Below are 91,868 nucleotides of genomic sequence, written 5' to 3' on the forward strand. Positions count from 1 at the left end.
TTACATAATCACCCAGATTGACCATCTTTTCGGTGACATATCCGGAGACATTGGCCAGAACAGGAAGCTGTTCAGTCACCTTGCCGGTTGCCAGAATCTGTTCAATCTGTACCTCTGTGAGTTTCCAGTTTTTGAGTTTTTCTTTAGCTGCATTGAAAAGCGCCGGCTGGCTGTCCTTGATTTTTTCTGCCTGGAAAAGTTCCTCTTGGGCAGTTGCCAGTTCCGGTGAATAAATCTGTCCCAGCACTTGACCTTTTTTGACGTATTCCCCTGTAAAGTTGATCTGCAGCTCTTCGATTCTTCCGGGAATGTGCGCCGACTGGGTATAATTCTGCCGTTCATCTGCCTGGATTTTACCATTTAGCCTGATGGATTTGCTGGCGTTGGCATTTCCGACTATCAGGGATTGGACTCCTGCCAACTGCATAGCGGTAGCAGACATGCTCACGGACATAGGATCAGCTTCGGTGTTATCGTTTTCCAGTGGAATAAGATCCATCCCGCAGATAGGGCAGTCACCGGGCCCATCCTGTCGGATCTGAGGGTGCATGGAGCAGGTGTAAGTCATAGGGATTCCCGCAATAGACTCGATATGATCATGTTTATCGACTTCCATTTTTGGCTCCGAAGCAGGCTTGATCAGCCAACCGATGGCCAGTCCTGCCACCAATGTTAGGACTACCAGGACAATTTTATTGTTGAATATATTTTTCATGTGTTTATAATTTGTCTTTTAAAGGCCAAATGGAATCTCGCATGCCTTATAATCATCCCAGTGTGTGATGTTTTCGTCATGCTCGTTTTCAGTTAGGGTTTAATTTGTCTTTTTAACAATTGGGCGTTTAATGCAACTATCACAGTACTCAGGCTCATCAGAGCAGCACCAATAGCAGGGCTAAGAATTATTCCTGCCCCTGCCAAAACACCGGCAGCCAGTGGGACGGCAACTATATTATAGCCTGCCGCCCACCAGATGTTCTGCATCATTTTTTTGTAGGTCGCGCCCCCAAAAAGGATTAAATTGGCAATGTCCTTTGGATTGCTGTTCACCAGAATAATATCTGCTGTTTCGGCTGCTACGTCAGTGCCTGATCCAACGGCGATGCCTACATTGGCCTGTGCCAGAGCAGGGGCATCATTGACGCCGTCCCCGGTCATTGCTACAAATTCACCTTTTGACTGCAGGTCTTTGATAATCTGCTGCTTGTCTTCCGGCATTACTTCTGCATAATAGCCGTCCAGCCCCAGCGTATTACTTACTGCTTTAGCCACTGATTCATTGTCGCCTGTAGCCATAAGTATTTTTATTCCCTGTTTTTTGAGTGTGTCTATGGCTTCCTGGGATTCTTCCCTGATTTCATCGGCCAAAGCGATAAAACCGATTAGTTTCCCGTTCGAAAGGACAAAAACCACGGTTTCATCTTCTGATTTAAATGCTCCTTCCGGTTGTGCTATGCCTTTTTGTTTCAATCCTCCCGGACTCAAAATGCTGATTTCCTTCCCGTTGAGTTTAGCTTGTATACCCATTCCCGTGATGTTCTGGAAATTTTCCGGCTTGCCGGGTTTAAGTGCTAACTCTTTGGATTTTCTTACTATTCCGGCCGCTATGGGGTGCTCGGAACTATTTTCGACGGCGGCTGCTATTGAAAGTAATTCTTGATCATCCATCCCGGCCCCTATACTTTTGAACCGGGTTACCCCGAATTCCCCTTTGGTCAGGGTTCCGGTTTTATCAAAAATGACAACGGTCAGTTTTCTGGAGTTTTCAAAAGCAGTTCTGTTGCGTATCAATAAGCCATGCCTGGCAGAGACGGAAGTAGAAATTGCAACTACCAGGGGAACGGCCAATCCCAGCGCATGGGGGCAGGATATGATCATGACGGTAACCATCCGCTCCAAGGCATAGTTGAAGTCTTCTCCTAAACTTAACCAGACTACCAAGGTGATGATCCCTGCTGCCAAAGCAATGTAAAACAACCAACCCGCGGCTTTATTGGCCAGGTTCTGGGTTTTGGACTTGGTTTTCTGCGCTTCTGTAACCAAGCCGATTACTTTGGATAAATAGGAATCTTCCCCGGTGTGCCTGACTTTAATCTTCAAGGCGCCGCTCCCGTTAACCGAACCGCCAATTACCTCATTGTCTTTTTGTTTGGCTACCGGCTTGGATTCACCCGTAAGCATGGATTCATTTACATGACTACTCCCTTCCAGGATCTGTCCATCTGCGGGGATTTTCTCACCGGGTCTCACCAGGATTACATCCCCTGACTTTAACTCTGCAATAGGAACATCTTCAGCATCTCCATTTTCCTTGATTCTCCTAGCCTCTGAGGGCATCATCTTAGCCAGTTCCTGTAAGGCATTCGAGGCACCCATTACAGATTTCATTTCTATCCAATGGCCCAAGAGCATGATGTCAATTAAACTGACGAGCTCCCAGAAAAATATTTTCCCCGACAAACCGAATACTACTGCGGAGCTATAGGAATAGGCTACCGCAATGGCCAGGGCAATCAAGGTCATCATTCCGGGTTTCCTGTCTTTTAGTTCATCCACCATGCCTTTCAGGAAAGGCCAGCCACCATAGAAGAACACCAGAGAGGAAAGTGCAAATTGCAGGTATCGGTCTCCCTCAAACCTGAATTCATAGCCAACAAGTCTTTGGATCATTGGCGACAGGACTACTATCGGCAAGGTGATCACCAAAGAAACCCAAAATCGTCTTTTGAAATCCTTGATCATATGCATATGATGCATGCTGTGGTCATGGCCTTGCGCTCCTTTCATGGCATGTTTTCCCTTTTGATGGGAATCATGCTGTTGATGCTTGTGATCTGAATGGTCCATAGTGTATGGGGTTTACTAGAATGTATAGGTTCAAAAACATCACTGCATGTAGGATGACAAATGAAATTGCCTGCATTGTTGCGATGTTCAGGTAGCTCTTTCTTTTCATGGTCAGTAAGTTTTGGCGGTTATGTAGTTGATTTGCGCCAAGGATGTTTTATAAGCCACCATAGCTTTGAGTTTCATTTTTTTGAATTCCAGCAATTGCTGTTGCACGCTCAAAACCTCTTCAAAATCCTTCCCTGAGTTGCTATAGGAATTGTAAAGAAGCGTTAGGTTTTGCTGAGTGGTCACCACCTGCCTTTCATACAGTGAGATCAGGTCATCCTGGATTTTCATGTCTGTAGAATAGCGGTGATAGGAACCGTAAAGCTTATTGTTTAACTCCTCCTTTTCCAGTTTATAGGACTCCTGCATCAGCTCAGCCTCTTTTTGTGCCCCTTTGTATTTGCCACGGAAAATCGGAAGACTCATTGTGACCATGGGCATCAGTACATTTTTGCCGTTATCAGCCATGGCCATATCTGTCCGTTCTCCCACCAGCACATAATCCACTCCCGCACCCAGCTTGGGCATACCTTGCTTTTGGGCTACCCGCTTGCTGGCTTCACTGGATTGGATTTTCAGATCCATACCTTCCAACAAGGGGTTGGACTGGATAGAATCCGGTGAAATCTCCCGCTCTTCCCCTATGATTTCTAACTTTTCTGAGATCTCAACGGGGGAATCATGAGGCCGTGAAAGCAGGGAGTTAAGCCATGAATTGCTTCCATCAATTTTAACCTTTAGTACCTCAAGATTCGTTTTGGCAGCCTGGATCAGAATGTCCGCACGAAGTGCATCAGTGAGTGATCCCGTTCCGTTTTCAAGTTTGGAAGTGGCAAGGGAATAGTAGGTTTCAAGGATGCGGAGGTTTTCCTGCTCAATAGCAATTAACTCATGGGTTTCCAAAAGAGGATAATATACAGCAGCCAGCTGGTTGTAAAGCTGGTTTTTTGCATCAAGGAATTCCTGATATTTCACCTCGGCCTGTAAGGAAGCTACATCCTGCTGTGCCTGTAACGTGCCAAACCAGGGAAACATTTGAGTTAGCGAAAAGCGGGCTTTTTGCGGTCCTACACGGGTTTCTACAGGAGAGATAAAATAGCCAAAAGACAAGCTCGGATCCTGCAGGGAGCCCACTTGTGGAATTTTTTCCATTGCCGCTTCAAAAGCCTTGTATTTGGCTTTTAGTCCCACGTTGTTTTCGGCCCCTAGTTGGAAATAGTCGGCCAGGCTTTGGGAAGCTGCTGAATAACTAACTCCCAGAAGCAAAAGAAGGGAAAGTGTGATGATTTTCATTTTCAGCTTTTTTTAAGTTTTCGTTCCTCCCGGATGGAGTACAGCACGGGAACAATAAAGTAGGTGATAGCCGCTACGATCATTCCACCAAAAGCAGGGATGGCCATAGGAATCATGATGTCAGAACCTCTACCCGTAGAAGTCAAAATTGGCAGTAAAGCAATAATAGTGGTAGCTGAAGTCATTATAGCCGGCTTGATTCTGCGCTGACCGGCTTCAACTATCGCCATTCGTATACCTCTGAAATTGTCAGTCTTGTTTTTGGCAAAACTTTGGTCCAAATAGGTGGCCATCAGCACACCATCATCTGTGGCAATACCAAACAAAGCGATGAAACCTACCCATACGGCAACACTTAGGTTGATGGTGTGAATTTGAAAGAGGTTGCGGAAATTCGTCCCAAAGAAGCTGTAGTCTCCAAACCAGGATTGGCCATATAACCAAAGCAGGATAAAAGCCCCGCTAAAAGCCATGGCAATACCCGTGAAAACCATCAATGAAGTAGCCACGGAGCGGAACTGGAAATATAAAATCAGGAAGATGATCAGAAGAACCACCGGAACAATAATGCTGAGTCTATTCTCTGCACGTACCTGATTTTCGTAGCTGCCAGAGAATTTAAAACTCACTCCTTGTGGCACTTCCAATGCTCCGGAATCAATCCTGCTTTGAATGAGTTCTCTGGCATCTTCCACTGCAGTTACTTCCGAGAAGCCTTCTTTTTTGTCAAACAGCACATATCCTACCAAGAAGGTGTCCTCACTTTTTATTGCCTGGGGACCACGCAGGTATTCAAACTTCACGAGCTGACCAAGCGGAACCTGGGCTCCGGTAGGAGTGGGGACGAGAATTTTTCCCAGCGATTCGGGATCGTCCCGGAGTTCCCTGGGATAGCGTACACGTACAGGAAACCGTTGTCTGCCTTCTACTGTGTTGGTGATATTCATCCCCCCAATGGCAGTTTCTATTACCTGTTGAACCGATTCTATGCTCAAACCATACCGGGCGATTAGCTCACGGTCAATATTGAGCTGCAAATAGGGCTTGCCTACAATCCGATCTGCAAAAACTGCTTCCTGCTTGACCGAAGGCACTTCTTTGAGAATATTTTCCACCTGTATGCCAAAGTCTTCGATAGTCTGGAGGTCTGGACCATAGATTTTAATCCCCATTGGTGCACGCATACCGGTCTGAAGCATGACCAGACGGGTTTCAATCGGCTGGAGTTTAGGGGCCGAAGTGATGCCGGGGATTTTGGTTATCGCTATGATTTCATTCCATATATCATCGGGAGAATGAATAGTTTCCCTCCAGTTTCTAAAGTAGAGTCCAGCTTCATCGGCAATCAGTCCCGTTGTGGGCACAGCTTTTTCCAGGGCTTCCTGATTGCTTAACGTATCCCCGCTGGTAAAAATGAAACGTCCTTCTTTGTCCGTTTTAAAGCGTTGCCGATGGCCTTTTTTATTTAGTAGATACTCCGGTTTATAGTTAATTATGTTTTCATACATGGAAATGGGAGCCGGATCCAGAGCCGATTCCGCCCGCCCTAATTTCCCTACTGTAAGCGCTACTTCCGGAATACTTGTAAGCAGCATGTCCAGCTGTCCTATTACTTTTCTGTTAAAAGCAATACCGGAATGGGGCATGGCTGTTGGCATCAGCAGAAAGCTTCCCTCATCCAGGGAGGGCATAAATTCTTTCTGCATGCCGGGAAACGTATGATCCAGCCCTGACCAGAATTTGCCGGATTCGATATTCCATCCGACCTTATGTGTGACAGATGGAATAACGGCGAAAATCTTGGCAAAGCCCATCCATATGGTACCCCCGAGTAAGATCAGGATTGCAGGGATAGTTAGAAAGAGTGCTTTGTGGTCCAGGCACCAGATCAGTATCCTTTTGTAGAAGAGTTCGAGTACCCAGAATGCGCCAAGTATTATACTTACCAAAATACCCACAAAAATTACGTTTGTCAGTAAGGATTTACCCGGTCCCAACGGTAACCAGTAGCTAGCCAGAAGCCATACCACCCCAACCATTACTAAAATGATTTCTATATGGTTGTAGACAGGCCTTAACCGTGTCGGTAGATCAATAGGCCTAGTTTCTACCAGGTATTTGAAAAGTGCAATACCTGCAAACGCCAGAAGCATAAATCCTGACCAGAAGTACCCATACGTCAAGGCAAGAACAGCAACAATTACCACTACTGAACTGCCAGCTATTTTACTTCTTTTACTTTTTAATTTAAAGCCAAACAGCAGATGGGCGAGCATGGGTAAGATCAATAGCGAGACAATCAGCGCTGCAATCAATGCAAAAGTCTTCGTGTAAGCCAAAGGACCAAAAAGTTTTCCCTCAGCAGCTTCCATGGTAAACACGGGCACGAAACTGACAATAGTGGTAGAGACTGCCGTAAGAATGGCGGTGGCCACTTCGGATGAACCTTTATAGATTGTGGTAATTAATTTCTGCTCTGCAGGCGCTTCATCTATATGTTTTAGGATGTTTTCGGTAAGAATAATCCCTAAATCCACCATGGTTCCAATCGCGATTGCAATACCTGACAGCGCAACGATGTTTGCATCTACTCCTAGATACCGCATGGCAATAAATACCATCAATATTGAGATAGGCAATAAACTCGATATCAGGATGGAAGCTCTGAGATTGTAAACCATCACTATCACTACCAGAATAGTAATAAGGATTTCCAATGAAAGGGCTTCTTCCAGGGTTCCCAACGTTTCCTGGATCAGTGTAGACCGGTCGTAAAACGGAACTATTGTGAGTTGGCTTACCCTTCCGTCATCCAGTGTTTTACGTGGTAGACCTGGGGCAATTTCTTTGATCTTTTCTTTCAGGTTATTGATCACCTGAAGTGGATTGGAACCGTATCGCGCCACTACAACACCCCCTACTACCTCAGCACCGTCTTTATCCAAAAGGCCTCTTCGATTTGCAGGGCCAAGACTTACCACTCCGATATCTTTGATTCTGATGGGAACATTATCTTTGACATCCACCACAGCCAGCTCCAGATCTTCGACGTTTTTGAGGTAGCCCAGACCTCTTACCAGGTATTCGGCCTGATTGATCTCAACGGTCTTGGCACCCACATCACGGTTGCTCTGTTTGACGGCCAGCATCACTTTGTCCAATGGGATGTTGTACGCTTTCAAGGCATCCGGATTCACATCAACTTGATATTCCTGCACAAAACCACCTATGGAAGCTACCTCCGAAACTCCTTCCACAGCATTGAGCCCATACTTGACAAAAAAATCCTGAACAGACCGTATCACATGTAAGTCCCATCCCCCCGTCGGGTTTCCTTCGGCATCCCTTCCTTCCAAGGTATACCAGTATACCTGGCCCAATGCAGTGGCATCAGGTCCTAGTGCAGGTTGTACTGCTTCAGGAAGTAATCCTGAGGGTAATGAATTGAGTTTCTCCAGGATTCTAGACCTGGACCAGTAAAATTCGGTGTCTTCATCAAAAATGATGTAAATGCTGGAAAAACCGAAAATAGAGGAGCTGCGAATTGATTTCACCCCGGGGAGACCAAGCAGATAAGTGGTTAAAGGATATGAGATTTGATCCTCAATGTCTTGTGGGGACCGGCCTGGCCATTGGGTGAAGACAATCTGTTGGTTCTCGCCAATATCGGGAATAGCATCCACGGGAACCGGGTCAGTAGGCAGAGCGCCTACTTTCCATCCAAAAGGAGCTGTTGCAATTCCTGCGGCAATCAAAGCGATCAGCAGAAGAAATGTAACAAGTTTATTTTCTAGAAAATATTTGATAATCGAGTTAAGCATGATTTAATCCTGGTATAAGGAAATAAAATAGAAGGAGCCATGGATTTATCCATTAGCTAAAAAGAGGTCATATGACCTAACACCAGGAAGAATTAAATCAAGAAGGATTGAAACAGAACATTAAAGTCCTTTTCAATCGTGGGGGGGATTAAGTAGGGTTGTGCTTGCCTGTCATCGGAAATTACGGCAATATTGAAGATAAACGCTTGTGTAAATGCAGCTAAAAAAACCAGTTGGGCAGCATCGATTTTTACGACTTTGAGGTTTTGATCCTTATCGTTTTGAACCAGCTCGAATTGATTCTGACAGCATTCAATAGGATCTAGGCTTTGTTCTGAGTAGCCAGACTCCTGCTTGTGTGAGTTGCCCATTCCACAATCCAGATGCTTAATTGCAATTCCAAATTCCGCCAGCATTTCTGAACCCATGCATAGATGGGTGCTCTTGGCCATTCCGATGTTTGAGAACATCAGAAGAAGTGCCAGCGCTATGGAAATTTGCTTTTTCAACAGGTTAAAATTACGTATTAATGTTCAGTAGGTTTGGTTTTTCCAACCAGATAATGAATCCTACCAAATAGGATTCATTGTAATTTATTGATAATTAATTAGCTATCAAACACATAATGTGCTCAATTACCTGAATCTGTCTCAAAGTACAAATGATAATGCTTGCTACAACCGGGGTTGAAAGCGGCAGAGCATTTTGGACATGTATTGCCACTGGCCTGGTATTCCGAGATTGTCAGTTCCGTACCGCATACCCCACAGAGAATCGCCTTGCTGTCAAAGGCCGCTTTTGGCCAAACTTCCGGTTTGTGATCAGCTTCTTCCTCATGGCATGAATAGCATGGATAGTACTTCCCGCAGCACTTGAATTTGATGGCAATGATATCCAGGTCCGAATGCCAGTGCTGGCATCGGGTCTGATTATCGACAGTTTTCCCATAGATATTTATTCCCTTTATTTCTGATTTTACCAGTGGGAGCAAAGTAGCTTGTTGGGCTAAAACCTGGCTGCAAATTAATGTCAGAAAGGAAAGTAACAGGATTTTCATGGTTGCTGTTTGGGACTGTTTAATCATTTGGAACCTGAAGGTAATTAACCTTTGGGATTTCTAAAATTCCGAAGGCTATCACTGTACGTATTAGAATATTAGTGCATATTCCATTTCACTTAGCTCAACAGTTAACCTTTGATTCCGGGTATATAGGGATGCTAAGGTTTTAATTCCCGTTGTTTCTTTCCTAAGTATCAGGAGCACAAATACGGATCAATTAGCCCGGGACTGCAAATCCCGGGCAGCACCAGCTGTAATCCTCTGGATTCAGTATTTTATTCTGGTTTTGCGATAAAACCTGCTTTTAGCACATTTTTGAATACTTCATCTGCTGTGATGTCATCGGATTCTACAGTCAGGATTCTGTCTTCACTCTGTAAGTCCACGGACCAGGATTTGATCTTTGGTTCGGCATCCAGGATGGGAGTTACCTTTGCCAGGCAGTTGCTACAGGCGATGTTGGTTTTGAATTTTTGAGTTTTCATAGCTGAAATTGTATAATTTGAAAATTGAAAGATTAGAATTGTAGTTCGAAGGAGGTAAAGGCGAAAGTTTTCTCTAAGTGTCTAATAATTAATGATTTAATTCTGGTTGCTTTTCTGGTTACTTTGCATTTTGTACCAAGGCAAAATAGTGGATGATGAATAGTTTATGATGAATAATGAAGTTTAAATTCTTTTGCTTTTCAACCGCAGACTGTTCAACACGACCGAGACAGAACTGAAGGCCATTGCGGCACCGGCGATCATGGGATCGAGCAGGAATCCATTGAGGGGATAAAGTACCCCTGCAGCAATGGGAATTCCGATCAGATTATAGATAAATGCCCAAAAGAGGTTTTCTTTAATGCCACGGACGGTCTGGCCAGACAGGTTTAAAGCCTTGGGAATGACTTCAAGATCTGAGGATATAATGGTCATTTTAGCCACATCCATTGCAATGTCTGATCCGTGTCCCATGGCAATACTGATATCTGCCTGTGCCAACGCTTCTGAATCATTGATGCCGTCCCCGACCATCGCCACGATTTTGCCCTGGGCCTGAAGCTCCCTGACAAAGGCAGATTTATCAGATGGCATCACCCCGGCTTTGAAGTCGGTCAGCCCAACTTGTTTGGCTACAGAAGCAGCGGTCTGCTGATTGTCCCCTGTGAGCATGTAAACGGCTATGTCTTTCTCTTTGAGCTTTTGGATTGCTGATTTCGAGCTGGGTTTGATCTCATCAGAAATGGCAATTACTGCGAGCACTGCTTCTTCACTTGCGAAAAACACTACGGTTTTGGCTTCATCGCTCCAGGTATTTGCCAACTCTTCTAAGTCGGATTTTAATGAAATATTATTCAGGTGGATCAATTTAGTGTTTCCTATAAAGAACTTCTGACCTGAAGGGTTTTTGGCTTCCACGCCCTGGCCTGTCAGGCTTTGAAAATCTGAAACCGGTTCAGCGGTGAAGCCATCTTCCTTTAACTTTTTGCTTACTGCATCTGCCAGAGGGTGCTCAGATTTGGATTCTATGGCAAGTAGGATAGGGGCCAACGTGTTTTTCAACCCATCACTGGCCCAGGCGATAGCTGACACGGTAGGTTTTCCAGCGGTTATAGTCCCGGTTTTATCCAAAATTACTGCATTTACTTTATGGGCTATTTCCAGACTTTCGGCATCCTTGATTAGAATATTATTCTCCGCACCTTTACCGATCCCGACCATAATAGCAGTAGGGGTAGCCAGTCCCAGTGCGCAGGGACACGCGATAACCAGCACGGCAACAGCATTCAGAATGGCATGGGAAAGAGCATCTTCTCCTCCTACTGTCATCCAGACAATAAAGGTCAGAATCGATATCGCAATGACTGTAGGGACAAAAACAGATGCGATTTTATCGACGAGCTTCTGTACCGGAGCTTTGCTTCCCTGCGCCTCTTGTACACGCTTAATGATCTGTGACAGGAGGGTTTCACTTCCGACTTTCTCAGCTTTAAAATGAAAACTTCCTTTTTGATTGATGGTGCCTGCAAAAACCGGATCATTAGGGGATTTCTCTACGGCAATGGGTTCGCCGCTGATCATGCTTTCGTCAACAAATGAATTTCCGGAAAGCACTTTACCATCCACAGGGATTTTCTCTCCCGGGCGCACTACGATTTCATAGCCTTTCTGAACCTCGGAAATTGGGATTTCTTTTTCCTCGCCATTGAGAATAGCTTTCAGGGTTTTTGGCTGAAGGCCCATTAGGTTTTTAAGTGCGGAAGAAGTTCTGGATTTCGCTTTTTCCTCCAGCAATTTTCCGAAAAGAATAAAGGTGATGATCACAGTGGCCGCTTCATAATACACATGCGGCTCAAAACCCCGGCTGGTCCAGAATTCCGGAAACAGGGTGTTGAACAGACTAAATACAAAAGCTATTCCTGTGCTGAGCGCAACAAGTGTATCCATGTTGACACTTTTATTCCTGGCTTGTTTCCAGGCACTGATAAAAAAACGTTTTCCAAAAACTGTCATCACAGGAACAGTCAAAACGAGGGAAACCCAGGGGCCTGCATGCCAATGCATATAAAACATCCCGATGATGAAAATAGGAAGGGTTAGAATCGCCGCACCAATCGTATGTTTCTTTAGTTTTTGGTAATGTTCAGCCTGATTTGCTGAGACAGTTTCATCTGCATTTTCTGTTTTTGTGATCAGGCCATATCCTATTGCTGAAAGCGCTTCATTCAGGCCTTCAGGATTTACTTCATCCGAGTATTCTACTAATACCGTACTTGAAGCGAAATTTACCTGCGCAGATTTTACCCCGTCTGTATGTGCCAGAATTGTTTCCACACTGGATGCACAGGCTGCACAGGTCATACCGGTGACAGGGAAAGTTTCTTTGTGCACTACTTGAGTTGCTTCTTCCATGAGTTCGTTGTCCTTGATTGACAATACAAACTTAGGGAGACCAAGGACTGTAAGTGTTATGGAATTTTGAAGAAAAGTTATGAGATTTTGGTTCTTTGGCCTCAGAGGGGTGCGCAGAGATTCACAATTTTTATTATTGAGTTTTGGAAATAAAGTAGCGTATGCGCCTGAAGGCTTGTGCCAGAGGAAACACAGGTATGGGTGGTCTTGATTGCCAATCTGATATTCAGTGTAATCCAAAAGCGGATTAAAGAAGCTGAACAGTTCCCTTTGGTGTCCATGGCCCGAGCCAGCCTGATATCTTACGTCTGTTTCCAGACCATACCAAAAATCAATTGCCTGGCAGCAGAAAACGAAATCTGGAAATTGGCCCCCAAAGGAAGGGAAGCGTAATTAAATGATACAATTTCAATTATTTTTTAATATTTTGCGTTAAAATTGCAAAATGTATAAAAATAATGATTCATTACCTTAAAATAACCAATTTTGGCCCGATCAAAGATGAAGTAGTATTGGATTTTGAAGTAGGGGAGGTAGGGGAGTCTGAAGCTTATGAAGTTGAAATGCCAGACGGTCGCAGGCTTCTTAAACTTGGCTATATTTATGGCGCCAATGCTTCTGGAAAAACAACCGTTTTGAAGGCATTTGATTTTCTGAGGAAACTACTGCTGAAACCAAAATCTGATAAAGCCTTGGAACTGGATTTTGACCCCTTTCTTTTCCGGGATTCTCCCTATACTATTCCTTCAGATTTTGAGCTCTCATTTTATGTACAAGACGTGCGATACATCTATAATCTGAAGTTCAACAAACAGGGAGTCTTACATGAAAAGATTGTCTATTACCAGACTGCAAAACCGACCGAATTATTTACCAGAATCACAGCTCCTGAAAAGCGGCTTGCAAAAATTGATTTTGGCAGTCGAATAAGGGTGCCAGCGCGTGAAAGAGATCTGCTGGAAGCAAACACACTCCACAACAATACGGTAATCGGAGCATATGCGCGAACGAATGTTGACATCGCAGAACTCGAAAAATTGAATCTGTGGTTCAATCAATACCTTCTCGGAATGATCAGTGCATCTCAGGACCTGACACATTTGACAACTTCTTATTTCGACCATAATCCGTTAATCGGAAAATGGATCAGTACTTTTTTGCATAAAGCAGACAATCAGATCTCGAAGGTGAACATCAGTGACTACGATATTAACGTACCTTATGAAGACCCTTTAGTGGATCTCAATCCGAAAGTCATTTCTCAAGGAAGTTTCCCGATGGAAACTGTCGTTAGACCTGATAAAGGAACAGGCAAAGGTGAGTTGAAATATTATGGTGGTGGTTCAATACAAAGGAAGATTGACTTCATTCACAAACTTAACAACCAGGATTATACATTACCCATTCAGTCTGAAAGCAACGGAACAAAACGGTATTTTGGGCTAGGGGGAGCCTTGTATGAAATTATCCACAATCCACACATGCTTTGCATTGATGAACTTGAAACATCATTGCATCCGGATCTTATGAAGCATTTTCTTCAGGTCTTTTTACTAAACTCAACTAATTCCCAGCTCTTGATAACCACCCACAATGTTTCGTTGCTTGAGAATCAAGATTTTATAAGGAAAGATGCGTTATGGTTTAGCGAGAAAAATAATGATGGAGCAATGAATCTGTATTCCGCATCTGATTTTGACAGCTCTGTTCTTCGAAAGGACGCGAGCATTATTAATGCGTATAGAGTAGGGAAGCTTGGTGCTAAGCCAAATCTCGGCTCACCATTTTTAACTGAAGGCTAAACCCATGAGACATCGCCATCAAAGAATACCACTGAGGGATACAGTTGCTATCGTTGGGGACGGACAGACTGAGTCCATATATTTTGCGGATGTCCGTGACACAGACAGGCCAAAAAACTTGCATATTTTCCCTGATTTTCCAGGCAAAATAGGGAGCTATAGAGGGGTGCTAGACCGTGATTTAGAATTGAGCAAAGATTATACCTATGTGTATGCTCTAATTGACATGGATACAATTATTCAAGACAGACAAGGAGGGGAGTATTACCGTCGAAAAATGGAAGTTCAGCATGCAGGTGTCAAAGTTCTTGAAAATAACCCATGTTTTGAAATGTGGTTCTTACTACATTTTATGAGGACGGGACGGCTCTTTTCGAATTGTGAACAAGTTTCCACAGAATTGAGCAAACGGGGAAGAATTGTGAATTACATTAAATCAGGAAAATTTCTTTCCAAAGCAAAACTCTACTCGAACTATAAGGATCAGCTTAAGACCTATGCTATGCCAAATGCAAGGGCTCTCGAAGACAGGGAGGGGCAGGATGAACTTTATCCGAGGGCACAAACATACCTGTTCTTTGAATGGTATTTTAATAAGTGATTTTCAGCGAAAAAATTACTGTCGTCCGACATATTCAAAAAAAGGCTTAGCGAATCGATTCGCTAAGCCTTTAAAGTTGGCCAGCTTCTCCAGAAGCTGGGAAATACTAGCTAAAAAGCCAATTGCTGTGGACAGTTGACTATGGAATGCCGATTGGCTTATCTCAATGAATTAATCCATTTGGCGATTTTCATCGCATCTTCTTTGGATACCTGAGCCATTGGAGGCATTTCAGTAGCGTAATCAGGCCAGTTTTGAGGTTGCGGATTGTAGATCAGCTCAACGATTTTTTCGTCAGAATATCTTCTTTTTGCTACTTCAGTATATGCCGGCCCAATCACTTTCTTGTCTTTCATATGACAAGCCGAACAAGTGTTCTTGGCCAAAATAGTTTTGATCTCTGCATCGGTCGGAACCGCTGAGGCTACTGTTTTGACTGGCGCTGGCTTAGTTGCGGCCGGTTTTGCCGCTACTTCCTTCACAGGCTCAGAAGCAGGGGTTTTGATTACCATTTTGGCTCCGGAAGGAATGCTGTTCAAGGTGTAGTAAGCATCCGGGTGGACCAAAGAGAAGCTTCCGTCAACAGCCCTAACACCAGTTAAACTGATTTTGTGAACATAGTAAGGCCTCAAGCCTTCCACTGCAATTCTTGCTGACATGCCATCTGCAGCTACTTCCACACCGAGAACTTTCAGATTTTTGTTGTCAACCGGAGGGCTGCCGTACACCGGGTGATACTTATAGGTGAAACTTTCTACCGCATAAGAAGTCAGGTCTTCCGCAGAAGCTTTGTCCACTGGTTTGGTAAACTCTATAAGGAACCCATCAGGCTGAGCTTTTACAGTTCTCATCTCGAATGGAATGCTGTGGTTCCAAACCAGTCTCTGAAGGCCTTCATTTGCTTCACCTGCCGAACCCCAGCCACGGTTGGTCTCTCCGATAAACAAAGACTTATCAGGTGCCCAGGCCATTCTCAAGATCCCAGACTGAAACCCGGATCTAAAATCGATGGAAGCTCCCTGCATCACGCCATTCACTTCCTCCAGGATTACTCGCATGATTTTACTTTGACCTTGGTCACCTACCAAAACCTGTCCCGCAAAAGGGCCGAAATGTCCTTCTGGAATCAATACAGGCTCTGAGTTGGAGATACCTTGGATACCGTGAGGTAACCAAACTGCAGGCAATTTCAAATCAGAAAGCTTTTCCTTTGCCTGGGCATTGGTGATATAAGGTGCGTCAATTACGTTCTCAGGCTTCAGGTATCCACCTGTTCCGTTAGGAACCTTTTGCGGATCGACTACTTTGTTAAATTCCTCAGCAGTCAATTTCAAAGGAGAATCAGGTCGGTCAGTCCAGGCCAATCCAGCCGGATGACCAGTGAAATCTCCTTTGTCGATGAACCAAAGCCCACCTGACCCCATGTAATCGCCTTGGTTCTCTGTATAAACCAATTGGTCTCCCAGCATTCCCAGGCCTGCAGGAGATCTCATGCCTGTGGCATACGGTTCCATACTTCCGTCACGGTTGATCTTCATGATCCATCCCCTCATTGGTACCCGGCTTTCGCCTCTCCACCATTCCTGATCACCAAAAGCTACGTTTGCCGAAACAAAGAATGAACCGTCGGGACCTACTTTAGGGCCGAAACTATATTCGTGGTAGTGGGCAGACAATGGCCAGGCATAAACTGTCTCGTACAAGTCAGCCGTACCGTCCTGATCCGTATCTACCAGCTTGGTCAATTCGCCTCTTTGGGCTAAATAAAAGGCCCCGTCTTCATAATGTAATCCTAGAATCTCGTGTAGTCCTGAAGCGAACTTTCTGAAGAAAGGTCTTGGACTGGTAGGGTTTTCCACGATAAATACGTCACCTCTACGCGTAGCTACACCTAGATCGCCATTTGGCAATACGGTCAGACCACCGACTTCCAGAAGTGTGCCTTCAGGAGCGGTTACCCGCATGATTTTGAAGAAATCTTCCTCTTTGGGAGATTCCTGTGCATCTACTTGCCCAGGCATCAGCTGAATTACAGCAGCCAGTCCAAAGGCAATTTTTGTGAATTTATTTCTTAGTAATGTTTTCATCTTTGCGCTGTCCTTGGATTAAAAGAGAAGATTGTAAACGATGTTTCCCTTTGCAGGCAAGAAAATACCCTCACCGCCCGCAGTGGCATGGGTCACTGGAGCACCATACGTTGCTTCATCGTATTCGAGGTACAAACCCGTTTCAGGAAGCAGGTACAAACCTTTTTTGATCTTTTGGATCTCAGTTCCTGCTGCTATCCGGTAGTATCCATCGGCTATGCCAGATACTGATCTATGCAGACCTTTGCCTGAATCCAATACGTTGATTTCATCCTTCACAGATTCTCCGGCAAGTAGGTAGAAGAATACGATATCTTCTGAACCGTTCTTTAACTGATAGCCTTTGGTTCTGAATTCTTCCGAAGCAGTGTAGTCACTGTTCACAGCATTCACTGCAGGAGTTCCTAAGTTGATCACAGCACCACGGGGAACAGAAACACCATTCCCGCGGCTATTCCACATCGGGGTAGCGTTTAGGAATTCACCTCTCCACACTTGGATCAGCGTACCTGTTTCCAAATCATAGGCATAGTTCACTTGTTCCTTGCTGGCCACTGACACCACATGGCTCAGTCTTTTGTAATCAGGAATATCCCTGAAGCTTCGTAAAACAGGGGTTTCATCCGCATCCACCAAAATAGGATCAGTGTCCTGGTAAGCACCGGCTTCGGAAACCAACAGATCTGTATCCCTTAGTCCTGGACCTGAAATAGATAGGTTGAACCCATCCACGGACCAATTTCTGTTTTTGGATGCAATGAGCTGGATAGGGTTATCTCCTGCGGCCAATTGTTTCTTCACACGAACGCCTCTGTCGGAAAGATCAGTGATTGTTTCATTGCCTATTGCCAGTCCGGACATCCCACCTGGCACCTGAAGTGTGATTTGGTATTCACCCGCTTCAGCTACGTTTAGATTGGCAGTGTATTTAGTCAAGTTCACATCAGATACTGAAGCAGGCACTTCGCTTAAAGAAGCTGCTGTGCCCTTAGCGACAGAAGTTTTTCCTGCTAACTCCTCAAGGCTGTTAAATGAACCTTGGAAAGTCTCATAAGAAACCTTGGATATTGTTGGTGTTTTTGCATCGAATGGAGTGATCTCGATATTTCTGAAAGCAACCGCGCCGTGGTCCCCCTGGATTCTTAACGGTCCTTCTGCCACATCTTCACCTGTCATGGCTCCGCGGGTAGGGCCGAATACTTCCAGGTTCTCGTGAATAGTCACACCGTTTAATCGTACAGAAAGGAAACGGGCGTTTTCAGTTTTTTTACCGGAAGCATCGAACTTTGCAGCCTGGAAGGAAACTTCCAGCTTTTGCCAGATGCCTGGAGCTTTGCTTGCATTTTGTCTTGGTGCATAGCCTTGGTAACCTTTTTGGCCTTCTGGCTTGCTCTCATCCCAACGCTGGTAGATGCCACCATTATCACCCGGTTTGGTGGTAGTGGAGGTCCAGCTGTCCAGGATCTGGATTTCGTAGTTTCCCTGAAGGTAAACCCCTGAATTGGATGCTGGGGCCACCATGAACTCAAGCGAAAGGTCTACATCCCCGAATTTTTCCTTGGAAATGATGTCCGCTCCCTGCTTTTTCTTGGAGGGAAGGTTTGCAAAAACCCCAGATCCATCCTCGGATTGAAGTTCATTAGGTACGGTCGGGTCAGCCCAGACTTTTCCTACTTCTGTCCAGCTGCCTTTGTTTCCTTCGAAGGAACCAAGATCGAGCTTGACAGGATTTTGCTGTGCTTGCACGACACCCAGCTGGAGAGCTAAAGCAGCGGTGAGCAAGCCTACATGTTTGTTCAAAATCATGTGAATTTGAGAATTAATTGATTTACAGATAGGTTACAATGGTGTTTATAAAAGAAGAAGTCTTGCAGGAAAGCTAAACCGCTCTCCCACAAAACTTCTTGGTTTTATCGAACTATTTCAAGTTAATAGCCGGGGTTTTGAATCAGGTTAGGGTTCAAAGAAAGATGAATGTGAGGAATCGGGAAAAGTGCTCTGAATGGTTGTGATGGATCTTTGTCCCACCAGGTACCAGCCGTGAATTCGCCGAATCTGATCAGATCAGTTCTTCTTTTGCCCTCAAAGATAAACGCTCTTCCTCTTTCTGCAAGTAGTTCATCCATAGTTAATGTGCTACCTGAGCAGATATTCTATAACCCTTACTGTTCATTTTAATTTGCGTATCCAGGGTTTTGGGTTAGGGACGGGTTTCTTTGTAACTCCTGTTCAGGCAATGGGAAAAGCATATTAGCTTCTTTGATCGGTCCATTGAAATAGTTGGTGGCACCCACCGCATCAATGAAGTTAATCTCTCCACTTCCATCCTGAACAGGGCTTGGCATTTTGCGGGTTCGCATCACATCAAACCAAATTGGAAATTCGAAAACCAGTTCTCTGACACGTTCTTCCCAAACCTCTTCTACAAACTGCTCCACTGATAACCCTTCCAGTTCGCTTCTAATATCTGCCGGATCCATTTTCCACATAGCACGCTCTTTAATCTGGGCTAAGTAATCAATAGCTTCAGGAGTAACCCCTTCAGACATAGCTATTGCTTCTGCAGCGACCAGGAGAACATCTGCATAAGAATAGATCACTTTGTCCTTACTTGAAAGAGCTGAGTTTCTGGCTGCTTCTTCGTCAACCCACATATAAGGCGAGGTTGCAAAATCAATTTCTTCACCTTCTATAGTGATAGAAGAATGGAAGTACTGTTTTTCTTGAACCCGTAAATCATTCTCGCGATCATAAGAGTTTAACAGAGGAGGTGTAGGGCCATAGGCATTGTTGGTAATGGCGTAAGCTAATTGCGGAGCCATTGTAACGGGATAGCAAATCGCCGGATATCCATTGTTCGCTATTGTTTCATCGAATTCATAATAATAAATGTACTCTCCCGGAATAGATTCGCTTGATTTCAATTTATTGTATGCAGATCCGTTCGTTGCTATTTGTCCGTTACCGGTCATAGTATGCTGGGTGAGCGCATGCACGCCTGAGTTAATGATCGATCTGGCATTGCTTGCGGCATTGGCATAATTGTCTTCACCCAATGCAGCACCGCTCATAGTCAGGTATACCTCTGCCAAAACTGTCTGGGCAACTGTCTTGGATATTCTACCGGAATTATTAGCCATGGAAAGTTCAGATAAACCTCCTCCATCAATAGCTGCATTGAGATCTTCTGTAATCAAGTCATAAATCTGCGCCGCTGGGGTTCTCTCAAGGAAGAGATTTTCAAGGCTTTCATAAGGCTCTGTTATCAATGGAACATCACCAAACATCCTTACTAGATAATAATAATTCAGAGCTCTGAAAAACTTTGCCTCAGCCATATACCTTTCTGCGTCCGCTGCTGCAAGACCAGGTGTCTCAGGGATATATTTGATTGCATTATTTGCCCTTGAAATCCCGGCATAGATGTCAGACCACATGGAATTAAAGTAATCTGACAGGTTAAGGCCGTCAAAAGTCATTGTCTGACCTCTTTGGACATGAAATTCTTGTCCTTTATAATCGTTGTCCACAAAACCGGAAAGATAAGGTCCAAACATAATCCTTGCACCTGAATAAACTCCTGTTTCATACATCTGCATGGCACCTCTGCGGTAAAGTGCATTAACGGCATCCCTTGCGTGTTCCGGTCGGCTGAAATATTGAGTTGAGCCTATTTCATCTTTTGGTTTTTCTTCCAAAAAGCTGTCGCATGAAGCAGTTGAAAGCAATAGCCCTAGATATAATATATGTGTTTTTTTCATCTGTAATAATCTTTAGGATTAAAATTGAAGGCTAACCCCCACGGTAAATGTTCTTGGTCTTGGATATTGGAAGAAGAAAATATTCTGTCCCCACTGGTTTCCTTCCCATGAAGAAGCTTCCGGATCGTATCCTTTGAAATCCTTAGAGTGGATCAAGAAGGCATTCTGCACGTTTGCATAAACTCTAAGTTTGCTAAGGCCAGAATTTTTTGCCATTAGCTCATTGAAAGTATAGCCTAGGGAGATTAAGTTTCCTCTGATGTAAGAACCATCAGCTACCCAGTGGCTATCTACCTCACTGTTTTGTCCTGAATATGGACCGTTTCGGATCTGCTGAACCATGGTGTTTTGGTTGTCTTCCGTCCACGCATCATATAATACGTCACTTAACCCACTAGCAAATCCAGTTCTGTCCTGAGTTGAGTGAAAGAATTGCTGTAGAATATCCACACCTGCCACGAATTGGATATCAACGGTCAAATCAAAGTTTTTGTAATAGAAATTGTTAATAAACGCTCCATTCCACTTTGGTAAACCATTCCCTATGATAGTTCGTGCTGCGCTTCTCTTGGCTTCCCCTGGGACTGCCCCAACTTCAGCAGCCTCTGCTGCTTCGTCTGTTCCCCAAGTGCCTAATCTTTCAAATCCCCAGAATGAACTTAAAGGTTCGCCGACCCGCAAAATTGTCTGGCTTCCAGAAACCCAGTTTGGCCCAGGAAAGATGTCTTCATCATTTTCGCCTAGCTGTTCTATTTGGTTAACATTGTAAGAGAAATTTAGGTTAGATTCCCAACTGAAGTTGCTTGTAGTTATAGGGAACGCCTTTACCAGTACTTCTACACCTCTGTTAGATACAGAACCTATATTGTCCCTTACAGCTGCAAATCCAGATGAAGAAGGAACTGGTCTATCTAGTAATAGGTCATTGGTCAACTTATAGTAATAATCAAAACTGAATACCAGAGCCCTGTCAAGAAGAGAAAGGTCAAATCCAATATCAAACTGCTTTGTTTTTTCCCACTCCAAATCAGGATTTGGTAGTCTGTTAACATAGCTGATTGGTGCCCTGGTGCCATTGATAAGTGTGGTTCCGGAAGAAATGGTACCTAACGATTGGTAGGTAGGAATCTCTGTATTACCGGTTATCCCAAAGCTTGATCTCAATTTTAGCTCATTGATCGTGTTTGACATCCCTTGCATAAAGGGTTCGTTTGATAAAACATAGCCCACACCAACAGAAGGGAACACACCGTATTTATTATTATCCCCAAAGCGGGAAGAACCATCGACTCTACCAGTAAAGGTCACCAGGTATTTTTCCTTATAGTTATAATTACCTCTTAAGAAATAGGAATTCATACTCCACTCGTCATATCCGGAGTTAGGAGTACCCGGCTGGCTGGCTGCCTGAATTCTATTGAATGTAAAGGTGTCATCCGAAAAACCTGTTGCCGATACATTAAAGAATTCTTCAGTTCTCTTCTGCCAGCTCAAACCTGCCATGGCATTGATGGAATGATCACCAAACTCTTTAGTATAAGTCAGGTAGTTTTCCTGTTGCCAATATAAAGTATTGGTATTGCCTAAGTAGGCAGAACCATTAGGAGAAGAGATATTGATCAAATCGGTAGGGCTATAAATCTGCTCGTTATAATCATTTTTATCAAATCCTATTTGAGAGCGTAAGTCCAATCCGGGAAGGATGTGAAAGGTGGTATAAAAATTACCAAACAATTTCGTTCTTTTTCTTAGACGGTCTTGAGTCTTTAAAACATGCACTGGATTAGGAATCGCTTCCAATCCATAAGGATCTGAGACCATACCAGAATTACTATAGGTGCCATCAGGAAACTGAACAGGGAAGATTGCCGGCATTTCTATCATAGACCGTCTAGGCATCTGATGCCCGCCGCTTTCTTCAAAGACATTTTCTTTGGTATTGTTTGCAAGCAAGTTGATTCCGACAGATAGCCATTTTGTTGGCTGGGCATCATAAGCAAATTTACCGTTGATCCGCTTAAGGTAATTGTTAAGCATGATGCCTTCCATATCAGCATAATTCAAAAACGCACCGAAAGAAGATTTCTCAGATTTGGACTGGAAGGACAATTGATGGTTTTGGGAAATAGCGGTACGGGTAGCTTCCTCTTGCCAATCAGTATCATACAATGGATTCCCGTTGGCATCGAATAGGTTGGGATCGTTTTTGGTGAATGCCGGAATAGGAGAGTCAGGTCTGTATTTAGCATGATTCTCGAATCCCCGCTCAAGTACTTCCATGAATTCTTCTGCATTTAATACATCCAGTTTTTTTGGAAGTACACCGATGCTGACAAACCCATCATACCCTACAATTGTTCCTTCTGCTTTTGCACCTCTTTTAGTGCTTACCATAACGACTCCGTTTGCTCCTCTAGCTCCATAAATAGCGGTGGAAGATGCATCTTTTAATACTTCCATACTTTCTATGTCATTTGGATTTAGGAATTCTATGTTTTCCATCACAACACCATCTACCACATACAGCGGTTGGGAAGAAGAATTAATAGTTCCAAGACCTCGAATTAGAACCCGTGGGCTTGAAGATGGAGAACCAGAGTTAAGAAAAACATTTACCCCTGCTACCTTTCCTTTTAGGCCTTGTAGAGCATTTGTGATCGGCTGCTTTAGTAATTCCTCACCTCCAACAACCCCTACAGAACCTGTCAAATCAGATTTTTTTACTGTACCATATCCAACTACAACTACCTCGTCAAGGTCTGTTTCATCAGCACTCATGGTTAAATTAAATTCTTTCTGGTTTCCCACCGGAACTTCCAAGGTGGTCATACCGATGAAACTCAATACCAAAACAGATTCCTCAGACTCTACAGAAAGAGAAAATTTACCATCCAAATCCGTTACTATACCATTGGAAGTTCCCTTTTCAATAACCGATACTCCAGGAAGTGGGAGTCCTGAGTCGTCCACCACCACACCTGTGACAGTGATTGCCGCTGCCGCTTCGATTGTAACAGCAGTTTCAGGTACATAGACAGCTCTTTTTCTTACTATTATATTCTCATTGATCTGCTTGAATTCCAACCTAGTTTGGCTGGATAGGTTTACCAAAGCATCAAATACGTTGGTGTTGACCCGGACTTCTACCTTAGGTATACCTTTGATTTCCTTGTTGGTATAGACAAAGTTAAATCCTGTCGCTGCTTCCAGTTGCTTGAAAGCATCCTCGATTGTCGCATTCTGTATATGCATACTTACGTGAACCTCATCCATTCTTTTGTCCTGAATCTTAGCAGGGGCAGCAAAGAGGACAGCCATACTGAGGCACTGTACTAAGATTATTTGGAAAAATTTCTTAGATACAGTCGAAATGCATAACCGTATGTCTTTTTTCATAATTTTAATTTTGGTTTAAACTAATTGATCTGGTTTATTCTTAACATCCGGGATGTTTTGACGAAACTTCCCGAAACCTCAGACTGGAGATGTTGACGCATCTTCAGTCTTTTTCGCATTTACATTCTTTTGGTTTTTTAGCATAAATAAGAGGGGGTTATTGTTGAAAATTTATTTGAATTTCTTTTCCGTGGATTTCATAGCTGAACCGGGCCGTATAGCTCAGTCCTTCCAGAATATTCTTCAAAGTCTCACCTTTGAACTTTCCTGAAAGTGTCAGGTTTTCATCCTTGAAATGGTTCAGCGTGATATTCACACCAAACCAGTCCTCCAAAATCTTTATTGCCTCAGGTAGGGGAGTGTCATCGAAGATGATCGTCTGATCCAGCCATGCCATGACGACATCCTTGTCAAAAGCACCTTTTTCCCAGGATTTTCCCTTGGCATAAGTATTGATCTGTTCGCCTGGAGCCAGGTAATCCACAAACTCAGGGACTTCTGCCGACCGGACTTCTACCTTTCCGGATACGAGTGAAACGGTGATCTTTTCATCAGTGCCTGCATGGATGTTAAAAGTAGTGCCCAGCGCTTTGGTGGAAATATCTTTGGTATGGACAATGAAAGGCTTTAACGGGTCGTGGGCTACTTCAAAAAAGGCCTCACCTTCGAGGAAAACCTCACGTGTGTCCCCCACAAAATTCTGCATGTAGCGAATACTGCTTTTGGCATTTAACTTTACTACAGTGCCATCACTAAGCGTCAACGCAGATTTTACCCCAGGTTTTGTACTAAAAGTCAGCCATTTTATTTCCTGGGCTTTTTCTTTTTCAGGCAGGGTATAATACAGTACGCCTAGGGCGAATGCCAACATGAAAAGTGCCGCTGCTTTGAGTATCCGGAAATTGAAAGTCCTGCGTTTTGTTTTGTGTTTTAGAGCAAAATGCGCTATAGTGGCTTCAGGACGTATCGGAAGACTTTTTACCTCGGGAGAGACCTCTCCATGGGCTAGTTTTTCGTTTATAGCCTCCCAGATACTTCCTATTTGTTTTCCGTCAATAACAAATTTTCCGCTTGGCATATTCAGAACAATCTGCCTGGCAAGGCGGATGTTTTCAATGCATTGGGGGTTTCTTTTTATATAGTCTTCCCATTGAAGATTACTCTTGTTGCTTGGAGAAAGAATCCATTTTCTGAAATCAGAGTCCAAAACAAAATCTTCAACGGAATAAGGTAACTGATCCATAGTGAGTCTATTCAGTACCATAAGGAGCGAAAGGCCAAAAGTTATCCTTCAAAATTTTATTTTTTTTCAAACTCTTTTTGAAAAGAATTCTATAATCCACGCATTTGGATAGTTTTGCCTAAACAAACTTTTAGAGATAAATGAAAGCGAGCATGATGCAGGCAGCACATACAGAAATGAGTATTCAATGCGGGATTCCTTATAGCCGCTGAAAAACTATAATAAAAGATGAAAAACATTTTAATCACTGGAGGAGCTGGTTACATCGGTTCTCATACAGCTGTGCAACTGGTAAAATCTGGATATAATCCGATAATTGTCGATGATCTGTCCAATTCGGACGAGAAAGTATTGGATAGATTGGAAGAGATTTTGGGCAGAAAGCTTTCTTTCTATAAGGGTGACTGTAGTGACCGGGTTTTGCTGGAGAAGATAGCCTCAGCCCATGATCTGGCAGGAATTATTCATTTCGCAGCATTCAAAGCAGTAGGGGAAAGTACCGAACATCCGCTGAAATATTATAAGAATAACCTCGGGTCACTTCTTGTTTTGCTTGATTTCATGAGGGATCATCAAATCAAAGACCTCGTATTTTCTTCCTCATGTACGGTGTACGGCCAGCCAGAGATCCTTCCTGTGACCGAATCCACTCCAAGAAAAGATGCGGAAAGCCCATATGGCAATACAAAGAAAATCTGCGAGGATATTCTGGTGGATTTTGTGAAAAGCAAGGGTGGGGTCCGCGTGGTTTCCCTTCGCTACTTCAATCCTGTAGGTGCTCATCCTAGCGGTAAGATTGGTGAGTTGCCAATAGGTACACCGGCGAATCTGGTTCCTTTTGTAACCCAGACTGCTGCGGGAATCAGAGAAAAGTTAACGGTTTTCGGTAATGATTACGATACCCCTGATGGATCATGTATCAGGGATTTCATCCATGTGATGGATTTGGCAGATGCACATTTACGGGCGTTTGAATACCTGGGCAAGCAGGACAATAACTTCTACGATGTATTCAATGTAGGGACCGGAAACGGCAACACGGTCTTGGAAGTCATCACAACCTTCGAGAAAGTGAATAACGTCAGTGTCAATTATGAAATCGGCCCAAGAAGACCGGGCGATGTGGTGAAGATCTGGGCTGACACCGATAAAATCAAAACAGTGTTAAAGTGGACCCCGAGCTATTCCCTGGAAGATTCCATGCGTGACAGCTGGAATTGGCAGAAAACGTTGTAGCATAGCAAGTCATACCTGGTCTTACGGCTCTTCCAGTGGTTTTCAAAATATCTGGAAGAGCCGTTTATTTTTTTTCATACTGGACAATTGAAATGCTGCGATGATTGGTGGCTGATCTTGTTTTTAGTTCATTCCCAGTTACCTACTTGAAAGTTATCAACGAGGCAAATCTTTATTTGATTGACATTTTCAATCATGTGACTGTTTTAATAAAGTTAGTTGAATCCGTTTTTGGATTTAATGCATGCTGGTTTAATCTGGACCTATTTTTTTATTGTTGCTAAAGAGTTATAATTTGAGGGGTAAAATAGTGAAGAATTCAGCAATTCTAGATTGCAACTAGTATCATTCAAAGATAAACTATGAATACCAATTCCGGAGAGGATAAAAGCAAACCAGATCCATCGCCAGCCAATAGCTATCAAAATTTTGATGCTGAAAAGGATGTTTCCCTGTATAGAATCTGTAAGTTAAGCACTATTGTATGTTCGGGTTCTAAATCCCTGATTTTGTTTAAAGACCCTGATTATCTAGGACTTAAAGCGGAATATGGAGCTACCTTTGAAGGGAATGAAGCCCTGTCATTTTTTAAAGAACAAACCTTGGCAGCCCAGTCTCTGATTAGCTGTGAAGAGGTCAAGAAGCTGGCTATATCCCCGTCTTTGTCTGAGGTATTTGAAGTAAATGATATTAAGTCTTTCGTTGGGCTTCCTCTTCGAAATGATAAGAATGAATGGATAGGCTGTCTCGTTGTTTTTGGATCAACGCCTATGTCACTGGACGGGGACTGCAAGACAGCGCTTGAATTGCTGGCAAGTGAGGCATTGGTTATTTTCCAGGAGCGTTCATTGATTGCTGAATTCAGTAATGTGGAGAAGCTTTTTAGTTTATCCAATGACCTCATCTGTATTGCAGGAACGGACGGTTTTTTCAAGAAAATCAATCCATCTTTTACCCAGTTATTGGGATGGGATGATCAAACGTTACTAGCAAGACCCTTCTATGACTTTATTCATCCTGAGGATATGGAAGGATCCCGTAAGCAACTTGGGAAATTGGTATCCGGCGAGCTTACAGTGGAGTTCATACATAGATTTCAGTGTAAAGATGGATCCTATAAAACGCTGGATTGGGTAGCCACACCGGAACGGCAAACCGGAAATATCTATGGTATAGCCCGGGACATTACAGATTCCAGAGAAAAGGAAAAACAACTGGAAAAAAGTGAAAGCCGCCTGCGGGTATTTTTTGAAAATTCCCAAGGCCTGATGTGCACCCATGACTTGGCAGGGGTCTTCCTTTCCGTCAATGAAGCGGGAGCAAATAAATTGGGCTATACGGCAGAACAAGTAATCGGGCGGAGTCTGTACGATATCGTGCCAGAACAGCGTCATCCGTTGATTGATGAGTATTTAGGTGTCGTTAAAGAAAAAGGTAAAGCAAGTGGCCAGATGATCACCCGTCACCGAGATGGTTCGCTGTTGATATGGATGTATAATAATGTCCTCGAAAATGACCAGGGAGGTGATGGTGAATATGTCATAGGGAATGCAATAGATATTACACAACGGGTATCCTTGGAGGAGAAATTGACCCAAGCGAGGTCTTTGCTGGAGGAAACAGGGAAAATAGCTAAAGTGGGAGGTTGGAATTTCGATGTGGAGACGAATAAGCTTACCTGGACCCCGATGACCAGACTGATTCATGAGGTTCCCGAGGATTTTGAGCCTGATGTTTCTACAGGGATTTCCTTTTATAAGGAAGGAGAGAGCAGAAATAAGATTACCCAAGCATGGAAGCAGGCCCTTGAGAATGGGATCCCATGGGAATTTGAATTGCAGATTGTCAGCTATAAAGGCAATGAAAAGTGGGTTCGGGCGATCGGGCAAGTAGAATTCAGAGAAAGTAAATGTGTCAGGATTCATGGGACGTTCCAGGATATCGATGAGAGCAAAACCGCGCAGATAGAATTGGATCAGACCAGAAAAGTATTGGACAATGTAATCAACGCATCATCGGAGGTTTGTGTGATTTCCACGGATATGGAGGGTGTTATTACTGTTTTTAACAGTGGTGCAGAGAAGATGCTTGGATATTCAGCTGATGAGGTAGTTGGCAGGTTAAAACCTGATTTCATACATAAACCTGAAGAAGTAAGACAGCGTGTGCTTGAACTGGAGCATGAGCTGGGAAGGAAAGTTCATCCATCCAAAATGTTCACTACCATTGCTGATAGAGATGGGGTTGACCAACGGGATTGGACTTTCATTACAAAATCAGGTGATGAAATATCTGTTTCTTTGGTCATTTCCCCGATGCGTGATCATGAAGATAATACCATAGGATATCTGGGGATTGCAATTGATAATACTGAAAAGAAAAAGATACAGCAGGATCTGATAAATGAGAAAAGCAGGCTGAGTGCATTTGTGCAGCATGCGCCAGCAGCGGTAGCTATGCTGGACAAGGATTTGAGGTACATAGCTGCAAGTAATCAGTGGAAGAAAGATTATAACCTTAAAAATCAGGATATAATCGGACAGTCGCATTACGATTTATTCCCTCAGCTGGATGAGGAAGTGAGAGCCAGGCTTCAGCGGGTTTTGGGTGGAGAGATAGAGCGCAGGGAGGAGGATAAGATCCGGCTTTTTGGCGAAATAGTAGATCGGTACGTCACATGGGAGTTGAGGCCCTGGTATCTTCATGATGGGGAAGTTGGGGGGATAATGCTCTTCACCCAAGACATAACCGGTCTGGTAAGACAGCGGGAAGAATTGAAAAAGGCCAAACTTCAGGCCGATGAAGCCAGTATAGCCAAATCAGAATTCCTGGCGAATATGAGTCATGAAATCAGAACCCCACTTAATGGCGTGATCGGGTTTACAGACCTGGTATTGAAGACAAAACTGAACGAAACCCAATTGCAGTATTTAACGATTGTCAACCAGTCGGCCAATGCGCTCTTGAGTATTATTAACGATATTCTGGATTTCTCAAAAATAGAGGCTGGAAAACTGGAATTGGATATAGAAAAGTGCGATCTCTACGAGCTTTGCTCGCAGGCGACCGATATTATTACCTACCAGATCCAGCAAAAAGGAGTGGAGATGCTATTGAATATAGGGACAGATCTGCCAAGATTTGTGCATACTGATTCTGTCCGGCTGAAGCAGATTTTGGTGAATTTGCTTGGCAATGCCTCCAAGTTTACGGAAAGAGGGGAAATCGAGTTGAAGATTGAAAACATCGCCACTTTGCAGGGGGCAAATACTATCCGGTTTGCGGTCAGGGATACTGGCGTAGGGATAAAGCCCGAGAACCAAAACAAAATCTTTGAAGCTTTTGAGCAGGAAGATAGCTCCACTACAAAAAAGTATGGCGGTTCCGGTCTCGGGCTGGCTATTTCAAACAGCTTGCTGAGGATGATGAACAGCAAATTGCAGTTGGAAAGTGAACTGGGTAAAGGGAGTCGGTTTTATTTTGAGGTTACACTTAACACCGAACAAGGTGAGGCAGTGGAATGGAATGATGTGAGTAAAATCAAAAAAGTGCTGATTGTGGATGATAATGAGAACAACCGCTTGATTGTCCGCCAGATGCTTTTACTCCAGAATATACCTTCTGTAGAAGCTTCCACAGGCTTTGAAGCACTTCAGATTTTAGCTTCAGGAGAGTCTTTTGACGTGATCTTGATGGATTATCACATGCCTTTTATGGATGGATTGGAGACTATCCGAAAGATCAGGGAGAGTTTTAATCCTGATCCTGAGGCTTTGCCTATAATGCTGCTGCACAGCTCTTCGGACGATCAGAAAATAATTAGTGCCTGCAAGGAATTTGGCGTACACCACAGGTTGATCAAGCCGATTAAAATCCAGGATTTTTATCATTCACTTTCCCATATTCATACCAGTGAGTTCAAGTCGGAAGAAGCTAAGAGTGAGGAATCTGAGGATTCAAGCTTGGTATTCACTGTATTATTGGCAGAAGATAATCAGATCAACATGCTTTTGGCAAAAACGATTATTAACAAAATAGCACCCAAGGCAACCATAGTCCAGACCTCTAACGGCTATGAAGCGCTGGAATACTGTAAAAGGGAACTGCCGGATCTGATCCTGATGGATGTGCAGATGCCCGAAATGAATGGTTATGAAGCGACTAAAAAAATTCGGGCCATTGAGCAGAATGTACATACGCCAATCATTGCTTTTACAGCTGGAAATGTAAAAGGAGAGCGTGAAAAATGTATCCAGGCCGGGATGGATGACTTTGTAGTGAAGCCCATAGTGGAAGAGGATATCCTGGTGATATTCCAGAAATGGCTTGATTGGGATTCCACAGTAGGAGTTCATGAAGGACCGGAAAAGGCAAATGAAGCAAATGAGCATTATAATCCGGCCAAGCTTCAAAATTATTCTGATAATGATCCGATTGTGTTAAGCGGGCTTTTGGAGATAGTGGAGTCTGAGTTGAAAAAATCACTGGAATCATTTGAGAAGCATATTGAGCTGCAGGATTTGAAGCGGTTAAACGAAGCAGGACACAAGCTATATGGCACTTCAATTACCACAGGAATGCAGACCTTAGCTAAAATTGCGTTCCAATTTGAGCATCTTGATAGTTTTGAAGAAGGTATAGTAGGGGCACTTTACGACTCTTTAAAGAATGAAATCAGGATTGTGTTGGAGCTCGTATCAAAACAAGAGGTATAAGTTCCCTCTTCGTAGCGGGTAAACTGTTTCACATCTACTTAGATGGGGCCGGTTTGGGCAGTGGAGTCCGCACAAAGTCAAAAATTATCTCATTGAAAGATAAGTTTATACAAAAAGGAATCACAAATATTTGAATCAGCTTTTGCAATAACAAATCAATAACATACCTTTGCATCACTCAAAAAGGGGGTAGTTAAAGCAATGGCTTAAAAATTTCCTTGAGAGTGGTAAACGGAGTGGTAGTTCAGCTGGTTAGAATGCCTGCCTGTCACGCAGGAGGTCGCGGGTTCGAGTCCCGTCCATTCCGCAAAACTTAATGAAAAGTCATCAAGTTCAATACATAGTTCAGCTAGGCAGTCATTGGGAGAGTTAATTCTCCTTGAGACCTTAGTCTTATTTTGATTCATTGGAGTGGTAGTTCAGCTGGTTAGAATGCCTGCCTGTCACGCAGGAGGTCGCGGGTTCGAGTCCCGTCCATTCCGCAGAAGTCCCGAAGAAATTCGGGACTTTTTGCTTTTATTACCATGTGGACCTCTTATAAGGCTTTTTCGTTTTTTTACTGGCGAGGGATTAAAATTTTTAATTCCAAAGGGTATATGCTTATCTTTGTTTTTTCCAAAAATCACCAGAATGGTATTAGAATTTGAAAAACCTATAGCTGATTTAGAACAGAAACTTCAGGAAATGAAGGATTTGGCTATCGGCAGAAATATCGATTTAAGTTCAGATATTGAATCCCTTGAAGATAAAATTCTTGCTTTGAAAAAAGAAACTTTTCAAAATCTGACCCGCTGGCAGCGAGTTCAGCTCTCCCGGCACGCCGATAGACCTTATGCACTTGATTATATCTATGAGATGACAAATGATTTTGTCGAGCTTCATGGAGATAGAAACGTAGCGGATGATAAAGCTATGGTAGGAGGTCTGGGAGATCTGGATGGCAGGTCAGTCATGTTCATCGGACAGCAAAAGGGTAGGAATACCAAACAGCGCCAGATGAGAAATTTTGGAATGGCAAATCCAGAAGGGTATAGAAAGGCTCTTCGGCTGATGAAAATGGCCGAGAAATTCGGTAAGCCAATAGTAACGCTTATCGATACTCCGGGCGCTTTTCCAGGCTTGGAAGCTGAGGAAAGAGGGCAAGGGGAGGCAATCGCCAGGAACATCAAAGAAATGTTTATGTTGAAAGTGCCGGTCATCTGTGTGATTATCGGGGAAGGGGCATCAGGCGGTGCCCTGGGCATCGCAATCGGTGATCGTGTAATGATGCTGGAAAATTCCTGGTATTCTGTGATATCGCCGGAAAACTGCTCTACCATCTTGTGGAGAAGCTGGGATTATAAGGAGCAGGCGGCGGAGTCTCTTAAGTTAACTGCTTTGGACATGAAGGGGAATGGCCTGGTGGATGATATAATACCAGAACCGCTGGGAGGAGCACACAAAGACCTGAAAAAGATGGCTCAGACTTTAAAGGAGACGATTAGTAAAACATTGAAAGAGCTTGATAAGATTAAGCCGGAAAAAAGAATAGATCAGCGCATCGACAAGTTTTGCTCGATGGGTGTAGTAGTTGAGTAAAGCATTTCAGACCCGGATTTCCTAAAAAGTCCGGGCTTTTTCTTTCTGCCCATGGAATTATATGTAGTCAATACCGGATTTTTTAAGCTTGATGGCGGCGCCATGTTTGGAGTGGTGCCAAAAACACTTTGGTCACGCACTAACCAGGCAGATGAAAATAACCTTTGCACCTGGGCTATGAGATCTCTGCTGGTAGTAGAGGGAAATAGAATCGTATTGATTGACAACGGTATTGGGGATAAGCAGGAGGCCAGGTTTTTCTCCCATTACTATCTTCACGGAGATGACTCTTTGGAGAAGAGCCTGAAGAAACTTGGGGTAAGTGCCCATCAAATCACGGATAATTTCCTTACTCATTTGCATTTTGACCATTGCGGAGGAGGGGTGAAATACGGTTCCCATGGCCAATATGAGATGACTTTTCCAAGAGCAACCTACTGGTCAAATAAAGAGCACTGGCAGTGGGCAACTGTTCCTAATCCCAGGGAAAAAGCATCCTTCCTTGAAGAGAATATACTTCCTATGCAGGAATTGGGGCAGTTGGATTATATAGCATTGGATAAAAAGTCATTTTTCCCCGGTTTTGACTTTATTACTGCGGACGGACATACCGATAAGCAGATGTTACCGAAGATTCAATACAAGGGAAAAACAGTTGTTTTCGTGGCGGATCTGTTGCCGTCTGTAGGCCATATACCCTTGCCTTATGTGATGGGATACGATACCCGGCCACTCCTCACTATGGACGAAAAATCAAAGTTTCTGGAAGAGGCTGCACGCGAAGAGTATATTTTATTCCTGGAGCATGATCCTTTGAATGAGTGCTGTACCGTGAAAATGACGGATAAAGGAGTCCGTTTGGATCAAACATTCAGACTGGATGAAATCTAAACTGAAGATTGGGATAGCACTTTCAGGGGGAGGTGTACGGGGGATTGCGCATCTGGGAGTCCTCAAAGCGCTCACAGAATCCGGGATCTTTCTGACCAAGGTTTCCGGGACATCAGCGGGAGCCATTGCAGGCGCTATGTTTTGCCAAGGGTATACACCCGAAGAAATCCTAAAAATCATTGTAGAGACCAATTATTTCAAGTTTCTGCGCCCGGCAATTTCAATGACAGGATTTTTTAAGATGAATTCTGTCGGGAATCTATTCAGGCTTTATCTGGACCATGATGATTTTGCAAAGTTGAAAATTCCCTTAACCGTAGCAGCTACTGATATCAAAAAGGGGAAAGTTAGGTATTACTCAGAAGGGGAGTTGATCCGGCCGATTATGGCATCTTCCTGCATTCCCGGTATGTTTGATCCTATTGTTATTGGTAAACGGTTCCTTGTAGATGGTGGGATACTCAACAACCTTCCTGTGGAGCCCCTGGAGGGGATTTGTGATTATGTGATTGGGGTGAACTGCAATCAACTTCCGGAAGAGAGCAATGTGGGGAATATGAAAAAACTTATTGAGCGCTCTATTATCATGGCAATGAACTATAATGTATATAGCAGAAAATCCAAATGTGACTATTTTATAGAACCACCGGGATTGGGAAGATATGGCGTTTTTGATATTAAAAAGGCTTCCGAATTATTTGGTGTGGGGTATGACCACACAATGAATTTTATTGAAAACAATCCATCGATTTTAGAATTAACTGTAAATAGCGTAAAATCTAGTAAAGCATGATGAAGTTTTTGTCACGTATTGTGTTTTGGGTTTCGGGCTGGTCTTTGAATAATCAGTGGCCCGAGGGGTTGAAGAAAGCTGTACTTATCGCTATTCCCCACACTTCTAACTGGGATATACTATATGCCAGGGCAGCATTTTTTTTGATGGATATCCCTGTGCGGTTTACCATCAAAAAAGAAGTCATGGTAGGGCCACTGGGCTGGTTACTGAAAGGCCTTGGTGCTATCGCCATAGATAGGAAGCGTATACCTGGTGGCAGAAAGCAGACCTATACTGAATCTATGGTTACCATGCTCAAAGAGCGGGATGAGCTAGTGATCATGGTGACTCCTGAAGGGACCAGAAGCCAGGTTAAAAAATGGAAATCAGGGTTTTATCATATAGCACTTGAGGCAAATGTCCCTATAATTGTAGGCTACCTTGACTATAAGAAAAAGGTAGCCGGGATCGGCCCTTGTATCTATCCGGACGGTCAGATGGAAGCGCAGATCGAAGAGCTAAAAGTGTTCGGGAGAACGGTTACCGGAAAGCATCCTGAGAAGGGGATATTGTAGGGCGATTGATTTTCTGATAGTTAACTGATGATGGAATCCTGTCAGTTAACTTTTTGTAACATCCACAAATTAGTTTTGAGGTTGCTTTTATTTAACTTTTAACTAATAAAGTTTTTGTTGGCTTCTAAATTGTGCTTTTATGAGATTAGTTGTTGCTGTCGCTTCTTTCCTGATTGTTTGTTCATGCGCCTCAAAAGAGCAGAAAAAAAAGACCGTTTCAGATCAGATCAGCGTTTCCCTGGATACTGTCATGATCGACGCAGGGGATGAGTTTCTGTATTTACAGGATCAATTGTATTCGTCTAGTTTAGCTGCTGACAAAAACGTGCTGTTCAACTTTAATTACAAAGAGTATAAGTTAGAGAAGATCGATCTGAACCGGCTTAGGTTGGAACAACTAACCAAATTTGAAAAGGAAGGGCCGGATGGTATTGGGTCTACTTATCCAAAATTTAAGGTTTTAAGCGACCAAAATTTACTTTGGTGGACCTACAGTTTCTATAAAATATTTGATCAAAAAGGGCAGTTTATCAGGGATCTGGAATTGGATAAGATAGCTGATGGGTACCTCGAAGGGTATGAATCTTATCTAATGGATCTTTTCTTGGACCAAAGTAACTCGGAGCGGGTTATAGGATTAATTAAACATTGGCAAAGCGGGAAGAGTTTTTTCCTTGACTTTGATTTAGCGAACCAAACCTTTAAAAAAATTGACTTGCCTGAGTTGGATAAAATCTCAGATTATACCGTTAAGCTACTTTCTGACGGACGCCCTGCAGGTGGGTATGGAGGATCGGTTTATTCCGTTCAGGCGAGTGATAAGATTCTTTTGAGTACAAATACCTTTAATGAGGTGCAGGTTTTCGATTTAACCACAGACAGTCTATACCATAAAGCGTGGGATACTTCATTGCTAGGATACAGGAGAACTTACCTACCTCCAAAATCAGTTGAACATTCCTCAGGAGAATTAAAAGAGATTGTAAGGAAATCAGAAGAAGATATATCCTATAAAGCGTTTTTCTGGGATCAGAAAAGTGAACGTTTTTTAAGGTTTTCTGAAAGAAAACATTTTGGTGAGGAGCTCACTGATTATGGAAGCTATGTTGCTATAGGAGCAGATGTATTCCTAAGCATATATGATAAGGAGTTAAACCTGATTTCTGAAGCCATAATACCGGAATTGACACAATCACCCAAGGTGCATTTTGCGAAAGATGGTAACATCTGGATGTTTGAGAACATTGCTGATGAACTGGCATTTGTGATCATAAAGGTTGGGGATATCGGAGCATAAAAAAATTAGGGGTCAGTCTTTGTATCTATCCGGACGGTCAGATGGACGCGCAGATCGAGGAGCTAAAAGTGTTCGGGAGAACGGTTACCGGAAAGCATCCCGAGAAGGGGATATTGTAGGGCGATTGATTTTCTGATAGTTAACTGATGATGGAATCCTGTCAGTTCACTTTTTGTAACATCCACAATTTAGTTTTTAGGCTGCTTTCAATTTACATATAACCAATAAAGTTTTTGTAACTTAAGATTCCAGAGACATAAAAACTATGATAGTTCAAGCGAAACAGTTACCTGAATTCAATGAATTGCTCTTGACCTTGAAGAGTAATTTCGAAAATTACTCAGTTTATACATTTGCCTCTAGGCCTACAAAAAGTATAATAGTTCGAAAATCTGCCTCCGTTGGGGTACAAATAACCGTTCATGATAATCAGATTAGGATTGATGCATGTTGCCCTAACATTTTTATATCAGCCCTAGTGGGGTTTATAAGCGCAGTTTTACCTCCATTTATTCATTTTGAAATGAAGATTTCAGATTTCTTGAAAAATAAATACAATCGATGAACTTGGTTAACAGCCAACAAACAAGACCACTTTTTACTTTCAACTAACCCTTACTTAAGCTATATGCACTATATTTGGAGTTTAATGCTTTAGTTATCGTTATTTAGAAATCGTTGAAATCATGCCTATGCTTCGTTTACTACTGACTTTTTTTTCATTTGTATTGATCACTACTGCTGTGTTTGCCCAGCAAGATGTGCCAAACTCCAAAGACCACCCACTTTTATCACGTTTTGAGGGATCCTGGATTTATAAGTACAATGTTAAGCAATTTGAAACCTATACTTATCCTACTAGTAGTGAATTGGTTGATTATAATAAGCTTAAAGAGTCTGAATCAATCGACGGGGAGTACACCTTTATCGAATACGCCTCTCCAGAGGGAGTCACTGCTACCCAAATTTACCGTACATATGAAACCCAGCTTACCAAGGCCGGATTTAAAATCGTCTTTAGTTGCCGGACTTCAGAATGTGGGGATATGCCGATGCATTTTGTAAGGGAGTACGTAGATGGGAGTACTGCCCTTGGCAATTCAATGGTGGGAGATAAAGGCTCATTTATAGTTGCTACAGGAAGCTATAAAGATGACCCTTATTATGTGATTGTGGTAGTGGGAGAGGACAGAAGGGATAACAATTCCAGATACCTTTTGAATATTATCAGGCAAGAAAATCTCGATACCGATAAAGTAGATGTGGCTTCAGTTACAGACAAACTTGAAACTGAGGGGAGATTTGCGTTTTATGGAATCCAATTTGACCTTAATAGTGCTGAACTCAAGCCAGAATCTACTGAAGCGCTTCAGGTTATGGCTGATTACCTTTCCGCAACTCCGGATTCGGAGGTCTTGATTGTGGGCCATACAGATAATTCCGGCAATTTTGAATTAAATATGGAATTGTCCCAGAAAAGAGCTGATGCAGTAGTGAAGAGGCTAAGTGCAGATTTTGCTATCGATGCCAAGAGACTTATTCCGGTAGGGGTTGGGATGGCTTCCCCTTTAGCAAGTAATGCAACAGAAGAGGGTAGGGAAAAAAACCGTCGGGTGGAGATGGTTTTAAAATAAGGCTCAATAGTACATACAGTTTGAATGTAGCTGCCTTTAGTAAGAGAATTGAATTTTTATTTCTAAGGTAGATTTGAATTCACAATGAAGAAGTTAGGCGGGATATTGATAGTGCTGCTTTTATTTTCGGGGTGTAATGCCTTTAAAGGTAATTTAGATCCTACCGGAACCTATAGTTTTGGATTGAGACCGATGGGGGAGGAAGATTCAGGTATAGGATACAATGGGTTGATTCAGGTCATCGGGATTGGCAACAATAAAATTGCCATGACCTTTGAAGTCAACAAAGGGGCGCCAAGTTACAATTCCGGTTCTTTTGTGGATACACTGGCTTATGCTGACAACAGGTCAATATTCACTATTCCGGCCATTGATCCTTCCTGCCGGATTACCTTTGAATTTGACAGAAAGGGAGTAGAAGTGAATGAAGAAGCGGATAATCTTAATTCTGCCTGTGGCTTTGGAAATGCTGTAGTAGCCAAAGGTTATTTCAAAAAGGTTTCAAAGAAAAAACCTGTTCTCAAAGCCCCTTTAACAGGCGAGACGTTGTAATGCACAAAAAGGATCTTTGCGCCACGATCAAAATTGTGCTATTGCCGAATAAACTATGCCCTTGATTATCCCCATCTGTATTGTCCGAGAGACACTTTTTCGTATGACCTGCGATTGCTATTGGTCTAAAACCCCCAACACCCATCGAACATCAAAAGGATCCGTTAGCTCAATCAGTTTTTGCTCATCGTAATTCCCGTCAAAAGGCTTCTTTTTAGTACCCGTCAGTTTTTCAATAAGTTCCCTTCTTTGCTCCCTGTCTCTACAGCCTAAAAAAACAGAAATGTAGTTCCCCAGCTTTCTTCCTTCGTTATGTACCAGGTCCGAACCATGAATGGTTATTCCCTCGGCAAGCAGCGATCCACTCACCACAATTTCCTTATTGGAAGGGAATTCTTTTTCAAAAGATTTCACCTGCAATACGCCCCCAAAGCAAGATTGGTAAAAGGTGAGTGCCTTTTTACAATTTCCGGAGAATGTTATAAAAACGGCACTCATTGCTTTCTTATCGGTATGTGTTATCATATTGGATCAAATCAGGCATCTGGAATTTCAGGTTCTACCAGCTTTATCAATTTATCCAGGGATTCCTGCCAGCCCAGATAGCACATTTCAACTGGAATAACATCGGGAATTCCTTCCTGTATCACGTTGAGTTCAGTGCCACATGAGACTTTTTGGAGCTGTATTGTGGTCGTCATTTCCCCGGGTAGATTCGGGTCGTCAAACCTATCTGTGTACTTAATAAGTTCGTTGGGCTTTATTTCCAGGTATTCGCCTCCAAAGGAATGGCTATTTCCTGTACTGAAATTAATAAAGGTCATGCTAAACGATTCCCCCAACTTAAAATTCATTTGCTGTACGGTACATAGAAAACCATAAGGAGGAAGCCAAAAGGAAATGGCCAGTGGGTCTGCAAATGCCCGAAATACCTTTTCGGGGCTTGCCTGAATTATTCTGTGTAATGAAACTGTGTTGTTTTTCATGATTATAGTATTTAGTTGGTTATTTACTTTTGGGTTTTGCCTTTGTCTCGTTTTCCTTTTTTCTAAAACCCACAATTTTCTTAATGAGCTGTTCAGGCAGTGGTTTTTCCATAGGAAATTGGATAACGGATTTGCTTGTTTTGTACCCCTGCAGATCAGTCTTGAAGTGTTCCCAAAATGCCTCACTGTAAGGATTCGATAAACTGATATGCTTAGCAAATGCACAGTAGTAGATCAGATAACCGTGGTATTTAAAACAGGGGATTTGATAGCTAATGGTTTCCTCTGCCTCAGGAACCAGGTCCTTAATGATTTTTCTGATGAGTTGCATTCTGTTTAAATGCTCACCGCTAAATCCCAGGTGGTAATCATCAATGGTTTGATAATCCGTCTTAGCCATGCCTATAAATCTTGTTGTTATAGATGTAGGAAACGGCAAGAATACCCAACACTATAAGAGGCAACAGCATGAATGAAAGGTTTTTGTCCACACAGGCATGACTGATAAATGCATAGATTAAACTAAAGGTCAGTCCCGCGTAAGCCCATTCCTTTAGCTTGGCCGGTACGCTGGGAACTGAAATAGCTATTACTCCCAACACTTTACTGAAAATAAGTGTATAGGCAAAGTAATCTGGGTAACCCAAGGGTTTTGTGCCTGCATTGACATATTCCGGGGCAAACAGTACGGTGCCAAGGGGCATCACCCCTTCCCAAAGTATCAGGATGATAGTCGCCGTCCAAAAGATTATTTTATTTTTCTTCATGGTAGTATTGATTATGGGTTGGTTGATTCAACATAGGTTACAAAATTGTTTAAAATGGCCTGCCATCCCTGTTTCTGAAATTCAGGGTCATTTTCGTTTTCCGCATCGAAGGTGGTTTCAATAAGGGTATTCCCATTTTGTTCAGAAAACAACGTTGTTGCCTTTCTTCCATCGCTCATTGTATAGGTAATCTCCTTATGCAGATCCACAGTATCATAGGTGCCTTCAAAATCGAACCCGAAGCTGCCATCTTTTGCTTCCATTCTATTCTTAAACTTTCCACCTACTGTCAGGTCGTTTTCGCTACTTGGGCAATGCCAGCTTGGATCAGGACTATTCCATTGCATAATATCAGCAGGGGTATTCCACGCTTTCCAAACTTTTGCCACAGGAGCATTTACTGTGGCTTCAACTTTAATTCTTGTTACTTGTGTCATGGTTTTAAGTTTTTATTGTTTACTAATTTGTATGATTCAAAATTACAACCGGCCAGGGAGTTATATATGTTGTGAAAATGACAATATCAGGGGTGGATAATGACAAGGCTATTCTTACATTAGGTAAATTTTTAATTTTAAGTGCAATGGAACCGAGCATGACTCAAGAGTCACACACTGGAATGATTATAAGGCATGGGAGATTCCAAATGACCTTTAAAAGACAAATTATAAACACATGAAAATTTCAGTCTTTGTCCCAGAGTATGGAGTAATTGAAGCGGTTACACCGCCTTTCCGAAGTTTTAATACTGCTAATGAGTTTTTAACAACATTTGGGAAAAAGCCAGTTTTTCACGTAGAATATGTGGGCTTAAACGAATATGTGCCGGCAAACAATGGTGAGTACACCATTAAGACAGATCGATTGCTTAAGGATGTGACGCACACCGATTTGCTTATCATACCCCCCACATTTGGCGATACAGACAAGGGTATACAGGCCAATTTGGAGGCAATTCCCTATTTTACAAAGTTGTACGCGAACGGGGCCCAACTTGCCAGTTTGTGCATCGGTGCTTTTCTACTGGCAGAAACAGGTTTGCTAAATGGTAAAAAATGCTCTACCCATTGGGCACATATTGAGGAGTTCAGGGAGAAATACCCAGAGGTGGAAGTTGCCGACGGTGCGATCATAACCGAACACGACAATATTTACAGCAGTGGCGGTGCAAGCAGCTTATGGAATCTGATATTATACCTGATCGAAAAGTTTTCCGACAGGGAAACCGCGGTAATGATTTCAAAATATTTTGCCTTGGATATGGGAAGGGACAGTCAATCGCAGTTCGCGATCTTCAGAGGCCAACGGTCCCACGAAGATTCGGAAATCCAACTTGTGCAGGATTATATTGAAGCGCATTATGAAGAAAAAATAACTGTGGAATGTTTGGCAAATTTAATCAATGCAAGCAGGAGAACCTTTGAGCGAAGATTTAAAGCTGCTACCAACAATACCCCTATAGAATATACACAAAGAGTAAGAATAGAAGCAGCCAAAAAATTCTTCGAAGCCTCTAGAAAGAATGTTTCCGAAATAATGTTTGACGTAGGCTACACGGATACCAAAGCCTTTAGGGATATTTTCAAAAAAATAACCGGACTTACACCCATTGAGTACAGGAATAAGTTTGCGCGTGTTGGTTATGAGGTTTGATGCGCTGTCATGTTTTTACTACTGAAAATCAATAGTACTATGGTTAATTGTGTACGAGGATTGTTTTGGGTCTTTTTTTTATTCATAGGTTCTAGCACGCTTTCCGCTGAGTCACTGCTTGAGTTCAGGGTGAACTTAGCTGGATATAGGACTCATTTGCCTAAGAAAGCGCTCCTGCTGAGCCAACAGAAATTGAAAGGTAAGATACTTTTGAAAAGAGCGGATGGAGAATCCATAGCAGTCTTTAAACCGACAGAACTGGCCTCAACATGGCATCCATTCTCCCATACCTATTCAATTGATTTTTCAGAAATTACAGATGATGGGGAATATTTTTTTGAGATCAGTGGCAGGCAAATCAAAAGTGAAGTGTTCTCCATTGGGGTATATCCCGATTGGCAGGAAGATGTGGTAGGTTTTATTAGGACACAGCGATGTGGTTTCAACCCGTTCACAGGGCAATTCTGTCATCAGCAGGACGGCCTGAGCTTTTTTGGGATCAAAGAAGATTCTACCAGAATAGATGCTACCGGGGGATGGCATGACGCAGGGGATCAGTTAAAGTATCTGATCACAGGCAGTAACACGGCCGCCAGATTACTGATGGCCTATCAAATGAATCCTGAAGCCTTTGCCGATGTGGTAAATGCCCGGGGCTTGGCAGGGGAAAACGGTATTCCTGATGTATTGGATGAAGCTAAATGGGGATTGGAATGGCTCCTTAAACTACATCCGGGACCAGGGGAGCTTTACCACCAGGTAGCCGATGACCGGGATCATCGTGGATTCAAACTCCCACATCAGGATAATGCAGATTACGGCTGGGGGCCAAACAGCTTCAGGCCTGTTTATTTTGCGGATGGTGAGCCGCAGGGACTGTCAAAATATAAGAGCGAGGCAACCGGAATTGCGAATCTTGCCGGGCGGTCTGCTGCTGCTTTAGCGCTGGGCTATCAGGTATTCAGCCAATTTAATAAATACCAGGTCTTTGCCGAGACCTGTTTGCAAGCTGCGTTGGATCTATATAAAATGGGGCAAAAGCAAGAGGGATACCAGCAAGGAAACAGTTTTTCGGCACCTTATCGCTATGAGGAAAATACCTGGGCCGATGACATGGAGTGGGCTGCTGCTGAGCTTTACAAAAGCACAAAACATGAAGATTTCCTGGATGAGGCACGTCGGTATGCTGAAATTATTACTACCTGGTCATGGATGGAAAGGGATACTGCGAGCCATTATGAGATGTACCCCTTTGTGAATATGGGGCATTACGCACTCTGGCAGGCAGGCACAGATGAGGATAAAGAGAAAATGGCGGGTTACTATGAGCATAACCTCCGGCAGATCCAGAGGCGGGCAGATAAAACCCCGTATGGCGTCGGCCACTTGTTTATCTGGTGCTCGAATAATCTGGCGGCAGCTGTGGCCACTCAGGCGATGCTTTATGAGGAGATGACAGGATCCCAGAAGTTCAGGCCTTTGATGCAGGACCATGTCAACTGGCTTTTAGGTCTGAACCCCTGGGGAAGCAGCATGATAACCGGATTACCGGAAGGTGCGGATTTTCCGTTGGATGTACACATGCCTTTTTGGAGAATTTTGAATAAATCAGTCAAAGGAAGCCTGGTAGACGGGCCTCTTTGGTCTACCATCCATGACCAAATGCTTGGAATAGAACTCGAGGAGGAAGATGAGTACAGCCATCTTCAACCCGCCCATGTGAAATATATGGATGATTGGATGGACTACAGCACCAATGAGCCTACGTTGGACGGATCGGCAGAATTGCTGATGATTCTTACCTTTCTGAGCAATGATTAGATCTCTTATTTCATTTTTCATCATTTTATTAGGCCATACGATCCAAGCGCAAGAGACAGTTGATGACTACGGTGCATTAATCAGATCTGATTCTAATCAAAAGATAATTTATTTGTGCTTTACCGGTCATGACTATTTTGAGGGATTTGACCATGTGTTAGCTGTTTTGAAAGAAACCGATAGTAAAGGCAATTTTTTTCTGACCGGAGATTTTGTCAGAGCTCATCCCGGGTTGGTTGCTGAAATCGCTGAAGCAGGGCACCTGGTGGGGGCTCATTCCGACAAGCATCTCCTGTATTGCGATTGGGATAAAAGGGATAGTCTGTTAATTCAACCAAATGAAATCCAACAGGATATTTCAGCAAATTTGAGTGCGCTGGAAAAGCTTGATATATCCCCTAAAATATTCATGCCTCCCTATGAATGGTATAATGCTGAGGTGGTGAAAATCGCCGCCGGGTTAGGCCAGACGACAGTGAATTTTTCACCGGGTACCCGTTCAAATGCAGACTATACTACTCCGGATATGAAGAATTATATCTCCAGTCCCGATATTTTAAAAAGTATTTATAGTTACGAATCCAGCTATGGATTGAATGGATTTCATTTACTTGTGCATCCGGGAACCGATCCAAAGCGGCAGGATAAATTCTACCTTCATCTTAAAAAGCTGGTTCTCGAACTGCGGGGGAGAGGCTATGGTTTTGGAAAATTTTAAAGCCCTGTCCAGCTCCTTAGTTCTTTGTAGTTTGGAAAGAACAGTAGCGTAGGACCAGGACAAATTCAACCGGCGCCCGATTATACAGGATAGGGGCAATGCAGCGCATGGCCCTGGCTAATCTATGGTTGATAGGGTCCAAGCACCACCAGCTTATCCCCTGATAAATCCACCTCAAACAAATGGGGAACTCTGTGATACCTGCCATCAACGGCTTTATGGCTGTGAACACCCATCAGCATTTTGTCATCCAATGATTTGAACAGCATACCGTGACCAAAATTAGGAGGAGTCACAGGCTCTTCTTCCTGAATCCAGGGGCCATGCAGCGTACCACTTTCAGAATAGGCCACCCCTTGTACATACACATCATATATCCAGCTTGTCCATAACATGCCTAAACGCCCGGTGCCCGTGCGGAATAAGAAAGGGCCATCCGTAACTTTGTTCGGGACATCATTTCCATTTGCATCCTTTTCCCTGCTCCATGGAGAATCACTCGCTTTAAAAAGTAATTCCCCTTCTCCCAGTGATCCGCTCAAATCAGGTTTTAACTCAATTTTTTCAATTGTACCATTGAGGTTTTGTAACCACTCGTAGCAATAAACCATGTAAGGTTTTCCATCAGTATCTATCCAGAATGTACCGTCAAGGGTAGGTTTGTCGGCCGGCAAATAGATGGGGTCTACCATAGGTACATATGGACCGCCTGGCTCACTGCTTACCAGTACATGACTGGCGCGGCGATCAATGATGTTTCCGGCTACCGTATCAATTTTTATAGTGGTATTGGTAAAGGTGGCGAAGTAATAATAGTTGTCCTGATATGTATGAAGTTCAGCTGCCCAAATCATAGGATCAGGTCCCATCCAAGAGCCGGGGTCGGTTTTAGTAACCTGATAAGGCCCTTCCCAATGCTTCAGGTCTTTACTTTTCCAAAGCATACCCCCCGTACCCGTCATATAGTACATCTGTGTGTTCCGGTCGGCTAAAATATACGGATCACTTAACCGGATAGAATCCAGAGGCAAGTTTTTTCTAAAGAACTGTTCTTGCTGCCCCATACAAATGGTAGCAAAAAATAAGCATAAAATTGTAAGAGAGAGCTTTTGACTAACAGCGGATAAGTTTAACTTCATAGGTTTATAACTGATTTTTTCTGGTCATATGGAATCTCGCGCGGCGCATAATCATTTCTCTGTAAGTTGCCTGCAACATGTTCGATTTCATGGTGTCATCAAATAGGATTGTCGGATATGAAATATCCCGGGGAGTTTTACACTAGTTATTGAAGGCTAAAGCCAGATCAGATCGTTAGGCAGCATACCAAACAATTAAAGTGAGTATAAGACTAAACATAAAACCTTCCTGTCTCCAAACTAAAAATAGATGTAATTTCTACGCAGTACAAGTACTAAACCACAAATCTACCCCACAATCGGGAGGCGCTCCTGTCCTGGGCAATGCCGACAGAAAAAAATCAAATAGTGTCCCCGTTTTAAGAATCCATTCGTCATAAGGGCAAACAACAAAACTTTAAAAAAAATGAAAGAATTCGCATTAATTTTCAGACTAAAAGACATTGCCGACTTTAAACCGTCCCCTGAACAAATGCAGGAGCGTATGAATTGGTTAGCCGGCATTGCGGCGCAGAACAAATTGGTAGACAAAGGCAATACGCTTTTGCCCATCCCGGGAAGTGCTAAAACTGTGAAACCCGGAAATGTGGTGACTGATGGACCTTATACCGAAATCAAGGAATTTATCAGCGGTTATATCGTGGTAAGTACTGAAAACATTGATGAGGCGGTAGAAATTGCCAAAGCCAATCCGATTTTCGATCAAGTGGGGGGAAATATTGAGGTCCGTGAAGTTTTAAAGCGCGATTAATATTGGCTAGTACTAAATCCCATAGAGAACTATTACCTCACTTGTTCCGACAGGAATATGCCAAAATGACGTCGGTTTTATGCCGTCATTTTGGCTTAAAGCATATTGAAATTGCTGAAGATATAGCAAGTGATACTTTTTTAAAAGCATCCGAACATTGGGCAATTAACGGAATACCAGATAACCCTACAGCCTGGCTTTACACAGTGGCCAAAAATAAAACCAAAGATTATTTCAGACACATTTCCGTTTTTGAATCACAGATCAAAGAGGCTATAAAACCAAATGAAATTGAGGGAGGACAGAATTTTGAGTTTAGCACTGAAAATATTTCGGACAGTCAACTGGCCATGATTTTTGCAGTATGCAATCCTTCAAATTCTACTGAAGCACAAATTTGTCTGGCACTTCAGATTCTTTGCGGATTCAGTGTTGAAGAAATTGCCAATGCTTTCCTGGCAAAGGCAGAAACAATAAAAAAACGCCTGCACAGGGCAAGAACCAACCTTCGGGATGATAATTTTCAGATCAACCCGTTGGGTGAAATGGAAATCAGAGGTAGGTTAGACACTGTTTTAAAGACTTTATATCTACTGTTCAATGAGGGATATTTTTCCAAAACGGCCAATCAACTAATCCGGAAGGATCTTTGCTCGGAAGCAATCAGGCTGACATTGGTATTGACAGAAAATACCTTTACAAACACTCCGGATACAAACGCACTACTGGCGTTAATGTGCTTCCAAAGTTCACGGTTACAGGCAAGGACAAACGACAGCGGCGAAGCCATTTTGTTTGACCAGCAGGATAAAAGTCTGTGGGACAAAACGCTGATTGGAAAAGGAAATTATTATTTGGTAAACGCCTGCCACGGAAATGAAGTTTCTAAATACCATTTGGAGGCAGGCATCGCTTATTGGCATACTAGCTCCACGGACGAAAACAAATGGAAGCATATTCTAGAGCTTTATAACCAGCTAGTCCTGACGGAGTATTCACCTGTCACTGCCCTGAACAGAACCTTCGCTTACGCCAAAGTTCACGGGCACGAAAAAGCCATCATCGAGGCCGTAAATTTACAATTGACAGACAACAGCGCCTATCATGGGCTTTTGGGTTACCTATATACAACAATAGACCTTGAGGTAGCAATCTCCCATTACCAACAAGCTGTTCAACTGACAAAATCCAGGTCAGAAAAGCAAACCCTGACCAAGGAACTAAACCGACTCAAAGAAAAGAACAGATGACAAGTGACTTTCTCTGAAGGGGCAGAGCGATCTATGGGTTGTAAACAAGCTAACCTATCTTTGATTGCTTTAGAAAGTCTTTCCATTTAAAGGATCCCGCCTTGCTGTTGGGACAAAGATTATACCTTTGGGTAAAGAGGTTATAGAAAATATCCGTTGAAGAATATTCATTAATCTCATTTGTTCTCCCCACTTGTTTCAGATATAAAGTGGCAATTTCATACATACTAAGTACTTCCGGCCCACCTACTTCAATTGTGGCATGTTGAGGGGTTTCCACGACCTCGGCAATGATATCCGCTGCGTCCTTGATATCAATTGATTGAAAGGACATTTGCCTTGGTATTTTGATCATAGTCTTATCAGGATCAACTAACGGTTCAAGGATTCTATGTAAAACAAAATCATGAAATTGTGTGATTCTGAGGATTGTGAAGGGGACTGTTGATTTTTTAAGAATATTCTCCGTCATGCTTTTGTTTTGATAGTAGGGGTAAGGGCTTTTATCCACGCCGACTATAGAGATGTATAGAAAATGAACAATCCTTTTTGGATCAATTGCCTGAAGCAAATTCAAGGTTCCTTTGTAATCAACATTTTCAGAATCTTTGGGATTGCTGGCGCAGTGAACAATAAGCTCAAAGTTGTTTAATTTATTTTTTAGACTTTCCGCTTTTGTCAGATCACCCATCAGTAATGAAATATTTTCCGGTAGTTCAGTGTTGTCCTTTGTGCTAAGCACAGTAATGCTATATCCTTTGTTATAAAGGGTTTTAACCAATTGTTTACCCAGATTTCCGGATCCTCCTGTAATCAGAATTTCATTCATAGGTTTATTTTTTATTTCTCAGCGGTCATATGGAATCTCGCATGCATTATAATCATCCAGTGTGTGACTCTTGAGTCATGCTCGATTTCATTTGTTTATTTTTTGTTTTTCAGCAGCCATATGGAATCTCATATGGTAGATAATCATTGCCTTGCGTGATTTAATCATGCCGGTTTCTTCACTTTTAGTATCCTGTTTTCGGGCGGAAAATAGGTGAATAGGGTAGTGAAGTACTATTCTTACGCAGCACCTTTTTGCGTTATACCTAGCTCATCCATTTCCATGTCCTGAAGGACCATAGTTTCAAATAAATATGGAGTTGTATAAAACGACGTTTGAAGGTGTTCGTTGTGGACAATAAGCAATAAGTTTCTCCATTTCCTTGTACTTGTTGATTTAATTGCCAGAAACCCATGTTTCCCAACGGATCTGCAGATTTGGATACACTAACTGCCTGTTTCCAGGATAGTCTGTAGGATTTCAAGAAATTACTAATTTTGAGGATAGAACTAACCACCAACTTATGAAACTAAAGAAAGTAATAGAAAATGCCTTGGAAATGCTGGCAAAAGCAGACGATGGAATTGTTTTGATGAACATGTATAATGAAGTGGTCCACCCTGCCGATGCAGCTTTCAGAGGTGAGGTAGTCCATCCGTATAACGCCAAGGCATTTATTGAAGAATCACTTAGTCAGAATGGCCTGGATTTGAGGGACAAGGATTTAAGAATTAAGTTGCTGAAGCTGATCATGATCATCGAAGAAGCTGAGGCCAATAAGAGCAGAAGGAAAAAGCTTGATTCGGTATTGGATGGCTATGATTTTAAGAATTTTGGGAAGATAGTATAAGCAGAGAGTTTTTAGATATTCGCTGCATTTCATAATTTCATCTACGATCCTGAGTATGCTTCCTCTGTAATGAATGGACAGTGAATCCAAGAACTGTATTTTAAAACAAGCAAAAAATGATTCAACGAAGGTTTGCATACCATGCAGCATCGGTTTTGGAAACTGACAAAAATATCATCGGCCTTGCGGTGGCCGGATCCTGGCTTACGGATGAATTGGATGAGTTTTCGGACCTGGACCTGATTCTGGTCAGCATCCAAAGGATATCCGGTGACAAAGCGCTTATGCAGGATTATGCTGAAAGGCTAGGGGACTTCCTGTCAGGATTTACCGGGGAGCACGTAGGTGAACCCAGAGTCCTCATCTGCCTGTACGACAACCCGCTTTTACATGTTGATATTAAATTTGTGACACTTGAGGAGTTCCATGACCGTGTGGAAACTCCTATCGTTCTGCTGGATAAAGAAGGACAACTGGCACAGGCCATTGCCAACTCGCAGCCAAATTTCCCCTATCCTGAATACCAATGGTTAGAAGACCGTTTCTGGACCTGGATACATTACGCTTTGCTGAAAATCGGCAGGGGAGAGTATTTGGAGGCATTTGATTTTTTGGGTTTTTTGAGGATGTCAGTGCTGGGGCCCCTGCTGCATATCCAAAACGGGAACTTGCCCCGTGGGGTCAGAAAAGCAGAAAGTGTATTGGACAAAGCTGATTTGGCTAAACTTATGCTGACCATCCCGCTTTACAGTAGGCAATCCTTAGTGGATAGTCTCAGGGCATCGGTGGATCTATACCGGGAGCTAAGAAAAGAGCTGTATGACAGCAAAGTGAAGTTGCAATTCACTGCAGAGAGAAGAGTGATGGAATATTTCAGTGAAATTGAGAAAGAATATCAATAGAGATACCTATTGAAGAGAGTTGATCCTTAGGAGGAGTGGTTTATTTGAGTGGGAGTACTATTCATCAAAAGCATTGCAGTATGGCAAGATTAGAAACCATAATTGCTGTAAAAGACGTTGCCAGGAGCTCTATATGGTATCAAGACTTATTGGCTTTAAAAAGCAATCACGGTGGGGACAGTTTTGAAATGTTGGCCGACAGAAAAGGAACGGTTATTTTATGCCTACACCGTTGGGGTGAGCACGACCATCCTACCATGAAAGCCCCAGGCAGTGTTGCCGGTAACGGGTTGATTTTATATTTTAAGGTTTCAGACCTGGATGAAGTCTGGAATAATGCAGTCCGGCTAAATCTTGCTATTGAACAAGAACCTCATAGGAATGAAAATGCAGGAAAACAGCAATTTATACTAAGAGACCTGGACGGATATTATCTTATAATTTCCGAGTAAAGAAAACTACCAAGAATCGCTGTTTTTATTGGCGATCCAAAACAATAGCTGAAGCCCTAAGAATTTCCGGTAATTCAAGGATCTGCAAGTCTATTTTGTGGGTTTTGAGCCACTTGCAAAGAATAAGACCGGAATTATCCTTTGTACGCTTATACTATCCATCAATTTCCCCAATACTGGAGTTCATAAGCTCAAGACGCTGGAATGCTTTAAAATGGGGCCTCCTGCCCCCCGGAACAATGCATATACCACTTTCCCTGTTCTATGGCAGCCTTCCTTAACTGGAATAAATTGAGTCTGGCTAACATAAATTGAGTAATCGGATTAAATGATTGGCTTGATAGGAAGTTGACGCTAACCTTAACAAACGGCTAATTCCTTTGGAATGCCAATTCTAAAGCATTTTGGTTTTCCTGAAAAAGAGTTCATGTATTGCGGTTGATGTTTAATTTTATACTTTTGTATCGATCAATACAAAAATAATAATGAGGGGAAGACCAGTACTGCACAACGACAGGCATCTGATTGAAAAAGCACAGGAAGTCTTTTGGAAAAAAGGATACACCGCGACTTCCTTGGGAGATTTGCTTAACGTGACAGGTGCAGGGAGTGGAAGCTTTTATAATACTTTCAAAGGGGGCAAAAAGGAAGTGTTTCGAAAAGCCATTCTTCAGCGAAGAGAAGCTTTTGACCAATTTAGAAAAGAGCTGGAAGAAAGCAATTCTCCACTGGATTTGATTAAAGACTTCTTTAGAAACATTGCACAGGCAGATCTGCAAACACATCAAAAAGGATGCATAATTGCCAATTCTGTGGTGGAATTGGCTCATATAGACAATGAACTGGAACTCGAGGCAGTTTCTATTCTGAAGGATGTGGAGCAGATGTTTTCCGATGCTGTCCGAATGGCCCAGGAATCAGAAAAAATCCGTAACCGTACTGATCCGCAGATTTTGGGAAGATACCTCATCACCTTTTGGTGTGGTTTAAATACGCTGCGGAGAATGTATCCGGACAGGGAAACACTGCTTTCTCAAATAGAAATGCAATTAGCTGTTCTCAGCTAATTTTTTTCACTATTTATGGAATGATCAATACAAAAATAAAAGACCAAATAATTCAGATTTCATGGACTTAAAATTAGATTCAAAAACAGCTTTTATCAGTGGCTCTTCGCAAGGGATTGGCTTTTCAATTGCCCGGCAGCTGTTAAATGAAGGAGCCGATGTTGTTCTCAACGGACGGGAGGAAAGAAAGCTTTACGATGCGATAGCTAAATTGAAGCAGGAATTTCCCCATAGCGCTGTTTCAGGTATTGCAGCTGATTTTTCTAAGGCCGAGGAGGTGCATAACCTCCTAAATCAGTTGAATGACATTGACATTCTTGTCAATAATGTTGGGATCTTTGAGCTAAAAGCCTTTGAAGAAATATCCGATGCCGACTGGATTGAAATTTTTAATGTCAACGTGCTGAGCAGTATTCGCTTATCTAGGCATCTTTTACCAGGAATGTTAGAACGGGATTTTGGAAGGATTATATTTATAAGCAGTGAATCAGGAGTGAATATCCCCGCTGATATGATCCATTATGGGATGAGCAAAGCAGCAATGTTGGCAGTCTGTAACGGATTGTCCAAAATGACAAAAGGGACAAATGTTACCATCAACAGTGTTTTGGGAGGGCCGACCTATTCTGATGGGGTAGCCGCTGTAGTGGAACAGCTTGCTATTGCACAGAAAATACCGGTTGAACAGCTGAAATCGGGGATTATCCGACAGACCAATCCGGATTCACTCCTTCAAAGATTTATAGAACCTGCTGAGATCGCATCTTTAGTGGCATATTTGGCAAGTCCCCTTTCTATTGCTACAAATGGGGCTTCCTTGCGTGCTGACGGAGGGGTTCTAAAGCAAATATGATTTAAACGTACATGCTACCAACAGGCCCGGTCATCGATAGGGGAACGGGTCTATTTGTAAAAACTGGCGCGGTAGGTTATTTTTATTGATCCCTAAAGATCAGTTTACAGAGGACAGTGGGACCGTTGGGTGTAATTAATCCTTGCGGATCTAGTGAACGATACTGAGCTGGACCTCGGCTTTGGGGAATACGGACTGGATTGCCTCAGGGAAGCCCGTTAGGTTATCTGTACAGACAATCAGGATATCCCTTACACCCCGGTGATGAAAGTCACTGAGTACCTGAAGCCAGAAGTTGGCCCCCTCACTTTCAGAAAGGTACATGCCCAACAGTTCTTTCTTCCCTTTCTTGTTGATACCCAACATATTGTACTGGACCTTATGCCTCAACTTACCATCTTCCTGTACCTTGAAGTGCATCGCATCAAGCCATATAATACAATATACATTCTCTAATGGACGGTTCTGCCTTTTTTTTACCTTTGGGACCACCCGGTCTGTAATCCTGCTGATCACTTCGTTGGAAACCTCTGTATCATACATCTCCCGGATATGGGCTGATATATCCCGCATACTGCTTCTCATGCCATACAGGGAGATGATCTGATCCTCCAGCCTGTCGGTTAATATGCACTGCCTTTTTTTTACTATTTTAGGCTCGAAGCTACCTTTGCGGTCCTGCGGGGTCTTGATAGTTACTTCTCCAAGGTTACTCTTGACAGTCTTGTTGCCCATGCCGTTTCGCTTGTTGCCCGAGGACCAACCATTTTCTTCATCCCGAAGATGCTCTTCCATCTCTGCGTATAGCGTCTCTTCTAAAAACTCTTTGAGTATCGGAGCTAAGGCTCTTTCCTTGCCGAATAGGTTGTCACCTGATAAAAACTGTTTTAATACTTTTTTCTTGGATGCTGATTCTTGTTCTTTCATACTGCTCTATCTTAAAAACTTTGACTAAAATTCAAAGCTTTAGACAGAGAGTTTAGCTTACAACCCTAAATGATCTTGACAGGTTGCTATATCACCACCTTGAATGCAGTAGACGGTTTAGAGTAACTATGAAAATCACTATCTTGAAGAAATTAGGTGTAAAATGGAAGAGAACGGCTCCGAATACTCGCCGTTACCATGCTGAATCCCTTTAGCCAATATATAAGCCCATTATGAAAACGAAAAGAATAGCAGTCAGTATTGGAATTTCTTTCGGTGTATCAGTAATTGTACTATTTATATTTTTTACCTACAAAGCTTCCACGAATAGACCACAGGAACCATCAAAGCCGTATTCATATTACACTGAAGAAATTACTTTTAAAAACAATGATTCCCACGTCACCTTAGCCGGAACGCTGACATTACCCTCGGTAGCAGGAAATTACCCAGCCGTCATTTTAATTTCGGGAAGCGGTGCCCAAAATAGAGACGAAGAAATTTCAGGGCATAAGCCTTTTCTGATTATTGCTGACCATTTAACAAAACTTGGAATAGCCGTTTTAAGATATGACGATAGGGGTATTGGGAAATCCTCGGGTAGCTTCAAAACAGCAACGACTGCAGATTTTGCATCGGACGTTGCCAGTGCTATCGAATTTCTTAAAACACGGAAAGAGATAGACAAAGGTAATATCGGTCTAATTGGACATAGCGAAGGAGGGATCGTCGCACCTATGGTCGCCTCTAATTTAAAAGATGTGAGTTTTATTGTTTTGCTCGCTGGTCCTGGAATTGAAGTAATGAAGGTACTTCTGAAGCAGCAAGAATTAATCGCTAGGGCAGATGGTATATCAGAATCAGACATAGAAAAATATATACTACCTATACATGAGCAAGCATATCGAATGATATCCATGTCTTCAGATGGTCGTAAATTGAAAACGGACTTAACTAGACTTATCGAACAGTCCTACGATAATTCTCCAGCTGACCTAATGCCATCGGAAATGTCGAGAGAAGAGGTTGTAACAACTCAATCAGATAAGTGGTCATCGGAATGGTTTAGAAATTTTCTGAAATACGATCCTGCATTAATATTAGAAAAGGTCACTTGTCCTGTTTTGGCCTTAAATGGAGAAAAGGATTTGGTGGTAACGCCGAAGGAGAATTTATCCGGGATCATTAACGCGCTAAAAAAGGGTGGCAATTCAAGCGTGACAGTAAAGGAGTTGTCGAATCTTAATCATCTTTTCCAGAACTGTGAAACTGGATCCCCTGCTGAGTATTCAGGAATTGAGGAGACATTTTCGCCAGATGCCTTAAATGAAATTTCTGATTGGATATTGAAACAAGTAAGGTAAAACGTTGGCTACAAAGCATATGGATTATGGCGGATTTGCGGCTGATAGCAAGATTTTCTCTCCATAGCCAGGTTTGATCTCAGCGGACAGGAAGGTGCTTTGAAAACCGCAACACGCCATATGAAAGCCTTTGGGCATTATTGAAGAAAGCTGACCTTATAAAAGAGTAGGCTCTTTTCACAACACAACGTCTCAATTCTAATCAAATAAAAGGCAATTTGAGTTAATAATATGAACAATAACTAGAGAGTAAAATCTTTACATTTTATAGTTCTGGTCAACAAATACACATTAATCTAATTATTTTTAAAAATGTCTCAATATTGTGACATATTGCATATATTTGTGCCATGTTAGATACCAGAACCAAAATCATAGCTGCCGCAGTGAGATGTTTTCGGGAAAACGAATCGGATAGCATGGAGAAAGTTGCTGATGAAGCCGGGGTTTCCCGCAGAACATTGCACCGGTATTTTGAAAACCGCCGGGATTTAATCGAATGCTGCAAAAAAGAAATGCTCGATAGCTGTAACAGGGCTATGAATGAAGCCTATGAACGTGATATAGACGTAGTAAAAAAGGTGAGGAATATGCTGTTTGCCGCTATTGAGCAAGGAGCAAATTATTCTTTTATCAAAAGGATCTATGAGCGGAGTGCCTTTTCAGAATTAGCTGGCAAAAAGGAATCTGAGTCCGGGGATGTCAAATTGAAATGGTTACAAATTATGCAGGAACTTCAAAAGGAGCACCGAATTGACCGTGAACTGACTATCCCTTGGATTTTTAATTTGTTCGGTGCAATCATTGAAACTTCAATCTATGCCGTTGAGTCCGGGGATATAGCTAGGAATGATAGTAAGAAGTTTGCCTGGGCCTCCTTTAAAGGGGCTATCGGATTAAAAGAATAAACCATATGTCTCAATACGCTACAGAAAATCTCATCAAAAAAGTACCAGGTTTTTCCAGTTGCTTTCAAAAAGTCAATGACATAAATCTTCACTACGTCTTAGGAGGAAGCGGAGAGCCTTTACTGTTGTTACCGGGATGGCCACAGACTTGGTGGTCTTTTCGCCATATCATGACCGCTCTCGCTGAAAAGTATACAGTAATTGTAGTTGACCTACGTGGAATGGGAGATAGTGATAAGCCTGTGGAAGGTTATTCCAAGAGGAATATGGCCGGTGATATCAACGAGCTGACACTTGCTTTAGGATACGACAGGGTACATGTGGCCGGACATGATATCGGAGCCAATGTAGCGTATTCCTTTGCGGTCAATCATCCGGAAAAAACCAATAAACTGATACTATTGGATACCCCGCCTCCCGAAGAAAATATGTATCGGCTACCAATGTTACCTGTAGGAGCCCCTGTATATCCATGGTGGGTGGCTTTTAATCAGGTAGACGACCTGCCTGTTCAACTGCTGGAAGGACGCTTTGGGTTATTGTTGGACCATCTTTTGGATAAGCTCCTTATCAATAAAGAGGCAATCAATGATTTTGACCGCTCTGTGTACCTTCAGCATTACAACAAAAAAGAAAATATAAGAGCGTCCAATGCCTGGTATCAGACCTTCGTCCAGGATATTTCAGAACAGAAGACCTATCCGAAAATCAAAGCCCCAACCAAAGGAATGGCCTCATCGGCTGGTTTTGGAATTCTGGATGATTTTCTGTCCCGCAATGTCCTGGAGTATGAAATGATGGAAATAGAGGGAGCCGGACATTTTCTTCATGAGGAGAAACCAGAGCAGATTGTAAAAGCGATCTCAGAGTTTCTGGATTAAATCGACCTGATACAATTGACAGAATATTTCATAAATACGGTCTATTACTGGAGGTTTTAAAACCTAGGTGCATAACTTGAACCGGTTTCAATAGCCTGGTAAACGGGGATTTTAGAAGATTTTATTCGCTATCCAGGCTTTAAACCGGAAACTTAAACCCAAACCAATCTGACTGTTTCCAAAGGTGAAAACAGGATGAAACGAGATAGGAAACCTCTTATTGAAAGAGTTCTTGTTCAGGGGTGGGGAATGGGTTGGCTGAAACCTGAGTTGAGTACATAGAAACTTAGACGCAGATGAAAGAATAAGCCATAAAGGCCAAAGGCATCACACTTTACTCAGAAAGTGTTGGAAAGGAAGGCAATCCTGTCATCCTGTTGGTGCCTGGAGCGACAGTCTCCATGCTTTATTATGACGAGTGATTCTTCCGAAAATTGGCAGGTAAAGGGTTTTTTGTTATCCGCTACGACAACAAGGATGTCGGGAAATCCACTTTCTATGAACCTGGAACAACTCCCTACGATATAGTAGATCTGGTAAATGATGCAGTTTCGGTTTTAGAAGGGTTCAGGGTTGAAAAGGCCCATTTGGTAGGCATGTCCCTAGGTGGATTGATCTCCCAGTCCAGAGACCGTTATTTCCCTGCCCCGTATGGTTCCAATAGCCGGTTGCCGGGCACTCACCGAAGTTATGGATAAAAGCACCAGAAGGTAGAGGGCCTCTCCTGGCCCAGCTTCATTGTTTTACCCACATAAGCTGATTGAGATTAAGCCCCTTGACTTCTGACAGGGGGTCGACGATAAAAGAATAGTGTATATCATGCCCATTAAGCCCTGCCGCCTTTAAAGAATTGTTGCCTGAGAAAGTCAACGGCTGATCAGGAAGGGAATCCTGCAGATACGTGGAATAAAGTTTTCCGTCTTTCTGATAAATAGTCAGACTGTCGTAGCCTCCTTCCAGCCTGTATGTTCCCGTAAATTTTTCCTGATCGGTGACGGGTTTGCTGACAAGCAACGGTAGGATCAGTCCGGCGATATAGTCGTTGATCCTGTTGAACGGAAAATCAGTTGTATTGGCCAGTAGTACCCAGCCTATTTTTAATTCTGGATTAAATATGATCTCGCTGCGTGCACCCAGCATCGAGCCTTCATGAACAATAAAAGGATAGGGGCGTAACCAACCGATCCCCAGCTGCTGCATCATTCTTGTGCTCTTTCCGGAAAGAACGGAGTTATGGTCACTGAACTGTGCACTGATAAATTTTGAAAGATCCGACGCACTTGAATACATTCCTGCTGCATAAACCATGGAATTGGGATAATAGTCAGGCGTTTTGATAAAGCCGTCAACTTCTCCGGTATAATGATATCCCTTGGCGATGGTATTGCCCCTGGAGCTGAAGGTACCGAACCCTGTGTTTGTGAGGTTCAAAGGCTCACAGATTTTTGAAAGAATATATTCTTGATAATCCATCCCCGCGGCTCTCTCCAGGGCCAGGCCCAGCATACCATAGCCCAGGTTTGAATAATGGCGCTTATCCTGGCTTAAATACTGGTAGTCCGGATTGTTTTTACTTACAAACTGCAGAGATCGGATGAATTCTTCCTTAGATGCAGATTGTATTGCCCCTTGTTCTTTTTTGGTCAACAGCCATTTGTCAATCTGCTTGGCAAAACCAATGTCTGCGGGAGAATTCCGTGGAAGCCCCGAGTTATGGGTCGCCAGCTCAAACAAGGTAATGCTGTCTGCGAACTGCTGATTTTTTGTACCGGAATATTCCGGTACGTACAGTCTAAGTTCATCATACATAGCTACAGTGCCCTGATCAACCAACTGCATGAACATGGTGGCAGTGAACATTTTGGTGATGGACTGGATCTGGTATTTGGAATCAATGGTGGCAGGGGTTTTATTTTCCAGGTCTGTGAATCCCTGCGCATTGCTGAAAATAAGCTCGTCCCCATGTACTATGGCAAGTACCAGACTCGGTGAATGGTACCTTTCCTGAAAACCTTTTACCCCAAGTTCCAACTGCGCGTGAATAGAATCATTTAGTATCTGGAATGCCGCAAGGTGATGCGACAGGAGCCAAAAAAACGTGACAATGGATAAATTCAGTCTGAGTCTCATAGTGAAATTAGTTGTAGTTCACAAAACTAGGCTGGTTAATTGATCCTGGCCCACGCCATAGGATGTCATTTTTATGACATTTTTGCGACAATGACGCATGGCTTTTTACAGGATGTTTGGAACAAAAGGGAGTAAATCCTTCTTCCTATTTATCCTATGGGCCGTATTGAGTGTTATGATCAACAGCAAGAAGGCCAGTACAAAATAAGCCCATATAAAAAGCGGGATTTCCATCACATCTCCGATTTTGGTTATTTGCTGGTCAATGACCGGGAGAAACACTAGTACGATAAGTGTAGTAAATGACCACAGGATCTGAAGACTTAAAATTTTCAGGGCAGCCTGTCTGTCTTGCTTAGCTACAAGTGACCTTTTGAAAACAAAGTACAGAATGGACGGGAGCACCAGATTCAGAAAAGGAAAGCATAAAACAGCAAACGTACTGATGTTGATAAACTTCAGACATCTACTATAGGAAATTTCTGGTATGTCAATGTCCACTGATCCGCCCTGTTGATTGTCTACGTTTTCCCCGGCGTGGTGATCCCGCGAAGTTACCAGTTCCTGGGGACCGATATTCATGGCCTTACACAATGACCTGATAACGAATGGGCTGCCCGAGGAGGTTCCGTTCTCTATCCGTTGGATTGTCCTAAGGGAAACTCCCGACTTCCCGGCAAGTTCATTCTGGGATAGATGCTGGTGCAGCCTGTGCTCTTTTAGTGTTCTTTTCAAATTCCGGTTATTATTACAAAAGCTCCCTTAATATACCATGGCTTATGGGGAAATAACCCATCGGAAACCTATTTCATATGATTATAATTTGTCTTTTAAGGGTCATATGGAATCTCGCATGCATTATAATCATCCCAGTGTGACGCTGGAGTCATGCTCGATTTCATGTGTTTATATTTTGGTTTTTATAGGTCACATGGAATCTAAAAAGTATTATAATCAACCGAGTGTGTGTCGCTTGCACCCTGCTCGATCTGATGTGAACAAAGGGGAAGAAGAATTTGGCCCGGAAAAAGTACAATTCGTGGGAAGGGCATCTATCTAGAACTCGACTAACCTGCTTATTTCAAATTAAGGGGCAATAGCAAGGTTCTTGGATGGTAATGAATGCCGGAAATATTTTCCCTTGCAAATTGGAGTTTTATTAACATAACTTGCGGTAGTATTTCAGTTGCAAAATGAAGAAACAGAGGATAGCGTACCTGCTCGGTCTTGTTTGGCTGCTTGGCCTATCCGTTACCTGTTTGGCGTTAAGCAAAACAGATGCAGAAAGGCCTTGGACTGCCGGGTTGGAAATTGTTCAGGAAGCATCAATACAGGTATCGGCTGTTTTGGTATGCAGTGACTCCCCCAAAACCCCTTCCTTTGCGGTCGATTGGAGTCTGTGGTCCAGGTTCAATGCGCAATGGGTTTCATTGGGATATGAAGTAAAAGGCGCTTCTGATTTCTACCTGTTTTTCAAAAAGTCTCTGGCACTATTTGACGTGAAGGAGACTTTTGCCCATTTTTTTTATACCTGGTAGGGTAGGCAACAAACTCTTCAGGAGGCTGTACCCGGTTTATTTCTGGATTTACCAAGCTATCATTCTTATATCCCTAACTGAACCGGTGGTATACTGGATTTCATGCTTCCTGATGCTCGCATTTTGGACACCGGTTATTTAGCAGAAATTTCAAAGCAGGGAAAACAGCAACAATCCTATTATCTGCCTGACTGGGATGGGCGGAATCCACAGAAGTCGGTCTCCAAGCAATAGAAATGTGGGGTATCGATAGGGCTCAGGAAAACCAGAATGTCGTGCAATATACAGACCTGAGGGGACTGACCGTTTTGGCGGACAGACAACACGAATTGGTTAAAAAGCAGCTAAAATTGGATGGATTGCCCTGGCTGATGTCATTTCTATTTTCTTAAAACTTTATGAAATCGAGCATGATTCGAAAGTCACACACTGGAATGATTATCTACTATTTTAGATTCCATGTGGCTATAAAAAAACAATTATAAACACATGAAAACGACACGATTAAAGTTATCATTAAAAACATACAGGGCAATGATTATTTTAATCGTCAAAGATTCCATCTGACCATTTTAAAACAATTGTAAACACATGAAAAAAACAACTGATTCCTGGGGCTCCAGGACGGGTTTGATACTTGCGATGGCCGGAAATGCAGTGGGTCTCGGTAATTTTCTGCGGTTTCCCGTACAGGCGATCCAAAATGGCGGAGGGACATTTATAATCCCTTACCTGGTTTGTTTTCTGGTCATGGGTATCCCTTTGCTATTTACCGAATGGTCCATAGGAAGATTTGGAGGCAAGAGGGGAAACCACAGTACGCCATATATTCTCGGGTCGATGGGCAAGAGCAACTGGTGGAAGTACATAGGAGTCTTTGGGATTTTTACCAATGTGGCCGTGGTCGCCTACTATACTTATATAGAGTCCTGGACTTTTATTTACGTCATCCACACCGTGATCGGGACATTTGTCGAAATGTCCCAGTCAGAAGTGAGTATGTTTTTTGTCCATTATGTAAATCTTGACGGATCTGATTTTGGTATTCCCTACCTTCCTGTACTCGTATATATAGTTGTTCTGGGCATCAATGTATACATCCTGTCCTCAGGATTGGGAGGTATTGAGAAAGTCGCCAAAATAGGAATGCCGCTGTTGATTTTATTTGGGGCTGTGCTTGCTTTCAAGGGCTGGAGCATGGGATCCGATTATGCTTCAGAGACGTTTCCTGATGCGAATGCATGGGATGGTATCAACTTCCTCTGGACTCCCCAATACACCTCGCTTTTCGATCCAAAGGTATGGCTTGCTGCTGCGGGACAGATTTTTTTCACGCTTTCAGTAGGTATGGGATCCATCCAGTGTTATGCCTCCTATATCAAGGAAAACGAAGACATCGCATTGAACTCCCTTACTTCGGGCTTCACCAATGAATTGGTGGAAATAGTGCTAGGAAGCGCGATTGTCATACCCATAGCAGCCGGATTCCTTGGCCTGGACTGGGTGATAGACAATGCCGGATTCGGAATGGCTTTTCAGACGATGCCCTATTTGTTTATGCAGTGGGGAGAGCTGTTCGGCGCTTTTGCAGGGATCTGCTGGTTCGGACTTCTTTTCTTTGCCGGAATTACCTCTTCATTGGCTATGGGGACACCATGGATGGGGTTTATGAAGGATGAGTTTGGGTGGGGGAAAATAAAAGGCGCCGTGTCCTTTGGTTTGCTGGCATTGGTAATGGGGTTGCCCACCATTCTGTTTTACAGGTATGGATACTTTGATGAGTATGATTATTGGGCAGGGACGGTAAGCCTTGTGGTTTTTGCCTTTCTTGAGATGCTCTTGTTTACGTGGATATTTGGGATGGACAACGCATGGTCAGAACTGAATAGGGGAGCGGACATCCGAATCCCCGGAGTATATAAATGGATTATGAAATACATCACTCCAGTACTTTTGTTGCTGGTGCTTGCAGCGGCATTGATCACTCCGGTGGACAATGATTGGGGAGGGGCGATAGCGGGCCTGCTTGATGGCAGGGGATGGGAGCTGGACCCGGGGTCATTGGTTTCGAAGATTTCACATACTGACCTACAGCTCCTTGTGCAGAATGATCCTCTGAATGAGGAATTTTATAAAAACAAAATGTTCTTTTCTTCTTTGGCCCGAATACAGCTCATTGGCTTATTTCTGTTTATAGCAGCCCTTGTATGGTATTCTGGCACTAAACGTAAACAGATTCACCATGAATAATTCAGCTTTGATTTTAGCTATTGCAGTACAGCTTTTGGTAGTTTTGACAACAGCTTATTGCTTTTATCTGGTTTTGAAAAAACCTGACCCGGAGTAGATTTATGGAAGAGTATAAACACAGGTTACTATGTAGTCAGAAAATCCGGTTATCATACGGTAAGGGTAGTGTGGCACTATCCTGACGTCGGTTTCAATTTAGTTGACATATCCTGTGACATGGACAGGAGTTCAGTTGCCTCCTTTTTCCGGTCCGGCCCAATAAATTGCCGTGGTGCCGATAAAAGAGGAGTTACAATTAGCCTAGCCTTATCAACCCTTGGAAATGGTGTTGGTTTTGGGGGGAAATCCAACTGGTTTTTGCTTCCTCCCGCTTTTCCAATTTCTGAAGCTCTAACGAATTTCTATCTGATAATGCACGATGAAGCGTAAACTAGTATAGGAGACAAAACTCTTGTGTTCCCGATCTCAACTCCAATACTGCCCGTGAGAATAGCCAATCTTCCCTGCAAGTATGTCTGCGAAAAAGGGTATGGAGATACTGGGTACTATTGATTTAATTCTAAATACTAATTGTCTAGGTGTTAAGTTCTTCTTCTTTTTCCGGGAGCAGCATGGAGGCCAATACCCCTCCAATCAGAGAAAGCCCTATCACAGTCAGGGATAGCCATTCCGGGATTTCAACATGATGCGAGAAAATCATTTTCAATCCGACAAAGCCAAGAATTGCCACAAGGCTATAATTGATGAAGCGGAATTTGTTCAACATTCGGGAAATCAGAAAATACATAGACCTCAACCCCATAATGGCCAGGATATTTGAACTGAAGACAATGAAAGGGTCAGCTGTAATAGCCAGAATAGCAGGTATGCTGTCCAAAGCAAAAAGAATGTCCGTAAGTTCTATGATAACCAAGGCCATAAACAGCGGGGTTGCAATCCGGATTCCCCTTTTGTAGATGAAAAATTTCTCCCCTGCTGTAAACGCTGTAAAGGGGAGGATTTTTCTCAGGTTTTTAAATATAAAAGACTCCTTGGGCTTAAACTCCTCCCCGTCTGATTTCAGCATTTTAAAAGCGGTAAAAAGTAAAAATGCCCCAAAGAAATATATGATCCATTCAAATTGGTTGATCAGGGCCACTCCAAAAACTATCATCAAAGCACGGAAAAAGATAGCCCCCAAAATCCCCCAGAAAAGTACACGGTGCTGGTATTTCTCCGGAATGGAAAACGATCTGAAAATAACCGCAATCACGAAAATGTTGTCAACGCTTAAGGATAACTCGATCAAATATCCCGTGATGTATTTTAACAAAGCCTTGTCCGGGGATAAGCCGGTTGGATTTTGAATATGGTCGCCTGAAAACAACCACCAGATAACCCCGGAAAAAGAAAGTGCCAGAGACACCCAGATTCCCGTCCAGATAGCCGCTTCCTTTGATTTTATAACATGGGAATTTTTATTGATGACCGCAAGGTCAAGGAATAGAAACAATAAAATACAGAGTATGAAAATTATCCAGACGGTCATAGAAGCAATAGTTGTGTAAAGATGTAGATAGAATTCGATAGTTTAGGAAATCAGGTGACCCTGAATTGAAGAGGATCATATGTATAAGTAGCCAGATATCCCCGGACTGCTTTGTGGCATGGTCCCATAGCAATGAAATATTTCTTGTTACTGATCATAGGTGAAAATATTATAACTTTTTAACCAGGATTTTGTCTATACGCGGGCCATCCTTGTCCAATACCTCCAGTCTGTATCCTTCGAAATCCACATACTTTCCTTCTTCAGGTATAGTCTGCGATTTGTAAAGGATCAGACCGGCCACAGTGGTAAAGCTTTTATTTCTGAAATCGATACCCGTATCAAAAAACTTTTCAAAATCATGGACAGGAAGTTGCCCGTCAATGAGCCATGTGCCGTCTTCCCGTTGATGAATTTGAAACTCCTCCTGATTGGGTTCTGAAGTGTCTCCCACCAGGGCATCTACTATATCATCCAATGTGATGATGCCTACGGTTACACCATATTCATCAACCACAATACCATAGTGAAGCTGTCTGATTTTGAATAACTCCAGAGCCTGATAGGCATACGTTGTTTCATTTAAGTATAAGGGTTCGTGTGCAATGGATCTCAGATCAAATTTGGTAGAAAGTTTTTTGTCAAACAGGTCTTTGACCTGTACCAGACCAATAATATTATCCAGATTATCATTGATGCAAAGCGGGTAGGCCGAGTGCTTTTCCCGGTTGATTTTATCCCTGACCATCTTTTCATCATCGGTAATGTCAAAATAAACCAGTTCACTGCGATGCGTAAAGAGACTGTTAATCCTCCTGTCTCCCAGTTCAAATACCCGCTGTACAATATCCTGTTCAATGGCCATTATCTCACCACCTTCAGCACTCTCGCGGATAATGGATTTGATTTCTTCTTCGGATACCGCATTTTCTGATTTATGCCTTATCCCAAAGAGGGTCAAAAGAAAGTCGTTTGAGGCCGTAAGCAACCATACAAACGGACTTGTGATTTTGGACAGCAGGATCATAGGTCTGGATACCATAGCCGCAATGGTTTCAGGGAAAGTCATGCCCAGCCGTTTTGGAAACAGTTCTCCCAGTACAATAGAAAGGTAGGTGACCATAAGCACTATTACTCCCACTGCCAGCGTATGCGCATAGGGCGCCAGCAAATCAATCCTGGCTATCCGGATTGCAAAATCCTCGGTAAGATTATCCCCACTATACACCCCCAATAGAATACCGATCAGTGTGATGCCGATCTGGACGGTAGATAGAAATTTCCCGGGATTTTCCGAAAGCTCAAGGGCTGCTTTCGCTCCTAAAACGCCCCGCTTTTTTTGGTTTTCCAACTTGAATTTCCTTGCAGAGACGAGTGCCAGCTCTGACATGGCAAATACACCGTTCAGCAGTATCAGAAGAAGAATGATTGTAATTTCCAAAACCGTATTTTAATTAATGAACCTATAAAGCAAGTAATCTTTCAAATCTAAATTATATATCTATCCGCTTTTCTACCGGTAAAGAGGGAAAAGCAAGATAGGATTTGGTTAACCTAACAAATGGACCCACTTTAGGCTGCCCGCAGTGTTGGGATTTCATCCATCCGTCTTCCGAGCTGACATGCAAAGGAGCTACAGTAATATCCATCATTACGGATAATCCGATTAAACTGCTATTGCACATCATCAGGACACCTTTTCTCTTTTGAATTTACTAAACTGTCTGATTATAGGAATGGAGGTAACCGCGATCAGTACCACAATGATCCATTCTATATAATGCATAAGGTCGGGAAAGATGATTTTCAGGAAATATCCCGCCATCACCAAACTGGATGTCCATACCAGTGCGCCGACCAGATTATAAACCATAAAAATTCTAAAATCGGATTTGATCAAACCCAGACAGAGCGGCAGAAATGTTCGGATCACTGGAATAAACCTGCCGATGATAATGGCTCCATGCTGCTGTTTTTCAAAGTACGAGGCAGCCATATTAAGGTACTTTGATTTGAAGAAAAATGAGTCCGGCCGGGAAAGCAGCCATTTGCCCAACTTTAGCCCTACAAAGTAGGATAGGGCATAACCCAGAAATGCCGCCAGTGCAATACTGGAAACCAATATATAGATGCTTACATCCAGGACAGGTAATCCGCAAAGCATGCCTGCCAAAAACAGCAGGGAATCCCCCGGCAGGAAGAAGCAGAAGAATACGCCGTTTTCTGTAAATATAATTGCCAATAGAAGAATCAGCCCGCCCCGGTTTATTATCAGTTCAGGACTCAAAAACTCCAAAATGGACAGAAGAAATTCATGCATGGGTTTGTTTTTTGGTTATACTTTCTGGAAATGAATGAAAAGGGTCAGTATCCTGTGTTGCCAGGCTCGGATGATCTGTTATCTTCGGACCAAATTCCCCTTCCCATTTGGCAATAACGCAGGTCGCCAGACAGTTGCCTATGACGTTGACCGATGTCCTGGCCATATCCATTAATTCATCGATCGCCAAAATCAGGAATATAGGAGCCATGGGCAGGTTGAAGGTCGCTGCGGTGCCCATCAGAATAATAAGGGAAGCCCTGGGAATGCCCGCAACACCCTTGCTTGTCAGCATAAGGGTAAGCACCATCAACAGTTGTTCTGCTATCCCCAGCCTGATCCCAGCTGCCTAGGCAACAAAAACAGATGCCAATGCAAGGTAAAGGGTGGTGCCATCCAAATTGAAGCTATAGCCCGTCGGCATGACAAATGCCACGATTTTACGCGGGACGCCAAACTTTTCCATGGCTTCCATCGCCTTGGGAAGTGCCGCCTCAGAGCTGGTAGTGGCAAAAGCAATCGAAACAGGCTCAGAGACTGCTTTTATAAATTTGATAACGGGGATCTTTAGTGCAAGGGCTATGGGAAGCAGAACCAGAAGGATAAAAGCCAAAAGCGCCACATACAAGGTAGCCAGCAGATGAAATAGATTGATCAAAATTCCCAGACCCATTTCTCCCACCGTAAAGGCGATTGCAGCTCCGACCCCAAATGGGGCGAAGTACATAATCACCCGCGTAAAATTGAACATGACTTCTGATAAGCTCTCGGTAAAAGAAACCATCAATTGCTTCTTTCTGCCATCTTGAACCAATGCGAGTCCTATCCCGAATAGGATACTGAAAATCACAATCTGAAGAATTTCCCCTTCAAAGATGGACCTGGCGATATTTTCAGGGAATATATGTAAGATAACTTCCTTCCAGCTCCGGGCTGTTCCCTGAACAGGCACTTCACCCACCGGCAACTCAATACCGACCCCGGCCTGTGAGCTATTGATTGCCAGTAAGCCGATCAGCAAAGCCAGTGTCGTGACCAGTTCAAAATACAGAAGTGACTTCCAGCCCATCCTACCTACCTGTTTTAAGTCGGAATGACCTGCTATACCCACCACCAAGGTACCAAAAAGCAGGGGAGCGATCACAGTCTTGATCAGTTTAAGAAATACCTGACTGACTACTTTGAGGTTCATTGCCAGTTCAGGAAAGTCAACTCCTATAGCAATTCCAATAAGCATACTCCCAAATATCCAGGTGGTGAGAGATGCTTTTTTCAGGCAATAGCCCACCACTGCTGCAATTCCCAGCCACCTGCTTATAAACAGCAACGAAGTGGGCAGCAATTCGGGCCATGGCATATGGATTACCAATACAATTGCTGCTTGAAAAGCCAAAGCACACAGAAGGTAGAAGATAGCTTTTGAGTTTTTAGTTGTCATATAAGATGTTGAGACAAGATTAGTTTATCACAGGAACCATGAGGGGTAATAGGGTTTTTGCGTAGCCTTAGCAGAAGCGGTTCAGGAAGCTATCCGGAAAGGGGGAGGGCATGCCTTTGACAAGATTCAGGACCGCATATTACTTTGTAGGTGCGCTTGATTTCTGATCTGACCAAAGGGCAGGTTTTCCTTTGGACTCATGCTCTATAGCATGTTTAACAACAAGACCTGACTCAGCCATATAGTATCGGCAGCCCGGAAGATCCCACATAGGATTACCGGTTAAGCATAGATCTGTTGTTGCCTATATAGCTTGTTTCCGGTAGGGTTGGCCAGTTACAGAAAACGCATGGTTTTCCTGTAACTACGTGAAGTAATGGTGTGGAAAAATGATCAGGAAAGCAGGAAAGTTGGGGACAATGCCAAAAGCTGTTTTTTCATAATTGCTTCCCATTGAACGACAAATTGCCGAAAGACCGGAATAGGTGAAAGCGATAACATTGGCTTTAAAAAAATGATGAATACTTCGGACAAGGGGTCTTTCAGGAACAAAACTTTTGGGAAGCGCTTCACCTATTTCCAAGATTGAACTTTGTTGAAGAATGGCATCAGACCCGGCCAGTTCCAGGGTTATACGGCTAGATGGACCCAAACTCTCTGGAACATCTCCTGCCCAATCGCCCAGCGACCCTACAAGATTCAGAACTAAGAATAAGATTACTAAAACCCTCATAAGAAGTATTTGCTGCTAAAGCTAGGAGAAATAACCAATATTCTAATGGGGCCCCGCAAGTTTTTTGAATAAAATCCACTTGCTCCCGACCCACAAGAAAATGAATTCTCCAGATTGGTATTTTTATTGGACTACAGCTATTTTTACCATACTGCCGGGATTAAATCAGGAACCCATCTAGGACTCATTCTTTAAGAAAGGGGTTAGCTAATGAAGCAACTTGCTCTCAGCAGAGGCCTGAAGACCTGTTGACCATTTCGGTATAGGAACGATTGGCAGAGGGAGCCATGCAACAAGCAAAGTTGTTGCATGGCATTTGAAAACTATTCCGTTAAGAAGAAATGAATAAAAAAGTTGAAAAAACTGTTTCAATAAACAAAGCTCCTTTCCAAGTTTGGGAATACCTGACTAACCCAATTCTAATGAAAAAGTGGATGAGGGAACCTGAAATGAATGTTGAAGTAATGACGGACTGGAAGGTTGGGAATCCTGTTCTTATAAAAGGCTTCCATAATGGCTGTTGGAAATACAAATCGAAAATTTTCCAACCGGGTCAATCCATAAACATTTAGACTTTTACTGGCAGGGAACAGCCAACGTATTAAAAAACCTTATTGAACAGGAAGAATAAAAAACTCCTCAAGCAATGAATAATCAGTCAAAGCCAGTTCCCGTTTACCGGATTTGATCTTATTGGCTGCATGTTTGTCTGTTACCGCGAAGGAAGGACAGTAATTCCGGGGCATAACTGACATGTTGAATACCGGAATCACTGGGGTGTTCCCCGTAGGCAAAATATGCTGATCAGTCAACAGGTTTATATGCAATGGCATCCACTTCAACCAACATATTATCTAGTGCCAGCATGGGCACAGGAATCAATGTACTGGCCGGGAATTCATTGTTGCTCCAGACCTTCCGCATCTCATCTGACCAGATGGCAAGCTTCTCAGAATCGTGATTGACAATCAACACCGTGATTTTAAGAACGTCTTCCGGGTTTAACCCATATTCTCCAAGTACGGTCTTTAAGTTCAGAAGGGCATAAGTCACCTGGGTTCTAAAATCCCCGGAAAGGGTATGCTCTAAATCTTCAGCACCACTTTGTCCGGATATAAAAATGTACTGTCCGTCTTTATCGGCTGCACTAGTTGAGTGGGAAAAAGCATAGGGAGTTGGGTCAAATAGCTCTTTGGGGTTTTTATGGAGTACATGGCTCATTGTATTGTGATTTATGGTGTTTTTTTGCTGATCCGGTTCTTTACAGCCCAATATCAGTCCGACAAGAATTGATGCTAAGACTACAGTCTTCTTTATTTTCATTTTTTGGTTGTTTAACTTTTGAGCTGGTTTAACTTTTGTTTTTTTTGAGGTTGATCAGCGTCACCGAAAACAGGATAACAGCTATTCCGCCCCATTGCAAGGCTTTGATTTCTTCATTGAGTAGTAAATAGGCACTTAAAACTGAAACGGGGATTTCCAAAGCCGCGATAATACTCCCAAAACCGGTTCCGGTTTCGGGAAAGCCCTTATTGAATAGGATGGGAGGAAGAATAGTCCCAAAGAAACCAAGAAAAGTACCCCATTTCAAAAAAACAATCCAGTTAAACTCTTCCAGCAGTTGAACGTTCCAAAACACTACAACTGCCAAAAGCCCTCCGTATACCAGGTATGTGCTTCTCTTAAGCGTGGGCAGTTCCAGGGAAATTTTGTTGGAGGCATATATTGCGGCGGTATAGCTTAAAGCGGCCAACAGGCCAAAACCAATTCCGGTAAAATTGACGGTTACAGAATCCTCAAAAACCTTTGCGGCAAGCATGGTGCCTACAATGGCAATAATAGAACCTGTTACTTTAGTTTTATCAATGCGTTCCCTGCCAGTAAAAAACTCCAAGACCACCCCCATCCATATCGTTTGCATGAGTAGTACAATTGCTACCGATACAGGAACATATTGTATGGATAAATAGTAAAAACTGCTGGTTAGCCCCAATGATGTTCCAAAAAGCATCAATTTCAGCTTTGGATAAATTGAAGCGGTTTTATTTTCAGGCTTTCGGGAAAAGAACAATGACAAAATACTCAGTAGCAATGCTCCAAAAAGGAACTGGGAAAACGTCAATCCGGCAGTACCGATACCTCTGTTGTTCGCAAATTTCACGAAAGTGGCCAGTATACCATAGCTTGCCGCTCCAATTGCAATGTATACTGCTCCTTTTAGCTTGTTGTTCATTCTGAAGAATTTTGTTTAAGTGCAAGACCAAGGTTTTTTTCTCATGGGGAAAGTACTTATGACCAGTACTTCCGTTCGGAATAGCTTTTTGCCACCAACGGACTACTTACTTTTTGGAGCATCAACCTGCTTTGAAAGCCTGTTGGCAGCACAGTAGAACATGGGGTTAAAGTGATATGGCATTTCCCATCTTGATTAAGTTAAAATTAGAGGTCAAAAATAATCAGGCTACCACGCTGAGACCTTTACATATGTTGAGTGGGTAAAACAATTACCGATTTTTGCCGACAAAATTCTACTCAATTGTGTTGGTGTATTATCCGGACGGCTGGGTCAAATCTGCCAACTTTTATAGCCTCCCTGCGGGTTAAATTCCGGAAGCAATTTATTTCTGATTTGATAGAATAATGAGGGCAGAACCGATCGCCCCCTCTTTAAGAGTTTATCCCGATGGAACAATCCCAATGACTTTGCACGGGGATTCTGACAAATACAACTAGTTCCTTTTCTCTACTGACATAGGGCTGTCACCGACCGGATTTAAGTTTGCATCATATCAAATTTTAAACAGTAATAAAATGACAAGAGTTACCGGCAAAAGTTTTAATCCAATCGAATTTCCAAGACCTACAATGATTTCAGTTAATGGCGTGGTACTGGAAGTATTTGAAGCAGGTCAACAAAATTCAGGGAAAGCTATCGTTCTCTGTCACGGTTTTCCGGAGCATGCATTTTCATGGCGTTATCAGATACCGGCTCTCGCTGCAGCAGGCTTCCATGTCATTGTCCCAAATCAACGTGGCTATGGTAACTCATCCCGCCCGACCGAAGTAACAGAGTATGGTATAGAACACTTGACCGATGACCTTATCGCGCTTCTCGATCATTATGGATATAAGGATGCCACCTTTGTCGGTCACGACTGGGGTGCTAATATCGTTTGGAGTTTGGCACTATTGCATCCTGAGCGGGTAAATAAAGTAATAAACCTGGCTTTGCCTTATCAAGAGCGTGGAGAAAAGCCATGGATTGAGTTGATGGAAGAACTAGTTGGAGCAGACTTCTATTTTGTTCACTTCAATAGACAGCCTGGAGTAGCAGATGCTATAATGAATGAAAATGTATTCCGCTTCCTGCGTAACATATTCCGCAAAAACATACCCATCACTCCCCCTGAACCCGGAATGCTTATGATCAATCTTGCAAGGGCAGAAAAACCACTTGGGGAGCCCTTAATGGATGATAACGAACTGTCTGTGTTCGTTTCTGCTTTCGAATCATCCGGGTTTAACGGAAGTATAAATTGGTACAGAAACCTTGATAGAAACTGGCACTTAATGGCGGACGTAAAACCAATCATTCATCAGCCGACCCTTATGATATATGGTGAACAGGATACGATTCCAAAGTCCGAAAACCTTAAAAACATCGTTCCCAATCTGGATATTGTCAGTCTGGATTGTGGTCATTGGATTCAGCAGGAAAAACCTGAGGAAGCAACCCAATCAATTTTAAATTGGCTAGAACAACAGAATGCTTACTAAGGATATAGAAACATATTACCCTCAAAGCCGAACAGATTGGAGGCAATGGTTGGAAAAAAACCATCGGTCCAAACAGGCTGTCTGGCTTGTTTATTACAAGAAAAAGTCCAGTTTCCCTTCATTAAGCTGGAGTGAGGCCGTTGATGAAGCACTTTGTTTTGGTTGGATTGACAGCACAAAAAAAACGATTGACGATTTTTCGTTTATGCAGTTTTTTAGCAAACGTAAACCTAAAAGCAACTGGTCAAGAATCAACAAAGAAAAAGTTCAGCAACTCATTGACAGCAAAAGAATGACAATAACGGGTTACAAAAGCATTGAGGCTGCAAAACAAAACGGCTCCTGGACAATTTTAGACGAAGTAGAAGAACTCTTAATTCCAAACGACTTAGAATGTGCACTCGAAAAGCATAAGGGCTCAAAAGATTATTTCCTGGGTTTTAGTAAATCGACACGAAAAATAATATTAGGCTGGCTTGTCGCTGCCAAACGACAAGAAACCCGACAAAGACGCATTGACGAAGTGGTGGAAAGTGCAGCTAAGAACCTTAAACCGAAACACTTGCGATAGATAAGACACAACACGTTGTAGCGCTTTGCAAGTTGATCAAATGCTTTGAAAAGGACATAGGTCTGTGGAGCATGGGATAGTCACGCGAGATTCTCCAGAATTGCGTTCGGGAAAGTCCATCCTGTTTATTTCCTCACGGGACAGGTTATGTCTATTAAGTGAATTACCCACCCACGGCAGAGCCGATTATAAGCCGTTTAATAATTGCTGTACCAAATATTTTTTTGATTTTCCGGGTGATATTCTGGGAGTAAAATGCACTTTTATACTAAAAGAGGTATTCTATGGAAATATTGGAAAAAATTGACGATGCTGAAATAACATTCTCTGAAAATTTTGAGGCAGCAGAAATATATGAACAGATTTTTCCCACTGTGGCAAAATTTATTAGTTCCAGAGGAGGTTCATTTGAAGATGCAAAAGACATTTTCCATGATGCATTGGTGATTTTCATTGAAAACAAGACTAAAAACCCTGAATACAAAATAAAATCCAACAGCGCGTATATTTTGGGTATTTCAAAATATCTATGGATTAGAAAATTCCAAAAAGAAAGTCATAGTATTTCTTTAAGTAATATGGAAAACGAAGTCGAAATACCAGTAGATTACTTTCCGACAACAAACAATAAGCAACTACTTGATTTTTTGAAGATCGCCGGAAAAAGGTGTCTGGATTTGCTTCGTGTTTTCTATATCCAACAATTACCGGTAAAAGAGATTGTTAAGGACTTAGGCTATGCACACGAACATTCAGTCAGTGTACAGAAATACAAGTGTCTTGAGAAAGTGAGAAAAACCGTAAAAGAAAAATCCATGACTTATGATGACTTCACAGAATAACACAAGACTAATTGAAAGATATCTTAGCGGAAAGCTTTCTCACGCAGATAGGTTTTTATTTGAAGCAAAGCTGGTTATTGACCCTGATCTAAAGAGAGATCTTTACTTCCAGAAAAAAACACACCTATTGATAAAAATGTATCACAGGCAGAAGTTAAAAGAAGAATTTGAAGCCTTACATCATCAACTATTCAACAACCCGGATAAAATAGATTTCCAGCGAAGGATACACCAATTATTTAAATAACAATACTTATGATACAGGCGAATGTAATACCAATGGTGATAGATAATTCCGGCAATGGGGACCGTGCCTATGATATTTATAGCCTTTTGTTAAAAGAGCGGATTATATTTCTTAACGGTCCTATAAACCAATCTGTTGCGAGCATAGTAGTTGCCCAATTATTATATTTAAATAGCGTTAATCAAAACCAGCCTATCAATTTATATATACAAAGTCCGGGAGGGGAAGTCTACTCGGGTTTAGCCATTTACGATACAATGAAAATGATTTCAGCTGCGGTATCAACCTATTCTGTAGGATTTACAGGTAGTATGGGGACATTTTTATTAAGTGCAGGAGAGCCCGGCAAACGTTTTGCGCTCCCTCATGCAACTATTCATATGCACCCGACTGGAGGGGGGACCAATGGTTATACAGAGGATGTACGGATAGCTACCCAGGAACAAGAACGGCTTCAAACACAGATTTTTCATTTAATGGGTAACAACACTGGACATACATGGCAAGAGATTGAAGATTATTTCATAAGAGATAAATACCTAAATGCGCAGGAAGCCAAAAACTTTGGAATTGTAGATGAAATACTCGGTGATGCAAGTGACATTGTTATTCTAAATAAACTTAGGCCAGAAGTGAACCTTATGTTTAGGGAAAAACAAAATATTGAATCTATAACTACTTAATCTAGTGGGAAAAGGCTTGTAACAATTTGTAAATGTTATAGTGGATAATCATCAACCTGAATGATAGTGCTTCTACCAACATTTGTCAGGCGGATAATCCTTGGCTTACCTTTAAACGAAAATATGACGGACAGACAACTGACACAAATGTCCCGGTTAATTGAAACGCCAACGAAAATAAGAATATGGACAAATTTGAAATTACCATAGAAAATGTTGTTGAAGCGGAAAACAAACTTTTTTCGGCTCAACTTGTAAGTAATGTGGACATTCTTGACCAGCTTTTGCACGATGATCTGATTGCAGTTGCACCGACAGGACAAATTGTAACCAAAGAGATGGACTTAAACTCACATAAGGCGAAAACAATGACTATTGAAGATGCTTCAACAGAAATTGACGCCATTCAAATAACGGGCGACACCGCACTTTCAATCGTTACTATGACAGCGAGAGGTGAAATGATGGGAACACCCTTAGAGGGAAAATTCAGGTATTTTAGAGTTTGGAAACGCTTTGATGGAACGTTGAAAGTTATCGGAGCAAGTTTTATGCAATTACCTTGAATTAAAAGTGGACAAGAACCATGTATCCTTTAACTTCATGGAAACTAGAATTACCTGAAATTCCAGTGGAGAAGAAATACCTATTACCACAACAACTGGATTTTCGTGGTTTGTCTAGCATCAGAAATGAATCCCTCTGAACTCCGGAAACCCCACTCACTTTCTTAAAAATACCCTAGGACCGACTGTTAAGAATCAGTTCACCGAGTTGTACTAATCTAGTGAGTGCCTGTCCCGGGATATTTTATCCTGGGAACAGAGTGTGCCGGGAAGCCAGCTTCCAGGGTAGACAAACTTCTCACAATCCAACAATGCGACTATCTCCCCTCCAGCTGGCTTTTTGATTAGGCCAATAGGAACTTCAATAAGTAAGATCAAATGCCTTTAAAAATTCAGATCAGATCAGGCTTCGTCTCCGGATGCTTTTCCCAATACTGGACAATGGAGGGCATGTATTCATCGCTTTCGATGGTGCCTTGTAAGTCGGCTTTTTGGCCTTGGTAAAGATAGATTTTATTGTCCACGACCTTCTCTACAGTCAGAGCTTCTTTTTCTAATAGGCCTTTTACTTTTTCCCAATCCTGCGGATCTGTAATAAAAGTTTCAAACCGGATATAAAATTCCTCTCCGATGGGAGGGATGGGGTAATCACTTGGAATCTCCGTGCTGATCAAAGGGTCTGTGGGAAAAATGATTTTCATGGTTGCGGCAATTTTTTGATTTTTTAAAACTAACTATGATTGCCTAGAAAGACAACCTATTTTACCTTATACCACCTGAGACGGTAGTTCAGCGCCGATTGCAGGAGCGAACTGTAAAACAATTATCGGTGGATCTTAAGCAGAAGTTTCCGGATTTGGGGTTGTCTCCACGCAACTTGTGGAATATGAACCGCTTTTATGAAAACTACTATCAAAAAGATAAAAAACTGCAACAAGCTGTCGCAGTTTTGCAGTGGGGGCACAATCTACTTTTGCTTGATAAAACACAATCGTCTGATGCCGTAAGTTTTTATGCCGGCCAAACATTGGCAAAAGGGTGGTCTAGAGATCTATTGCTTAATGCCATTAAAAAGGACACCTTCGGTCAGGCGCTAAAGCAGCTGAAGGCAAACAACTTCGGACAGACTCCTCCTGAAACCCATGCCGACTACGCCAATGAAGTATTCAGAAGTACGTATAACCTTGGGTTTTCAGGCATTACAGAACCGATGAAAGAACTGTAGCTTGAAAACCTTTTGATCGCCAAAATCAGGGCTTTTATAATCGACCAGGGCAAAGGATTTAGCTTTATTGGAAATCAAGATGGCTGGAATATAATGGATGGGAATATTTTGTGGATATGCTTTTCTTTTACAGAGGATTACAATCTTTAGTGGAAATAGAATTGTTATGAGAGCCTTTAAGGTAGAATATATAGGTAAAATGAATCTATATCTTTCTCTGCTGGACAGGTTGGAAAAGGGAGAAAAAAATCCTTTCAAAGGCATTATTCTTTGTACGGACAGGGATCATCTAGATGTGGAGATCGCCTTGCAGGATATCAGCTTTTACTTCAGAAAGAGCAACTTAAAATATTGATTGTAAATGAAATTAACGATTATGAAAAGAGTGATCTTCGGGAACTGATTTTTCTAAAAGCTCCAAATAAGCTCTTCTTCTTCTCTTTGCCAGGATCGACTGTTACGGACATGTCCAGTGGACATTTTTGTAAGGAGTGGCCAGACTGAAGCAAAATGGGGTGGGATCAGAAACGTATCGGCACGAGGGTTGGTGAGGTAATTTATTAACTGATATCTGAATAATTAAAATCTTATAATTAAAATTTTTGACAAAATGGAAAGCGGACAAAACAATAAAAAGAACTATTGGAAATTCTTTGCGATGATTGCTACTTCCATGATCGCAATGTTTCTGTTAATGTACACTCATTCTTACCAAATTATCGACCACTTTTGGTTTAGTGAAACTCGATTGTTTATGACCATTATTATGGGTAGTTCTATGCTAATTATTATGCTTCTCTATATGCTGGACATGTATAAAAGTAAAAAGATTAACATTGCAATAGTTGGATTAGGAGCTTTAATGATACTTGGAGCAATTTGGTTGGTAAGAAGCCAAGTAACTATCACTGATACTGATTATATGGAAGGGATGATTCCACATCATTCGATTGCAATATTAACAAGCGAAAGGGCAAAAATCAAAGACATAAGAGTTCGGAAACTTGCGGACGAAATCATCAAGGCTCAACGCAAAGAAATTATGGAAATGGAATGGCTGATTAAGGATATTGAAGAGAATGGAATAGTAGAAACAGAAGCAGAAAATGAAAATAGACCTGTTCCAAAATTTGAAGGAAAGTTGGATAAAGAAACCAAAAGCATTGAAAGTAAATAAAAAGGCAGCTACTAATCCTCTCCAATACAACCGGACTAGCCTGGTATAGAGGATATTTTAAGGAGGAACTCAGCCAAGATCAAATCAACCGAATATTGAATAATTTGATGGCAATAAGGTAATCGTAGGCCATACATTACAAGCAGAAGTAACGAGCATTTTCGATGGAAAAGTAATCGGTATAGACATAAAGCACCCCAAGGGCTATCAAAAATATTGGCCATTTCATGAATCAGAAGGGCTACTAATCTCAGGCGATAAGCTATACAGAACAATGCATGATGGTACGAAGGAAATCCTGTGAAAAAGCATCTTTTTAGCAGGTAAACCTTCCCGTTATAGTACTCCTGCAGCAGGCAAACATACGGCTAGGAACGGAAGTTGTATTCCTGATGGTGATATTACGATAAACTATACCAACGCCCATGCTGGAATTTACTGAGAAAGGCATTTATTGTCCGAGAGCCGATGTGTACATCGACCCCTGGAAGCCGGTGAAGAATGCCCTCATCACACACGGACATAGTGATCATGCAAGATTTGGCAATGGACATTACCTCTGTCATCAGGATACGTTGACTATTCTTCGCCTAAGGTTGGGGCCGGATATTTCTGTTCAGGGCATAGCTTATAACCAAACAATTTCCAAAAATGGGGTAAAGATCAGTCTGCATCCTGCAGGGCATATTATCGGTTCAGCTCAGGTCCGTCTGGAATATAAGGGTGAGATATGGGTGGTTTCAGGAGATTATAAATTGATCCCTGATGGGCTAAGCGTCCCTTTTGAGCCGGTGAAATGTCACCATTTCATCACAGAATCCACGTTTGGTCTTCCTATCTATAATTTCCCCGCTACTCAAAAGGTTTATGCCAGCATCAACGGATGGTGGAAGCAAAATGCAGCGGAAGGATTCAATTCGGTTATCATCGCCTACGCCTTGGGAAAGTCCCAATCCATTCTCCATCAGTTAGACCAAAGCATCGGGGCGATTTTTCTCCACGGAGCTGTGGCAAATGTCACCAATGCATTCCAGGCAGAAGGTTACAATTTTCCGGGGACCTGGGTCACACCCGAGACGGATCGAAAAACCATAAAAGGAGCTATGATCGTAGCACCGTCTTCCGCCTTATCCACGCCGTGGATCACGAAATTCTCCCCTTCCCGCAAGGCCGTGTGCAGCGGATGGATGCAGCTGAGAGGGGCCCGAAGACGGGCAGGGGTGGACCGGGGATTTGTTTTGTCAGATCATTGTGACTGGGCACAGCTCAATGAGGCTGTTCTGGCTACCGGAGCCGAAAATATCTACGTCACCCATGGGTATCAGGCTACCTATGCAAAATGGCTGAGAGAGCGTTATGGACTGAATGCCACGGAAATAAAAACACAATTTGAACCTGCAACCGGAGACCTTGAATGAGTTATGAGGGCATTTACCAAAATGTTTACGGCCGTGGACCAGACTACGAAAACCAACCAGAAAATCCTGGCTATGGTAGAGTATTTTACCTTTGCGAAGGAAGAGGACAAGATTTTCGCAGTATCCATTTTGATCGGTAACAAACCTAAAAGACCTGTGAAAACGGCGGAGCTGAAAGTATGGGCCGCACAACTGGCGGACCTGCCTATGTGGCTTTTTGAAGAGTCGTATTACACGGTGGGAGACCTGGCTGAAGCCATAGCTTTGATGCTGCCTGCTCAACAAAGTGAGCATCATTTTACCCTAAAAGATACTTTGGAGCTTCTTTCCCGGTTGACTGATCTGCCATCTGATGAAAAGAAAAAACTGATCATATCCTATTGGATGGGTGCCCCGCTAGAGGAGAGGTTTGTATTCAACAAGCTTATCACGGGAAATTTCAGAATGGGGGTCTCCCGTCAATTGGTGATCAAAGCGCTGGCTACCTATTTGGGTCAGGAGCAGACCTCCATTGCCCACCAATTGATGGGGAAATGGAATCCCTACGAGGAATCCATGGCCTCCATGTTTTCGGAAGAAAGCCACCTGGATAAACCGTACCTCCCATATCCTTTTTTCCTGGCCTATCAACTGGATACCGATGCGGAGAATCTCGGGCCAATCAGTGAATGGTACATAGAGAAAAAACTCGATGGGATACGCGGACAGATCATTGTCAGAAACGATGGGATTTTTGTGTGGAGCCGGGGGGAAGAACTATTGACCGATAAATTTCCTGAGTTCAGATCCCTGCAGACTTCCCTTCCCAACGGTACGGTGATAGACGGGGAAATAATCCCGTGGAAAGATGACATTCCATTGCCTTTCCAGGTGATGCAGACCAGAATCGGTAGAAAGAATATCTCGCCCAAATACCTAAAGGAAGTCCCCTTGGTCATGGTTTGTTTCGATGTTTTGGAATGGGAAGGAGAAGATTTGAGGCAAAAAAATCTGGTGGACAGGCGGGAGGTGCTCAAGAAAATTGTTTCCGAGCATACAGAGGGGAAGTTATTGCTTTCGGAAGCTATGGAGTTTAATGATTGGCAGGAAGTAGCGGCTTTTAGGAAAAATGCACGGGAATTCCATTGTGAAGGGGTGATGCTTAAAAGAAAAAGCAGCACGTACGAGGTAGGCAGACGGAGAGGAAACTGGTGGAAGTGGAAAACAGATCCCATGACCGTAGACGGGGTATTGCTCTATGCCCAAAGCGGCCACGGAAGGAGGGCAAATTTATTCACAGATTACACGTTTGCTGTTTGGGACGGAGATCTTCTGGTGCCTTTTGCCAAAGCCTATTCGGGATTGACGGATAAGGAAATCAATGAGCTGGATAATTGGATAAAAAGAAATACTTTGGAAAAATTTGGTCCGGTACGAAGTGTGAGACCTGAGTTCGTATTTGAAATTGCCTTTGAAGGAATCAATTCCAGTTCTAGGCATAAGTCAGGTGTCGCACTCCGCTTTCCTAGAATCCTACGGTGGAGGAAGGATAAATCCGCCAAAGCGGCCAATACTATAAATGACTTGAAGCAATTAATAGAAGCTCAAAATCCATGAACCCCTTTGCAGATGTATGGTTTTCTGACCAAGGCTGGACTGCCCATGACTTTCAAAAAAAGACCTGGGATGCAATTGCAAAGGGGCGATCCGGCCTGCTCAATGCCCCTACAGGATACGGCAAAACCATGGCTATTTGGTTTGGGGTACTTTATCATTACTACATTCAGAGAAAAGTAAAAAAAGGAAAGGATACGCGAAAACTCCATTGCCTTTGGATCACGCCGCTAAGGGCACTGTCCAGTGAAATCCATTCGGCTACCAATCTGGTCAGTGCTGATATGGCTTTGGATTATGAGATTGGCTTGCGTACCGGGGATACTTCCACCAAGCTACGGCTGCAGCAAAAGAAAAAACCTCCCCAGGCACTGGTGACCACCCCCGAAAGTGTTCATATCCTGTTGGCGGGCAAAGGCTATACGGAGTATTTTTCAGAGCTGGAATTTGTGGTAGTGGATGAATGGCATGAACTCATGGGCAGTAAAAGAGGTGTGCTGGTTGAGTTGGCTTTGAGTCGCCTGAAAGCACTTAATCCAAAGCTGAGGATCTGGGGGATTTCTGCTACCATCGGCAATCTGGAAGAGGCTAAAGAAATTTTGCTGGGTCCGGAAAACAAAGGGGTTATGATCAAATCTGCCATTAAAAAGAAGCTTAAGATTGAAACGTTACTTCCCGATGTACTGGAGCGTTTTCCCTGGGGCGGTCACTTAGGAGTTCATATGGCCGAAAAGGTTATCCCGTTGATTGAGCAAAGCCAATCCACGTTGCTTTTCACCAACACCCGGTCCCAGGCAGAAATCTGGTATAGGCAGGTACTGGACCTGAAGCCAGACTGGGCAGGTGTGATTGCCCTTCATCACGGTTCGCTGAGCAATGAAATCCGCGTTTGGGTGGAGGCTGCGCTCCATGAAGGTAAATTGAAAGCTGTGATTTGTACCAGCAGTCTGGATCTTGGTGTGGATTTCCGACCCGTAGATACAGTGGTGCAGATAGGATCGCCAAAGGGCATAGCGCGCTTTCTCCAGCGGGCAGGGCGAAGTGGGCATCAGCCAGGCGCATTGAGCCGTATCTATTTCTTACCTACGCATTCGTTGGAGATTATGGAAGGAGCTTCATTGAAATTTGCTGTGAAGGAAGGGATGATGGAACGGCGTATCCCTTATGTCCGCTCTTTTGATGTGCTGATCCAATACCTGGTTACCTTGGCGATTTCGGAAGGATTCAAAGCCGAGCAGACCTACGAAGAAGTGAAAAGCACGCATTGTTTTTCTTCCGTCAGCAAAGATGAATTCAACGAATGCCTGTGGATGATTACCAAAGGCGGGCGTTCACTGGGAGCCTATGATGAGTTTCATAAAGTCGTGGCTGATCAGGGAGTTTACCGTGTAACCAACCGTAAAATCGCCCACAGGCATCTGCTCAACATAGGGACAATTGTGAGCGATGCAATGATGCAGGTGAAATTCATGAGCGGAAAATACTTGGGGACCATAGAAGAGTGGTTTATTTCCCGGCTGAAGCCGGGAGATGCATTTTGGTTTTCCGGAAAAAATCTGGAACTGATCATGGTAAGGGAGATGCAGGCAATTGTGAGAAACAATTCCGGCAAAAAAGGTGCAGTTCCCTCCTGGATGGGAGGAAGGTTGCCTCTTTCAGTGGATCTTGGCCGGGCATTGCGGCATTCCATGGACATGATCCACCAGCCAATCACCCGGAGAAATCCCGAACTGCATTTTTTGCTCCCCTTGTTTTCCAAGCAAAAAGAGCTCTCTGCACTTCCTGCTGAGGGCACACTTCTAATCGAAAGCATCCAGACCAAGTATGGGCATCACCTTTTTGTATATCCCTTTGAAGGGAAATTTGTACACGAAGGAATGGCGGCTGTAATTGCTTTTCGCCTGAGTAAGGTAAAGCCGGCTACATTTAGCATTGCTACAAATGAATATGGGTTTGAGTTGTTAAGCGATACACCCATACCTGTGGAGGACGCTCTGGAATCGGGACTTTTCACCACGGATGATTTACTTGATGATATCCGGTTGGGGATCAATACTACCGAAATGGCGCGCAGAAGATTCAGGGATATCGCAAGCATTGCAGGTCTGGTTTTTCAGGGATACCCGGGCAAACCTATTAAGACGCGGCATCTTCAGGCAAATTCAGCCTTATTCTTTTCCGTTTTTGAAGATTATGATCCGGCCAATCTCCTGCTCAGACAGGCATACGATGAGGTGATGGATTTTCAACTGGAATCTGCCCGTATGTATGCCGCTTTTGAAAGGATCAGTGCCCATGCGGTTAATTTGACCTTTCCTTCTAGGCTTACACCCTTTTCTTTTCCTATTTTCGCAGAATCCTTCCGGGAGAGGTACAGCAACGAAGACTGGCAGACCCGCTTGGGTAAACTTAAAGACCGGCTGGAAATATGAGTGTTGCCGGATGAACTATGGATTTTTATTACAAAGAAGAATTAATACAGTTATTACCACAAAAAGCCGCTTTTTTACCTGAAAATCGGCTACTTGTAGTTGCAGACATCCATCTTGGGAAAGCATCACATTTCCGAAAAGCAGGAATTATGATTCCATCGCCTATACTATCGGCTGACCTCCAGCGCATGGATGAATTGATCACTGCCTTAAATCCTGCGACCGTCGTGTTTTTGGGAGATTTATTCCACAGTAGCTTCAATAATGAATGGCTGGAACTGAAGGAATTTCTTCTGCGGTATCCAGCTGTCCATTTCATCCTGACTAAGGGAAATCATGATATTTTACCTGCCTCAGTGATGGAGGATACCAGCATAAGGGTGGTAGATGAATATGAAGTGGGAGAGCATCTACTTTTCACCCATGAGCCCCAAGAGAGAGGGCGAAATGGACGACTGATCATATCTGGTCATATCCACCCAGGGGTGTTGATAAAAAGCAAAGGCAGACAAAGCTACCGGTTGCCCTGCTTCTATTATCACAATGGGAATTTGATCCTGCCTGCCTTCGGTCACTTAACTGGCTTACATATTCTCAAGAAAGCATCCGGGGTGAAAGTCTTCCCGGTATTTTCAGATGAAGTCATTGCCTTGTCTTAGAAATGATTCTGTGGGTGGTCCTAACCTAGGTCTGTAAATTATGCCTATTCCCCAAAAACCGGGACTGTCTCTGCGATAAGCTCCTAGAATTCTGATTCTCCGAAAGCTGGATCCCAGTGAGACTGATTACCTGAACTGGAGAGCTCTTTTTTTATATTATAGGTAGTTAGGTGTTTAGGGTGCAAGGGAGCGCGAGGGAGTGGACAATAAGTTTTTCCTTGCAGAAAGAGGGGATGCTTTTACCCTTCAAAAGTATCGTAGGGAATTGCTTCAACACGATCGATCCAGATCAAGAGAGAGATTTCGAATTGGTAAATTACATATCACCCACCTTTCAATTCAATTTTCCAGAGGTTGAAACATCTGGAAAGAAAATGAACCGTTCCTTTGGGACTGCTAAGAAAAGTACTGGCAACAATGCCTGTAGGCAGGCAATTCAATCCTGATTACAGACGAAGGCTTTTGCTTAAAGGCTGAAGGAGGGAGGAGGCAGTGCTATTTTTGCAATAGGGAAACCAGGCAATGCTGAGGAGGATTTGAGGTTCAGTGTGAAGTTATTTAAATACCATTAGACAATTCTTATCTCTTATTGGGAATATTTAGCTTTTGTAAATTTATGTAGTTAATAATATGTATTTTGATGCATTTATTATGTATTTAATATTTTAATAACAAAAATCATCATTATGGAATGGATACTTGTAAAATAAGTGTTTGGTCTAGATAGTTTTATTTAATATATTTCGATTGTTTAACAGATATACCATGTCTCTTTTTTTTGCGAGACCTAATTTTGTTTTATAAATGTTGAACAATTGAATAAATCCTATATGGGATACTTTTCGGGTTTTACGGAGTGTTCTATATACGATGTCGAATGGCGTAACCACAAGGATAAATGCATCGAAACCGAGCTTTTTACTAAAAAAACTATATAATTTAATCAATTAACTTTTTACCAAAAAAAACGTCTATGGAAGAATACTTAGCAGTTATCAAATTGTTTGCCGGAAATTTCATACCCCGGGGATTCATGGCATGTGATGGTCGGTTATTGGCCATATCGCAAAATTCCGCCTTGTTTTCACTATTGGGCACCCAATATGGTGGAGATGGAGTGACAACTTTTGCGTTGCCTGACCTTAGAGGTAGAGTGCCATTAGGCCCTGGGCAGGGACCTGGATTGTCTAACAGAACATTGGGCGAAATGTCAGGAACTGAGAACAATACCTTGCTTGTCCCAAATATTCCGCCGCACAACCATATTGCAGGCTTAAACGATGCCGCAGTTACCGTGAAGGCCTCTAATGTCGAAGGAACAGAGCAGATTCCGGGTACCAATGGTGCAACAACCCTAGGAGCAAGCACCAATGGAGGAAGAGGGATTAACATTTATAATGCAGAGGCCCCGAATGTGGCTATGAACACAGGGGCTACTGTGACTGGCAATGTGACAGTTGGTATTACAGGCGCCGGACTTCCGGTCAATAACATGCAGCCGTATACTGCACTCAATTATATTATTTGTGTTTCCGGAATATATCCTTCTAGGGAATAACTCCTTGTATACCTTTTAATTTCAAGTTTCAGGCGGGGCTTCGGTTCCGCCTGATTTTACTTTTACCAATTACCTATCTAATTAACAAAATTGTTTTCCAGAGCTTCTGGAACAATAGGCTAAAAATTTAAGAGATGTTTATTGCTCATTGACATTTTGGAAGTAGCAACTATGGAAAAATTTTACAAAACTAATTTCAGAAAGTTCTTATTCCTAGTGATGGGACTTTTTTATACTGCCCAGTTATATGGCCAAACGTATACCGAAACTTTTGATGATGGCCCAGATGCAGTGACTTCTTTAAATAGAACTATCGGGGGAACTGTGTTTAATTTTTTGTTTACCGGCGATGGTGATGGGGGAGACTTTGCATTCCTTCCGAATTATGGTGAGTCAAATGGCCCTTCATTGGATCTGAGGTCCTTTGCTCCTAATTTAGGTACAACTGAAAAAGTATTAATTGCAAGAAGTGATGGCCAACTTTTTGTTTTTACAAGTTTATTTGTGCGGAATGATACAGGAACCTCTATTACAGTTCAGGGATATAAATCAGGATCACCTGTGGGAACTTCCAGCATTGTTGCTACCGGACAGGTTATCACAGTCAATTCCGGAACTTTGGTGGATCAAATCCAACTTACCGCAACCGATTTTTGGAATGTCAACATAGATAATTTCACTTGGAGCGTGCCAGTTTTCTCTGCTCCGACGGTCACCACTTCCGCGGCAATATCGGTTGATGCCTCATCCGCTACACTTGGCGGAAATGTAACCGCTGATGGTGGTGCCACTGTGACTGCCAGAGGATTTGTATATTCTGCAAGCGATGCTACACCCACTTTAGGTGAAGGTGGTGTGGCGAATCTAGCATCTGGCAGTGGTACAGGGACTTTTAACGTCTCGGCGACAGGACTGAATGCTTCAACTACTTATTATTATCAGGCATATGCAACAAATAGTGTAGGCACGGTGTATGGTGGGGTTCAGAATTTTACCACCACTGCTTTGCCAGTGCTGTTAAGCACTAATCCAATACTGTCTTTTTCAAGTAATAGCGGTTTTGGGGACAAGATTGCCGGAGACGGGGATGGTGGATCAGTGCCGATTAGCGACATAAATATACAAGCTTACCCTATCAATAATACAGGTACGCATCTTAATACCGGCCTGTTGGAATACCACGATGGTTCTGAGCCCGATTGGGTAGGTTACCCAGCTATCATTGTATATGGAGCCGAATCAAATACTACATTTTACGGGTGGTCTATTAAATCAGAAAGTGGGGCTGAATTCTCACTAAACAGTTTGGATTTTCATGATTGGGGAAATTATAATGGGGCAGATTTTACGGTTGAAGCCTACAAAGATGGGGCATCTAAAGCTACTTATGACTTTGCGGGAAATACAGATGGTTCATATGTATCATTATCCAATCCTGGAAATCTTCCCACTGAATTCTCTGACGTAGATGAAATTAGAATTTATCAGGCTGACGGTGCGGATTCCTATATAGCAATCAACAATATTGGGGTAGGTACTCCGGTCCCAGCATTACCCAATTCCGCACCAGTTGCCACCGCGCCTTCGGCTCCTACAGTAAATGAAGACGAGACCAATGTGGCATTGGCAGACAATATACAGGTAAATGATGCTGATGGGGATAATCAGTCTGTGATCTTTACTGTCACAGGTGGAACTGTATCCTTGGGGACCTCAGGCATCAGCTTCAGCAGTGGCACAAATGGCTCAGCCAACTTCACGGCTTCCGGTTCACTAGCCGATATCAATGCGGCTCTGGATGCTGCTACTTTTACCCCTGCACCTAATTTGTACGGCACCAATGCTGGTACGATTTCTTTTGTTTCAAATGATGGAACAGCCAATTCCAATAACGCTTCGGTAACTTTTGCTATTGCGGGGGTCAATGATGACCCTACCATTACTGGATTGCCGTCTTCGGTTACTGTTACTGAAGATTCTACAGAGGACCCTTTTAATATTTCAGCAGCCACAATTAGTGATATAGATGCGGAAAGTGGACAACTGACACTTAAGTTGGAAGCAACAGGTGGTGTATTTGATATAGCGACAGGAACAGGAATCACGATTTCTGGCCACCTAACAGGTTTATTAACCCTGACAGGTAACTTGACCGATTTGAATAATTATATCAATGTGCCTACCAATGTCTATTTCAGGCCAGATGCCAACCTCAGTGGAACCGGCGCAGCTTCAGTAAACGTATCCATAAACGATAACGGGAATACCGGGTCTGGTGGGGGGACGGATATTTTCATAAGCTCAGTCAGTATCAATATTACCCCAGTTAATGATGCACCAGAAGCAGTTGATGATAATTATGATGTAGATGAAAACACTCCACAGACAGGGAATGTATTGGCAAACGATTCTGATCCTGAAGGTAATACGCTGACCGCTTCATTGGTAACCGCCCCGGTAAACGGAACAATTGTGTTAAATGCAGATGGAAGTTTCACCTATACACCAAACGATGATTATAGCGGACCGGACAGCGTGGTATACCAGGTTTGCGATAATGGAACTCCGTCTTTATGTGACACGGCGACTGTCTACTTTGATGTTCTGGAGACAGTAAACAATTCACCTGTGGTGAGCAATACAGAAGGTCATGTTTTCTGGAGAGAAGGGAATCCGCCTACCATATTAAAACCTTTTATTGTTGTCAGCGATCCGGATGGGGATAATATCACTAAAGCAATACTAACAAATTTATCCTCTGTAGCTGGTGATGAACTAAGTGTAGCTTCTCCCGGGCCTTATTCAATAGACTACAATACAAGTACAGGGGTGCTAACCTTGACAGGAACAGGAACAGCGGCTGAAATGCAGGCTGCCTTAAGAACCGTTATCTTTAGAAATTTCACAGATGACCCTGGGTTGGGCAACACTAGAAATACCCGAATTGTAAGTGTCTTTGTTGAAGATGAGAATGGTGCTACCTCTGATGCTGTTCCTAATCCTGGGATCTTTGTAACATCGATCAATGATGCGCCCTCAGTTACACTTCCCGCCAGCATCAGCATCATGGAAGACGAAAGCTCACCTCTGACAGCAATCAGTTTTACCGATGCAGATGCAGGCTCCTTACCTGTGACTGTGCTGTTCACTGTAGACAGTGGAACCTTGTCTGCAGATTCAGGAGCAGGAGTAACAGTGGGAGGATCCCCGACTTCCTTACTGTTGGAAGGTAGCATCGCTGATATCAATGCCTATGTAGCTTTGGAAAATCTGGAGTTCACAACCGATGAGAATGCAACTTCCGAGGTACAGCTGAACATTGACATCAATGACAATGGTAATACAGGTAATGGTGGGGCACTGAGTGATCAAGCAGATGTTACATTAACTGTCACAGCAGTAAATGATGCTCCTGTAAACACTGTTCCGGGAACGCAGCAAACTGATCAGGACGCAGCTCTAGTTTTCTCCAGTGGTAATGGAAACCTGATCAGTGTAAGTGATGTGGATGCGGGATCAAATGAAATGCAGGTCACACTTACCGCCACCAATGGATTGGTTTCCTTATCCGGTACTGCTGGTTTGAGTTTCTCGGTAGGATCAGGAGTAAATGATGGTACGATGATGTTTGTGGGCACCATTGATGATATCAATACGGCACTTAATGGAGTTATATTCAGCCCAAATGCAGGGTATAATGGCCTTGCAAGCCTTACTATCTCATCCAATGACCAAGGTTTTTCAGGCTCAGGTGGTGCACTGACCGATACTGATGTAGTTTCAATAACTGTAAACTCTGTCAATCCAATTGTGACTTTAGTCACAAGCAGTGCTGTAAACGGTCCTTATAAGGTCGGAGATGAACTCTCTATTTCTGTCAATTTTGATCAGGCTGTTACTGTAAATACAACAGGAGGAAGGCCATTCCTAACGTTGGAAACAGGAAGTACGGATCGGGAAGCAGATTACGTGAGCGGCTCCGGAAGCAATGTTTTGATTTTTGACTATACCGTCCAGCAGGGAGATGTCTCGTCCGATTTGGATTATACAGCTCCAAACGCATTCGTACTTAACGGTGCTTCTATAGAAAATATTTCAGGGGATGCTGCAATAATCAGCCTTCCTCCTGCGGGATCAACCAATTCCCTATCAGGACAGAAAGAAATAATGATTGATGGAGTAATTCCAACTGTTACCAACGTTTCCGTACCGGCAAGTGGGACCTATTCCTCAGGTCAAAACCTTGATTTTACGGTGAATCTATCAGAAGCGGTAGTGGTGAATGGAAGTCCTCAGATAAGTATTACAATTGGTGCAAGTACTGTCCAGGCAAGTTATGTATCAGGTTCTGGTACAAGTGCCCTGGTCTTCAGATATACCGTTCTACCCGACGATCAGGATAATGATGGGATTGCCGTAGGCAGTTTGTCACTTAACAGCGGAACTGTAAGGGATGCCGCTGGTAACAACGCCAACCTCACATTAAATAGTGTAGAGGCTACCGATCAGGTATTGGTGGATGCGGTTGCCCCAAGTGGCTATTCTGTTTCATTTGAACTGGGTACACAATCAATCATTAATACCGTCAATGTCGGAACAATAGCATTTGAAGGATCAGCACTAGAAATCGGTTCTACGCTCAGTTATGAATTCAGCTCTTCAACCAGTGGAACACCGATCACTGGAACAGCATCAGTAAACTCGGAAACTCAGATTTTTGACAACGCAGGGGCAGGGTATGACTTGACATCCTTGGGTGATGGAACCATTACCCTAGCTATCAGTTTGACTGATGATGCGGGAAATGTTGGGCCGGATGTGACTACTACAGTCACAAAAGATGCCACTGCTCCAGCAGGCTATTCAGTGACTTGGGATGATGCGTTAATCAATGCTGCTGAATCTTCAAATACTTCATTCACTCTTGCAAATGCAGAAGTAAACACTACCGTCGATTATAGCATTTCGAGCAGTGGTGATGGCGGTATAGCGACTATCACTGGTTCTTTGCCTATCAATAGTTCAGCGCAACAGATCCCTGTGGATGTTAGCACATTGAGCGATGGTATTTTGACACTTGAGGTTATCTTAACAGATACTGGGAATAATGAAGGGGCTGCAGTCACCGCATCTAATGCAACTTTGGACCAAACACCACCGACAAGTCCTTCCACACCTGATTTGACAGATGCGAGTGATACAGGTGTAAGTAATACCGATAATATTACCGCAGATAATACACCTACATTCACAGGAACTGCTGAAGCCAATGCTTCCGTGGAAGTATTCGGTGATGGAAGTTCTTTGGGTACCACCGCTGCTGATGGCTCTGGGATTTGGAGTTTTACTTCTTCTTCCTTTGCAGATGGGACTTATGCAATCACCGCTACTGCAACAGATGCAGCAGGAAACATTAGTTCACCTTCTGCAGCTTTGTCCATCACCATTGATCAAAACGAATGTAATGCCCAGGCTGATTTCATTATCAGTCCTACTGAAGGCTGCACTAGTCCATTGACGGTTTTCTTTACTGATCAATCCACCTCTCCTGATGTGTGGGCCTGGGACTTTGGGGATGGATCCTCAAGTTCTGCCCAAAACCCTATTCATTCTTACACGGCTTATGGGGAATTCACAGTTAAACTGACGGTGACAGATACGGTCTATGGATGTTCTTCTACAATTGAAAAAGTTGTCTCTAATTATGAGTTAAGTCCTGAATTTACTTCGAATACAACATTTGGTTGTGGTCCGCTAACAGTAGACTTTGAAGACTTATCTGTTGGGGCAGAAAGTTGGGATTGGGATTTTGGGGATGGAAATACTTCAACTGATCAGAATCCATCCCACATTTATGAAAATCCTGGTGTTTATGCTGTAGCCTTAACTACAACCGGTGGCTCTTGCTCCAAAACAATAACAAAGACCAATTATATACAGGTAATAGGCCCTGATGTGGATTTTTCTTCGGATATCACCGAGGGATGCGGGCCTCTTACTGTGGCATTTACAAATAGTACCATTGGAAGTGCTCCTATAATAGGATGGGCATGGGACTTTGGAGACGGCGCTACTTCTACGCAGCAAAACCCAACCCATGAGTATGCCAGCGCTGGAACCTACACAGTCAAATTAACTGTAAATGACTTAGATGGTTGTTCCAGAACCCTGACAAAGACAGATCTGATCCAAGTTAATGTGTTGGAAGCTTCAATAATACCATCCAACGTGACTTGTAACGGTGGATCTGACGGGTCCCTAACAGCCACTCCTGATGAAGGCTTGGCGCCGTTTACCTATCAATGGAACAATGGAGCATCAACGGAAACCATAAATGGACTTTCTGCAGGAAATTACTCCGTGATAATCACTGATGCAAATGGATGTTCGGTAACCAAATCAGTTGTCCTTACTGAGCCAACTCCTGCAGCTCTAGCTACTTCAAATCCAACCTCAGTAAGCCACTCAAGTGCAGAACTGGGGGGTGAATTATTGAATGGGTTGGATTGTGCGCAGGAAACAGGAATTGTGTATGCAACCACTTCCAATCCTGATATTTCAGATTCCAAAGTTACAATGACTTTGACAGGCAATTTATTCAGCGAGGTTGTTACAGGCTTGCAGGTCAATACTGCTTATTATGTTAGAGCCTACAGTACTAACCTAAATGGAATTACTACCTACGGCAATGAAGTGACTTTTACCACGTCGAAAAAGACACTTGAAATCACAGCTGTTGCCGGGCAGAATAAAATCTATGGTGAAGCTGATCCTATATTCACCTATACAGCTTCTGGTTTTGAAGGAGGGGATGATGAAAGTATTCTGACAGGAACTCTGACGAGAGCTGTAGGTGAAAATGTCGGATTCTATCCAATTCAGCAGGGAACCTTAGACGCAGGGGCTAACTACACAATTGATTTTACAGGTGCAGACTTTGAGATCATCCCCGCAGC

The 91,868-nt window shown here is 42.9% G+C and carries 72 protein-coding genes, 2 tRNA genes and 3 pseudogenes (1 of these 77 running past the window's edge); 44 read left to right on the forward strand and 33 right to left on the reverse strand.

The genetic code is table 11. The annotated features are described in order from the left end of the window. From AS141_RS02905 to AS141_RS02940, 8 genes are all read right to left on the reverse strand, one after another. On the reverse strand, nucleotides 1-715 hold the 5' end (the start) of the coding sequence (locus tag AS141_RS02905; protein WP_057936106.1) for an efflux RND transporter periplasmic adaptor subunit. The gene continues 1,070 nt to the left of window position 1, outside the view; the window shows 715 of its 1,785 coding nt (coding positions 1-715); it begins with the start codon at nucleotides 713-715; its stop codon lies beyond the left edge, outside the window. A gap of 92 nt (nucleotides 716-807) precedes the next feature. Further along, on the reverse strand, nucleotides 808-2,847 hold the full coding sequence (locus tag AS141_RS02910; protein WP_057936107.1) for a copper-translocating P-type ATPase: 2,040 nt from the start codon (nucleotides 2,845-2,847) through the stop codon (nucleotides 808-810). A gap of 111 nt (nucleotides 2,848-2,958) precedes the next feature. Continuing rightward, complete coding sequence (locus tag AS141_RS02915) at nucleotides 2,959-4,188, reverse strand: TolC family protein (protein WP_057936108.1); 1,230 nt, start codon at nucleotides 4,186-4,188, stop codon at nucleotides 2,959-2,961. Between the two features lie 2 nt (nucleotides 4,189-4,190). Beyond that, nucleotides 4,191-8,009, reverse strand: coding sequence for an efflux RND transporter permease subunit (locus tag AS141_RS02920; RefSeq protein ID WP_057936109.1), 3,819 nt, complete (start codon nucleotides 8,007-8,009; stop codon nucleotides 4,191-4,193). 92 nt (nucleotides 8,010-8,101) lie between these two features. Next, nucleotides 8,102-8,518 (reverse strand): HYC_CC_PP family protein, encoded by a 417-nt coding sequence (locus tag AS141_RS02925; RefSeq protein ID WP_057936110.1) that lies wholly within the window; start codon nucleotides 8,516-8,518, stop codon nucleotides 8,102-8,104. 122 nt (nucleotides 8,519-8,640) lie between these two features. Beyond that, complete coding sequence (locus tag AS141_RS02930) at nucleotides 8,641-9,066, reverse strand: CHY zinc finger protein (RefSeq protein ID WP_082632163.1); 426 nt, start codon at nucleotides 9,064-9,066, stop codon at nucleotides 8,641-8,643. A 278-nt stretch (nucleotides 9,067-9,344) separates the two neighbouring features. Further along, nucleotides 9,345-9,554, reverse strand: a complete 210-nt coding sequence (locus tag AS141_RS02935) for a heavy-metal-associated domain-containing protein (RefSeq protein WP_057936111.1) — start codon at nucleotides 9,552-9,554, stop codon at nucleotides 9,345-9,347. Between the two features lie 183 nt (nucleotides 9,555-9,737). Further along, nucleotides 9,738-11,966, reverse strand: coding sequence for a heavy metal translocating P-type ATPase (locus AS141_RS02940; RefSeq protein ID WP_057936112.1), 2,229 nt, complete (start codon nucleotides 11,964-11,966; stop codon nucleotides 9,738-9,740). 458 nt (nucleotides 11,967-12,424) lie between these two features. On the opposite strand from AS141_RS02940, the gene AS141_RS02950 reads away from it, so the two are divergent. Together AS141_RS02950 and AS141_RS02955 are read left to right on the forward strand one after the other, a co-directional pair. After that, the gene (locus tag AS141_RS02950; protein ID WP_057936114.1) at nucleotides 12,425-13,768 is read left to right on the forward strand and encodes an AAA family ATPase; all 1,344 of its coding nucleotides are present in this window, start codon (nucleotides 12,425-12,427) and stop codon (nucleotides 13,766-13,768) included. 4 nt (nucleotides 13,769-13,772) lie between these two features. Continuing rightward, on the forward strand, nucleotides 13,773-14,369 hold the full coding sequence (locus AS141_RS02955; RefSeq protein WP_057936115.1) for an RloB family protein: 597 nt from the start codon (nucleotides 13,773-13,775) through the stop codon (nucleotides 14,367-14,369). Between the two features lie 158 nt (nucleotides 14,370-14,527). Here AS141_RS02955 and AS141_RS02960 read toward each other — a convergent pair whose 3' ends face one another. The 6 genes and pseudogenes from AS141_RS02960 to AS141_RS02985 all read right to left on the reverse strand — a co-directional run bounded on the left by AS141_RS02960 (nucleotide 14,528) and on the right by AS141_RS02985 (nucleotide 24,856). Then, on the reverse strand, nucleotides 14,528-16,456 hold the full coding sequence (locus tag AS141_RS02960; protein ID WP_057936116.1) for a c-type cytochrome: 1,929 nt from the start codon (nucleotides 16,454-16,456) through the stop codon (nucleotides 14,528-14,530). An 18-nt stretch (nucleotides 16,457-16,474) separates the two neighbouring features. After that, nucleotides 16,475-18,262 carry a 3-keto-disaccharide hydrolase gene (locus AS141_RS02965; protein WP_057936117.1) on the reverse strand — a complete coding sequence of 596 codons (1,788 nt, stop codon included), beginning with the start codon at nucleotides 18,260-18,262 and terminating at the stop codon, nucleotides 16,475-16,477. 122 nt (nucleotides 18,263-18,384) lie between these two features. Continuing rightward, a pseudogene (locus AS141_RS02970) lies at nucleotides 18,385-18,594 on the reverse strand (RagB/SusD family nutrient uptake outer membrane protein); the annotation flags it as partial. A gap of 36 nt (nucleotides 18,595-18,630) precedes the next feature. Continuing rightward, entirely contained in the window at nucleotides 18,631-20,217 is a 1,587-nt protein-coding gene (locus AS141_RS02975) for a RagB/SusD family nutrient uptake outer membrane protein (RefSeq protein ID WP_057936119.1), read from the reverse strand. 18 nt (nucleotides 20,218-20,235) lie between these two features. After that, a complete protein-coding gene (locus AS141_RS02980) occupies nucleotides 20,236-23,613 on the reverse strand; it encodes a SusC/RagA family TonB-linked outer membrane protein (RefSeq protein ID WP_082632145.1) in 3,378 nt (1,125 codons plus the stop codon). A gap of 157 nt (nucleotides 23,614-23,770) precedes the next feature. Beyond that, nucleotides 23,771-24,856 (reverse strand): FecR family protein, encoded by a 1,086-nt coding sequence (locus tag AS141_RS02985; protein ID WP_198293479.1) that lies wholly within the window; start codon nucleotides 24,854-24,856, stop codon nucleotides 23,771-23,773. A 228-nt stretch (nucleotides 24,857-25,084) separates the two neighbouring features. Here AS141_RS02985 and galE point away from each other — a divergent pair, with 228 nt between their 5' ends. From galE to AS141_RS03045, 11 genes are all read left to right on the forward strand, one after another. Then, nucleotides 25,085-26,092: a UDP-glucose 4-epimerase GalE gene (galE, locus tag AS141_RS02990; RefSeq protein WP_057936121.1), complete on the forward strand. Its 1,008-nt coding sequence runs from the start codon at nucleotides 25,085-25,087 to the stop codon at nucleotides 26,090-26,092. Between the two features lie 362 nt (nucleotides 26,093-26,454). Continuing rightward, nucleotides 26,455-30,807 (forward strand): PAS domain S-box protein, encoded by a 4,353-nt coding sequence (locus tag AS141_RS02995; RefSeq protein WP_082632146.1) that lies wholly within the window; start codon nucleotides 26,455-26,457, stop codon nucleotides 30,805-30,807. A gap of 233 nt (nucleotides 30,808-31,040) precedes the next feature. After that, a tRNA-Asp gene (locus tag AS141_RS03000) sits at nucleotides 31,041-31,114 on the forward strand. Between the two features lie 101 nt (nucleotides 31,115-31,215). Next, nucleotides 31,216-31,289 (forward strand) — tRNA-Asp (locus tag AS141_RS03005). Between the two features lie 148 nt (nucleotides 31,290-31,437). After that, the gene (locus AS141_RS26485) at nucleotides 31,438-32,385 is read left to right on the forward strand and encodes an acetyl-CoA carboxylase carboxyltransferase subunit alpha (protein ID WP_057936122.1); all 948 of its coding nucleotides are present in this window, start codon (nucleotides 31,438-31,440) and stop codon (nucleotides 32,383-32,385) included. A gap of 51 nt (nucleotides 32,386-32,436) precedes the next feature. After that, complete coding sequence (locus AS141_RS03015) at nucleotides 32,437-33,276, forward strand: MBL fold metallo-hydrolase (RefSeq protein ID WP_057936123.1); 840 nt, start codon at nucleotides 32,437-32,439, stop codon at nucleotides 33,274-33,276. Beyond that, complete coding sequence (locus tag AS141_RS03020) at nucleotides 33,266-34,069, forward strand: patatin-like phospholipase family protein (RefSeq protein ID WP_057936124.1); 804 nt, start codon at nucleotides 33,266-33,268, stop codon at nucleotides 34,067-34,069. Before AS141_RS03015 ends, AS141_RS03020 begins: the two co-directional genes overlap by 11 nt. Beyond that, nucleotides 34,066-34,626 carry a 1-acyl-sn-glycerol-3-phosphate acyltransferase gene (locus AS141_RS03025; RefSeq protein WP_057936125.1) on the forward strand — a complete coding sequence of 187 codons (561 nt, stop codon included), beginning with the start codon at nucleotides 34,066-34,068 and terminating at the stop codon, nucleotides 34,624-34,626. Before AS141_RS03020 ends, AS141_RS03025 begins: the two co-directional genes overlap by 4 nt. Nucleotides 34,627-34,765: 139 nt before the next feature. After that, the gene (locus AS141_RS03030; protein WP_057936126.1) at nucleotides 34,766-35,923 is read left to right on the forward strand and encodes a DUF4221 family protein; all 1,158 of its coding nucleotides are present in this window, start codon (nucleotides 34,766-34,768) and stop codon (nucleotides 35,921-35,923) included. Between the two features lie 692 nt (nucleotides 35,924-36,615). Beyond that, nucleotides 36,616-37,557, forward strand: a complete 942-nt coding sequence (locus AS141_RS03040; RefSeq protein ID WP_198293480.1) for an OmpA family protein — start codon at nucleotides 36,616-36,618, stop codon at nucleotides 37,555-37,557. Nucleotides 37,558-37,641: 84 nt separating this feature from the next. Further along, a complete protein-coding gene (locus AS141_RS03045; RefSeq protein WP_057936129.1) occupies nucleotides 37,642-38,109 on the forward strand; it encodes a hypothetical protein in 468 nt (155 codons plus the stop codon). A 117-nt stretch (nucleotides 38,110-38,226) separates the two neighbouring features. On the opposite strand, the gene AS141_RS03050 is transcribed toward AS141_RS03045, so the two are convergent. From AS141_RS03050 to AS141_RS03070, 5 genes are read right to left on the reverse strand one after another with little or no spacing between them, the layout of a single operon-like run. Beyond that, nucleotides 38,227-38,634: a VOC family protein gene (locus AS141_RS03050; protein ID WP_057936130.1), complete on the reverse strand. Its 408-nt coding sequence runs from the start codon at nucleotides 38,632-38,634 to the stop codon at nucleotides 38,227-38,229. An 11-nt stretch (nucleotides 38,635-38,645) separates the two neighbouring features. Continuing rightward, a complete protein-coding gene (locus AS141_RS03055; RefSeq protein ID WP_057936131.1) occupies nucleotides 38,646-39,095 on the reverse strand; it encodes an SRPBCC family protein in 450 nt (149 codons plus the stop codon). A gap of 19 nt (nucleotides 39,096-39,114) precedes the next feature. Then, a complete protein-coding gene (locus tag AS141_RS03060; RefSeq protein WP_057936132.1) occupies nucleotides 39,115-39,495 on the reverse strand; it encodes an iron chaperone in 381 nt (126 codons plus the stop codon). Next, nucleotides 39,488-39,862 carry a DoxX family protein gene (locus AS141_RS03065; protein ID WP_057936133.1) on the reverse strand — a complete coding sequence of 125 codons (375 nt, stop codon included), beginning with the start codon at nucleotides 39,860-39,862 and terminating at the stop codon, nucleotides 39,488-39,490. The genes AS141_RS03060 and AS141_RS03065 overlap by 8 nt, the downstream gene beginning before the upstream one ends. A gap of 11 nt (nucleotides 39,863-39,873) precedes the next feature. Beyond that, nucleotides 39,874-40,299, reverse strand: coding sequence for an SRPBCC family protein (locus tag AS141_RS03070; RefSeq protein WP_057936134.1), 426 nt, complete (start codon nucleotides 40,297-40,299; stop codon nucleotides 39,874-39,876). A gap of 238 nt (nucleotides 40,300-40,537) precedes the next feature. On the opposite strand from AS141_RS03070, the gene AS141_RS03075 reads away from it, so the two are divergent. Genes AS141_RS03075 through AS141_RS03085 form a run of 3 tightly spaced genes read left to right on the forward strand, consistent with a single transcriptional unit; the run spans nucleotide 40,538 to nucleotide 44,054 of the window. Then, a complete protein-coding gene (locus AS141_RS03075; RefSeq protein WP_057936135.1) occupies nucleotides 40,538-41,515 on the forward strand; it encodes a GlxA family transcriptional regulator in 978 nt (325 codons plus the stop codon). 39 nt (nucleotides 41,516-41,554) lie between these two features. Further along, entirely contained in the window at nucleotides 41,555-43,336 is a 1,782-nt protein-coding gene (locus AS141_RS03080) for a glycoside hydrolase family 9 protein (protein WP_087149378.1), read from the forward strand. Next, a complete protein-coding gene (locus AS141_RS03085; protein WP_057936137.1) occupies nucleotides 43,329-44,054 on the forward strand; it encodes a polysaccharide deacetylase family protein in 726 nt (241 codons plus the stop codon). The genes AS141_RS03080 and AS141_RS03085 overlap by 8 nt, the downstream gene beginning before the upstream one ends. A 122-nt stretch (nucleotides 44,055-44,176) precedes the next feature. Here the strand turns inward: AS141_RS03085 and AS141_RS03090 are convergent, their stop codons facing one another. After that, nucleotides 44,177-45,193, reverse strand: coding sequence for a glycoside hydrolase family 43 protein (locus AS141_RS03090; protein ID WP_082632147.1), 1,017 nt, complete (start codon nucleotides 45,191-45,193; stop codon nucleotides 44,177-44,179). Nucleotides 45,194-45,599: 406 nt separating this feature from the next. Between AS141_RS03090 and AS141_RS03095 the strand changes: the two genes are divergently transcribed. Both AS141_RS03095 and AS141_RS03100 read left to right on the forward strand, forming a co-directional pair. Further along, entirely contained in the window at nucleotides 45,600-45,944 is a 345-nt protein-coding gene (locus tag AS141_RS03095; RefSeq protein ID WP_057936139.1) for a YciI family protein, read from the forward strand. A gap of 2 nt (nucleotides 45,945-45,946) precedes the next feature. Further along, nucleotides 45,947-47,194, forward strand: coding sequence for an RNA polymerase sigma factor (locus tag AS141_RS03100; RefSeq protein WP_082632148.1), 1,248 nt, complete (start codon nucleotides 45,947-45,949; stop codon nucleotides 47,192-47,194). 49 nt (nucleotides 47,195-47,243) lie between these two features. On the opposite strand, the gene AS141_RS03105 is transcribed toward AS141_RS03100, so the two are convergent. Next, on the reverse strand, nucleotides 47,244-48,023 hold the full coding sequence (locus AS141_RS03105) for an SDR family oxidoreductase (protein ID WP_057936141.1): 780 nt from the start codon (nucleotides 48,021-48,023) through the stop codon (nucleotides 47,244-47,246). A 523-nt stretch (nucleotides 48,024-48,546) separates the two neighbouring features. On the opposite strand from AS141_RS03105, the gene AS141_RS03110 reads away from it, so the two are divergent. The 5 genes from AS141_RS03110 (at nucleotide 48,547) to AS141_RS03130 (ending at nucleotide 52,147) form a co-directional block, all read left to right on the forward strand. Beyond that, entirely contained in the window at nucleotides 48,547-48,873 is a 327-nt protein-coding gene (locus AS141_RS03110) for a hypothetical protein (protein ID WP_057936142.1), read from the forward strand. Between the two features lie 116 nt (nucleotides 48,874-48,989). Further along, on the forward strand, nucleotides 48,990-49,775 hold the full coding sequence (locus AS141_RS03115; RefSeq protein ID WP_057936143.1) for an aminoglycoside 6-adenylyltransferase: 786 nt from the start codon (nucleotides 48,990-48,992) through the stop codon (nucleotides 49,773-49,775). A gap of 80 nt (nucleotides 49,776-49,855) precedes the next feature. Continuing rightward, complete coding sequence (locus tag AS141_RS03120; protein ID WP_057936144.1) at nucleotides 49,856-50,227, forward strand: VOC family protein; 372 nt, start codon at nucleotides 49,856-49,858, stop codon at nucleotides 50,225-50,227. A 485-nt stretch (nucleotides 50,228-50,712) separates the two neighbouring features. After that, nucleotides 50,713-51,294, forward strand: a complete 582-nt coding sequence (locus tag AS141_RS03125; protein ID WP_057936145.1) for a TetR/AcrR family transcriptional regulator — start codon at nucleotides 50,713-50,715, stop codon at nucleotides 51,292-51,294. A 61-nt stretch (nucleotides 51,295-51,355) separates the two neighbouring features. After that, nucleotides 51,356-52,147 carry an SDR family NAD(P)-dependent oxidoreductase gene (locus AS141_RS03130; RefSeq protein ID WP_057936146.1) on the forward strand — a complete coding sequence of 264 codons (792 nt, stop codon included), beginning with the start codon at nucleotides 51,356-51,358 and terminating at the stop codon, nucleotides 52,145-52,147. Between the two features lie 153 nt (nucleotides 52,148-52,300). Here the strand turns inward: AS141_RS03130 and AS141_RS03135 are convergent. Then, nucleotides 52,301-53,074: pseudogene (locus AS141_RS03135) on the reverse strand (IS256 family transposase); the annotation flags it as partial. Between the two features lie 233 nt (nucleotides 53,075-53,307). Between AS141_RS03135 and AS141_RS03140 the strand changes: the two are divergent. The 4 genes from AS141_RS03140 to AS141_RS03155 all read left to right on the forward strand — a co-directional run bounded on the left by AS141_RS03140 (nucleotide 53,308) and on the right by AS141_RS03155 (nucleotide 56,925). Then, on the forward strand, nucleotides 53,308-54,438 hold the full coding sequence (locus AS141_RS03140) for an alpha/beta hydrolase family protein (protein ID WP_082632149.1): 1,131 nt from the start codon (nucleotides 53,308-53,310) through the stop codon (nucleotides 54,436-54,438). A gap of 350 nt (nucleotides 54,439-54,788) precedes the next feature. After that, entirely contained in the window at nucleotides 54,789-55,346 is a 558-nt protein-coding gene (locus AS141_RS03145; RefSeq protein ID WP_057936148.1) for a TetR/AcrR family transcriptional regulator, read from the forward strand. A gap of 5 nt (nucleotides 55,347-55,351) precedes the next feature. Next, nucleotides 55,352-56,227, forward strand: coding sequence for an alpha/beta fold hydrolase (locus tag AS141_RS03150; RefSeq protein ID WP_057936149.1), 876 nt, complete (start codon nucleotides 55,352-55,354; stop codon nucleotides 56,225-56,227). A gap of 434 nt (nucleotides 56,228-56,661) precedes the next feature. Next, nucleotides 56,662-56,925 carry an alpha/beta fold hydrolase gene (locus AS141_RS03155; protein ID WP_057936150.1) on the forward strand — a complete coding sequence of 88 codons (264 nt, stop codon included), beginning with the start codon at nucleotides 56,662-56,664 and terminating at the stop codon, nucleotides 56,923-56,925. Between the two features lie 37 nt (nucleotides 56,926-56,962). Here AS141_RS03155 and AS141_RS03160 read toward each other — a convergent pair whose 3' ends face one another. Both AS141_RS03160 and AS141_RS03165 read right to left on the reverse strand, forming a co-directional pair. Beyond that, the gene (locus AS141_RS03160; protein WP_057936151.1) at nucleotides 56,963-58,357 is read right to left on the reverse strand and encodes a serine hydrolase domain-containing protein; all 1,395 of its coding nucleotides are present in this window, start codon (nucleotides 58,355-58,357) and stop codon (nucleotides 56,963-56,965) included. A 105-nt stretch (nucleotides 58,358-58,462) separates the two neighbouring features. Next, nucleotides 58,463-59,092 carry a helix-turn-helix domain-containing protein gene (locus AS141_RS03165; RefSeq protein ID WP_082632150.1) on the reverse strand — a complete coding sequence of 210 codons (630 nt, stop codon included), beginning with the start codon at nucleotides 59,090-59,092 and terminating at the stop codon, nucleotides 58,463-58,465. Nucleotides 59,093-59,550: 458 nt separating this feature from the next. On the opposite strand from AS141_RS03165, the gene AS141_RS03170 reads away from it, so the two are divergent. Together AS141_RS03170 and AS141_RS03175 are read left to right on the forward strand one after the other, a co-directional pair. After that, entirely contained in the window at nucleotides 59,551-59,895 is a 345-nt protein-coding gene (locus AS141_RS03170; protein ID WP_057936153.1) for a hypothetical protein, read from the forward strand. 591 nt (nucleotides 59,896-60,486) lie between these two features. Next, a complete protein-coding gene (locus AS141_RS03175) occupies nucleotides 60,487-62,145 on the forward strand; it encodes an SLC5/6 family protein (protein ID WP_057936154.1) in 1,659 nt (552 codons plus the stop codon). Between the two features lie 574 nt (nucleotides 62,146-62,719). Here the strand turns inward: AS141_RS03175 and AS141_RS03185 are convergent. From AS141_RS03185 to AS141_RS03225, 8 genes and pseudogenes are all read right to left on the reverse strand, one after another. After that, nucleotides 62,720-63,673 (reverse strand): TerC/Alx family metal homeostasis membrane protein, encoded by a 954-nt coding sequence (locus tag AS141_RS03185; RefSeq protein WP_057936156.1) that lies wholly within the window; start codon nucleotides 63,671-63,673, stop codon nucleotides 62,720-62,722. A 169-nt stretch (nucleotides 63,674-63,842) separates the two neighbouring features. Then, nucleotides 63,843-65,114 carry a hemolysin family protein gene (locus AS141_RS03190; RefSeq protein ID WP_057936157.1) on the reverse strand — a complete coding sequence of 424 codons (1,272 nt, stop codon included), beginning with the start codon at nucleotides 65,112-65,114 and terminating at the stop codon, nucleotides 63,843-63,845. A 246-nt stretch (nucleotides 65,115-65,360) separates the two neighbouring features. Next, nucleotides 65,361-65,993 carry a DedA family protein gene (locus tag AS141_RS03195; RefSeq protein WP_057936158.1) on the reverse strand — a complete coding sequence of 211 codons (633 nt, stop codon included), beginning with the start codon at nucleotides 65,991-65,993 and terminating at the stop codon, nucleotides 65,361-65,363. Next, nucleotides 65,986-67,431: pseudogene (locus tag AS141_RS03200) on the reverse strand (dicarboxylate/amino acid:cation symporter). The gene AS141_RS03195 and the pseudogene AS141_RS03200 overlap by 8 nt, the downstream one beginning before the upstream one ends. A 364-nt stretch (nucleotides 67,432-67,795) precedes the next feature. Beyond that, nucleotides 67,796-68,164 carry a hypothetical protein gene (locus AS141_RS03205; RefSeq protein WP_057936159.1) on the reverse strand — a complete coding sequence of 123 codons (369 nt, stop codon included), beginning with the start codon at nucleotides 68,162-68,164 and terminating at the stop codon, nucleotides 67,796-67,798. 611 nt (nucleotides 68,165-68,775) lie between these two features. After that, the gene (locus tag AS141_RS27210) at nucleotides 68,776-68,910 is read right to left on the reverse strand and encodes a hypothetical protein (RefSeq protein WP_262480990.1); all 135 of its coding nucleotides are present in this window, start codon (nucleotides 68,908-68,910) and stop codon (nucleotides 68,776-68,778) included. Nucleotides 68,911-68,968: 58 nt separating this feature from the next. After that, a complete protein-coding gene (locus AS141_RS03220) occupies nucleotides 68,969-69,487 on the reverse strand; it encodes a RidA family protein (protein WP_198293481.1) in 519 nt (172 codons plus the stop codon). Nucleotides 69,488-69,515: 28 nt separating this feature from the next. Beyond that, nucleotides 69,516-70,397: an EamA family transporter gene (locus AS141_RS03225; RefSeq protein ID WP_057936162.1), complete on the reverse strand. Its 882-nt coding sequence runs from the start codon at nucleotides 70,395-70,397 to the stop codon at nucleotides 69,516-69,518. 578 nt (nucleotides 70,398-70,975) lie between these two features. On the opposite strand from AS141_RS03225, the gene AS141_RS03230 reads away from it, so the two are divergent. The 6 genes from AS141_RS03230 to AS141_RS03255 all read left to right on the forward strand — a co-directional run bounded on the left by AS141_RS03230 (nucleotide 70,976) and on the right by AS141_RS03255 (nucleotide 74,850). Continuing rightward, the gene (locus AS141_RS03230) at nucleotides 70,976-71,941 is read left to right on the forward strand and encodes an alpha/beta fold hydrolase (RefSeq protein WP_057936163.1); all 966 of its coding nucleotides are present in this window, start codon (nucleotides 70,976-70,978) and stop codon (nucleotides 71,939-71,941) included. Continuing rightward, the gene (locus AS141_RS03235; protein ID WP_057936164.1) at nucleotides 71,931-72,512 is read left to right on the forward strand and encodes a YdeI/OmpD-associated family protein; all 582 of its coding nucleotides are present in this window, start codon (nucleotides 71,931-71,933) and stop codon (nucleotides 72,510-72,512) included. The genes AS141_RS03230 and AS141_RS03235 overlap by 11 nt, the downstream gene beginning before the upstream one ends. 284 nt (nucleotides 72,513-72,796) lie before the next feature. Continuing rightward, nucleotides 72,797-73,354 (forward strand): RNA polymerase sigma factor, encoded by a 558-nt coding sequence (locus tag AS141_RS03240; RefSeq protein WP_198293482.1) that lies wholly within the window; start codon nucleotides 72,797-72,799, stop codon nucleotides 73,352-73,354. After that, complete coding sequence (locus AS141_RS03245; protein WP_157243371.1) at nucleotides 73,335-73,601, forward strand: hypothetical protein; 267 nt, start codon at nucleotides 73,335-73,337, stop codon at nucleotides 73,599-73,601. The genes AS141_RS03240 and AS141_RS03245 overlap by 20 nt, the downstream gene beginning before the upstream one ends. An 8-nt stretch (nucleotides 73,602-73,609) precedes the next feature. Further along, a complete protein-coding gene (locus AS141_RS03250; protein ID WP_057936166.1) occupies nucleotides 73,610-74,284 on the forward strand; it encodes a ClpP family protease in 675 nt (224 codons plus the stop codon). A gap of 185 nt (nucleotides 74,285-74,469) precedes the next feature. Continuing rightward, nucleotides 74,470-74,850, forward strand: a complete 381-nt coding sequence (locus AS141_RS03255; protein ID WP_057936167.1) for a nuclear transport factor 2 family protein — start codon at nucleotides 74,470-74,472, stop codon at nucleotides 74,848-74,850. Between the two features lie 392 nt (nucleotides 74,851-75,242). Here AS141_RS03255 and AS141_RS03260 read toward each other — a convergent pair whose 3' ends face one another. Further along, nucleotides 75,243-75,551 (reverse strand): hypothetical protein, encoded by a 309-nt coding sequence (locus AS141_RS03260; RefSeq protein ID WP_057936168.1) that lies wholly within the window; start codon nucleotides 75,549-75,551, stop codon nucleotides 75,243-75,245. Nucleotides 75,552-75,679: 128 nt separating this feature from the next. On the opposite strand from AS141_RS03260, the gene AS141_RS26985 reads away from it, so the two are divergent. The 9 genes from AS141_RS26985 to AS141_RS26995 form a co-directional block, all read left to right on the forward strand. Beyond that, nucleotides 75,680-76,075, forward strand: a complete 396-nt coding sequence (locus tag AS141_RS26985; RefSeq protein ID WP_232424801.1) for a DUF1016 N-terminal domain-containing protein — start codon at nucleotides 75,680-75,682, stop codon at nucleotides 76,073-76,075. A 166-nt stretch (nucleotides 76,076-76,241) separates the two neighbouring features. Continuing rightward, entirely contained in the window at nucleotides 76,242-76,430 is a 189-nt protein-coding gene (locus tag AS141_RS26990; protein ID WP_232424802.1) for a PDDEXK nuclease domain-containing protein, read from the forward strand. Nucleotides 76,431-76,685: 255 nt separating this feature from the next. Then, nucleotides 76,686-77,252 (forward strand): DUF305 domain-containing protein, encoded by a 567-nt coding sequence (locus tag AS141_RS03275; protein ID WP_057936171.1) that lies wholly within the window; start codon nucleotides 76,686-76,688, stop codon nucleotides 77,250-77,252. 425 nt (nucleotides 77,253-77,677) lie between these two features. Beyond that, nucleotides 77,678-78,670, forward strand: coding sequence for a ligase-associated DNA damage response exonuclease (locus AS141_RS03280; RefSeq protein WP_057936172.1), 993 nt, complete (start codon nucleotides 77,678-77,680; stop codon nucleotides 78,668-78,670). A gap of 3 nt (nucleotides 78,671-78,673) precedes the next feature. Further along, nucleotides 78,674-80,266, forward strand: coding sequence for an ATP-dependent DNA ligase (locus tag AS141_RS03285; RefSeq protein ID WP_057936173.1), 1,593 nt, complete (start codon nucleotides 78,674-78,676; stop codon nucleotides 80,264-80,266). Continuing rightward, the gene (locus tag AS141_RS03290) at nucleotides 80,263-82,695 is read left to right on the forward strand and encodes a ligase-associated DNA damage response DEXH box helicase (RefSeq protein WP_057936174.1); all 2,433 of its coding nucleotides are present in this window, start codon (nucleotides 80,263-80,265) and stop codon (nucleotides 82,693-82,695) included. Before AS141_RS03285 ends, AS141_RS03290 begins: the two co-directional genes overlap by 4 nt. Nucleotides 82,696-82,712: 17 nt before the next feature. Continuing rightward, nucleotides 82,713-83,354 (forward strand): ligase-associated DNA damage response endonuclease PdeM, encoded by a 642-nt coding sequence (pdeM, locus tag AS141_RS03295; protein WP_057936175.1) that lies wholly within the window; start codon nucleotides 82,713-82,715, stop codon nucleotides 83,352-83,354. A 973-nt stretch (nucleotides 83,355-84,327) separates the two neighbouring features. After that, on the forward strand, nucleotides 84,328-84,912 hold the full coding sequence (locus AS141_RS03305; protein ID WP_057936177.1) for a phage tail protein: 585 nt from the start codon (nucleotides 84,328-84,330) through the stop codon (nucleotides 84,910-84,912). 171 nt (nucleotides 84,913-85,083) lie between these two features. Next, nucleotides 85,084-91,868: PKD domain-containing protein (locus tag AS141_RS26995; RefSeq protein ID WP_157243372.1), on the forward strand; the 6,785-nt coding region annotated here is incomplete at its 3' end.

The sequence above is a fragment of the Algoriphagus resistens genome, from assembly GCF_001442615.1.
In the GTDB taxonomy this organism is placed as follows: domain Bacteria; phylum Bacteroidota; class Bacteroidia; order Cytophagales; family Cyclobacteriaceae; genus Algoriphagus; species Algoriphagus resistens.

Bases quoted from the DNA above. Each gene is read 5' to 3' on its own strand.
- AS141_RS02910 (WP_057936107.1), bottom strand. From the start codon at position 2,847: ATGGACCATTCAGATCACAAGCATCAACAGCATGATTCCCATCAAAAG.
- AS141_RS02915 (WP_057936108.1), bottom strand. From the start codon at position 4,188: ATGAAAATCATCACACTTTCCCTTCTTTTGCTTCTGGGAGTTAGTTAT.
- AS141_RS02920 (WP_057936109.1), bottom strand. From the start codon at position 8,009: ATGCTTAACTCGATTATCAAATATTTTCTAGAAAATAAACTTGTTACA.
- AS141_RS02930 (WP_082632163.1), bottom strand. From the start codon at position 9,066: ATGAAAATCCTGTTACTTTCCTTTCTGACATTAATTTGCAGCCAGGTT.
- AS141_RS02935 (WP_057936111.1), bottom strand. From the start codon at position 9,554: ATGAAAACTCAAAAATTCAAAACCAACATCGCCTGTAGCAACTGCCTG.
- AS141_RS02940 (WP_057936112.1), bottom strand. From the start codon at position 11,966: ATGGAAGAAGCAACTCAAGTAGTGCACAAAGAAACTTTCCCTGTCACC.
- AS141_RS02950 (WP_057936114.1), top strand. From the start codon at position 12,425: ATGATTCATTACCTTAAAATAACCAATTTTGGCCCGATCAAAGATGAA.
- AS141_RS02955 (WP_057936115.1), top strand. From the start codon at position 13,773: ATGAGACATCGCCATCAAAGAATACCACTGAGGGATACAGTTGCTATC.
- AS141_RS02960 (WP_057936116.1), bottom strand. From the start codon at position 16,456: ATGAAAACATTACTAAGAAATAAATTCACAAAAATTGCCTTTGGACTG.
- AS141_RS02965 (WP_057936117.1), bottom strand. From the start codon at position 18,262: ATGATTTTGAACAAACATGTAGGCTTGCTCACCGCTGCTTTAGCTCTC.
- AS141_RS02975 (WP_057936119.1), bottom strand. From the start codon at position 20,217: ATGAAAAAAACACATATATTATATCTAGGGCTATTGCTTTCAACTGCT.
- AS141_RS02980 (WP_082632145.1), bottom strand. From the start codon at position 23,613: ATGAAAAAAGACATACGGTTATGCATTTCGACTGTATCTAAGAAATTT.
- AS141_RS02985 (WP_198293479.1), bottom strand. From the start codon at position 24,856: ATGGATCAGTTACCTTATTCCGTTGAAGATTTTGTTTTGGACTCTGAT.
- galE (WP_057936121.1), top strand. From the start codon at position 25,085: ATGAAAAACATTTTAATCACTGGAGGAGCTGGTTACATCGGTTCTCAT.
- AS141_RS02995 (WP_082632146.1), top strand. From the start codon at position 26,455: ATGAATACCAATTCCGGAGAGGATAAAAGCAAACCAGATCCATCGCCA.
- AS141_RS26485 (WP_057936122.1), top strand. From the start codon at position 31,438: ATGGTATTAGAATTTGAAAAACCTATAGCTGATTTAGAACAGAAACTT.
- AS141_RS03015 (WP_057936123.1), top strand. From the start codon at position 32,437: ATGGAATTATATGTAGTCAATACCGGATTTTTTAAGCTTGATGGCGGC.
- AS141_RS03020 (WP_057936124.1), top strand. From the start codon at position 33,266: ATGAAATCTAAACTGAAGATTGGGATAGCACTTTCAGGGGGAGGTGTA.
- AS141_RS03025 (WP_057936125.1), top strand. From the start codon at position 34,066: ATGATGAAGTTTTTGTCACGTATTGTGTTTTGGGTTTCGGGCTGGTCT.
- AS141_RS03030 (WP_057936126.1), top strand. From the start codon at position 34,766: ATGAGATTAGTTGTTGCTGTCGCTTCTTTCCTGATTGTTTGTTCATGC.
- AS141_RS03040 (WP_198293480.1), top strand. From the start codon at position 36,616: ATGCTTCGTTTACTACTGACTTTTTTTTCATTTGTATTGATCACTACT.
- AS141_RS03045 (WP_057936129.1), top strand. From the start codon at position 37,642: ATGAAGAAGTTAGGCGGGATATTGATAGTGCTGCTTTTATTTTCGGGG.
- AS141_RS03050 (WP_057936130.1), bottom strand. From the start codon at position 38,634: ATGATAACACATACCGATAAGAAAGCAATGAGTGCCGTTTTTATAACA.
- AS141_RS03055 (WP_057936131.1), bottom strand. From the start codon at position 39,095: ATGAAAAACAACACAGTTTCATTACACAGAATAATTCAGGCAAGCCCC.
- AS141_RS03060 (WP_057936132.1), bottom strand. From the start codon at position 39,495: ATGGCTAAGACGGATTATCAAACCATTGATGATTACCACCTGGGATTT.
- AS141_RS03065 (WP_057936133.1), bottom strand. From the start codon at position 39,862: ATGAAGAAAAATAAAATAATCTTTTGGACGGCGACTATCATCCTGATA.
- AS141_RS03070 (WP_057936134.1), bottom strand. From the start codon at position 40,299: ATGACACAAGTAACAAGAATTAAAGTTGAAGCCACAGTAAATGCTCCT.
- AS141_RS03075 (WP_057936135.1), top strand. From the start codon at position 40,538: ATGAAAATTTCAGTCTTTGTCCCAGAGTATGGAGTAATTGAAGCGGTT.
- AS141_RS03080 (WP_087149378.1), top strand. From the start codon at position 41,555: ATGGTTAATTGTGTACGAGGATTGTTTTGGGTCTTTTTTTTATTCATA.
- AS141_RS03085 (WP_057936137.1), top strand. From the start codon at position 43,329: ATGATTAGATCTCTTATTTCATTTTTCATCATTTTATTAGGCCATACG.
- AS141_RS03090 (WP_082632147.1), bottom strand. From the start codon at position 45,193: ATGAAGTTAAACTTATCCGCTGTTAGTCAAAAGCTCTCTCTTACAATT.
- AS141_RS03095 (WP_057936139.1), top strand. From the start codon at position 45,600: ATGAAAGAATTCGCATTAATTTTCAGACTAAAAGACATTGCCGACTTT.
- AS141_RS03105 (WP_057936141.1), bottom strand. From the start codon at position 48,023: ATGAATGAAATTCTGATTACAGGAGGATCCGGAAATCTGGGTAAACAA.
- AS141_RS03110 (WP_057936142.1), top strand. From the start codon at position 48,547: ATGAAACTAAAGAAAGTAATAGAAAATGCCTTGGAAATGCTGGCAAAA.
- AS141_RS03115 (WP_057936143.1), top strand. From the start codon at position 48,990: ATGATTCAACGAAGGTTTGCATACCATGCAGCATCGGTTTTGGAAACT.
- AS141_RS03120 (WP_057936144.1), top strand. From the start codon at position 49,856: ATGGCAAGATTAGAAACCATAATTGCTGTAAAAGACGTTGCCAGGAGC.
- AS141_RS03125 (WP_057936145.1), top strand. From the start codon at position 50,713: ATGAGGGGAAGACCAGTACTGCACAACGACAGGCATCTGATTGAAAAA.
- AS141_RS03130 (WP_057936146.1), top strand. From the start codon at position 51,356: ATGGACTTAAAATTAGATTCAAAAACAGCTTTTATCAGTGGCTCTTCG.
- AS141_RS03140 (WP_082632149.1), top strand. From the start codon at position 53,308: ATGAAAACGAAAAGAATAGCAGTCAGTATTGGAATTTCTTTCGGTGTA.
- AS141_RS03145 (WP_057936148.1), top strand. From the start codon at position 54,789: ATGTTAGATACCAGAACCAAAATCATAGCTGCCGCAGTGAGATGTTTT.
- AS141_RS03150 (WP_057936149.1), top strand. From the start codon at position 55,352: ATGTCTCAATACGCTACAGAAAATCTCATCAAAAAAGTACCAGGTTTT.
- AS141_RS03160 (WP_057936151.1), bottom strand. From the start codon at position 58,357: ATGAGACTCAGACTGAATTTATCCATTGTCACGTTTTTTTGGCTCCTG.
- AS141_RS03170 (WP_057936153.1), top strand. From the start codon at position 59,551: ATGAAGAAACAGAGGATAGCGTACCTGCTCGGTCTTGTTTGGCTGCTT.
- AS141_RS03175 (WP_057936154.1), top strand. From the start codon at position 60,487: ATGAAAAAAACAACTGATTCCTGGGGCTCCAGGACGGGTTTGATACTT.
- AS141_RS03185 (WP_057936156.1), bottom strand. From the start codon at position 63,673: ATGACCGTCTGGATAATTTTCATACTCTGTATTTTATTGTTTCTATTC.
- AS141_RS03195 (WP_057936158.1), bottom strand. From the start codon at position 65,993: ATGCATGAATTTCTTCTGTCCATTTTGGAGTTTTTGAGTCCTGAACTG.
- AS141_RS03205 (WP_057936159.1), bottom strand. From the start codon at position 68,164: ATGAGGGTTTTAGTAATCTTATTCTTAGTTCTGAATCTTGTAGGGTCG.
- AS141_RS27210 (WP_262480990.1), bottom strand. From the start codon at position 68,910: ATGCCCCGGAATTACTGTCCTTCCTTCGCGGTAACAGACAAACATGCA.
- AS141_RS03220 (WP_198293481.1), bottom strand. From the start codon at position 69,487: ATGAAAATAAAGAAGACTGTAGTCTTAGCATCAATTCTTGTCGGACTG.
- AS141_RS03225 (WP_057936162.1), bottom strand. From the start codon at position 70,397: ATGAACAACAAGCTAAAAGGAGCAGTATACATTGCAATTGGAGCGGCA.
- AS141_RS03230 (WP_057936163.1), top strand. From the start codon at position 70,976: ATGACAAGAGTTACCGGCAAAAGTTTTAATCCAATCGAATTTCCAAGA.
- AS141_RS03235 (WP_057936164.1), top strand. From the start codon at position 71,931: ATGCTTACTAAGGATATAGAAACATATTACCCTCAAAGCCGAACAGAT.
- AS141_RS03240 (WP_198293482.1), top strand. From the start codon at position 72,797: ATGGAAATATTGGAAAAAATTGACGATGCTGAAATAACATTCTCTGAA.
- AS141_RS03245 (WP_157243371.1), top strand. From the start codon at position 73,335: ATGATGACTTCACAGAATAACACAAGACTAATTGAAAGATATCTTAGC.
- AS141_RS03250 (WP_057936166.1), top strand. From the start codon at position 73,610: ATGATACAGGCGAATGTAATACCAATGGTGATAGATAATTCCGGCAAT.
- AS141_RS03255 (WP_057936167.1), top strand. From the start codon at position 74,470: ATGGACAAATTTGAAATTACCATAGAAAATGTTGTTGAAGCGGAAAAC.
- AS141_RS03260 (WP_057936168.1), bottom strand. From the start codon at position 75,551: ATGAAAATCATTTTTCCCACAGACCCTTTGATCAGCACGGAGATTCCA.
- AS141_RS26990 (WP_232424802.1), top strand. From the start codon at position 76,242: ATGAGAGCCTTTAAGGTAGAATATATAGGTAAAATGAATCTATATCTT.
- AS141_RS03275 (WP_057936171.1), top strand. From the start codon at position 76,686: ATGGAAAGCGGACAAAACAATAAAAAGAACTATTGGAAATTCTTTGCG.
- AS141_RS03280 (WP_057936172.1), top strand. From the start codon at position 77,678: ATGCTGGAATTTACTGAGAAAGGCATTTATTGTCCGAGAGCCGATGTG.
- AS141_RS03285 (WP_057936173.1), top strand. From the start codon at position 78,674: ATGAGGGCATTTACCAAAATGTTTACGGCCGTGGACCAGACTACGAAA.
- AS141_RS03290 (WP_057936174.1), top strand. From the start codon at position 80,263: ATGAACCCCTTTGCAGATGTATGGTTTTCTGACCAAGGCTGGACTGCC.
- pdeM (WP_057936175.1), top strand. From the start codon at position 82,713: ATGGATTTTTATTACAAAGAAGAATTAATACAGTTATTACCACAAAAA.
- AS141_RS03305 (WP_057936177.1), top strand. From the start codon at position 84,328: ATGGAAGAATACTTAGCAGTTATCAAATTGTTTGCCGGAAATTTCATA.